General features: G+C 69.5%; 98 protein-coding genes (1 of these 98 running past the window's edge). 45 read left to right on the top strand and 53 right to left on the bottom strand.

From position 1 onward, the window contains the following. Window positions 1-155 precede the first annotated feature (155 nt). From ACKI2N_RS21590 to ACKI2N_RS21550, 9 genes are all read right to left on the bottom strand, one after another. Window positions 156-827 (bottom strand): MlaC/ttg2D family ABC transporter substrate-binding protein, encoded by a 672-nt coding sequence (locus ACKI2N_RS21590; RefSeq protein ID WP_420994698.1) that lies wholly within the window; start codon window positions 825-827, stop codon window positions 156-158. A 183-nt stretch (window positions 828-1,010) separates the two neighbouring features. Further along, window positions 1,011-2,075, bottom strand: coding sequence for a 2-aminoethylphosphonate aminotransferase (locus tag ACKI2N_RS21585; RefSeq protein WP_420994699.1), 1,065 nt, complete (start codon window positions 2,073-2,075; stop codon window positions 1,011-1,013). Beyond that, window positions 2,075-3,289, bottom strand: coding sequence for a phosphonopyruvate decarboxylase (gene aepY / locus ACKI2N_RS21580; protein WP_420994700.1), 1,215 nt, complete (start codon window positions 3,287-3,289; stop codon window positions 2,075-2,077). Before aepY ends, ACKI2N_RS21585 begins: the two co-directional genes overlap by 1 nt. Then, a complete protein-coding gene (gene aepX / locus ACKI2N_RS21575) occupies window positions 3,286-4,992 on the bottom strand; it encodes a phosphoenolpyruvate mutase (RefSeq protein ID WP_420994701.1) in 1,707 nt (568 codons plus the stop codon). The genes aepY and aepX overlap by 4 nt, the downstream gene beginning before the upstream one ends. Beyond that, window positions 4,989-5,753, bottom strand: coding sequence for an NTP transferase domain-containing protein (locus tag ACKI2N_RS21570; RefSeq protein WP_420994702.1), 765 nt, complete (start codon window positions 5,751-5,753; stop codon window positions 4,989-4,991). The genes aepX and ACKI2N_RS21570 overlap by 4 nt, the downstream gene beginning before the upstream one ends. 31 nt (window positions 5,754-5,784) lie before the next feature. Beyond that, the gene (locus ACKI2N_RS21565) at window positions 5,785-6,813 is read right to left on the bottom strand and encodes a flippase-like domain-containing protein (protein WP_420994703.1); all 1,029 of its coding nucleotides are present in this window, start codon (window positions 6,811-6,813) and stop codon (window positions 5,785-5,787) included. Further along, on the bottom strand, window positions 6,810-7,628 hold the full coding sequence (locus tag ACKI2N_RS21560) for a HalD/BesD family halogenase (RefSeq protein ID WP_420994704.1): 819 nt from the start codon (window positions 7,626-7,628) through the stop codon (window positions 6,810-6,812). The genes ACKI2N_RS21565 and ACKI2N_RS21560 overlap by 4 nt, the downstream gene beginning before the upstream one ends. Then, window positions 7,625-8,329 carry a CDP-alcohol phosphatidyltransferase family protein gene (locus ACKI2N_RS21555; protein WP_420994706.1) on the bottom strand — a complete coding sequence of 235 codons (705 nt, stop codon included), beginning with the start codon at window positions 8,327-8,329 and terminating at the stop codon, window positions 7,625-7,627. The genes ACKI2N_RS21560 and ACKI2N_RS21555 overlap by 4 nt, the downstream gene beginning before the upstream one ends. Window positions 8,330-8,603: 274 nt before the next feature. Then, a complete protein-coding gene (locus ACKI2N_RS21550) occupies window positions 8,604-9,548 on the bottom strand; it encodes a LysR family transcriptional regulator (RefSeq protein WP_420994708.1) in 945 nt (314 codons plus the stop codon). 118 nt (window positions 9,549-9,666) lie between these two features. Here ACKI2N_RS21550 and ACKI2N_RS21545 point away from each other — a divergent pair, with 118 nt between their 5' ends. Together ACKI2N_RS21545 and ACKI2N_RS21540 are read left to right on the top strand one after the other, a co-directional pair. Then, complete coding sequence (locus ACKI2N_RS21545) at window positions 9,667-10,557, top strand: alpha/beta fold hydrolase (protein WP_420994710.1); 891 nt, start codon at window positions 9,667-9,669, stop codon at window positions 10,555-10,557. Window positions 10,558-10,664: 107 nt separating this feature from the next. After that, a complete protein-coding gene (locus ACKI2N_RS21540) occupies window positions 10,665-11,588 on the top strand; it encodes a transcriptional regulator GcvA (RefSeq protein ID WP_420994711.1) in 924 nt (307 codons plus the stop codon). Between the two features lie 70 nt (window positions 11,589-11,658). Here the strand turns inward: ACKI2N_RS21540 and ACKI2N_RS21535 are convergent, their stop codons facing one another. The 5 genes from ACKI2N_RS21535 to ACKI2N_RS21515 all read right to left on the bottom strand — a co-directional run bounded on the left by ACKI2N_RS21535 (window position 11,659) and on the right by ACKI2N_RS21515 (window position 16,203). Next, window positions 11,659-12,069: a thioesterase family protein gene (locus ACKI2N_RS21535; protein ID WP_420994713.1), complete on the bottom strand. Its 411-nt coding sequence runs from the start codon at window positions 12,067-12,069 to the stop codon at window positions 11,659-11,661. Between the two features lie 40 nt (window positions 12,070-12,109). Then, a complete protein-coding gene (locus tag ACKI2N_RS21530; RefSeq protein ID WP_420994714.1) occupies window positions 12,110-13,021 on the bottom strand; it encodes an amidohydrolase family protein in 912 nt (303 codons plus the stop codon). A gap of 5 nt (window positions 13,022-13,026) precedes the next feature. Next, window positions 13,027-14,025 carry a tripartite tricarboxylate transporter substrate binding protein gene (locus ACKI2N_RS21525; protein WP_420994716.1) on the bottom strand — a complete coding sequence of 333 codons (999 nt, stop codon included), beginning with the start codon at window positions 14,023-14,025 and terminating at the stop codon, window positions 13,027-13,029. A gap of 75 nt (window positions 14,026-14,100) precedes the next feature. Continuing rightward, window positions 14,101-15,336: a CaiB/BaiF CoA transferase family protein gene (locus ACKI2N_RS21520; RefSeq protein ID WP_420994717.1), complete on the bottom strand. Its 1,236-nt coding sequence runs from the start codon at window positions 15,334-15,336 to the stop codon at window positions 14,101-14,103. 87 nt (window positions 15,337-15,423) lie between these two features. Continuing rightward, window positions 15,424-16,203: an enoyl-CoA hydratase-related protein gene (locus ACKI2N_RS21515; RefSeq protein WP_420994718.1), complete on the bottom strand. Its 780-nt coding sequence runs from the start codon at window positions 16,201-16,203 to the stop codon at window positions 15,424-15,426. Window positions 16,204-16,514: 311 nt separating this feature from the next. Here ACKI2N_RS21515 and ACKI2N_RS21510 point away from each other — a divergent pair, with 311 nt between their 5' ends. The 11 genes from ACKI2N_RS21510 to ACKI2N_RS21460 all read left to right on the top strand — a co-directional run bounded on the left by ACKI2N_RS21510 (window position 16,515) and on the right by ACKI2N_RS21460 (window position 26,706). Further along, the gene (locus ACKI2N_RS21510; protein WP_420994719.1) at window positions 16,515-17,654 is read left to right on the top strand and encodes an iron-containing alcohol dehydrogenase; all 1,140 of its coding nucleotides are present in this window, start codon (window positions 16,515-16,517) and stop codon (window positions 17,652-17,654) included. 78 nt (window positions 17,655-17,732) lie between these two features. Next, window positions 17,733-18,704, top strand: coding sequence for a Bug family tripartite tricarboxylate transporter substrate binding protein (locus ACKI2N_RS21505; RefSeq protein WP_420994721.1), 972 nt, complete (start codon window positions 17,733-17,735; stop codon window positions 18,702-18,704). A 1-nt stretch (window position 18,705) separates the two neighbouring features. Further along, window positions 18,706-19,896 carry a fumarylacetoacetate hydrolase family protein gene (locus tag ACKI2N_RS21500; protein ID WP_420994722.1) on the top strand — a complete coding sequence of 397 codons (1,191 nt, stop codon included), beginning with the start codon at window positions 18,706-18,708 and terminating at the stop codon, window positions 19,894-19,896. Window positions 19,897-19,969: 73 nt separating this feature from the next. Next, complete coding sequence (locus ACKI2N_RS21495; protein WP_420994723.1) at window positions 19,970-20,974, top strand: TRAP transporter substrate-binding protein; 1,005 nt, start codon at window positions 19,970-19,972, stop codon at window positions 20,972-20,974. Between the two features lie 9 nt (window positions 20,975-20,983). Further along, window positions 20,984-21,958, top strand: a complete 975-nt coding sequence (locus tag ACKI2N_RS21490) for an amidohydrolase family protein (RefSeq protein ID WP_420994725.1) — start codon at window positions 20,984-20,986, stop codon at window positions 21,956-21,958. Beyond that, window positions 21,955-22,494, top strand: a complete 540-nt coding sequence (locus ACKI2N_RS21485; protein ID WP_420994727.1) for a TRAP transporter small permease — start codon at window positions 21,955-21,957, stop codon at window positions 22,492-22,494. The genes ACKI2N_RS21490 and ACKI2N_RS21485 overlap by 4 nt, the downstream gene beginning before the upstream one ends. A 15-nt stretch (window positions 22,495-22,509) precedes the next feature. Next, entirely contained in the window at window positions 22,510-23,790 is a 1,281-nt protein-coding gene (locus ACKI2N_RS21480) for a TRAP transporter large permease (RefSeq protein ID WP_420994729.1), read from the top strand. A 24-nt stretch (window positions 23,791-23,814) separates the two neighbouring features. Further along, a complete protein-coding gene (locus ACKI2N_RS21475) occupies window positions 23,815-25,035 on the top strand; it encodes an alpha-hydroxy acid oxidase (protein WP_420994730.1) in 1,221 nt (406 codons plus the stop codon). 58 nt (window positions 25,036-25,093) lie between these two features. After that, a complete protein-coding gene (locus ACKI2N_RS21470; protein ID WP_420994731.1) occupies window positions 25,094-25,720 on the top strand; it encodes a PPC domain-containing DNA-binding protein in 627 nt (208 codons plus the stop codon). 170 nt (window positions 25,721-25,890) lie between these two features. Then, window positions 25,891-26,127, top strand: coding sequence for a hypothetical protein (locus ACKI2N_RS21465; RefSeq protein WP_420994733.1), 237 nt, complete (start codon window positions 25,891-25,893; stop codon window positions 26,125-26,127). A gap of 3 nt (window positions 26,128-26,130) precedes the next feature. Then, complete coding sequence (locus ACKI2N_RS21460) at window positions 26,131-26,706, top strand: AAA family ATPase (protein ID WP_420994734.1); 576 nt, start codon at window positions 26,131-26,133, stop codon at window positions 26,704-26,706. Between the two features lie 22 nt (window positions 26,707-26,728). Here the strand turns inward: ACKI2N_RS21460 and ACKI2N_RS21455 are convergent, their stop codons facing one another. The 3 genes from ACKI2N_RS21455 to ACKI2N_RS21445 all read right to left on the bottom strand — a co-directional run bounded on the left by ACKI2N_RS21455 (window position 26,729) and on the right by ACKI2N_RS21445 (window position 31,422). Further along, a complete protein-coding gene (locus ACKI2N_RS21455) occupies window positions 26,729-29,161 on the bottom strand; it encodes a penicillin-binding protein 1A (protein ID WP_420994735.1) in 2,433 nt (810 codons plus the stop codon). Window positions 29,162-29,302: 141 nt separating this feature from the next. Then, window positions 29,303-30,598, bottom strand: coding sequence for a S1 family peptidase (locus ACKI2N_RS21450; RefSeq protein ID WP_420994736.1), 1,296 nt, complete (start codon window positions 30,596-30,598; stop codon window positions 29,303-29,305). Between the two features lie 191 nt (window positions 30,599-30,789). Next, window positions 30,790-31,422 (bottom strand): DUF2239 family protein, encoded by a 633-nt coding sequence (locus ACKI2N_RS21445; RefSeq protein WP_420994738.1) that lies wholly within the window; start codon window positions 31,420-31,422, stop codon window positions 30,790-30,792. Between the two features lie 257 nt (window positions 31,423-31,679). On the opposite strand from ACKI2N_RS21445, the gene ACKI2N_RS21440 reads away from it, so the two are divergent. Continuing rightward, complete coding sequence (locus ACKI2N_RS21440) at window positions 31,680-31,832, top strand: hypothetical protein (RefSeq protein WP_420994739.1); 153 nt, start codon at window positions 31,680-31,682, stop codon at window positions 31,830-31,832. Between the two features lie 12 nt (window positions 31,833-31,844). Here ACKI2N_RS21440 and ACKI2N_RS21435 read toward each other — a convergent pair whose 3' ends face one another. Continuing rightward, on the bottom strand, window positions 31,845-32,519 hold the full coding sequence (locus ACKI2N_RS21435) for a DUF2459 domain-containing protein (protein WP_420994741.1): 675 nt from the start codon (window positions 32,517-32,519) through the stop codon (window positions 31,845-31,847). A 368-nt stretch (window positions 32,520-32,887) separates the two neighbouring features. Here ACKI2N_RS21435 and ACKI2N_RS21430 point away from each other — a divergent pair, with 368 nt between their 5' ends. Further along, a complete protein-coding gene (locus ACKI2N_RS21430; RefSeq protein WP_420994742.1) occupies window positions 32,888-33,508 on the top strand; it encodes a flavodoxin family protein in 621 nt (206 codons plus the stop codon). Window positions 33,509-33,611: 103 nt separating this feature from the next. On the opposite strand, the gene ACKI2N_RS21425 is transcribed toward ACKI2N_RS21430, so the two are convergent. Together ACKI2N_RS21425 and ACKI2N_RS21420 are read right to left on the bottom strand one after the other, a co-directional pair. After that, a complete protein-coding gene (locus ACKI2N_RS21425) occupies window positions 33,612-35,231 on the bottom strand; it encodes an inorganic phosphate transporter (RefSeq protein WP_420994743.1) in 1,620 nt (539 codons plus the stop codon). Between the two features lie 195 nt (window positions 35,232-35,426). Beyond that, window positions 35,427-35,816, bottom strand: a complete 390-nt coding sequence (locus ACKI2N_RS21420; RefSeq protein ID WP_420994745.1) for a winged helix-turn-helix domain-containing protein — start codon at window positions 35,814-35,816, stop codon at window positions 35,427-35,429. A 215-nt stretch (window positions 35,817-36,031) separates the two neighbouring features. Between ACKI2N_RS21420 and ACKI2N_RS21415 the strand changes: the two genes are divergently transcribed. Then, the gene (locus tag ACKI2N_RS21415; protein ID WP_420994746.1) at window positions 36,032-37,021 is read left to right on the top strand and encodes a molybdopterin-dependent oxidoreductase; all 990 of its coding nucleotides are present in this window, start codon (window positions 36,032-36,034) and stop codon (window positions 37,019-37,021) included. A gap of 18 nt (window positions 37,022-37,039) precedes the next feature. Here the strand turns inward: ACKI2N_RS21415 and ACKI2N_RS21410 are convergent, their stop codons facing one another. Next, the gene (locus ACKI2N_RS21410; protein ID WP_420994747.1) at window positions 37,040-37,468 is read right to left on the bottom strand and encodes a TOBE domain-containing protein; all 429 of its coding nucleotides are present in this window, start codon (window positions 37,466-37,468) and stop codon (window positions 37,040-37,042) included. Window positions 37,469-37,705: 237 nt separating this feature from the next. On the opposite strand from ACKI2N_RS21410, the gene ACKI2N_RS21405 reads away from it, so the two are divergent. After that, complete coding sequence (locus ACKI2N_RS21405; protein WP_420994749.1) at window positions 37,706-39,040, top strand: DUF2325 domain-containing protein; 1,335 nt, start codon at window positions 37,706-37,708, stop codon at window positions 39,038-39,040. A gap of 684 nt (window positions 39,041-39,724) precedes the next feature. Then, the gene (locus ACKI2N_RS21400) at window positions 39,725-42,475 is read left to right on the top strand and encodes an ATP-binding protein (RefSeq protein ID WP_420994750.1); all 2,751 of its coding nucleotides are present in this window, start codon (window positions 39,725-39,727) and stop codon (window positions 42,473-42,475) included. A 41-nt stretch (window positions 42,476-42,516) separates the two neighbouring features. Here the strand turns inward: ACKI2N_RS21400 and ACKI2N_RS21395 are convergent, their stop codons facing one another. Next, on the bottom strand, window positions 42,517-46,572 hold the full coding sequence (locus tag ACKI2N_RS21395) for an ATP-binding protein (RefSeq protein ID WP_420994751.1): 4,056 nt from the start codon (window positions 46,570-46,572) through the stop codon (window positions 42,517-42,519). Between the two features lie 350 nt (window positions 46,573-46,922). On the opposite strand from ACKI2N_RS21395, the gene ACKI2N_RS21390 reads away from it, so the two are divergent. Together ACKI2N_RS21390 and ACKI2N_RS21385 are read left to right on the top strand one after the other, a co-directional pair. Then, the gene (locus ACKI2N_RS21390; protein WP_420994752.1) at window positions 46,923-47,729 is read left to right on the top strand and encodes a response regulator transcription factor; all 807 of its coding nucleotides are present in this window, start codon (window positions 46,923-46,925) and stop codon (window positions 47,727-47,729) included. A gap of 72 nt (window positions 47,730-47,801) precedes the next feature. After that, the gene (locus ACKI2N_RS21385) at window positions 47,802-48,866 is read left to right on the top strand and encodes a porin (RefSeq protein WP_420994753.1); all 1,065 of its coding nucleotides are present in this window, start codon (window positions 47,802-47,804) and stop codon (window positions 48,864-48,866) included. Between the two features lie 107 nt (window positions 48,867-48,973). On the opposite strand, the gene ACKI2N_RS21380 is transcribed toward ACKI2N_RS21385, so the two are convergent. After that, the gene (locus ACKI2N_RS21380; protein WP_420994754.1) at window positions 48,974-49,648 is read right to left on the bottom strand and encodes an Hpt domain-containing protein; all 675 of its coding nucleotides are present in this window, start codon (window positions 49,646-49,648) and stop codon (window positions 48,974-48,976) included. A gap of 43 nt (window positions 49,649-49,691) precedes the next feature. Beyond that, on the bottom strand, window positions 49,692-50,324 hold the full coding sequence (locus ACKI2N_RS21375) for a response regulator (protein WP_420994919.1): 633 nt from the start codon (window positions 50,322-50,324) through the stop codon (window positions 49,692-49,694). A 569-nt stretch (window positions 50,325-50,893) separates the two neighbouring features. Here ACKI2N_RS21375 and ACKI2N_RS21370 point away from each other — a divergent pair. The 7 genes from ACKI2N_RS21370 to ACKI2N_RS21340 all read left to right on the top strand — a co-directional run bounded on the left by ACKI2N_RS21370 (window position 50,894) and on the right by ACKI2N_RS21340 (window position 58,787). Further along, window positions 50,894-51,607 carry a hypothetical protein gene (locus ACKI2N_RS21370; protein ID WP_420994755.1) on the top strand — a complete coding sequence of 238 codons (714 nt, stop codon included), beginning with the start codon at window positions 50,894-50,896 and terminating at the stop codon, window positions 51,605-51,607. Window positions 51,608-52,219: 612 nt separating this feature from the next. Next, entirely contained in the window at window positions 52,220-52,756 is a 537-nt protein-coding gene (locus ACKI2N_RS21365) for a fimbrial protein (RefSeq protein WP_420994756.1), read from the top strand. Window positions 52,757-52,905: 149 nt separating this feature from the next. Beyond that, complete coding sequence (locus ACKI2N_RS21360) at window positions 52,906-53,655, top strand: molecular chaperone (RefSeq protein ID WP_420994758.1); 750 nt, start codon at window positions 52,906-52,908, stop codon at window positions 53,653-53,655. A 162-nt stretch (window positions 53,656-53,817) separates the two neighbouring features. After that, window positions 53,818-56,451, top strand: a complete 2,634-nt coding sequence (locus ACKI2N_RS21355; protein ID WP_420994759.1) for a fimbria/pilus outer membrane usher protein — start codon at window positions 53,818-53,820, stop codon at window positions 56,449-56,451. Window positions 56,452-56,604: 153 nt separating this feature from the next. Next, window positions 56,605-56,835 (top strand): hypothetical protein, encoded by a 231-nt coding sequence (locus ACKI2N_RS21350; RefSeq protein WP_420994760.1) that lies wholly within the window; start codon window positions 56,605-56,607, stop codon window positions 56,833-56,835. 685 nt (window positions 56,836-57,520) lie between these two features. Continuing rightward, window positions 57,521-57,736, top strand: coding sequence for a hypothetical protein (locus tag ACKI2N_RS21345; RefSeq protein WP_420994761.1), 216 nt, complete (start codon window positions 57,521-57,523; stop codon window positions 57,734-57,736). Between the two features lie 388 nt (window positions 57,737-58,124). Further along, on the top strand, window positions 58,125-58,787 hold the full coding sequence (locus ACKI2N_RS21340; protein WP_420994763.1) for a response regulator: 663 nt from the start codon (window positions 58,125-58,127) through the stop codon (window positions 58,785-58,787). Between the two features lie 23 nt (window positions 58,788-58,810). Here the strand turns inward: ACKI2N_RS21340 and ACKI2N_RS21335 are convergent, their stop codons facing one another. The 7 genes from ACKI2N_RS21335 to ACKI2N_RS21305 form a co-directional block, all read right to left on the bottom strand. Beyond that, window positions 58,811-60,001 (bottom strand): fimbrial protein, encoded by a 1,191-nt coding sequence (locus ACKI2N_RS21335; RefSeq protein ID WP_420994764.1) that lies wholly within the window; start codon window positions 59,999-60,001, stop codon window positions 58,811-58,813. A 110-nt stretch (window positions 60,002-60,111) separates the two neighbouring features. Continuing rightward, window positions 60,112-63,117 carry a filamentous hemagglutinin N-terminal domain-containing protein gene (locus tag ACKI2N_RS21330; protein ID WP_420994765.1) on the bottom strand — a complete coding sequence of 1,002 codons (3,006 nt, stop codon included), beginning with the start codon at window positions 63,115-63,117 and terminating at the stop codon, window positions 60,112-60,114. Window positions 63,118-63,196: 79 nt separating this feature from the next. Then, complete coding sequence (locus tag ACKI2N_RS21325) at window positions 63,197-64,927, bottom strand: ShlB/FhaC/HecB family hemolysin secretion/activation protein (RefSeq protein WP_420994766.1); 1,731 nt, start codon at window positions 64,925-64,927, stop codon at window positions 63,197-63,199. Between the two features lie 63 nt (window positions 64,928-64,990). Next, window positions 64,991-65,746, bottom strand: a complete 756-nt coding sequence (locus tag ACKI2N_RS21320) for a molecular chaperone (protein WP_420994767.1) — start codon at window positions 65,744-65,746, stop codon at window positions 64,991-64,993. A 16-nt stretch (window positions 65,747-65,762) separates the two neighbouring features. Next, entirely contained in the window at window positions 65,763-68,543 is a 2,781-nt protein-coding gene (locus ACKI2N_RS21315) for a fimbria/pilus outer membrane usher protein (protein ID WP_420994768.1), read from the bottom strand. Window positions 68,544-68,713: 170 nt separating this feature from the next. Beyond that, the gene (locus tag ACKI2N_RS21310; protein ID WP_420994769.1) at window positions 68,714-69,427 is read right to left on the bottom strand and encodes a molecular chaperone; all 714 of its coding nucleotides are present in this window, start codon (window positions 69,425-69,427) and stop codon (window positions 68,714-68,716) included. Between the two features lie 79 nt (window positions 69,428-69,506). Continuing rightward, the gene (locus ACKI2N_RS21305; protein WP_420994770.1) at window positions 69,507-70,076 is read right to left on the bottom strand and encodes a fimbrial protein; all 570 of its coding nucleotides are present in this window, start codon (window positions 70,074-70,076) and stop codon (window positions 69,507-69,509) included. A gap of 615 nt (window positions 70,077-70,691) precedes the next feature. On the opposite strand from ACKI2N_RS21305, the gene ACKI2N_RS21300 reads away from it, so the two are divergent. Further along, window positions 70,692-71,444 carry a carbonic anhydrase gene (locus ACKI2N_RS21300; protein WP_420994771.1) on the top strand — a complete coding sequence of 251 codons (753 nt, stop codon included), beginning with the start codon at window positions 70,692-70,694 and terminating at the stop codon, window positions 71,442-71,444. Between the two features lie 31 nt (window positions 71,445-71,475). On the opposite strand, the gene ppk2 is transcribed toward ACKI2N_RS21300, so the two are convergent. The 6 genes from ppk2 to ACKI2N_RS21270 form a co-directional block, all read right to left on the bottom strand. Then, complete coding sequence (ppk2, locus tag ACKI2N_RS21295; protein WP_420994772.1) at window positions 71,476-72,624, bottom strand: polyphosphate kinase 2; 1,149 nt, start codon at window positions 72,622-72,624, stop codon at window positions 71,476-71,478. Window positions 72,625-72,762: 138 nt separating this feature from the next. Beyond that, complete coding sequence (locus ACKI2N_RS21290; RefSeq protein WP_420994773.1) at window positions 72,763-73,746, bottom strand: Bug family tripartite tricarboxylate transporter substrate binding protein; 984 nt, start codon at window positions 73,744-73,746, stop codon at window positions 72,763-72,765. Between the two features lie 130 nt (window positions 73,747-73,876). Continuing rightward, window positions 73,877-75,031, bottom strand: a complete 1,155-nt coding sequence (locus ACKI2N_RS21285; RefSeq protein ID WP_420994774.1) for a mandelate racemase/muconate lactonizing enzyme family protein — start codon at window positions 75,029-75,031, stop codon at window positions 73,877-73,879. Next, entirely contained in the window at window positions 75,024-76,022 is a 999-nt protein-coding gene (locus ACKI2N_RS21280; RefSeq protein ID WP_420994775.1) for a hydroxyacid dehydrogenase, read from the bottom strand. The genes ACKI2N_RS21285 and ACKI2N_RS21280 overlap by 8 nt, the downstream gene beginning before the upstream one ends. Window positions 76,023-76,037: 15 nt before the next feature. Then, window positions 76,038-77,177: a mandelate racemase/muconate lactonizing enzyme family protein gene (locus ACKI2N_RS21275; RefSeq protein WP_420994776.1), complete on the bottom strand. Its 1,140-nt coding sequence runs from the start codon at window positions 77,175-77,177 to the stop codon at window positions 76,038-76,040. Between the two features lie 14 nt (window positions 77,178-77,191). Next, on the bottom strand, window positions 77,192-77,527 hold the full coding sequence (locus tag ACKI2N_RS21270; RefSeq protein ID WP_420994777.1) for an NIPSNAP family protein: 336 nt from the start codon (window positions 77,525-77,527) through the stop codon (window positions 77,192-77,194). A 195-nt stretch (window positions 77,528-77,722) separates the two neighbouring features. Here ACKI2N_RS21270 and ACKI2N_RS21265 point away from each other — a divergent pair, with 195 nt between their 5' ends. Continuing rightward, entirely contained in the window at window positions 77,723-78,499 is a 777-nt protein-coding gene (locus ACKI2N_RS21265; RefSeq protein ID WP_420994778.1) for a GntR family transcriptional regulator, read from the top strand. Here ACKI2N_RS21265 and ACKI2N_RS21260 read toward each other — a convergent pair. Both ACKI2N_RS21260 and ACKI2N_RS21255 read right to left on the bottom strand, forming a co-directional pair. After that, entirely contained in the window at window positions 78,488-80,041 is a 1,554-nt protein-coding gene (locus ACKI2N_RS21260) for a HAMP domain-containing sensor histidine kinase (protein WP_420994779.1), read from the bottom strand. The genes ACKI2N_RS21265 and ACKI2N_RS21260 overlap by 12 nt on opposite strands. Next, a complete protein-coding gene (locus tag ACKI2N_RS21255) occupies window positions 80,038-80,769 on the bottom strand; it encodes a response regulator transcription factor (RefSeq protein WP_420994780.1) in 732 nt (243 codons plus the stop codon). Before ACKI2N_RS21255 ends, ACKI2N_RS21260 begins: the two co-directional genes overlap by 4 nt. Before the next feature lie 185 nt (window positions 80,770-80,954). Between ACKI2N_RS21255 and msrB the strand changes: the two genes are divergently transcribed. The 3 genes from msrB (at window position 80,955) to msrA (ending at window position 84,210) form a co-directional block, all read left to right on the top strand. Next, window positions 80,955-81,458, top strand: coding sequence for a peptide-methionine (R)-S-oxide reductase MsrB (gene msrB / locus ACKI2N_RS21250; RefSeq protein ID WP_420994781.1), 504 nt, complete (start codon window positions 80,955-80,957; stop codon window positions 81,456-81,458). Window positions 81,459-81,494: 36 nt separating this feature from the next. After that, on the top strand, window positions 81,495-83,297 hold the full coding sequence (locus tag ACKI2N_RS21245; RefSeq protein WP_420994782.1) for a cytochrome c biogenesis protein DipZ: 1,803 nt from the start codon (window positions 81,495-81,497) through the stop codon (window positions 83,295-83,297). Window positions 83,298-83,460: 163 nt separating this feature from the next. After that, window positions 83,461-84,210 (top strand): peptide-methionine (S)-S-oxide reductase MsrA, encoded by a 750-nt coding sequence (gene msrA / locus ACKI2N_RS21240; RefSeq protein ID WP_420994783.1) that lies wholly within the window; start codon window positions 83,461-83,463, stop codon window positions 84,208-84,210. 12 nt (window positions 84,211-84,222) lie between these two features. Here msrA and eno read toward each other — a convergent pair whose 3' ends face one another. After that, complete coding sequence (gene eno, locus ACKI2N_RS21235; RefSeq protein ID WP_420994784.1) at window positions 84,223-85,506, bottom strand: phosphopyruvate hydratase; 1,284 nt, start codon at window positions 85,504-85,506, stop codon at window positions 84,223-84,225. Window positions 85,507-85,709: 203 nt separating this feature from the next. On the opposite strand from eno, the gene ACKI2N_RS21230 reads away from it, so the two are divergent. The 5 genes from ACKI2N_RS21230 to ACKI2N_RS21210 all read left to right on the top strand — a co-directional run bounded on the left by ACKI2N_RS21230 (window position 85,710) and on the right by ACKI2N_RS21210 (window position 89,007). Beyond that, entirely contained in the window at window positions 85,710-86,585 is an 876-nt protein-coding gene (locus ACKI2N_RS21230; RefSeq protein ID WP_420994785.1) for a LysR family transcriptional regulator, read from the top strand. A gap of 72 nt (window positions 86,586-86,657) precedes the next feature. Further along, on the top strand, window positions 86,658-86,852 hold the full coding sequence (locus ACKI2N_RS21225; RefSeq protein ID WP_420994921.1) for a nucleotidyltransferase family protein: 195 nt from the start codon (window positions 86,658-86,660) through the stop codon (window positions 86,850-86,852). Then, window positions 86,849-87,406 (top strand): HepT-like ribonuclease domain-containing protein, encoded by a 558-nt coding sequence (locus ACKI2N_RS21220; RefSeq protein WP_426990929.1) that lies wholly within the window; start codon window positions 86,849-86,851, stop codon window positions 87,404-87,406. Before ACKI2N_RS21225 ends, ACKI2N_RS21220 begins: the two co-directional genes overlap by 4 nt. Beyond that, window positions 87,310-87,750, top strand: coding sequence for a GAF domain-containing protein (locus ACKI2N_RS21215; protein WP_420994786.1), 441 nt, complete (start codon window positions 87,310-87,312; stop codon window positions 87,748-87,750). Before ACKI2N_RS21220 ends, ACKI2N_RS21215 begins: the two co-directional genes overlap by 97 nt. Before the next feature lie 78 nt (window positions 87,751-87,828). Next, on the top strand, window positions 87,829-89,007 hold the full coding sequence (locus ACKI2N_RS21210; RefSeq protein WP_420994787.1) for an MFS transporter: 1,179 nt from the start codon (window positions 87,829-87,831) through the stop codon (window positions 89,005-89,007). Window positions 89,008-89,846: 839 nt separating this feature from the next. On the opposite strand, the gene ACKI2N_RS21205 is transcribed toward ACKI2N_RS21210, so the two are convergent. Then, window positions 89,847-91,187 carry an Nramp family divalent metal transporter gene (locus tag ACKI2N_RS21205; protein ID WP_420994788.1) on the bottom strand — a complete coding sequence of 447 codons (1,341 nt, stop codon included), beginning with the start codon at window positions 91,185-91,187 and terminating at the stop codon, window positions 89,847-89,849. 327 nt (window positions 91,188-91,514) lie between these two features. After that, on the bottom strand, window positions 91,515-92,336 hold the full coding sequence (locus tag ACKI2N_RS21200; protein WP_420994925.1) for an alpha/beta fold hydrolase: 822 nt from the start codon (window positions 92,334-92,336) through the stop codon (window positions 91,515-91,517). A 710-nt stretch (window positions 92,337-93,046) separates the two neighbouring features. Between ACKI2N_RS21200 and ACKI2N_RS21195 the strand changes: the two genes are divergently transcribed. Then, entirely contained in the window at window positions 93,047-94,288 is a 1,242-nt protein-coding gene (locus ACKI2N_RS21195) for an MFS transporter (RefSeq protein WP_420994927.1), read from the top strand. 74 nt (window positions 94,289-94,362) lie between these two features. Beyond that, window positions 94,363-95,811, top strand: a complete 1,449-nt coding sequence (locus tag ACKI2N_RS21190) for a dipeptidase (RefSeq protein WP_420994789.1) — start codon at window positions 94,363-94,365, stop codon at window positions 95,809-95,811. A 6-nt stretch (window positions 95,812-95,817) separates the two neighbouring features. Here ACKI2N_RS21190 and ACKI2N_RS21185 read toward each other — a convergent pair whose 3' ends face one another. From ACKI2N_RS21185 to cyoA, 5 genes are all read right to left on the bottom strand, one after another. Next, complete coding sequence (locus ACKI2N_RS21185; protein ID WP_420994929.1) at window positions 95,818-96,585, bottom strand: SURF1 family protein; 768 nt, start codon at window positions 96,583-96,585, stop codon at window positions 95,818-95,820. An 89-nt stretch (window positions 96,586-96,674) separates the two neighbouring features. Then, window positions 96,675-97,076, bottom strand: coding sequence for a cytochrome o ubiquinol oxidase subunit IV (gene cyoD, locus ACKI2N_RS21180; RefSeq protein ID WP_420994790.1), 402 nt, complete (start codon window positions 97,074-97,076; stop codon window positions 96,675-96,677). Further along, the gene (cyoC, locus tag ACKI2N_RS21175) at window positions 97,073-97,693 is read right to left on the bottom strand and encodes a cytochrome o ubiquinol oxidase subunit III (protein ID WP_420994931.1); all 621 of its coding nucleotides are present in this window, start codon (window positions 97,691-97,693) and stop codon (window positions 97,073-97,075) included. Before cyoC ends, cyoD begins: the two co-directional genes overlap by 4 nt. Before the next feature lie 28 nt (window positions 97,694-97,721). After that, entirely contained in the window at window positions 97,722-99,722 is a 2,001-nt protein-coding gene (gene cyoB, locus ACKI2N_RS21170) for a cytochrome o ubiquinol oxidase subunit I (protein ID WP_420994792.1), read from the bottom strand. 78 nt (window positions 99,723-99,800) lie between these two features. Next, window positions 99,801-100,829, bottom strand: coding sequence for a ubiquinol oxidase subunit II (cyoA, locus tag ACKI2N_RS21165; protein ID WP_420994793.1), 1,029 nt, complete (start codon window positions 100,827-100,829; stop codon window positions 99,801-99,803). A 194-nt stretch (window positions 100,830-101,023) separates the two neighbouring features. Here cyoA and ACKI2N_RS21160 point away from each other — a divergent pair, with 194 nt between their 5' ends. The 4 genes from ACKI2N_RS21160 (at window position 101,024) to ACKI2N_RS21145 (ending at window position 104,263) form a co-directional block, all read left to right on the top strand. Next, complete coding sequence (locus ACKI2N_RS21160) at window positions 101,024-102,346, top strand: MFS transporter (RefSeq protein ID WP_420994933.1); 1,323 nt, start codon at window positions 101,024-101,026, stop codon at window positions 102,344-102,346. Between the two features lie 169 nt (window positions 102,347-102,515). Beyond that, entirely contained in the window at window positions 102,516-103,220 is a 705-nt protein-coding gene (locus ACKI2N_RS21155) for a YceH family protein (RefSeq protein ID WP_420994794.1), read from the top strand. A gap of 340 nt (window positions 103,221-103,560) precedes the next feature. Further along, window positions 103,561-103,794, top strand: coding sequence for a CDP-diacylglycerol pyrophosphatase (locus ACKI2N_RS21150; RefSeq protein ID WP_420994795.1), 234 nt, complete (start codon window positions 103,561-103,563; stop codon window positions 103,792-103,794). Between the two features lie 106 nt (window positions 103,795-103,900). Then, on the top strand, window positions 103,901-104,263 hold the full coding sequence (locus ACKI2N_RS21145) for a translation initiation factor Sui1 (RefSeq protein ID WP_420994796.1): 363 nt from the start codon (window positions 103,901-103,903) through the stop codon (window positions 104,261-104,263). Between the two features lie 13 nt (window positions 104,264-104,276). Here ACKI2N_RS21145 and ACKI2N_RS21140 read toward each other — a convergent pair whose 3' ends face one another. Continuing rightward, window positions 104,277-104,453 carry a hypothetical protein gene (locus ACKI2N_RS21140; protein ID WP_420994797.1) on the bottom strand — a complete coding sequence of 59 codons (177 nt, stop codon included), beginning with the start codon at window positions 104,451-104,453 and terminating at the stop codon, window positions 104,277-104,279. A 177-nt stretch (window positions 104,454-104,630) separates the two neighbouring features. On the opposite strand from ACKI2N_RS21140, the gene ACKI2N_RS21135 reads away from it, so the two are divergent. Together ACKI2N_RS21135 and ACKI2N_RS21130 are read left to right on the top strand one after the other, a co-directional pair. Further along, window positions 104,631-106,163 carry an amidase gene (locus ACKI2N_RS21135; RefSeq protein WP_426990928.1) on the top strand — a complete coding sequence of 511 codons (1,533 nt, stop codon included), beginning with the start codon at window positions 104,631-104,633 and terminating at the stop codon, window positions 106,161-106,163. Window positions 106,164-106,261: 98 nt separating this feature from the next. Beyond that, window positions 106,262-106,462 (top strand): hypothetical protein, encoded by a 201-nt coding sequence (locus ACKI2N_RS21130; protein ID WP_420994799.1) that lies wholly within the window; start codon window positions 106,262-106,264, stop codon window positions 106,460-106,462. A gap of 22 nt (window positions 106,463-106,484) precedes the next feature. On the opposite strand, the gene ACKI2N_RS21125 is transcribed toward ACKI2N_RS21130, so the two are convergent. From ACKI2N_RS21125 to pelF, 5 genes are all read right to left on the bottom strand, one after another. Next, on the bottom strand, window positions 106,485-108,887 hold the full coding sequence (locus ACKI2N_RS21125) for a CHASE2 domain-containing protein (protein WP_420994801.1): 2,403 nt from the start codon (window positions 108,885-108,887) through the stop codon (window positions 106,485-106,487). Then, window positions 108,877-110,577, bottom strand: a complete 1,701-nt coding sequence (locus ACKI2N_RS21120; protein WP_420994802.1) for a FecR domain-containing protein — start codon at window positions 110,575-110,577, stop codon at window positions 108,877-108,879. The genes ACKI2N_RS21125 and ACKI2N_RS21120 overlap by 11 nt, the downstream gene beginning before the upstream one ends. A 112-nt stretch (window positions 110,578-110,689) precedes the next feature. Further along, complete coding sequence (locus ACKI2N_RS21115; RefSeq protein WP_420994803.1) at window positions 110,690-111,400, bottom strand: response regulator transcription factor; 711 nt, start codon at window positions 111,398-111,400, stop codon at window positions 110,690-110,692. Window positions 111,401-111,601: 201 nt separating this feature from the next. After that, window positions 111,602-112,972: an exopolysaccharide Pel transporter PelG gene (pelG, locus tag ACKI2N_RS21110; RefSeq protein ID WP_420994805.1), complete on the bottom strand. Its 1,371-nt coding sequence runs from the start codon at window positions 112,970-112,972 to the stop codon at window positions 111,602-111,604. Between the two features lies 1 nt (window position 112,973). Then, window positions 112,974-113,116, bottom strand: partial view of a GT4 family glycosyltransferase PelF gene (pelF, locus tag ACKI2N_RS21105; protein ID WP_420994806.1) — the 3' portion only. The gene runs 1,459 nt beyond the window's last position; 143 of the gene's 1,602 nt are visible here — the last part of the coding sequence; the start codon falls outside the window, past its right edge — the gene reads right to left on this strand; the stop codon is at window positions 112,974-112,976.

Raw genomic sequence — 113,116 nt, 5'->3', positions numbered from 1 at the left:
ACTGTAGCAGCACGCTTCCCCCGTCTCCATACCCCTTCGGGGCTATCAAGTTCCGGAAAGTGGCGCACGCACGACGATGCCGCCCGCCGCGGCCGACCGCGGTAGCGCCTGTCACGAAGCCTTGCCGACCCTGTCCCGGCGGCTCCCGCCAGCGGCTAGACCGCGTTATGGCTGGTCAGGTATTTCACCAGCCCGTCGATGCCGCTCTTGGCCACGATGTCGGCGAACTGGCGCCGGTACACCTCGATCAGCCATGCGCCGCTCATGTTGATGTCGTAGATGGCCCAGCCGGCCGGCCCGCGCTGCAGGCGGTAGTCGATCTGCACCTCGTCGCCCTTGTTGAAGACGCTGGTCTCGATCACGGCGTCGTTGCCGTTGGTGCGCGGCGGCTTGTAGCGGAACTTCAGGGCCTGGTCGCGTACCTGCGCCAGCGAGAGCGCGTAGCTGCGCACCAGCAGGGTCTGGAACTGCTCATACAGCTGCTTCTGCTGTTCCGGCGTGGCGGTGCGCCAGGCCGCGCCGACGGCCAGCCGCGTGGTGTGCTCGAAATCGGTATAGGGCAGGAACTGGCGCCGCACCACGGCGGTGATCTTGTCGAGATCGCCGTTGCGGGTATCGGGATTGGCCTGGATGGTGGTCAGCACGCCCTCCACGGCCGCGCGCACCATGCGGTCGGGCGAGGAACGGTCCACGGCGGGCGCGACGATGTCGGCGGCGGTGGCGGCCGGCGGCAGCCCCGCGGCCAGCGCGAGCGCGACGCAGGCCGCGACGGCGGCGGCGGGGAGCCCGGCAGCGGCAAGACAGCGGCAGCGAAAGAGGCGACGCATCGCGAGTACCTCCCGATGTACGACCACGAACGGATGACGTCGCGGCCGGCCCCGCGAGGCATGCCGCAACCAATACCTAATGCTAGTGCCTCGGGCGCAAAAACCAAATGGCGGCAGCACGGGAAACCCGCGGCTGCCGCCATCGGTGCTGCGTGGCGCAACCGGGAAGCGCCGTTGTAACTTTTACCGCGTCAGTTCCCGGAAGCCCTGCAGCAGGCGCTCGATATCGTCCGGCTGGATGTTCCCCATGGTGGAAATGCGGAACAGCTCGGCGGACAGGCCGCCCTGCCCGGCGTAGATGACGAAGCCGCGCGCCTTCAGGCCATCGTGCAGCTGCGCATACGAAAGCCCGGCCGGCAGGTGGTAGGCACGCAGCACCACCGAGGACTGCGCGGCCGGCCACAGCGCCGGTATGCCCAGCGCCTCGAGCCCCGCGCGCGCGCGTTCGGCCAGGCCGGCGTAGCGGGCGTGGCGGGCTTGCCAGCCGCCTTCGTCGGCTAGTTCGCGCAGCGCTTCCACCAGGGCGTAATACGCGTGCACGGCGGGCGTGAACGGCGTGTTGCGCTGGTCCTGCAGGCGCGCCAGGCGGCCCAGGTCGAGGTAATAGGTACGGCTCGCGGCCTGCTCCAGCGCGCTGCGCCGCACAATGACGAACGACACGCCGGGCACGCCGTGCAGGCATTTGTTGGCGGTGGCCGCCACGGCGTCGACGTGGCCGCCGAAGTCGATCGCCTCGGCGCCGAAGCTGCTGACGCCGTCCACCAGCAGCCGCACGCCGCGCGCGCGGCATAGCGCGTCGAGCGCCGGCAGGTCGTTGAGGCGCCCGGTGGTGGTCTCGTGGTGGATCACGGCCACGTGCGTGATGGCGGGATCGGCCTCGAGCGCGGCGGCGATGCGGTCCAGGTCGGGCGCCTGCTTCCAGTCGTGCGCCACCACTTCGTGGGCGATGCGGTACTGGCTGGCGATCTGCGCGATGCGCTCGCCGTAGACGCCGTTCTGCACCACCAGCAGCTTGCCGTCGGCGGGCACCAGCGCGGCGGTCATGCTCTCCATCGCGGCGGTGCCGGAGCCGGTCATCAGCACCGCGGTCCAGGCGGCCGGATCGAGCCGGTAGACGTCGAGCAGCCGTGCGCGCGCTTCGTCCTGCAGGTCGAAGAACTCGCTTTCGCGGTGGCACAGGTCGGGCTGCAGCAGGCTGCGGCGCACGCGCTCGCTCAGCGTGACGGGACCCGGGTTGAGTAGCAGCATCACTTGGCTCCTTGTACGGCGGCGGCAGCGGCGGCCGTGTCGAGATCGGCGCCGATATCCGCGCCGATATGGCGGGCCAGGCGGGTCCTGACCTCGACCGGCGTCACGGTCGGGCGCGGCAGGCCGTCCGGCGTGCCGGCGCTGATCGACAGCGCCACCAGGCGCGGGCCGGCCTCCGCGGCCGGCCGCGCCAGCACTTCGTCCAGCACCGCGAGGCTGTCGCCCTCGACCGCCTCGGCATAGCCGCAGGCGGCGGCCACGCCGGCGAACGAGACATTGTGCGAGACGGTCGCCTGGCCGCCGGTGGAATCGTGCGCGCCGTTGTCCAGCAGCACGTGAGTCAGGTTGGGCGGGCCGTAGGCGCCGAGCGTGGCGAACACGCCCATGCGCATCAGCGCCGCGCCGTCGCCGTCCACGGCGATCACGTCCAGGTCCGGGCGCGCCAGCGCCAGGCCGAGCGCGAACGGCGTCAGGCAGCCCATCGAGCCGACCATGTAGAGCTGGTTGGCGCGGTCATCGAGCGCGTACAGCTCGCGCCCGCAGAAACCGGTGGAGGCCAGCACCACGGTCTTGCCCGGCGGCGAATGCGCGATCACGCGCTGCAGCGCCTCGCGGCGCGTGGGCAGCACCGGCGCGCCCTGCAGCGCGGCGCGCGGCACGGCCTTGGGGCGCGGCGCGGGGCGCGCCTGTTCCTTGAGCGGGTACGGCGCCACGCTGCCCTTCTGCATCACCAGCGCGTAGGGCCGGCCGGTGGCGTCCATGTGGGCCACCGCGCGGTCCAGCGCCGGGCCGACCTCGGCCGGGTCGGTGGGGAAGGTCTCCCATGGAATCTCCATGGTGTCGAGCATGTTCGGCGTGACCGGGCCCATCAGCGCGTGCTGCGGCTCGTCGGCCACGCCGGGCTGGCCGCGCCACGTGACGATCAGCAGCTGCGGCAGGCGGAAGGTCCAGGTCAGCGAGGTCAGCGGGCTGACCGCGTTGCCCAGGCCCGAGTTCTGCATCATGGTGATGCCGCGCCGGCCGCCGCGCGCGCCCAGCGTGACGCCCGCGATCAGCGCCACGGCATCGCCTTCGTTGGCGGCCGAGACGTAATGCAGCGTGGGGTCCTGCAGCACGTAGTTGATGAACGGCGTCAGGTACGAGCACGGCACCCCGGCATACCAGTCGAAACCGCGCGCGCGCGCGGCCTCGACGAACTGTGCCGCTTCGATCATCGGGCTTCCTCGCCGTCCGTGGTGCCGGCCGCGAACTGGGTCTGCGTGTGGGCGAAATCGCCCGCGCGGCGGAAGTCGTCCAGGTCGTTCACGCCGCGCCAGTGGCCGTGCACGTACTTGACCTCGATTTCCTCGCCGGCCTCGACCAGCGCGTTGAGCAGCGCGGGCAGGTCCAGCGTGTCGAAGTCATCGCGCGCGCGCAGCTCGCCGATCAGCTTCTGCAGGCGCGCGCGCCCTTCGCCGCGCACGTTGAGCAGGCCGATCCAGCGGCCGTTGGCCGGCTGCGCGGGCGCGGCGCCCGCCTGCTCGGCCTTGCTCGAGACATGGCGCAGCAGCACCTTCTGGCCGAACAGGTCGCGGTCGTCCGGCGCCGAGCACCAGGCGAAGTCGTGCACGCTCTGGTTGGCCGGCGCGTTCTGCGAGGAATCCACCACCACGCTGAACGGCGCCTCGCTTTCGAGCAGGTCGCGCAGGATGTAGCTGCGGAACAGCAGGTCGCCGTAGGCGATCACGGTGTCGGTCTGCAGGCCATCCACCGCGCAGGCCAGCGAGGCCAGCTCGCCGGTCTGGGCGTGGCGCTCGTTGACCACCAGCTTGATGCCGGCGGTGTCGATGGCGCCGGCCTGGTAGCCGCCCACCACGGTGATGTCGTTGATCGACTGCTTCTTGAACGCGTCCACCAGCCAGCGCAGCAGCGGCTTGCCGGCCACCGGCAGCATGATCTTGGGCTTGTCCTCGGTCAGCGCTTCCAGGCCCTTGCCGCGCCCGGCGGCCAGCACCACCGCGGCGCCCGGCACCTGCGCGCCGGACAGGTAGATCTTCTCGGCGGCCGAGTATTCGTCGGCGTCCTGCAGGCGGAAGATCTCGTTGACGGTGGCGATGCGGTCTTCCACGTTGACCAGCGTCTCGCTGTCGTGGATCTCGCGGGCCACGGCCTGCATCGACGAGGCGGCCACGCGGATCAGGTGGTTGGCCCAGATCACCAGGCTGATGCCGGCCTTGCGGTAGGCCTCGGTCGGCGTGCTGTAGTACTTGGTCGGCACGATCACCAGCGGGCCGCGGCCGGCCCACTCGCGCGCGAACGTGAGGATCTCGTCGGGCTTGGACAGCTTGCTGTGGATCAGGATGGCGTCGGCGCCGGCCTGGCGGTAGGCCTCGGCGCGGCGCAGCGCCTCGTCCATGCCCCAGCCGGCGATCAGCGCTTCGACGCGCGCCACGATGGAGAAATCGTCGTCGGCCTGCGAGTCCTTGCCGGCCTTGATCTTGCCGCAGAACTCATCGATCTCGGCCAGCGGCTGGCGCTCGCCGTCGATGAAGCTGTTGGTCTTGGGGAACTGCTTGTCCTCGATGCACACGCCGGCAATGCCGCGCTGTTCGAGCTTGCGCACCAGGCGGCGCATGTTGTTGAAGTTGCCGTAGCCGGTGTCGCCGTCGAGCAGGATCGGCAGGTCGCTGGCGTCGGCCATGAACTCGAGGTTGTCGACCACCTGGGTCCAGCTCGCCTCGTTGTTGTCGCGCACGCCGAACTGCGCGGAGATCGCCAGGCCCGAGGCCCAGATGCCCTTGAAGCCGGCCTCGCGCACGATGCGCGCGGACAGGCCGTTGTGGGCTTCCATGATGAATTCGAGTTCCTTGCCGACCAGCATCTGGCGCAGGCGGGCGGCGCGCGTGGCGCGCGGGAAAATCGGGTCGATTGCGTTCATTGTGCTGCTCCCACGAGGCGCTGTAGTTCGGGCAGGACTTCGTCGCGCGCGCGCGCGACGTCGCCGGGAAAATCGATTTCGATCCAGGGCGCGCCGCTCACGTCGGCGGTGTCGAAGACGTGGCCGCCTTCGAGCAGCAGGTCGCGCACCGCTTCTTCGTGCGGCATGTTGGCGCGGCCGCTGTCGACGTAGCCCTTGACGATCTCGGCCAGGCGGCGCGCGGTCTGTTCCTGAAAGCGGAAGAAACCGACGGATTCGCCGATGGTGTCGTACTCCAGGCCCACCGCCAGCTGCTTGCGCAGTTCGACCGGCACGCCGTCCTTCAGGCACAGCTTGACGGGCTCGTCGCCGGCTTCGAAATCGCGGTCGATCAGCAGGCGGTTGGTGGTCTCGCCGGCCACCAGCGCGCGCAGGATGCGTTCGTCGTAGAGCACGTCGGCGTCCATCAGCAGCACGTCGCCGCCGCGGGTGAGCGCGTCGGCCACGGTATGCACGGTCAGCACGCTGCCCAGGTCATAGCGCGGGTTCAGCACGATCTCCGGATACGGCTGGCGGCCCAGGCGCCGCAGCTCGGTTTCCACCTGTTCGGGCTGGAAGCCGAGCGCCAGCACGATCTCGTCGACACCCGCCGCATCCAGCATGCGCAGGTGGCGCTCCAGCAGGGTCATCCCCTCAAAACGCAACAGGCACTTCGGGTATTGCTCCCCGGGCTGTTGCTGCAGTCGCAGGCCTAGGCCTGCGGCAAGAATGATTGCTCGCATTCTTTCTCCGCACCCATGCAAATAGCTTCGATCAATCGGTAGTGGCCTGCACACTGGCCGCCGCACTTGTGGTGCTGGCCGTGGCACGCCGACGCTGGAAACTTCTTTCACTCAAATGCAAATACAGCAGCCCCGGCGCGCCGAGGCCGATCTCGCGGGCGCGCTTGGCCAGCGAGAGCGCCAGCGCCGCGTCGGGCGGCAGCCCCACGATGGGCGCCAGCAGCAGGTAGCCGCCTTCCTGCGCGCCCAGCGAGCCGGGAATCGCGAAGGCGGCGCCGCGGATGGCCTGCCCCACGCTTTCCAGCAGCAGGGCATCGAGCCAGCTCACCGGATGGCCGAGGAAATGCAGGGCCAGCCAGACTTCGCCGGTGCCGACCACCCAGCCGGCCAGGCTCAGCGCGAAGGTCCTGGCGACCTTGGCGCGTTCGCGGTACATGTCGTGCACGGCCGCGTCCACCGCGTCGGCGCGCGTGGTCAGCCCGCTCCAGTCGCGCTTGCCGAACAGCTTCGACAGCACGCGCAGCACGCGGCCGAACAGGCCGCGCTTCTGCACGAAATAGAAGCCCACGATGCACAGTCCCAGCACCGCGGTGACGATCAGGGTGGGCGTGCGCAGGTCGGACAGCGCCTCATGCCCGCCGTACAGGCCGAACAGCGCCAGCCCGGTAAAGGCGAACACCATCTGCGCCAGCGCCTGCATGGTGGTGCTGACCGTGATGGCGGCGGCGGCGTCGCGCATGCGCACGCCGCGCTGGGCCAGGTAGCGCACCATCAGCACCGGGCCGCCGATCTGCCCGGCCGGCAGCAGGCTGTTGACCGACTCGCCGGCCCAGCGCGCCAGCAGCGCGTCGCGCATGCTGCAATGGCCGGCCCGCTCGAACAGCACGCGGATGGCGGCGGCGTCGAGCGCCAGCGGCAGCAGGTGGAAGGCGGCGACCAGCACCAGGCCCCAGCCCGCCGACATGAGCGTCGACGCGACCGAGCCGAAGCCCTGCCAGGCCAGCAGCGCGACAAACAGCGCCGCGCCGACCGACAGCAGGATCATGGCAGCACGGGTCATGCGCGCGGCTTCTTCTTGCCGGACACCAGGTTCTTGAACACCTGGCGGAAGCCGAAATAGGCCACCGCGTCCTTCATGTTGGAGATGAAGCGCAGCCACGGGCGCATGCCCGGATCGGTGACGTACTCGAAGGTGAGCGAGACGCGGACCTCGCCCTCGCCGGCCGGCGTGACGCGGTGGCGCAGCTTGTCGCCGTCGAAGAACACCAGCCCGCCCGGGGCGATCTGCACCGTGCCCGGCTCATCGGGCACGTCGGGGTTGCGCGTATGCAGTTCGTAGTCGAGCCGGCAGGTCGACTCGTCGATCACGCCCAGCAGCAGCGTGTAGCGGCGGCCGTCGTAGTAGGAGGTGTCGTAGTGCCAGCCGATGTGGTCGCCGGCGCGCGTGTAGTAATAGAGCGCGTAGGCGTGCGGGTCGCTCTGCGGCGACGGCAGCAGCTTGTCGCCGCACATCTGTTCCAGCCACGAGATCAGCGCCCTGGAACGGTAGAGCTCGGCGATGAACGGCGCCTTCTCGTCGATGGTGTGGCGGCTCACGCTGCCGCCCTGCTTGTGGCCGGGCAGGTAGTTGCGGTTGATGTCCGGCATCAGCGCGCGGGCCGCGGCGATCAGTTGCGCGGTGACTTCCGGCGCCAGGAACTCCTGCAGGTTGAGGAAGGCGCCCTGGCGCGCGAAGTCGGCGCGCAGCTTCGCGCTGTCCAGGCGACGGGTGCGCTCGGCGACACTCGCGTCCGGGTCGGGCAGGGCGGGCGCGCGCTTGCGGGCGGCCGGCGCCGGTGCGTCCAGGGTGATCTCGTCGGTGGCTTGCTCGCTCATCGCGTTCCTCGGGTATTCGTCGTGGCGGCGCGCGCCTGCTGCCGCGTGACGCGCCAGAAGTCGATGGCGACGAGCACCGCGAACAGCGGCGCGCCGATCGAGGCGGCGGTCAGGAACGGCGCGATGCCGCCGGTCAGGGTCACGATGGGCAGCAGGTAAAGCACGTCCTCGGTCTCGAAGCCGCCCGCGGACGCCTGTTTGGTGCCGCTCTTGCCGACCATCGATTCGATACGCATGCGCAGGAAGAAGATCAGCGCCACCGCCAGGCCCGCCAGCGTGCCGCGCAGCACCGGGGTGAAGACGGCGGAGGCGCCCGCGGCGCCGGCGGCATCGGCCGGCGCCTGCGCGGAAACCGCCGCGCCCATGCCGACGAACAGCAGCACGGTGATCAGCGCATCGCTGGCGAGGTCGTAAAAATGGCCGATCTTGCTCGATTTCCCGCTAATTCTCGCCAACTCGCCGTCAGTGTGATCGACAAAGTTGGACAGCACGATCAGCAGCGCGCCGTAGTTGGTCCAGGCGTAGCCGCCCTGCATCAGGCACGCCACCCCCGCCAGGCCGATCAGCAGCCGCACGGTGGTGAGGTGGTTGGGAGTGACCCACGAGTCCTTCAGCGGACGCACGAGCGCGCGCGCCAGCCGGGCATCCCAGGTGCGTGGCGCGGGAGGCTCGCTGTGAGAATTCGTCGGATTTTCGTTCATCAGGAATAGGTACGAAGGACAGCCATGGCCGCCATGAAGCTGGCGCCCCGGGCCGCCCTCAGGCTGCGCAAGGCCCGCATGCTAACGCCAGTCGGCAAGCCTTGCATTGCGGAAGCGCAACCCGGCGGGGCGGCGGGGCCACTTCAGACCGATGCGGATACCGCTGGCGAAACCGATATGGTAAGCGATGTGACACGCATCGGCACAACCGCGCTGCGCTCGCGGGCGCGGGCGCGGCCGCGCGCCGGTCCCGCCAGCCCTTTTGCGGGGGCGGCTACCAGCCCCTGGTCTCGCCGAAGCGGTGCTGGCGCCCGGCTTCGCGCACCGCGTCGGTCAGCGCCTGCGCCGCCGGGGCGCCTTCGCGCACGAAGGCGCAGAAACGCGCCTTGGGCAGCGCCGGCATGCGGTCGCGCGCGTCCAGCACGCGCAGGCCCTCGCGCACCTGGCTGCGCGCCACCGCCGTGACCGCGAAGCCGGCGCGCGCGGCCGACAGGCAACCGGCCATGCTGCTGCTCTCAAAGGCCAGCCGCCAGGGGCGCCCGACCCGCGCCAGGGCCGCCACGGCCGCCTCGCGGTAGACGCACGGCTCGGGAAACGCCGCCAGCTGGATCTCGGCGGCCGGGTCGAACGGGGCATCGGCGGCATGCACCCAGGCCAGGTCCTCTTCCCACAGCAGCTCGCCGCCGCCCGTGGTGCGCGAGCACTGCTTGCCGAACACGATGTCCAGCCGCCCGCGCTCCTGCTGGCGCAGCAGGTCAGCCGTGACGCCCACCTTGAGCTCGACCGACACGTCGGGATGCCAGCGCCGGAACGCCTGCAGCATGCGCGGCAGCCAAGTGCCGGCGAAGTCCTCCGAGCTGCCGATGCGCAGGCGCCCGCGCGCGGGCGCGCCGTGCAGCCGCACGCGCAGCTCGCGCTCGAGCGCAACGATATTGCGCGCATAGGCATAGAGCAGCTCGCCGGCCTGCGTCAGCGTGAAGCTGCGCGTGGTCCGCTCCAGCAGCACCGCGCCGGCGCCCTGCTCCAGCCGCTTGACGTGGCCGCTGATGGCCGAGGGCGTCAGGCTGAGCGACTCGGCGGCCAGCGCGAAGCCGCCGCAATCCACCACGGCGAGGAAAGTCCGCAGCAGGCCGATGTCGAGGCTGGCGGCCGGAGCCGGGGCCCCGTCCAGGGCCGGGCCCGGCGTGGAGTCCCGTGTCGGGTCCCGGGTGGAGTTCATTTCGCGCGCTCCCGATTGATTTTGAAACTTGCATAATAACAAGCCATTCATCATGAATGGGAAAGCAGGCCGATGCTATCGTAATCAGCGCTCCACCACTCACGAGGAAGGTCCCGCGATGACTGCGTATCACTTTGCCCGCACCAGCATGCTGGAGATCGGCTACCTGGAATGGAACCCGCGCGGCGCGCGCACGGCGGTGCTGGTGCATGGCTGGCCGGACAGCCCGGAAGGCTGGCGCGCGGTCGCCGCGCAACTGGCCGGGGCCGGCTTCCGGGTGCTGTGCCCGGCGCTGCGCGGCTTCGGCCCGACGCGCTTTCGCGACGGCGCCGCCATGCGCAGCGGCCAGCTCGCGGCGCTGGGCCGCGACCTGCTCGAGTTCATCGACGCGCTGGGGCTGGAGCAACCGGTGGTGGCGGGCCACGACTGGGGCGCGCGCGCGGCCGCCAACGCCTTCGGCCTGCGGCCGCTGGCCGGCTCGCACCTGGCGATGCTGTCGGTCGGCTACGGCACCAACGACCCGCAGCAGGCCATCTCGCTGCAGCAGGCGCGCAACTACTGGTACCACTGGTACATGGCCACGCCGCGCGGACAGCGCAGCGTGGAAGACGACCGGCGCGCCTTCACCCGCCTGATGTGGGACACGTGGTCGCCGCTGGGCTGGTACGAGGAGAAGGATTTCGACGAGGCCGCCGCGGCCTTCGACAATCCCGACTGGGCCGCGGTGGTGCTGCATTCCTACCGGCACCGCTGGGGTTTCGCCGCGGGCGACCCGGCCTACGCCGAAGACGAACGCGCCCTGCAGCCCGCGCCGGTGCTGGCCGCGCCCGCGCTGGTCCTGCACGGCGGGCGCGATACCTGCAACCAGCCGGCCAGCTCGGAAGGCCGGGAGCGCTTTTTCTCGGGGCGCTACGTGCGCCAGGTGCTGGACGGCGTGGGCCATTTCCCGCAGCGCGAGGCGCCCGAGGCCGTCGCCGCGGCCATCCTGCGCTTCTGCGGCGCGGGCTGACGCCCGCCCGGCCCTCGCGCCGGACGCGCGTCCGGACTCATCCCTATTCCATCGGCGGGCGCTAACTGCTAGGCTCCGTTGCCTCCGTATCCGCTGGAAATCCCCGCATGTCGCGACAAATGCCTCCTCTGAATCCTCTGCGAGCTTTCGAGGTTGCGGCCAGGCATCTGAGCTTCACCCGCGCTGCCGACGAGCTCTTCGTCACGCCGTCGGCAGTCAGCCACCAGATCAAGACCCTGGAAGAGAGCCTCGGCGTGCAGTTGTTCCTGCGCGAGGCCAAGTCGCTGGTGCTCACGCCCGCGGGCATGGCCTACCTGCCGAGCGTGCAGCAGGCCTTCAAGCAGCTGGCCGACGCCACGCTGCGCCTGCACGCCAAGGACCTGCCGGCGCTCAAGGTCAACATGCCGCCGACCTTCGCCGTCAAATGGCTGATCCCGCGCATGGACCGCTTCATGAAGGAGCATCCCGAGATCGACCTCAAGGTGTCGACCTCCAACCACGCCATCAATTTCGACCGCGACGATTTCGACCTCGCCATCCGCTACGGGCGCGGCGTCTACCCGGGGCTGCATTCGGAGCTGTGCCTGTCGGTCGAGGTGATCCCGGTGTGCAGCCCCGAGCTGCTGGCCGGCAGCCGGCCGCTGCGGGAGCCGGCCGACCTGCGCCACCACACCCTGCTGCACGACGACAGCACCTACACCGATGTCAGCAACCCCGACTGGGCCATGTGGCTCAGCCACGCGGGCGTGACCGACGTCGACGCCACCCGCGGCCCGTCGTTCTGGCCCAGCCATCTCGTCATCAACGCGGCGACCAGCGGCCTGGGCGTGGCGCTGGTCAAGAAGAACTGGGTCGAGGAAGACCTGCGCCAGGGCCGCCTGGTGCGCCTGTTCGAGCAGATCCGGCTGCCGGTGGAGTTTTCCTACTTCGTGGTGTTCCCCGAAGCGCGCCTGAGCGACCCGCGCATCGTCACCTTCGTCGACTGGCTGCGCGCCGAGGTCGCGGCCGGCGCCGCGGCGCCGCACGCCTGACTTGCGCCTGAGCGCCCGCTCGCCGCCCACTCGCGCTACCCGCCGCGTTACCTGCCCCGCCCCTCCCGCGCTACCTGCCGGCCGCCGCCTGCGCGGCCTTGGCCTGCACCCGCGCGCGCAGCTTGTCCACGTTGACCATGAAGCGGCTGTGGCTGCCGCTGCAGATCTCCTCGATGCCGTCGCTGGCCGAGACGCGGAACGTGACGGCGCGCCCGTCCACCGCGCTTACCTCGGCGCGGATCGTCACCTCGCCGCCCAGCAGGGTCGCCCCGCTGTGCCGCACCGAGACCTCGGTGCCGACCGAGCTTTCGCCGGGGTCCGCGTAGTCCTGCAGGAAGTCCAGGCAGGTCTGCTCGATGTCGCGTATCAGCTCGGGCGTGGCGTAGATGCGCAGCGTCTCGCCGAGGAAGTCGATGGTGCGCGGGCGGTCCACCGCCAGGGTGCGCGAGGTGGCCGCGCCGGTTTGCAGGCTGCTTTTCATTGGATGTCGTTTCCCGTGTCGGTGGTGGGCGGTGGCCGGCTCAGAGCCGGTAGATGCGCACCGCGTTGTCGTGGAGCAGCTGGCGCTGCTCGTGGTGCGGATAGATGGCGATGGCCGCCTGGAAGCCGGCGAGGATGGTGCCGTAGTCCGCCACCAGGCTGTCCACCGGATAGTTGCTGGCGAACATGCAGCGGTCCGCGCCGAAGATGGCGATGGCGTCGCGGATCACCGGCACGTTGTCGGCCTGCGTCCACGGCCGGCCCGGCAGGCCCAGCCCCGAGATCTTCACCGCCGCGTTGGGCTGCGCGGCGAGCACCGCCATCGCCGCGCGCCAGCCCGCGAGCCCGGCCTCGCTGCGGTCCGCCGGCAGGCCGGTATGGTTGAGGATGATCCGCGTGGCGGGGAAATCGCGCGCGAGTGCCGCGGCCTGGTCGAGGTTCCACCACGGCGCCTGCAGGTCGTACGACAGGCCGTGGCGCGCCAGCAGCGCGTAGCCCTGGCGCCAGCGGTCGTCGTCCATCGAGCCCGGCAGCCCGCGCGCCGCGCCTTCGCGCGTGGCGCTGGTGACCGGCTTCTGGCGGATGCCGCGCACCATCGGGAAGGCGGCCTGCGCGGCCAGGATGTCCGCCGCGTCGGCGCGGTCGAGCTGCGCGTGCGCGACCAGCGCCGTGGGCCGGCCGGCGCGCTGCGCCAGCGCGGTCAGCCACGCGGTCTCGTCGACGGGACTGGCGCGCGCCCATTCGGCTTCCACGTGCACCGACAGGGCCGGCGCGCAGCCCTGCGTGTCGCGGGCGAAGTCCGCGGGCAGGTAGTTCCGCTTGAGGGCGGAATAATCGCCGTAGCGGAATCCCTTCACCTCCTCGCCCTGGAGCCACGGGTAGGGATTGGCGTCCAGGTCCCAGAAGTGGTGATGGGCGTCGACGAACGGCTGGTCGGAGCGCGGGTCCGGCATCGCGCTTACTCCCTGGCCGCCGAGATGCGGGCGGCCAGTTGCTTGTACTGCGCCGATTCCTTCGCCATCACGGCTTGCAGCGTGACATCGTCGGCATAGGTGTCGGTGCTGAAGTGCAGCTTCTCCAGCGTCTGCCGCATGATCGGCTCCTGCACCGATTTCGCCACGGCGGCCTTGAGCACCTCGATGACCTCGGGCGGCGTGCCCTTGGGCGCCGAGATACCGCGCCAGATGCCGATCGACAGGTCGATGTTGCGCTCCTTGAGCGTGGGCACGTTCTCGTAGCCGGCCACGCGCTTGTCGGCCATCACCGCCAGCACCTTGAGCTTGCCCGCCTCCACGTAGCTGGCGACCTCGGCCGTGCTCACCGTCACCGCGTCGATATGGCCGCCGAGCAGCGCCATGGTGGCCGGGGCGCCGCCCGGATATGGGATGTGGTTGAACTTCGCGCCGGTCTTCTCGGCCAGCGCGGCGGCGGCCATGTGCCAGGTCGAGCCCTGCCCGGCGTTGCCCACGCGCACGTTCGCCCCGGGCTTGCGGGCCTCTGCCAGGAATTGCTCGAGCGTGGCGTAGGGCGCGTCGGCGCGCACCACCACGGCGGCCGGATCGGCGTTCAGCCGCGCGATCGGCACCAGGTCCTGGTAGGTGAACTTGGCCAGCCCGAGGTAGTTGAGAAAGGTCAGCTCGCTCGACGACAGCACCAGCTTGTAGCCGTCGGGCTTGGCGTGCACCACCTCGCCCAGGCCGACCGCGCCGGTGGCGCCGGGCTTGTTGATGACCACCAGCGGCTGCGGCAGGTGCCGGGCGGCCGCGGCCGACAGCGCGCGCGCCACCACGTCGGCGCCGCCGCCGGCCTGCCAGGGCACGATCAGTTCGATGCGGTGGGTGGGATAGGCCTCGGCCTGGGCGGCGCCGGCGCCGCCGGACCACGCCGCGGCCATGGCGGCGGTGGCGACGACGGCGGCCCGCGCCGCGGCCCGCCACGACGTTGAATGGAATTTCATGATGCTTGTCTCCGTCATGTCTTGTCTGTCTTGTCTTGTGCTGCCGGCGCGGTGCGATGCCGCGCGGGCCGCCTGTCAGCCGGTGCGGCGCTCGCGCGCCGGCGCCTGCGGCGCGGGCTGACCGAACGCGCCGCGCTCGCGCAGTGCCTGGATCGCCATCTCGCCGAGGCCGGCCTCGGCCATCACCTGCTCGGTGTGCTGCCCGAGCAACGGCGCCGGATAGCGCACCTGCTGCGGCGTGCCGCCCAGCTTAACGGGAAAACCGAGCGCCTTCACGCGGCCTTCGACCGGGTGGTCGATCTCCAGCACCATCTCGCGCGCCACCGCCTGCTCGCTCACCAGCGCTTCGCCGTAGTCGAGGATCGGCGCCGCCGGCACGCCGGCGGCCAGCAGCGCGTCCACCCAGTGCGCGGCGTTCGCGCGCGCGAACTCGGCCTCGATCTCGGCGATCAGCGCGTCGCGGTTGCGGATGCGCGCGGCGTTGTCGGTGAAGCGCGGGTCCTGCGGCAGGTCGGGGCGGCCGATCACCTCGCACAGCGCGGTCCACAGCTTGGGGTTCGCCGCGCCGATCACGAAATGGCGGTCCGCCGCGCGCACCGCCTGGTAAGGCGCGCTCATGCGGTTGGCGCTGCCGATCGGCACCGGCACCGTGCCGGTGCCCCAGTACTCCGCCGACTCCCACACCGACAGGCCCAGCGCGGTCTCGAACAGCGAGGCGTCCACGTACTGGCCCTGCCCGGTCTGCTCGCGCCCGATCACCGCGCTGAGGATGCCGTAGGCGCAGAACAGGCCCGCGCCGAGGTCGGCGATGGGCACGCTCGACTTGACCGGCGGCGCGTCCGGATGCCCCATCACGCTCATCACGCCGGACATGGCCTGCGCGATCAGGTCCAGCCCCGGGCGGCGCGACCACGGCCCGGTCTGCCCGAAGCCGGAGATGCTGGCGTACACCAGGCGCGGGTTGATCTCGCGCAGCACCGGGTAGTCGATCTTCAGGCGCGCGGCCACGCCGGGGCGGTTGTTCTCCACCAGCACGTCGGCGCCGCGCACCAGTTCGTAGAACGCCTCCAGCCCGGCCGGGTTCTTCAGGTCGATCTCCACGCTGCGCTTGTTGCGGTTGAGCGCGAGGAAGCCGCCGCTGTCGTCCCCCTTGAGGCGAAAGCCCATCGACTTGCGGGTCTGGTCGCCCACGCCCGGCGTTTCCACCTTGATGACGTCGGCGCCCATGTCGCCCAGCAGCATGCAGCAGAAAGGACCAGCCATGATCTGGCTGACATCCAGCACCTTGATTTTCGACAACGGCAAATTCATTGGAGACCTTGTGGCTTGGCGGCGGCTGCGCATGGCAAGCGCCGCCGGAGGTGAAAGAAGTACGCGGGCGGGCGGCGCGGCGGCCGCTCAGCGTCCCACGAAGACAGGCTTGCTCTTGGCGATGAAAGCCTGGTAGCCGATGCGGAAATCCTCGGTATCGAAGCAGGCGTAGGCTTCGGCCTGTTCGTCGGCGCCCAGCGGCGCGGGCTCCTGCAGCCGCCGCACGAACTTCTTGTGCCAGCGCGCCACCAGCGGCGCGCCCTGGCTGATGCGGCGGGCCGTGGCGTAGGTCTCGGCCACCACCTCGGCGTCCGCCACGACGCGGTTCACCAGGCGCTTCTGGAACGCCTCGGCGGCGCCGAACACGCGCCCCTCCAGCACGATCTCGAGCGCCACGGCCGGGCCGGCCAGCGCCATCAGCCCGCCCAGTTCGCCGTACGACATCACCAGCCCGAGCCGGTTGACCGGCACGCCGAAGCGGCTCGACTCGCCGCAGATGCGCATGTCGCACACCGAGGCGATTTCCAGCCCGCCGCCGACGCAGGCGCCCTGGATCAGCGCGACGGTGGGATGCCGGCTGGCGGCGATGGCCTCCATCGCGGCGTGGGTGACCTGCGCGTATTCCGCGGCCTGCGCGGCGCTGGAGCGCATGCGGGTGAATTCCTCGATGTCGGCGCCGGCGGCGAACGCCTTGTCGCCCGCGCCGCGCAGGACGACGCAGCGCAGGTCGTCGTTGGCCGAGAGTGTCCGCATGGCCTGCGCCAGGCCCTGCCACATGCCCAGGTCGAGCGCGTTGAGTTTCTCGGGGTTGTTCAGCGTGACGGTGGCGATGCGCTCGTCGTACTCGATCAGGATGGCTTGTCTCATGGTGCGCTTGTGTCTCCGGGTCTGCCTGTGGTGGCTTTATGGTGGCTTCGCAGCGGCTTGCGGTGCGTGCGAGGAAGGTCTCGACCTGCGCAAGTCTAGGGTCTGGCCACGCGCGCGCCAAACGAGAAAAACTCAGCGCCATTTCAAGAAAAACTAGGGCGGCGCGGCAGGCGGCTATGAGAAAAACTTGGGGCGCCTTCAAGTAAATCCACGTTGCCGCCCCGGCGCCTTGTTTCTAGACTTCGTCAGCAATGCGGCTCCCGGCATGCCGGCGGCACGCAAGACACAAGCGCATGGAGACAAGAAACCAGATGGCCCTCATCAACTACATCACCCAGATCCAGATCGATTTCGGCGCGATCGCGCTGCTGCCGCAGGAATGCGAGCGCATCGGCATCGCCCGCCCGCTGGTGGTCACCGATGCCGGCGTGCGCGCCGCCGGCATCCTGGAGCGCGTGCTGGCGCAACTGCCCGCCGGCGCCCGCGCCGTGGTCTTCGACGGCACGCCGTCCAACCCGACCGAGCGCGCCATGCGCGAAGCCGTGGCGCTGTACACCGAGCACCGCTGCGACGGCATCATCGCGGTCGGCGGCGGCTCTCCCATCGACCTGGCCAAGGGCGTGGCGGTGTGCGCCACGCATGACGGCCCGCTCAAGGCCTTCGCCGCCATCGAGGGCGGCGCCGCGCGCATCACCGCGGCCACCGCGCCGCTGATCGCCGTGCCCACCACCGCCGGCACCGGCAGCGAGGTGGGCCGCGGCGCGGTGCTGATCCTCGACGACGGGCGCAAGGTGGGCGTGCTGTCGCCGTACCTGGTGCCGCGCGTGGCGATCTGCGACCCCGAGCTGACCTTCGGCCTGCCGCCGCGCCTGACCGCGGCCACCGGCATGGACGCCATCGCCCACTGCATCGAGACCTTCCTGGCGCCGGCGTTCAACCCGCCCGCCGACGGCATCGCGCTGGACGGGCTGCGCCGCGCCTGGCTGCATATCGAGACCGCCACCGCCTCGCCGCAGGACCGCACCGCGCGGCTCAACATGATGAGCGCCTCGATGCAGGGCGCGCTGGCCTTCCAGAAAGGGCTGGGCTGCGTGCACAGCCTGAGCCACGCGCTGGGCGGGCTCGATCCGTCGCTGCACCACGGCACGCTCAACGCCATCCTGCTGCCGGCGGTGATCCGCTTCAACGCCGCCGCGCCGTCGGTGCGCGGCGAGCAGCGGCTCGAACGGATGGCGCAGGCCATGCAGCTCGACGGGCCCGCCGCGCTCGGCCCGGCGATCGCCGCCATGAACCTGCGCCTGGGCCTGCCCCGCGGCCTGGCGGAGCTGGGCGTGAACGAAAGCCTGTTCCCGCGCATCATCGCCGGCGCGCTGGCCGACCACTGCCACAAGACCAACCCGCGCGAGGCCAGCGCGGACGACTACGCGGCCATGCTGCGCGAGGCGATGTAGGCGCGGCGGGCGGCACCGGCAACACAAGCAGCACAGGCAGCACGGCAGCACCCATAAAAAGACAGACTGGAGACAAGCATGCTACGCAGGACGTTCCTCACCGCAACCGCCGCGGGCGCCGCCACGCTCGCGGTGCCCCGGGCCTTCGCGCAGGGGCTGCCCGCCGGCCCGATCCGCATCGTGGTCGGCTTCCCGCCCGGGGGCGGCACCGACGTCATGGCGCGCGTGATCGCCAACAAGCTGGGCGAGATGTGGCACACCTCGGTGATCGTGGAGAACCGCGCCGGCGCCGCCGGCGTGATCGCCGCCGAGTACACCGCCAAGCAGCCGGCCGACGGCACCACGCTGCTGATGACCAACATCAGCAACCACGCCATCGCGCCGAGCCTGTATCCCAGGCTGGGCTACGTGGTCGAGCGCGACTTCACGCCCATCATGCTGGTGGGCGTCACGCCCAACCTGCTGATCTGCGGCACCCGCGAAGGCGCCCGCACGCTCAAGGACGTGGTCGACCAGTGCCGCCAGCGCCCGGGCAAGATCACCTTCGGCTCGTCGGGCGCGGGCGCGGCCCAGCACCTGGCGCTGGAGCTGTTCAAGCTGCGCGCGGGGGTGGATGCCCTGCACGTGCCCTACCGCGGCTCGGCGCCGATGCTGACCGACCTGATCGGCGGGCAGATCGATTTCAGCTTCGAGACCATGACCTCGGCCACGCCGCAGATCCAGGGCGGCAAGCTGATGGCCATCGCGCAGACGCGGCCGGCGCGCGCCAGGACCTTCCCCAACGTGCCGACCGTGGCCGAATCGGGCTTCCCCGGCTTCGACGCCAGCACCTGGTACGGCCTGGTGGGCCCGGCGCGCATGCCGGCGGCGATGGTGCAGAAGATGAACGCGGACATGAACCGCGTGCTGGCGATGCCGGAAGTGGCGGACAAGCTGGCCAGCTACGGCGCGGAAGACGGTGGCGGCAGCGCCGACCGCTTCGCCTCGTTCATCTCCGCCGAGACCGCCAAATGGGCCAAGGTCGTCAAAGAAGCCCACGTGAAGGTCTGACATGAGCCGCCGCATCACACTGGAAGAAACGCTGCCGGCGGACGCCGCGCACGCGGTGCTGGTGGGCCGCGCATGGCTGCCCGGGCCGCACGGCGGGCCCACGCCCGTGGCCGTGCGCGCCGGCCGGCTGTTCGACCTGAGCGCGCTGGCGCCGACCATCTCCGCGCTGCTCGAGCTGCCGGACCCGGCCGGCGCGGTGCGCGCGGCCGCCGGCGCGCCGCTCGGCACGGTGGAGGAATGGCTGGACGCGACCTGCGCGCACGGCCCCGACCCGCGGCAACGCCACCTGCTCGCGCCCAACGACCTGCAGGTGGTGAAGGCCGCCGGCGTGACCTTTGCCGCCAGCATGATCGAGCGCGTCATCGAAGAGCAGGCGCGCGGCGACGCCGCCCGCGCCGACGCCGTGCGCCGCAGCGTGGCGCACCTCGCCGAAGCCGGACTCGGCTCGGTGCGGCCCGGCTCGCCCGAGGCGCTGCGCATCAAGGAGGTGCTGGTGGCGCAGGGGCTGTGGTCGCAGTACCTGGAAGTCGGCATCGGCACGGACGCCGAGATCTTCACCAAGGCCGCGCCGCTGTCGTCGGTGGGCACCGGGGTGGAGGTCGGCATCCATCCGGGCTCGTCGTGGAACAACCCCGAGCCGGAAGTGGTGCTGGCGGTGTCGTCGCGCGGCGAGATCGTCGGCGCGGCGCTCGGCAACGACGTCAACCTGCGCGACTTCGAAGGCCGCAGCGCGCTGCTGCTGGGCAAGGCCAAGGACAACAACGGCTCCTGCGCCATCGGCCCGTGGATACGGCTGTGCGATGCGCGCTTCGGCCTCGGCGACATCTGCCGCACCGACATCGAACTGACCATCGAGGGCGAAGACGGCTTCGTGCTGCAGGGCGCCAGCTCGATGACGCAGATCAGCCGCGCGCCACAGGAGCTGGTGGGCCACGCCATGGGCGCGCACCACCAGTACCCGGACGGCATGATGCTGTTCTGCGGCACGATGTTCGCGCCGGTGCAGGACCGCGACGCGCCCGGCGCCGGCTTCACGCATCACCTCGGCGACCGCGTCGGCATCCGCGCGGCGCGCCTCGGCGGGCTGGTCAACTGGGTCGGCCACAGCACCGGCCTGCCGCCGTGGCAGTTCGGCATCGGCGCGCTGATGGCCAGTCTCGCGCGCCGCGGACTGCTCGGGCCGCCCGCCTGAGCGCATCGCGCCCCCCGGCGGGACCCGGGACAGCACCCGGGCCCGCCACCCGCACCATTCCAAGGAGACACCAATGAGATACGCCATCTCGCGCACCCTCTTGCGCGCCATTTCCGCCATCGCGCTGGCCGCGCCGCTCGCCGCCGCCGGCCCCGCCGCCGCGCAGGCGCCCATCAAGCTGCGCTTCAGCCATACCGTGCCGGAGACCGACTCGCAGCACCTCGCCGCGCTGTCGTTCAGCAAGAAGGTCAAGGAGCGCACCCAGGGCGCCATCGAGATCCAGGTCTTCGCCAACAGCCAGCTCGGCAACGACACCACGCTGGTCACCGGCATCCGCAGCGGCACCATCGACATCGGCGCCACCGGCAACCCCTTCGTGACCGGGCTCGTGCCGCGCCTCAACGCGCTCGACCTGCCCTACCAGTTCGACGACGGCCCGCAGGCGTACCGCACGCTCGACGGCCCGGTCGGCCGCGGCCTGCTCGACGAGCTCGGCGCGCACCAGATCAAGGGCCTGGCGTTCTGGGAGATCGGCTTTCGCAGCCTGGGCAACAACAAGCGCCAGATCAACAAGGCCGAGGACATCCGCGGCCTGAAGATCCGCACCACGCCCAACCCGTCCCATATCAAGGCCTTCCAGCTGCTCGGCGCGAGCCCGCAGCCGATGCCGTTCGCCGAGGTCTTCGGCGCGCTGGAGTCCGGCGCGGTGGACGGGCAGGAGAACCCGCCCACGCTGATGCTGTCGTCCAAGATGTTCGAGGTGCAGAAGTACCTGTCGCTGACGCGCCATGCCTACACCGCGCTGGTGGTGCTGATGAACAAGGCGAAGTTCGACTCGCTCAAGCCCGAGTACCAGAAGATCCTGCTCGAAGAGGCTGCGGCCGCCGCCACCTACCAGCGCAAGCTCAACGCCGACAACGAGGCCGCCGCCATCGCGCAGCTGCGCGCCAAGGGCATGCAGATCAACGAGCACCCGGACGTGGCCAGCATCAAGAAAGTGGTGCGCGAAGAGACGCGCCAGCTCTACGTGCAGAAGAACGGCGACACCGTGCTGCGCGCCATCGACGCCCAGCGCTGAGGCCCCAGGATGAAAAACCCGATCCCCCACCCCGCGGCCATCGTCGACGCCCACCATCACCTGTGGCGGCTCGGCGACGAGGCGCGCTTTCCCTGGCTGCAGGAGAACTACGACCCGCAAGCCTTCTTCCTCGGCGACTACGCCGCGCTGCGCGCCGACTTCGGCCCCGATGCCTATCTCGCGCGCTGGGCGGGGCTGCCGCTGGCGGCCACCGTCCACGTGGAGGCGGAGCGCCATCCCGCCGAGTCGCTCGCCGAAACCGGCTGGCTGCACCGCATCCATGCCGTGCACGGCTTTCCCAACGCCATCGTGGCGCACGCGGATTTCAACGGCGCCGAGCTGGAGCAGCGCCTGCTGGCGCAGGCCGCCTTCCCGCTGGTGCGCGGCGTGCGGTGCAAGCCGCGCACCGGCGCGAGCGCCGCGCAGAGCGTGCGCGGCCAGCCCGGCACGCTGCAGGACCCGCGCTGGCTCGAAGGCCTGGGCCTGCTGGCCGCGCACGGCCTGTCGTGGGACCTGCGCGTGCCGTTCTGGCACCTGCGCGAGGCGGCCGAGGCCATCGCCATGTTCCCCGGCCTGCGCGTGGTGCTGGAGCACACCGGGCTGCCGTGGGACCGCTCCGAGGCGGGACTGGCCGCCTGGTGCGGCGGCATGGAAGCGCTGGCGCGGCTGCCGGAGGTGCACGTGAAGCTCTCCGAGTTCGGCCTGCCGGCCGCGCCGTGGGACCGCGCCGGCAACGTGGCGGTGATCCGGCAGGCGCTGGACATCTTCGGCTGGCAGCGCTGCATGTTCGCCAGCAACCTGCCGGTGTCGGGGCTGCGCGCGGGCCTCGGCGAGGTGGTGGCGACCGTGGCCGAAGGACTGGACCGGCTCGACGGCGACGCGGCGCGGGCGGTGTGGTGCGGCAATGCGCTGCGCTTCTATCGCATCGAAGCGCCGGCCGGCCTGCTGGCCGGCCGCACGACAACACAGAGAGACAAGCCATGACCGAACCGACAACCCACGACATCGCCGAACCGGCGGCCGCCCGCGTGTTCGTGCGCGCGGCCGAAGGCGCGATGGTGGCCATGATGGCCGTGATGATCGTGCTGGTATTTGCCAACGTGGTGCTGCGCTACGCCTTCAATTCCGGCATCGCGTTCTCCGAGGAAGCCTCGCGCTTCGTCTTCATGTGGCTGACCCTGACCGGCGCGCTGCTGGTCATGCGCGACAAGGCGCACCTGGGCATGTCCACCATCGTGTCGCGGCTCGGCGAGCCGGCGCAGCGGCTGTGCCGCTTTGTCTCCGACCTGGGCGCGCTGGCCTGCTGCCTGCTGCTGGCCAACGGCGCGTGGAAGCTGGTGGTGATCGGCATGGACGACATGGCCCCGGTGACCGGCGTGCCGATCGGCCTGGTCTATGCCTGCCTGCTGTTCAGCAGCCTCGGCATGGCCGCGCTGCTGGCGCACTCGCTGTGGCGCCTGGTGAGCGGGCGCATGCCGAGCGCGGAGCTGGTGCCGGAGTCCGGCGCCAGCGGCGAATGATTCCTGGAGACTGACATGACTATCGCTGTATTCGTCGGTTCGCTGCTGGGCGCCATGGCGCTGGGCATGCCGATCGCATTCGCGCTGCTGGTCTCCGGCGTCGCGCTGATGCTGCACCTGGGCAACTTCGACACGCAGATCATCGCGCAGAACATGCTCGAAGGCGTCAACAACTACCCGCTGATGGCGGTGCCGTTCTTCATGCTGGCCGGCGAGCTGATGAACGCCGGCGGCCTGTCGCGCCGCATCGTCAAGGTGGCCGAGGCCGCCGTGGGCCACGTGCGCGGCGGCCTCGGCTACGTCGCCATCATCGCCGCCACGGTGGTGGCCAGCATCTCCGGCTCGGCGGTGGCCGACACCGCCGCGGTGGCGGCGCTGCTGATCCCGATGATGCGCAACGCGGGCTACAACGTGCCGCGCTCGGCCGGGCTGATCGCCGCGGGCGGCATCATCGCGCCGGTGATCCCGCCGTCGATCGCCATCGTGGTGTTCGGCGTGGTGGCGCAGGTCTCCATCACCAAGCTGTTCCTGGCCGGCATCGCGCCCGGCGCCATGATGGCGCTGACGCTGACCGCCACCTGGTACGTCTGCGCCCGCAAGGACCGCGCCGCGGCGGCCACGCAGCGCTTCGACGCGCGCCGCCTGCTGCGCGCGCTGACGGACGGCCTGTGGGCGCTGGTGCTGCCGGTGGTCATCATCGGCGGCATGAAGATCGGCGCCTTCACGCCCACCGAGGCGGCGGTGGTGGCCGTGGTCTACGCGATGGCGGTGGGACGCTTCGTGTACGGCGAGCTGAACCTGCGCGAGTTGCCGCGCCTGATCGTCACCGCCACCAAGACTTCCAGCACGGTGCTGTTCCTGGTGGCCTGCGCGCTGGTTTCGGCGTGGCTGATCACCATCGCCAACATCCCGGCGCAGGTGACCGCGCTGCTCGATCCGTTCGTCGACAACAAGATCCTGCTGATGTTCGTCATCATGGTGCTGGTGATCATCGTCGGCACCGCGCTGGACCTCATGCCCACGGTGCTGATCATGACGCCGATCCTGATGCCGGTGATCACCAAGGCCGGCATCGACCCGGTGTATTTCGGCGTGATGTTCATCCTCAACAACGCCATCGGGCTGCTGACGCCGCCGGTGGGCACCGTGCTCAACGTGGTGGCCGGCACCTCGCGCGCCAGCCTGGACAGCGTGATCTCCGGCGTGTGGCCGTTCCTGCTGTCGCTGACCACGCTGATGTTCCTGTTCGTGCTGTTCCCGCAACTGATCCTCGTCCCGGCGAGCTGGCTGCGCTAGGCGCGCATCGAGGACCCGCATCCCATGTCGACCATCAACGAAATCGAAGACCTGCGCCGGCTGGCCAGGAAGCGCGTGCCGCGCATGTTCTACGAGTACGCGGACTCCGGCTCCTGGACCGAATCCACCTACCGCGCCAACGAGCGCGAGTTCGGCCGCATCCTGCTGCGCCAGCGCGTGGCGGTGGACATCGGCCAGCGCAGCCTGCGCACGCGCATGCTGGGCCAGGACGTGGCCATGCCGGTGGCGATGGCGCCCACCGGACTCGCCGGCATGCAGCACGCCGACGGCGAGATCCTGGCGGCGCGCGCGGCCAAGGCGTTCGGCGTGCCCTTCACGCTGTCCACGGTCAGCATCTGCTCGATCGAGGACGTGGCCGAGGCCACCGGCGGCCACCCGTTCTGGTTCCAGCTCTACGTCATGCGCGACCGCGCCTTCGTCGAGCGCCTGATGGACCGCGCCAGGGCGGCCGGCTGCCCGGCGCTGGTGCTGACGCTGGACCTGCAGATCAGCGGCCAGCGCCACAAGGACCTGCGCAACGGCCTGTCGGCCCCGCCGCGGCTGACGCTGCGCAACCTGCTCGACATGGCCGGCAAGCCGCGCTGGTGCATGGGCATGCTCGGCACCCGGCGCCGCACCTTCGGCAACATCGTCGGCCACGTGCAGGGCGTGGAGAACATGACCTCGCTGGCCGAGTGGTCCAGCCAGCAATACGACCCCACGCTGTCGTGGGAGGACGTGGCATGGATCCGCCGGCGCTGGCCCGGCAAGCTCGTGCTCAAGGGCATCCAGGACGTGGAAGACGCGCGGCTCGCGCTCGGCTGCGGCGCCGACGCGCTGATCGTCTCCAACCACGGCGGCCGCCAGCTCGACGGCGCGCCCGCCTCGATCCGCGCGCTGCCGCGCATCGCCGATGCCGTGGGCAAGCACATCGAAGTGCATATGGACGGCGGCGTGCGCTCCGGGCAGGACGTGCTCAAGGCCGTCGCGCTGGGCGCGCGCGGCGTCTACATCGGCAGGTCGATGCTGTACGGGCTGGGCGCCATGGGCGAGGCCGGCGTGCTCAAGGCGCTGCAGATCATCCACAAGGAACTCGACCTGACCATGGCGTTCTGCGGCCGCACCGACATCAACCGGGTGGACCGCGGGATCCTGCTGGCCGGGGAAAGCCGGGACAGCACGGCAAACGCGGAACATGCAGGACATGCGGAACATGCGGAACACCACGCGGCACAGGCCGGCTGACCGGCCGCGCAGGCAAGGCATCCACACAACGCAGCACACAATGGAAACGGAGACACAGATGAACGCAACCGCGATCGACGCAGCAGGCAACCACCAAGACATCGAAAAGGCGCCCGCCGCAGGCCGGCTCGCGCGGCTCGGCACGGCCCTCGCCGCCGCCGGCATCGTGGCGCTGGGCATGGCCGCCGCCCCCGCCCGCGCCCAGTCGGCCGAATGCGCGGCCGCGCAGGCCGCCGCGCAGAATCCCGCCTACCCGAGCGCCAGCGTCAAGCGCTACATCAAGACCCCGACGGGCTACCTGCTGGTGCTGCGCATGGGCGACAACGTATTCCAGCAGATCGAAGCGTTCGCCATCTGCGAGCGCGTGCCCAGCGCCAGCCTGAGCGCCATCGGCTTCACCAACGTGACCTTCGGCTTCTGGGACGCGGACAAGCAGGCCTTCAACCCGAAGACGTTCCGCAACGTCGAGATGGCCAGCATCGTCGGCAGCCTGGCATGGAAGGACGGCAAACCCTCCATCCACGCGCACGGCGTGGCCGGCGACAGCAAGTTCGACACCTACGGCGGGCACATCCTGGCGATGGAGGTCGGCACGGGCTCGCTGGAGGTCACCGTCACGGTCTATCCCCAGCCGCTCGAGCGCGCGGTCGATCCGCGCATCGGGGCGAATGTGCTGGGGCTGTAGGCAGGCAGGCGCCGCATGGGAAGGTCCGGCGAGGTCCCGGATGCCGTGAACGCCATATGCGGCGAACACGGCGGCGGACACATCTTTTGTCGCCGGACCCGCGCGCCGGGGCGCCGCGCCCTGTGAGAAAATGGCGCCACTGGAGCGCACGCGTGCGCGAAGGAGCCAGCATGCAGCCAACCGCGATCAAGCAAGGCAACGAAGTATTCGGCACCTCGGCCGAGTTTGAACGGGCCATCGATACGCAGGGCGAGACCGCTGCCCAGGGACACCTGGACAAGGGGCGTCCCGTCTACTACGCGGACCCGAAATATCCCGGATTCATCGTCAAGAAGAATCCCGATGGCAGCGAAGAGCTTGCGACCGTCGACGCCGACGGCCACATCTCGGTGGTACGAACCATCTAGCCATTGGCTCAGCTCTGGGTCATTGCAGGCCCGAACGGTTCCGGAAAGACCACCGTCGCGGATCGCTGGTTCGCTGGCCGTATTCCGGTGATTTCGCCCGACTCGATTGCCGCGCAACAGCACGTTTCGCCGGTGGAAGCGGGCAGGCGCGCGGTTCACCGGCAGGAAGCGCTTCTGGCGGACGGCATCTCGTTCGCTGTCGACACCACGCTCTCGGGCAAGCGCGAACTGGCGCTGATGCGCCGGGCCAGGGAAGCCGGCTACAAGGTCAATCTCGTTTTCGTCGGCGGTCCCGGCCCCGACCTGTGTATTGCCCGGATCGTCCAGCGGGTGGCGGAAGGGGGCCATTGGGTGCCACCCGACGATGTACGCCGCCGCCACGCCCGCAGTCTCGCCAATTTTGCGCCAGCCTTTGCCCTTGCCGATCGCAGCTTCGCTCTCGACAACGCAGCGCTGCGTGCCCGCCTGATCCTGTCCTGGGACGAAGGCCGGCTGCGGCGGCGCTCCTCTCGCTTGCCGGCATGGGCTCGCGCTGCGTTCCCGCCGCACGTTCTGCTCCAGGCCCGGCTCTCCGAATGACGCTGGTTTGCAACGCGGGACGCTATTGCGCCTGCGGTGTACTGCCTTCGCCAACACTGCCCTCATTCTGTACCGGCGCCGGCACGGCAAACGGCAAGCCGGAAGCGGGGGCACTCGCTGGCACCGGCGCGCCGGCGGACGCGGGCGCCGCCCCCGCCGCAGAGGCGCCGGCCATGTCCGGTACCGCACTCTCGCTGGCGGGCGGCACCGGTGCGGCTTCGCTCGCCGCCGGCGCGGGATCCGCGGCCGCCACAGGCCGCGGCGCGCGGCGCGGCGGCGGCGGGGCTTCGGGCTTCGGCGCCGCCGCGAACAGCCGCTGGTACCAGCCGCGCACGGTACCTGAGAGGGTGTCCCAGAAGCCGGCTTCCTTCTGCTCGGCGAAGCGCTCGTTCGCGTCGATCAGGCGCGCGCGCAGCGAGCGCTGGAAGAAGTCGCCGACCATCGGCAGCGCGCTGTGCGCGCCCTGGCCCCAGTAGTCGCTGCGCAGCGTGACCCGGCTGTCGTTGAAGCCGACCCACGCGCCGGCCACCAGTTGCGGGTGCATCAGGATGAACCAGCCGTCGGCGTTGTCCTGCGTGGTGCCGGTCTTGCCGGCCACGTCGGCGCGGATGCCGAAGCGCGTGCGGATGCTGCTGCCGGTGCCGCGGTCGACCACGCCGCGCATGACGTCGAGCAGGGTCTGCACGGTGGCCACGGGCAGCGCCTGCTCGGGCGAGGCGTGGCGGAAGGTCTCGAGCACTTCGCCCTTGCGGTTCTCGATGCGGGTGACCATCACGGGCTCCAGGTAGGCGCCCTGGTTGGCGATGGTGCCGTAGGCCGTGACCATTTCCTTGAGCGTGACCGGGCTGGTGCCGAGCGCCAGCGAGGGAACGGTCTCGAGCTTGCTTTGCCGCACGCCCATGGCGCGCGCGAGCCGGGCCACCTTGTCGGGGCCGACGGTCTGCATCAGTTGCGCGGTGATGGTGTTCTTGGAATACACCAGGCCATCGCGCAGGCTCATGGCGCGGCCGCTCGGCGGGCCGTCGTCTGAGGGCCGCCAGACTTCGCCGCCGGCCAGCGGGATTTCCACCGCCTGGTCGATGAAGGTGTCGTCCGGGCTGGCGCCCTGCTGAAACGCCGCGCCGTAGACGAAGGGCTTGAAGGTGGAGCCGGGCTGGCGCTGGGCCTGCTGCACGTGGTCGAAGGCGTCCTGGCTGAAGTCGCGGCTGCCGACCCACGCGCGGATCTCGCCGTTGCGCGGATCCAGCGCGAGGAAACCGGCCTGGATGCGCGTCTTGGACTGGCGCAGCGCCTGCATGAAGGGGCGGTCCGCCAGCAGCGTCCTGAGGGCATCCTCGGGCGCCTGCCCGGCCTCGCGCGCGGCGCGGAATTCTGGCGTCTCGCGCACGAAGGCCCGCACCAGCTCGCTGCCGGCGGACCAGCCCGAGCGCTGCGACCACGCCGAGTCGGCAATGCCCTGGAGCTGGTTGCCCTGGCGCGCCACGGCCTGGGTCGCCAGCGCCTGCAGGCGCGAGTCGATGGTGGTGCGCACCACCAGCCCGTCGGTGTAGATGTTGTAGTCGTTGCGGTCGGCCCAGTTGATCAGCCATTTGCGCAACTGCTGCGCGAAGTGCGGGGCCGGCCCGGGTGGCTCGGTCTGGCGCTCGAAGTCGATGCGCAGCGGCCGCTTCCTGAGCTGGTCGAAGCGGGCCGGCTCGAGCTTTTCGTACTTGACCATCTGCGCCAGCACGATATTGCGCCGCTGCAGCGCGCGCTCCGGGTTGATGACCGGGTTGTAGTAGCTGTTGCCCTTGAGCATGCCGATCAGCGTGGCGCTTTCCAGCACGTCGAGCTGGCCGGCGGACTTGTCGAAATAGGTGCGCGCCGCCATCTCGATGCCGTAGGCGTTGTAGAGGAACGGCACCGTGTTGAGGTAGGTCTCGAGGATCTCGTCCTTGGTATAGAGCACCTCGATCTTCAGCGCGGTAATGGCTTCCTTGAGCTTGCGCGTGAGCGTGGGCGCGCGGCCGATCTCGTCGGGATAGAGATTGCGCGCGAGCTGCTGCGTGATGGTGGAGCCGCCCTGGCGGTCGCCGGAAAAGGTGTGCAGCGCGGCCGAGCCGAGCCGGCGCCAGTCCAGTCCGAAGTGCTGGTAGAAGCGATGGTCCTCGGTGGCGATCAGCGCGGCGGTGACGTTGGGCGAGATGTCGGCCAGGCGGACCCATTCGCGGTTGGCCCATTTGTAGACGGCGAGTTCCTTGCCGTCGGCGGAGAGCACCTGCGCGGGCTGGTCGGACTTGGCCTTGCGGATGTCGCTGATGCCCGGGGTGAACGGCACCAGCACCAGCACGTACAGCAGGAACAGCAGCGGCACCGCGGCGGCGGCCTTGAGCACGCCGCGGCGCGTGGGGCGCGGCACGCGCGACAGGAAGGAAAGGCAGCCGGCGGCGAAGGTCTTGATCTGGTCCGGATTCATTGGGCAAGCAGCATTGGACGGCGGCGCGGCCCGGCGCGCAACCGGCCTGCCGTCAATGGAAAGGCCTGCATCCTACCAAAAACGCACCGCGCCGCCGCGGGGTGGCGCCGGCGCCGCGCGCCGTGCTGGCGCGCTGGCGGCTTAATCGAAGCGGTGCTCCACGAGCATCAGGCTTTCGTCCATCCGTTCCCAGCGCGTGGCATAGGTGGCATCGAAGCGCACCACGCGCCGCAGCTCGGGCGCGTACCATGCCACGGCCGTGTAGAGCACGGAGCTTTGCGCGCCGGCGGTGGAAAAGCCGTAGAAGGGCCGCATCACATAACCCTTGTAGTTGATGCGCAGCACGCGGAAGCTGCCGGCCGGCACGGTGATGGTGGACTCGCCGGTGGCTTCGCCGCTGAGTTCGGTGCTCAGGTCGGAGCCGGGCTGCTTGTAGCTGTACTTCCAGCGCTGGCCCGGCTTGAGGTTGTCCGGCACCCAGCCGCGCGGCGGCGAAGCGGCATCGAACTCGCCGCCGCTGGGCGTGACGAGCCGCTCCAGGCGGCCGTCGCGGGTCTCGATGCGCGCGCCCTGGTTGAAGGTCACGCGCTCGGCCTCGACCTTGTCGACGCGATAGACCACCTCGCGCCGCTTGCGGGTCAGCTTGTCGAGCAGTTCGTAGCGCCAGACCTCGCCCACCGCCGGCGACTGTTTCCCGGCTGCGACGCCGCCTGCCTCGTCGGTGGCGGCGGTGGCGGCGGTGGCAGCGGCCGCCGGCGCGGCTGCAGTTGCCGGCGCCAGCGGCGACGGCTTGTAGCTGGCCATCGCCGCCGCGCCGCGCTCCCTGGCCGCCGCGATCCAGCCCGCGGGCACGGCCTTGAGCAGCTTGTCGCCCGCGTCGGCGCGTCCCGCGAGCACGCCCACCAGCCGGCCGCTGTCGTCGAAGACGCCGCCGCCGCTGGCCGCGGGCGGCATCTGCACCGTGATCTCGATGCGGTCCAGCTTGCCGTCCGCGCCGGCACGCAGGCCCGCCACGCTGCCTTCCTGCAGCGCCACGCCCGCGGCCTCCGGGCTGGCCGCGGCCACGATCTTCTGGCCGAAGGAGGGCGCCGCCGCGGTGGAAACCGCCACCGCCGGCGCGCTGAAATTGGCCACGCGCAGCAGGCACAGGTCGCGCTCGACGTCGGGCGCTTCCAGCGTGGCGTCATAGCTCACGTTGTCGCGCCGCACGGCGATGCCGCGCGCGCCGGCCAGCACGTGGCAGGCGGTGACGAGCTGCCCGGCCCCGACCACCACGGCCGAGCCCGACGACAGCGGCGCGTTGTTCTGGCCCATCGTGCGCACGCCGTAGACGCTGGGCGTGATCCTGGCGAGCAGCTGCGCGCTGTCGAGCGCGTGGGCGCTGGCGGCGGCGAGCGCCAGGACGGCGGGAAACGCGGACAGGACGGTACGGCGCATGCGATGCGATGGCGTGGTCATAGGGCGGGACTGGAAGTGGAAAGCGGGGACACCCGGACACGGGAAAGCCGGGATGCACGATTGCACGATTGCCATCCCTGTAACCCGCCCGTTCTTGTTGTCTGTTTTCGTTGTGGCCGTATTCTGCAGTGGCCATGCGGATTGGACAAGGGCGCCGCCGCCGGCGCCGTTCAGGCGCTCTCTTCCTTGCGCGCCTCCGCGAACGCTGCGCCGGCACGCTGCCGGAGGTAGTCGCGCAGGTCGGCCGGCCACAAGGCGACCCGTTCGTCGAAGCGCGCGCGGTCTCCGGCGAACAGGGCGCGCGCCACTTCTTCGAAGCCGGCGCAGTCGCCGGCCGCCGCCGCCATGAAGCGGTAGCTTGCCTCCTGTGCCTGGCGGACGCGGTCCTTGCCCGCGCCGGCCTTGCGCGCGTCTTCCACCAGCTTGCGCAGCGCCACCGAGGCCCCGCCGGGCTGCGCGCCAAGCCAGTCCCAGTGGCGCGGCAGCAGCGTGACCTCGCGCGCCACCACGCCCAGCCGCGGGCGGCCGGGACCGCGCGGCGTTTCGGCTTCCGCCGCCTGCTGCGCGTCGGGCATGGGGGCCGCCTGCTCCATCGCGGCGATGCGCGCTGCCACTTGATCGGCCGTGCCGCGGAAATCGACCTCCGCCTGATGGCAGTCTTCGTCGCGGAAGATCAGCACGCCGGTCACGGGCTCGTCGGCAAAGCGCTCCCTGACCTGCCGCGCCACCTGCGCGAGCGTGCCCGCGGCGATGCGTTTGCTGCCTGCGAAGGCGGTGTATTGCGCTGGCTGGATATCACTCATGACGGTCTGGCGTTGCCGCGGAAGATGGACAGTGGCGCAAATATTATCCGGGTAAAATATGACAGTCAATATTACCCGGATAAAAATGACGATGGCCGTCCGGGACCGGCGGACGAAACATCACAGCCGGCGGAGCGCCAGCTGTGGCCTTACCTATACTGGAAACGTCGGTCCTGGTGCCGGCTTGCATCCCGGAGCCCGCCGCGAGACCGCGTAACCGAAGATCCGAGGATCTGAAGATCTATTGGGGAACTGCCATGCAACGTTCCATCGTCGTCGCGCTCTTGCTGCCGCTTGTACTGGCCGGTTGCGTATCGTTCAGCAGCAGCGACCCCAATCCGCCCAACAAGACGACCGTGGTAGTGCCGCCGGCCGGCTCCACCACCTATTGCAGCCCCGCGCCCTGCTAGCCGCCCGGCCGGCTACGGCGCGCCGCCGGCCTGCGCGGCGGCGGCGGCGCGCGCCTGCCGCATGATTGCGCCCGCGAACAAGGCGCTGCCCACGGGCAGCGCCGCGGACCGCAGCGCGTCGGCCGTCCACGTATTGCAGGTATAGAGGCCGTCGTAGGAACCGGTCGCCCCGAAGAACAGGCTGCCCGGATAGGGTCCGTCGCCGAGCCGCACGGGCAAGCCCGCGGCGTCCTTCTCCACCGCATCGCGCAGATAGCCGCGCAGGCTCCGCAGGCCGGCTTCGTCCACCCCGAGGCTGACCACATTGCCGGCGCCGAACGCGGCCGCCGGCGTATCGCGCAGCACCGTCATCAACAGCGCGCCCGGGCCCGGGAACATGGCCGAGAACATCGCGGCCCAGCCATGGTCGCGCGTGACGACGTAGCGCCGGTCGCCAAAGCCGAAGCAGAGGAAGCGCGCGCCATCGAAACCCCGCGCCAGCGCGCCCACCCACTCGCCGGCATCCTCCCCGCGCAGGCAGATATCGGTATGCCAGCCGCGCGCCACCACGGCGATGGCGGTAACGGCCGGACCGGTCGGCTTGCCCGCGGGCGCGGGCGTGGTGGCGCAGCCGGCCAGCAGGAGCGGCAGGAGCAGCAGGAGCAGCGCCGCGGCGCGGACCGGGGTACGGGATCGTGGACGGGACAAGGGAGGAACAAGGGTGGAACAAGGGGGTACGAGACTCGCTGGATCCGCGCCGCGGCGTGCGGCGGGGAAATCGCTCTCTCTCGATGGTAGGCGACGGCCGGCCCGGGAGGCCGGGCGGACAGACGTGCCAGCGCGCAAAACGGCACGGGACGTGGCACGCACTGCCTTCGGCCGCGCCGCCAGTGTTCTCGCCGCCAGTTTGCGGCAGCGATATTCAAAATAACTCAATGACTTATTGATTTTGCTGCTGCTCACGCCCCGCCCGCACTCCCTAAACTTGCTTTCACCGGCCGGCAATGACGCCAACCGAAGCCAACCGAAGCAAGATCCGCAAGGTTCAAAATTCCGCAATCATCGAGGAAAACATCATGCACGCCACCGCCACCAGAATCGCCATCGTCTACCACAGCGGCTACGGCCACACCGCCAGGCAAGCCCAGGCCGTCGCCCGCGGCGCGGCCAGCGTGGACGGCGTGGAAAGCCTGCTGATCAGCGTCGACGACATCGAACAGCACTGGGACACGCTGGAAAACGTGGACGGCATCATCTTCGGCGCCCCGACCTACATGGGCAGCGCATCGGCGCAGTTCAAGGGCTTCATGGATGCCACCTCGCGCACCGTCTTCGCCAAGGGCGGCAAGTGGGCCAACAAGGTGTCCGCCGGCTTTACCAATTCCGCCTCGCGCTCGGGCGACAAGCTGGCCACGTTGCAGCAACTGTCGATCTTCGCCGCGCAGCACGGCATGCACTGGGTGAACCTGGGCCTGCCCCCGGGGCACAACAACTCCAAGTCGACCGAAGACACGCTCAACCGCCACGGCTTCTTCCTGGGCGCGGCCGCGCAGTCGAACGCGGATGAAAGCGCCGACGTGGTGCCGCCGCTGGCCGACCTGCGCACCGCCGAGCACCTGGGCACGCGCGTGGCGCAAGTCGCGCAGCAACTGGCGGCGGGACGCCGCGCGCTGGCTACGGTGAAGCAGGCCGCCTGAGCCCGGATCCACGCCTTCGTCGCGTTCGCCGCCGCCGCGCGTCGCAGCGGACCATGAAGGCAGGGGCGGGCAGCAGGCAACGCCTGCGCCCGCCGGCGCCGCGTCAGAACAGCTTCGAGAACACCCAGAACAGGCATCCCGAGAGCAGGATTGCCGCCGGCAGCGTCAGCACCCAGGCCATCATCAGGTTGCGGATGGTGGACATCTGCAAGCCCGAGCGATTGGCCGCCATGGTGCCCGCCACGCCCGACGAAAGCACATGGGTGGTGGATACCGGCAGGCCGAAGGCGTCGGCCGCGCCGATGGTGGCCATGGCCACGAGTTCGGCCGAGGCGCCCTGCGCGTAGGTCAGGTGGGTCTTGCCGATCTTCTCGCCCACGGTGACGACGATGCGTTTCCAGCCGACCATGGTGCCCAGGCCGAGCGCGATGGCGACCGCCACTTTCACCCACAGCGGAATGAACTTGGTGGCGGCGTCGATCTCGCGCTTGAAGGCGGCCAGGTCTTCCCGCGTGGCGGTATCGAACTTGAGCGTGCTTTCCTTCTCCACCAGGCGGATGGCTTCGGAGGCGAGGTACATCTCGTTGCGGACGTTGGCCACCGCGGCGGCCGGCACGCCCGCCAGGCTGTCGTGCGCGCGCACCTGGTCGCCGATCCGGCCGGCGATGATGGCAAGGGCCGGCACCACGTCGCCGTTCAGCTCGCGGGTGCGCAAGTAGGTCGACAGCACGCCGCGGGGATCGGCCGGCGCCACCGCCGGCGCCGGCGCGCTGTGCCGCAGGGCCTCGCTGGTGACCTGGGCCACGGCGGCGAAGCGGGTCGTCTCGTCCACCGGCATGGCGCGGTTGAGCGCGTACGACAGCGGCACCGTGCCGACCAGGATCAGCATGATCAGGCCCATGCCCTTCTGCCCGTCGTTGGAGCCGTGCGCGAACGACACGCCGGTGCAGGTCAGCACGAGCACGCCGCGGATCCACCACGGCGGGGCCTTGTTGGCGACGGGCTCGGCATACAGCTCGGGGCGCCTGACCAGCACGCGCAGCAGCAACAGCAGCAGCGCCGCGCAGCCGAAGCCGACCAGCGGCGAGAGCAGCAGCGAGTAGCCGACCTTGATTGCCTGCGGCCAGTCCACCCCGCTGGTGCCGTCGCGCCCGTGCATCAGCGCATTGGCCACGCCCACGCCGATGATCGATCCGATCAGCGTGTGCGACGACGACGCCGGCAGCCCGAGCCACCACGTGCCGAGGTTCCAGATGATGGCGGCGATCAGCAGCGCGAACACCATCGCAAAGCCTGCCGACGAACCCACCTGCAGTATCAGCTCCACCGGCAGCAGCGAGATCACGCCGAACGCCACCGCGCCGCTCGAGACCAGCACGCCGAGGAAGTTGAACATGCCGGACCACATCACCGCGAACTGCGGCGGCAGCGAGTTGGTGTAGATCACCGTGGCGACCGCGTTGGCGGTGTCGTGGAAACCATTGACGAATTCGAAGCCCAGCGCGATCAGCAAGGCAATGCCGAGCAGCAGGAAAGGCAGCCACGTGGTCGGCATCGACGCGGCGGAGGACAGATCCCGGACCAGGCTCACGCCGGTATAGGCAACGCCCGCCGCGACCAGCAACAGGAAGACCAGGCCCGTGAGCTTGCCGGGCCGGTGGTCCAGGTTGGGGCGCATGCGCCCCGCGTCGGCAGTGGGCGCCGTGTCGATCGTGTTGCTCATGTTCCGCTCCCCTTGGACGAAGACGAAGCGCCATCCTCCTGCCGGAACATGACATTTCGGTGACACGCGTCTCGCCGGCATCACAATGCCCGCGGACTATTTCGAGGCACGGCGATGCGGCGGAGGAACGCGAGGCGGGGTGGGTAGGCGGCGGCTACTGCATCGGAGGAACGGGCCGCGAGAGAATGCGGAGGCTCAGGGCTTGGCCAGCAAGCGGATCAGCCCGTCGATCTCGGCCGCGCAAGCCTTGGCGGCGCGCGCCTCGGCGGCCCGGTAAAGACGGATCACCTCCTCGCCCACCGGCGTCAGCACCGTGCCGCCGCCCTGGGAGCCGCCATGCTCGGAATCCACCGCCGGCTGCGCCAGCGAGCGGTTGATCTCGTTGAGCAGGTCCCATGCCCGCTTGTAGGACATATCGAGGCGCTTGGCCGCGGCCGAGATGGATCCGCAGGCGCGGATCGCCTCGAGCAGGGCGATCTTGCCGGGGCCGATGGCGACGGTGTCGCCCAGCATGATGCGCATGCGCAGGAGCGCCTGCGGCTCGTCCGGGCTGACAGTGGTGCGGGAGCGGGCTAGTTTGACCATGGCGGGATGGTAACTCGCCCGGCGCTCGCGGCGAAATAGATGCACGCCCTCGTCACGCCCTCATCGCGCCGGCGTCGCCGCCGGCATATGTGCGCCAATCGCTATGTTAGAGTGGATACAACGTCGACCGAAGTTCCGGCGGCCGCAGCCTCGGCCATCGGGCACGCCGCAACCCGGCGCGCCCGCAGCAGCCAGCACCACGGGGAGAGATCCAGATGCGCAAGCCACCAGGACCGCTGCATGCGTTGCTGTGCGCCGCTTTCGTGCCGCTGTTGCTGTCGGCATGCGGCGCCGCGGGCGGCGCCGGCCCGGCAACGCCGGCCGGGCACGCCTTGCAGGTGGCCGGCACGCTCGACCGCCCGGCAAACCTGACGCTGTCCCAGCTCCAGGCGCTGCCCGCGGCGACCCAGACGGTCACTTTTGCCAGCGGCAGCGGCACGCAAACCCACGCTTACGTGGGCACGCCGCTGTGGGGCCTGCTCGACGGCATGGGCATCCAGGCAGACCCGGCCGCCCACAACGATGTGCTTGCGCGCTATGTGCTGGCCACCGGCGCGGACGGCTACCGGGTGGTCTTTTCCCTCGGGGAGCTGAGGCCCGACTTCGGCAACCGCGCAAGCCTGGTGGCGTATGGCGAGATGGTGAACGGCGCGGCCGCGCCCCTGGCTGCCAGCGGCCCGCTGCGCGCGACGGCGCCCGGCGACGGCAAAGGCGGGCGCTACGTATCCGGCCTGCTGCGGCTTGACGTGCGTGCGTCCGGCTCCACGGCGGCCGCGTCGGGCGGCGGCCCCTCGGCCCGGATCGCGGTGAGCGGCGCGGTCAGGCAACCCCGCAGCTTCGACCTGGCTGCGCTGAAAGCCTTGCCCGCGGTGACGCGCACGGTGGGCGCCAATACCTACACCGGCGTAAGCCTGTGGGATTTACTGAATGCCACGGGCGGCCTGGCGACCGGCACCGCGAAAAACGACGTGCTGGCGATGTACGTGGTGGCCACCGGCAGCGATGGCTACAAGGCGCTGGTGGCGCTGGGCGAGATCGCGCCCGGCTTCGGCAACCAGCCGGACCTGATCGCCTACGAGATGAACGGTGCGCCGCTGGGCCCCAATGGCTTCGCCCGGCTGGTGATTCCGGGGGACGGCAAGCCCGGCCGCCACGTGTCCAGGCTGGTCAGCCTGGAGGTGTTCGCGGCGCCGGCCGCCCCCTGATCCCGCCCGCGATCCGGCTCAGGCGCGCGCAGCCAGCAGCACGCTGGACGCCTTGAAGATGGCGACCGCCGCGCCGCCTTGCTTCAGCCCGAGGCTGGCGACGCTCTCGTTGGTGATGATGGCCACGATCTCGCCGCCCTGCGGCAGGCCGATGGCGACCTCGGAGTTAACCGCGCCGGTCTTGATGCCCGACACCGTGCCCGCAAGCTGGTTGCGCGCGGACAGCAGCATGTCCGGGTCGGGCACGCCGACGATCACGGACGAGGCCTTGATCAGGGCGGTGGCATCCTTCCCCACGGCCAGCCCCAGCCGCCTGGTGCTCTCGCCGGTGATGGTGGCGACGATGCGCACGCCGCCGCCGACCTCCAGTTCGATCTCGTCGTTGACCGCGCCCTGGCGGATCGCGCTGACCTTGCCGCTCAGCTTGTTTCTTGCGCTGGTGTTCATCTTCCCCTCGTCTGGTCGTGTTGGTGGCCATCGCCCTGGCCGCAAGGACGCCGGCGCGGGCACGCCGGCGGGGAGCGGCGCTCCCGGCCCGCAGATATTACCGCCTTTGCGCACGGCCCTTGCCAGCCGTCACATCCGTTATATTCAATGGTATATTTCGCTGACATGACGGGAACCCGCTCCTGACGGCCTGCGCGGCGTGGTGCCCGGCCCGGCTTTTTCCACGCGAGGTACCGCATGCACGCTCCACCGTTTCGCCTGGCCCGCGCCAGCGGCATCGAAACGGCGCTCGGCAACCGGCCGGCGCCCGCGGCCTGCTGCGCACCGGCGGCGCCGCAGCCGCGCGCCGCGCGCCGCCGCACGCGCCTGGCCGAGCTGGACTCGCACCTGCACTGCTCGATCATCGGCACCTGCATGACCACCGGCGAGCTGCGCAAGCTGGTGCCGCGCTTCGTGGCGCTGGACCGCCAGCGCGCCACCGACCTCGAAATCCATCACGAAGCGGTCAAGCTTGCCGGCGCGGGCGGCGATGGCTGCAAGGCATTGCAGAAGGCGCTGGACGAGCGCTATGCGCTGGCGCTGCGCCACTTCAACGCCGCGCGCGACGCCGATGCCGTGCTCAAGCTCTGGCAGGAAGCGGTGGCCAGCGGCGACATCCCGCCGGCCTACTGGGCCGTGATGAGCCATCCGGATACCAGCACCGCGGTGCGCCAGGCGGCGTTCGGCGAAGTGCACATGCTGTCGCACCTGGTGGGGGCCGCCAACCGCGCCGACATCCGGCGGCTGATGGCGCTGGAAGAAGACAACGCCGCGCTGCGCGGCAAGCTGGAGCGGCAGCAGGAACGCCTGCAGGAGATGAGCACGCGGCACGATGCGGCAACGCGCGAGATCGCCGAACTGAGCGCCCGGCTGGCCGCGCGCGCCGGCGCCGAAGCCACGCCGGCGCAGGCGGAGCTGAGCGCGCTGCGCGAAGCGCTGGCGCAGCACGAGCGCGAGGCCGCGCTGCACGCCAGCCGCCGCGCGGCCGCGGAGCAGCAAGCCCTGCGCGAGCAGGAAGCGGCGCAGATGCTGCGCGCGCAACTCGACGACGCGCTGGCGCAGCTCAAGGCCAGCCATGCCGAAACGCTCGCCCTCGAACAAGCCGTGCTCGCGGCCGGCAGCCGGGACGGCGAAGCCCAGGAGCCGCCGCAGGCGCGCCATGCGGGACTGCGCCACCTGGAAGGCAAGCGCATCGTGTACGTGGGCGGCCGCCCCGGCTCCAACAACACGCTGAAGGCGCTGGTCGAATCGACCGGCGGCCAGCTGGTGCTGCACGATGGCGGCATCGAAGACCGCAAGGGCCTGCTGGCCGCGACAGTGGCGCGCGCCGACATGGTGGTCTTCCCGGTGGATTGCATCGACCACGATTCGATGAACATGATCAAGCGCGTCTGCGACCGCCACCAGGTTGCCTACTATCCGCTGCGCACCGCCAGCGTGGCCAGCTTCGTGGAACTGGCGAGCCGCATGGCGCCGCCGCTGTCCGGCCACGCGGATGGTGCCGCGGCACTCGCCGGAGAGCGGGCGCCGTAGCACGGTGGTAAAGCCGCGATAGAGCCGCGATAGCGCCGCGGCAAACCGCAATAGCGCGCCAGGCAGGCACCGCGATCCTGCCTCTGCCCCCGGCAACGCCACGTCTGGCGCGTGCGGCCCTTCGCGGCCGCTCCCATGGCGAACCCGGCCCCGGCCCGCGCGCAATCCGCGCAAGCGCCCGCCCGCGGTTCTCACGCACTCCCTTGTCCACGCCCGCCGCGCGCCGCTGCGGCTCGAGGCCGGCGCCCAGCAGCGGGTGACCCGCGCGTCTCCCTGTTATCCGCAATCCGATTGGGAAATTTCCCCTCCTACATTGGGAAATTTCCCAAAATCATGTCGGAAATGGCGGGATAAAGTCCAGCGTGCTATCGGCATGTTCCGCACAGCCCGCCCGCGCTCCGTACCGGCCACCCCACATGACAAGCCGCCCGCCCCTGGCCACGCCGCGCAGCCGCCAGGCATCGCGCGGGCTTTCCGCGTGCCGGGCCGTGTGCTTGCCCGCGTGCTTGCCCATCTCTCGTCTTCAGCGGGCGGGCTGGCTCCTCGTTCTGCGTCGCAGGTGCGCCGCGGACCGTCCCGCGCAGGCGGACGGCACACCGCGCTGCCCCCGCCACGCCATCGACAGCGATGTCTGCTCACGGAGGCGCCGCCGGGACGAGCACATAACCGCACTTGAAAGAGCACATGCGCATTGACCGACGCTTCCGACTGGTTGCCGCCTTTATCCTCGTCACCACGCTGGGGCTCGCGGGCTACCTGCTGCTGCTGGAATGGCGCACCTACAACGATGCGCAGGAAACCGAGCCGGTACTGGGCCTGTTCAGCGCGGTGCTGGTCGCGGCAGAGAAGGCATCGGCGGAGCGCGGCCCGTCCAACGCGGCGATGGGCAGCGACACGCCCGTGCCGGAAAACAAGCTGCAAGCCCTCGAACGCGCGCGCGCCGACACCGACCGCGCGATGACGGCGGCCATCGCGCGCCTCGAGGCTTCGCAGTGCGCCCACTGCCCGACCAGTGCCAAGCAGATGCGGGAAACACACGCGCAACTGCGCGACGCGCGCGCGGCCATCGACCGCCTGGTGCAGGTGCCGCGCCCGGTCCGCTCCACCGACGGATTGTGCACGGTGCTCGGCACCATGTTCACGGCCACGGCCGACATCATGCGGATCTCCGACGAAGTCATGTTCGACCTGATCCGCGCGGAGCCGCTGACGGCCGAGCACGTCGGCATCGCGCGCCTGACCGCCGAGCTGCGCGAGCAGGCCGGCCGGGCCGGCTCCGTGTTCACCCCGGCGCTCACCGCGCGCCGGTCGCTGTCTGCCGACGAGCAGCGCGAGCTGTGGACCGAGATCGGCAGGATCCGCGCGCTGGGCGAACTGGTCATGATGCGCACCCGCGACGACAAGGCCTCGCGCCGCGAGTCGGTGCTGGCCATGCACGAGATGGCGTCGAGCTATTTCGCCGATGGCATCGCCTATCTCAACGAGATCGCCGCGCTGCCGCCGCATGACCTGCGCTACCCGTCCACCGCGGATTTCGCCGAGCGCTATGTCCCCACCATGAGCGCCATCATCCGCGTGCGCGACGCCGAGATATCGTCGGCCATGCATATCGTGCACATGCAGGAAACCGTCGCCGACAGCCGGCTGCGGGTGCTGTGCGGCGTCATCGGCATCGCGCTGCTGGCGCTCGTCGTCATCATCATCCTGTTCGCGTACCGCGTCATCCGCCCGCTGTCCGGCGCGACCGACGCCATCCGGCGCATCGCCGGCGGCGACTACCACGTATCGCTGCCGTCGGCGCGGCGCAGCACCCAGATCGGCGCGCTGCTGCATTCCGTGCAGGTGCTGCGGCGCGCGGCCATCGCCAAGGACGAGCTGGAGGCCGACCGCGACCTGCTGATCCGGCAATTGCAGGAGGCCGCCGCGCAGGAGCGCGCGCAGGCCGAGGCGCTGATACAGGCCAGGGACGCGGCCGAGGCCGCGCTGCACGCCAAGGACAGCTTCCTGGCCATGATGAGCCACGAGATCCGCACGCCGATGCACGGCATGCTGGGACTGCTGGAAATGCTGATCGATACCGGGCTGGACAACCACCAGCGCCACCTGGCGCAGGTGGCCAACAGCTCCGGCGAGGCGCTGCTGCAGATCCTCAATGACATCCTGGACTACGCCAAGATCGGCGCCGGCAAGATGAAGATCATCGAGGCCGAGACCGATGTCCGCGAGCTGATCGAGGGGGCGGTGTTCCTGCTGTCCGGCAACGCCTACGAGAAGGGCCTGCGGATGAACATCTGCATCGATTCCGGCATCGCCGCGCGCTACCTCGCGGATACCGCGCGCATCCGCCAGATCCTGCTCAACCTGATCTCCAACGCCATCAAGTTCACCATGCAGGGCGGCATCGGCGTGGCCGCCACGCTGGTGGAAGGCGCGCATGGGCACGAGATGATCGAGATCACCGTGAGCGATACCGGCATCGGCATTCCGGCCGAGTCGCTGCGCACGCTGTTCGAGCCGTTCGAGCAGGTCGACGGCCACTCCACCCGGCGTTTCAGCGGCACGGGGCTGGGGCTGACGATCTGCAAGCAGCTGGCGGAGCTGATGGGCGGCCGGCTCGAGATCAGCAGCACCGAAGGCACCGGCACCGCGGTGACGCTGCGGCTCACGCTGAAGGTGGATTGCGAACACTATGAGTTCCCGCAGCTGGCTGGCCGCAAGATCGCCATCGACGTAAGCGACGCGGCCTCGACGATGGCGCTCAAGCACTACGCCCGCGCGGCCGGGATGCGCCCCCTGCTGGTGGGCGGGGACGACGGACACGATGCGCCGCTGCGTATCGTGGCGGCGTCCGGCGGCGGTGCCCGCCCCGGCGATATCCTGCTGACGCACCAGGACAGCCACCCGGCCGAGGCCGATGCCGGCAGCCCGGTCTTGCTGCACGACAACCCGATCGCGTGGAGCGCCTTCGTCGCCGCGTGCCAGGAGGCGCTGCTGCGCGCCCAGGGCGGCAACGCCGTCGCCGCGGCGCCGCCCGACAACGGCCCGGCGCAGTCGGACAAGAAATACGCGCGCATCGTGGTGGCCGAGGACCATCGCGTCAACCAGCTGCTGCTCAAGATCCAGCTGCGGCAGCTTGGCTACGACAACGTGGTGATCTGCGACGACGGCCAGGATGCCTGGAAGGCCCTGCACGCGGAACCGACGGACCTGCTCATCACCGACCTGTACATGCCCGGCATGGACGGCTTCGACCTCGCCAGGCAACTGCGCGCCTCGGAAACCGGCAGGCATACGCCGATCATCGCCGTGTCGGCGTCCACGCTGGCCGAAGAGGAGCACCGCAGCCGCGCCGCGGGCATCGATATCTTCCTGGGCAAGCCTGCCTCGATGCAGGAACTGAAGCAGGCGATCCGGCGCGCGCTGGCGCAACGCTGAGGCGACGCGCGCCGGGCCGCGCCGCTGCCGCGGCCAGCCCGCTATTGAACTGCCGCGCCCGGCACGCGCGCCGGCATGATCCAGCGCTCCAGGCAGGCGCGCAAGGTATGCAGTTGCGCCGGCTTGAACAGGCATTCGTCCATGCCGGCATCGAGGCAGCGCTGCATTTCCTCGGCCTCGGTACTGGCCGTGATGGCGACGATCGGCAGATGGCGCCGCCCTTCGGCATCGTCGCCCGCCTCCGCGGCCTCCTGCGCCCGCACCCGGCCCGCCAGTTCGTAGCCGTTCATGACCGGCATGTGGCAGTCGGTGATCAGCAAGGCGTAGCCGGTCCTGCCGAGCGCGGCCAGCGCCTGCCCGCCGTCGCCGACCGCGTCGCTGGCATAGCCGAGCACCCTGAGCTGGCGCTGCAGCAAGATGCGGTTGGTGGGATGGTCCTCGGCGATCAGGACCAGCCGCCCCTGCGCCAGCGCCAGGTCGCGCGACAGCGCCGGGATCTCGGCCGGCACCGGCGCGGGCTCGGTTCCCCGCGCCGCCTGGCCGCCGGCCGCCGCGAGCGAAGCCGCCCGCAGGCCGCGCCAGGTGAGCGGATTGACGCTCAGGCGCACATCCGCCTGCGTCAGGCGGTAGCCGGCCAGCTTCGGCTTGTCGGTGATATGGATGGCGGCGGGCATGGCGCCGGCGGCCGGCTCCGCGACCGCCACGCCGTCGTCGAGGAACAGCAGGTCGAAGCCCTCCGCGCGGGGATTTTCCCCCGGGGCCGGCTGCGGCTGCTCCACCGCTTCCGCGCCAGCCGCGCGCAGCAGGTGCGAGATGCCGCGCGACACTTCGGCATCGCCCACCCGGATCGCGGCGCGGCGCCCGGCCAGCGGGCGCACCGTATAGGCCTTGTCCCTGACCGGCAGCCGCAGCCGCACCTCGGCCAGCGTGCCCGCGCCCAGTTCGCTGACCAGCTTGATCTCGCCGTGCATCAGGGCCAGCAGCCGGCGGCAGATCGACAGGCCCAGGCCGGTGCCGCCGAAGCGCCGCGTGGTGGAGGAGTCGGCCTGCATGAAGGGCTCGAACAGCCGCGCCTGCTGGTCCTGCGCGATGCCGACGCCGGTGTCGCTGATGCGGAAGACCACGGTCTGCGCACCGCCCTCCCTGCCGTCCTCGCCGGCCACGTCGCGGGCCACGTCGACGGCGAGCTTGACGGTGCCGCGCCCGGTGAACTTGATCGCGTTGCTGAGCAGGTTGAACAGGATCTGGCGCAGGCGCACACTGTCGCCCAGCACCACGGCGGCCACGTCCTCGCTGACGTCCAGCCGCATCAGCAGGCCCTTGTCGTGGGCGCGCGTGGCGAGCAGGCCGAGGGCGTTGTCGCACAGCTCGCGCAGGTCCAGCGGCAGCCATTCGATGTCGATGCGGCCGGCCTCGATCTTGGAGTAGTCGAGGATATCGTCCAGGATCTGCAGCAGCGCGCCGGCGGAGTCTTCGATCATGCCGACCGTGGAAGCCTGCTCGCGGCTCAGTTCCGTGTGGCCCAGCAGTTCGACCAGCCCGAGCACCCCGCTCATGGGCGTGCGGATCTCGTGGCTCATCATCGCCAGGAAGTTGTCCTTGGCACGCGAGGCGGCCTCGGCGATGTCGCGCGCGCTCGCCAGCGCGGCGGCGCGATCGTGTTCCGCCGTGGTGTCGGTCCAGTAGCCGTTCCACAGCGTGGTGCCGTCGTCCTCGTGGCGCGGCACCGCGTGCAGCCTGGCCCACTGGAAGCCGCCCAGGCCACGCAGGCGGACCTCGTGATTCACCGGCTGCAGCGCCTCTCCCGCGCGGATGACCGCCGCGCGCAGCGGCCCGGCGTCGTCCGGATGGATGCAGGCCCGCACGCGCGCGCTGTCGGTCATCATGTCCTCGGCATCGAGCCCGAACAGTTCCTGCGTATTGCCGCTGACCCAGACGAAGGCGAAGTGCCCGTCGCGTGTCTGGCGCATCTGGAAGACCGTGGCCGGCAGGTGGCGCGTGACGTCGACGAGCCGCGCCTCGGCCTTGCGCGCCTTGAGTTCGGCGCGGCGGATTTCGGAGACCTCCACCGCCGAGCAGATGACGCCGCCCGCTTCGGCCTCGTTCGGAGCGAACGGCTGCAGCCAGCACAGGAAGTGCCGCGCATGTCCGGACACGCCCTGGAAATCGAGCGCGATATGGCGCATCTCGCCGGCCTGCATGGCTTCGCGGATCGCATTGTCCAGCATCGCGCTGATGTCGGGGCCCCATACCGCGGCCTCGTGCTGCAGGCGGCCGACGAGGTTTTCCCGGCTTGCGTCGAGCAGGGACAGGAACGCCGCATTGACCGCCAGGTAGCGCCCGTCCTTGTCCATCACCGCGATCGGCAGCGGCACGGCATCGATCAGCGTCGACTGGAAGCGCTGCTGCACGGACACCTTGCGCTCCACCTCGCGCCGGCCTGCCGCCTCCTTGCGCAGCAGGTACTGCGAGCGCAGCAGGACGGCGACGATGCACAGCAGCGCCGCGATCGGCAGCCCCGCGCGCTCCAGTATCTGCCGCCACGACGGCTCCAGCACGTAGCTGGCCGCCATGTAGCGCCTCTGGATGTCGAGCCGGCGCTGGTCCTGCAATGCCGACAGCGCGCGGTTGATCAGCGGCAGCAGCCGCTCCGACAGCGCCGGCGACACCGCGAAGCCGACATTCAGCAGGCGCTCGCCCGAGCCGATCACGCGCAGCTTGCCGGCAAAGTTGCGCTGCAGCTCGACGTCCGCCGAGGCGAGGTCGTCGACATAGACGTCGGCATCGCCGCTGGCCACGCTCTGCAGCGCGGCGTGGACGCTGGGCGCCGTGGACAGCCGCGCGCCCGGGGCCTCGGTCCTGACGATCTCCCCCGCCCCGCCCGCGGCGGTGACGACCACGCGCAGGCCGGAAACCTCCCGCAGATGGCCGATCGCCGGCGCCGACTGCCGGCCCACGATCACCACCGGAAAGGCGGCATACGGCCGCGACACCGGAAGCTGCCGCAGGCCGGGATCGTTCGGGGTGGCGACCGCCATCAGGTCGAGCTCGCCGCGGTGCATGGCCTCCACGGTCTTGCCGAAGCCCTCCGACGGCACGCGCTGGAAGCGCAGGCCGAGCGCCTCGCCCAGGTAGCTCAGGTAGTCGAGCGCGATGCCGCTGGGGCGGCCGCTTTCGTCGAGATAGCTGTATGGCGCCAGTCCGACGTCGAAGCCCACCCGCAGCGGCGGCAGCGAGTTCAGGAAGGCGCTTTCCCCGGGCGCCAGGAAGAACTGGTCCGCATCTTCCTGCTGGACCAGCCGCGCATTGATCCATTTGGCGAGCAGCATCAGCCGGCGCTCGCGCGGAATGCGCGCAAGCCCCTGGTCCACCCGGTCGCGGAACGCGGCCGAAGCGGGCGGGAACGCGAAATGCACGGCGCTGCCCGGCTCGCGGTAGGCATTCACCACCGACAGCGCGTCGAACTCGCGCCGGGCCAGCGCGTATTCCGCCACCGGCTGCACCGCGGAATAGAAGTCGGCCTTGCCCGCCGCCACGGCGCGCAGGCCGTCGGTGACGTCGCCCACCGGGACCAGCCTGGCATTGGGGTACCGCGCGCGCACCACGCTTTCCATGTAGAAGCCCGGCTCGACGGCGAAGCGCGCGCCCTTCGAGCCCGGCGACAGCGCCCCGGCGAGATGGTCCGCGGCGCGCCCCACCACCACCGTGTCGCCTTCGAAGTAAGGGGTCGAATAGAGCAGGCAGCGCGTGCGCGCGTCTGTCTTCGCCATGCTGACGAGGATGTCGACCTCGCCGGCGCAGGTGGCGGCGATCAGCGCCGGGACATCGGGATAGGCGCGCTCGACCAGGTTGAGCGCGGGCGCGCCGAGCGCCTCGCGCAGCAGGTCGATGCCGTAGCCGCTCGGCTGCGCGCCGCGCGCGAACAGGAAGGGCGGCAAACCTTGCTTGACGACGCCGATGCGGACCACGGTCGGCGCGGCGGCGGCCGCTTCCGGCGCGCCGGTGGCCGCGCAGGCCGGGCCGGCGCGGCAGACCAGCAGTACCAGACAAAGCAGCCACCGTTGCCAGGCCTCGCGCGAGGTCCAGGTTTTTCTCATGAGTCGGTTGTCCTATGTCGCCGCGATACGTCGCGCTTGTGCATGGCGGCCCGCGCCGGGAGCCGCATGTCCGATGGCTTCGCATGATAGCGCCTGCGCCGCGCGCTGGCTGCCCTTTGCGGCACGGTGCGAAGCCGCGAAAACTATGACCGCGGCTGCGCTTGCGGCGCAGCCGTCTCTTGCCATCTGATCTTGCGCAAAACGGCGGGAGAAAACCGAAGTATTCCGACTTGCTTGCAGAAATTTCCGGGCTTCGTCCGAACGCATTGACGCTACCTTGTACTTCCGTTGCCAGGCGCCGTCGCGCATGGATGCCGCCCGCACAGCGGACAGACTCAGAGGTTGTGTTTATGAAAGTCGCACTACTGGATGCCAACCCGGCAACCTCCGACCCGGTCGCGCAGCTCGTGACCGGCGCCGGGTTCGCCTGCCATCGCTACGAAGAGCGGGCCGGGCTCATGCGCGACCTGCGCGACCATGTCTTCGACATGATCCTGGTGGCCGGCGACCTGCCGGACGGCAGCGGCGCCGAGGTGGTCAGGATGATCCGCTGCACCTTCGCCTTCCAGACACCCGTGATCGTGGTGTCGTCCAGGGCCAGCCACCAGGAGATCATGGAAGCCTTCGCGGCGGGCGCCGACGACTACTGCTCCGCCTTGCGCCCGGCCGAGCTGCTGGCCCGGATGGTGTCGCACTGCCGCCGCCACGACAGCACGCGGACCACGCGCCAGCGCCTGATCCACCTCGGCGACTACGTGCTGAACATCGACCGGTACACCGCCAGCCTGCGCGGCAAGGACATCCGCCTGACGCCGAAGGAATTCGGCCTGGCGTGGCTGCTGTTCTCGTCGCCGTCGCAGGTGCTGCCGCGCAACCACATCGAGACCATGGTGTGGGGCCATGTGCTGCCCGCCATGTCGCGCGCGCTGGCGGCGCTGATCGCGCGCCTGCGGCGGGTGCTGGAGCTGCGCCCCGTCAACGGCGTCACCATCGCGTCGATCCATGCGCTGGGCTACCGCCTCGATGTCCAGGAAGCGCCCCGCGCCGGCTGGCATCCGCCCGAGCCCGCCGCGCGCATCGCCGGCACCGGCATGCGGCTGCCCGCGCTGCTGCCCGAGGAATACGTATTTCCCGCCGATCTGCGCGCATCGCGCTAGCCGGGCGGCATCTTTGCAAGCCGGCGGACGTTGGCCGCCGGCCAGAATTTCTTAACCGAGGAAACCAGAGAAATGAAGAAGACAATGGTTGCAGCGGCGGCCACGATCCTGGCCGGCAGCGCATGGGCGCAGAGCGCCGTCACGCTGTATGGCGTCGCGGATGCGGGCCTCGAATTCGTCAACCGGCAAGCCGGCAACGGCGACAAGGTCTATCGCGTGCAATCCGGCGGCGCGCTGACCGGATCGCGCTGGGGCCTGCGCGGCGCGGAGGATCTCGGCAACGGGCTCAAGGGCATCTTCGTGCTCGAAAGCGGCTTCGGCATCGACGACGGCAGGGCGGGCGACCGCCTGTTCGGCCGGCAGGCATACGTGGGGCTGGAGACCCCGCAGGGCACCGTGACGCTGGGCCGGCAGCAGACGCCGATGTACGACTTCGCGCTGCAGTACGACCCGATGGCCGCCGCCAGCAGCTATTCCATCTACGGCATGGACAGCGATTTCGGCTCGCGCGCCGACAACGCCATCAAGTACCGCGGCCAGTCGGGCGGCCTGACCGTGTCCGGGCTCTACAGCTTCGGCTACGACGGCCGCAGCGGCGTGAACGGCGAGGTTCCCGGCCAGTGGAAGGTGGGCCGCGAATATGCCCTCGGCCTGAACTACGCGATGGGCGCGTTCGCCGTGGGCGCGGTCTTCGACCAGAAGAACGGCGACACCGTCGCCTCACGCAACAGCCACGACCAGCGCGCCAGCATCGCCGGCAGCTACGCGTTCGGTCCCGCCAGGGTCTTCGGCGGCTACCGCTGGCAGCATCTGGGCTTCACCACGGCCGTGGGCAACGGCACGGCCCACCTGGGCTGGATCGGCGCGAGCTATCAGCTGACGCCGGCGGCCTCGCTCAGCGGCGCCGTGTACTACCAGGACAACCGCGGCACCAGCGCGGACCCGTGGATGCTTTCCGCCGGCGGCAACTACGCCTTGTCCAAGCGTACCTCCCTGTACCTGAACATGGCGTATGCGCTGAACAAGACCGACCGCTCGCGCGGCTACATGTCGCAAGTCAGCGTGAATGGCGACGGCCAGGTATTGGCTGGCGACAACCAGTTCGGTGCCAGTATCGGCATGCGGCACCGTTTCTGACCCCCCCGGCCCGTTCGACACTTTCCTGGCCGACGGGGTGGTTGCGGACGGCCCGATGCGAAATACCGCCCGCATCGGGTTGTCCGGTTTTTACGGACCGGCGCGCGCTAGCGCGCTTCCAGGCAACGATTCATGTGTTCGATGGTGGGCTCGAACAGCGCAAGCAGGGCCTGCACGCCGTCGGCGTCGCGCCGGCGCGCGGCCGCTTCGAGGCGCGCGCAGAGCGAGACCACCGAGCCGCACTCCAGGATGCGCGCCGCGCCCTTGAAGCGGTGCGCCAGCGAGGCGGCCTCGTCCCAGCCGGACGCGGCGCAGGCGTCGCGCAGAAGCACCAGGTCGTCGCGGTTGGTGTTGACCAGGCTGCTCACCAGTTCCGCGACCATGTCGGGATCGCCATCGGACAACGCGTCGATGGTCGGCCAGAATACCGCCTCCTCTTCCGCGCTGATCGGCATGACGCCGTGCCGCGCCAGCTGCCGCACCAGTTCATGCTCGCGCACGGGCTCCGCCAGCGCGCCGGCGAAGCGCGGGTCGGCCCCCCCCGACGGCGACACCGCAAGCCACAGCGTCGGCCCCGCGCCATCCGCGTCCGGCATCACGCTGGCCGGCAGCGCGCCGTCCGCGGGCACGCGCACCGCCACCAGCCGCCAACCCTCGCCCAGCGGGCCGGGCGAGGACAGCGCATGTGCCGTGGCCTGGAAACCCAGGCCTTCCATCAGGGCCGCAAGACCGCTGTCTTCCGCCCAGTCCGTCGTGTCGCCGATTAGCAGTGCGCGATGCATGGTTCGTCGTCCTTGAAGCTGCGTCAAAAATGGCCCGGCGCCGTCAGGGCACCACATGGCAACGCCGGGCGAAGTCTACCAACTCCACCAGCGTGGCGACACGCAACTTGGCCATGATGTGCATTTTATGGCTGCTCACGGTCTTGTTGCTGATGAACTGCAGCTTGCCGATGGCGGCGTTCGACATGCCCTTGGCCAGCATCTGGAGAATGACAAGCTCCTTGACCGTCAGCTGCTTGAGCTTGTCGTTGTCGTCGCGCAGATCGGGCGGCACCGCCTCCGCATCGCCCACCTCGGGCGGGAATAGCGTGTAGCCGGCCATCACGGCATCGACGCAGCGCATGATCTCGCTCACGTCCTGCAGCTTGCTCACGAACCCTTTCGCGCCAAGCTGCATGGCGCGCGGCGCGAACGTCAGCGAATCCTGGCCGGACAGCACCAGGATCCGCACCTGCGGATGCATCGCCCGCAGGCGCGGAATCACCTCCAGGCCGTTGACCTTGGGAATATCGAGATCGAGGATCACCAGGTCGGCCGGGCACTCCTTCGCGATGTCCAGTGCCGACTGGCCATTGTTTGCTTCCAGCACGCGGCTCACGCCCAGCACCTGCGAAAGCCGCGTGCGTATCACCATGCGCATCGCTGGATGATCGTCAACTATCAAGACCGTTGTCATTGCGCAGTCTCCGTTCTCAAGAAATTCGTGCATCTGCTGCAGGCCGGCGCGAAATGCGCGAGCCTCGTCCGGGGGATTCTGCGATAAATCTCCTGCCGCAAGCATGGGAAAGCCCTGCATTGGCTGCGGAAAGGTCGCCATGTCGGGAGCGGCGTGTCGCAGCGCAAGAACGATACCGGCAAGGGACGGCACCTTCGCGGCCGCCCTGCGGAATCCCCCGCCATCCGTTCGGGAAAAATCCGAGCCCACCTGTGCGCACGCCGCGAGATACTTCCTGCCTCGACGTTTCACCGCTACGGCGCCGCCATGTTCCGGCACCGCCAGGTGCCCGCCAGTTGGTCCGCAGGCAACCCGCCAGGCAACGACGGCAGCGGTTGTTGCCTGGCGAAGCATCATCGCCGGCGCGCCGCCGCAAGGCTTGCGGGCATCGCGGCAGGACCCCGCAACGACGCCGGGATCCGTTCGAAACGACCCCAAGGAGCGACATGAGGAAAAGCAAATCCACAGTGCCGGGAAGCCGCGGCGTCGGTCCGCTTCATGCAGCCGGCGACAGCTTCTCCGACCTGCGCATGGTAGTGACCCTGCGCCCCGACCAGGAAATGACCATCGACAGCCTGGCCGATGCCCTGCGGCACAACGGCGAGTGGCTGGCACGCGCCAGCATCTGCCTGGCCGCGCTGCGCGACGAAGGCGCCGCGCCGGTCCGGGCCGTGGTCTCGGACGTGAGGAAAGGCGCCGTCGCACTCGACTTCTACATCAACGACGACATCGCGGGCTGCGCGCGCCTGACGCGCTCGGTCCATGCCGTGCTCGCCAGGGAATTCAACCGGGTGCTGCCGCCATCGCTGCTGATCGCGGTGCGGCCCGTGCTCGATGCCGCGCCGGAGCGGCGGCGCGCGCGCAGCCGCCCCGACGAGCTCGCCGCCTCCGCGGTCATGCTGGCCGAGTCCGCCTCCGAGGCGAACCGGCGCATGTCGGCCATCTGCGCTTACCTGGCCGCCTTCCACGAGGCCAGGCAGGTCGGCGAGATCTCCTGCCCGCCCCACCAGAACCTGCTGGCCGATCATCACGAAGCCGTGGACTGGCGGCTGCGCCTGCACCAGTCAGAACAGGCCCGCTCGCTGGCCGAGTCGCTAGCCTTCCTGCAGCGCACCTACAACGAAGCCGCGTTCGACCTCGACACGCCGTTTCGCGAATACCAGGCGCTGCTGCAAAGGGAAGTCATGCTGGCCTTCCGCGCGGATCTCGCGTCGTTCTCCGCCGAGACGGAGGCATTGCAGTAGCCAAGCCGGGCCGCGCGGGCTTCGGCCAGCCGAAGCGAGGCCGCCTCCGCCATGGCGCCAGCGCATCGCTGGCTTGAACTGCGTGAATGGCATGGATGGCGTGGATGGCGCAGGCACGCCGCGGCCGACCCGATAATATTCCCGGGAATTAAGATAAATCCGATACGGCGACCGCCGCGCATGGCATCGCGCGGCATTCGAATTCATTATCCGTGCGATTCAACGGATTCAGGATTCGAGCCGCGGCCACTTTTTCTCCCATGGCATCCGCCCTCTCCGGGCGGATTTTTTTGTCGATTTTTCTCCTCTTCCCCCAACTTCTTCGTGGCTTTCTCTCCCCTTGGCGGCCGGCAAGCCATCGCGTGACGAATAGCGTTTTGTGCACGCCAGGCCGCGCGGCCCGCACCAGCGCGCTCGTCCGGTGGCGAGCGAGGCTCGCGACCCACGATTTAGTACTAGTCAGATATAAACGGACGAAATCTCGTTCTGGTCAGATGGTGGCAAAGGTGGCTTTGCCAGAGAATCCTATCCGAGCACTGCAGTAGTACTACAGCAGTACGAAGCGGCGCCTCAATAAGGCAACTCCGACCCTTAACTTTGATTATCCTTGCCATGAAAAAGACTATTTTCGCTACCGCCATCGCCGCCGCAGCCGCCGCGGCAGCATTCGCCCCCGCCGCCCAGGCCGCCGGTGACGGCACCATCAGCTTCCAGGGCAATGTCGTCGCCACCACCTGCGTGATCAACGGCGGCAACAAGGACCTGAACGTGACGCTGCCCGCGGTGTCGGCCTCCGTGCTGAAGGACGCCGGCTCGACCGCCGGCCGCACGCCGTTCACCATCAAGCTGAGCGGCTGCACGGGCTCGAGCACCACGGTGTCCACCGCCTTCGAAGCAGGCTCGACCGTCAACCAGAACACCGGCCGCCTGGTCGTCGACAACGCCGCGACCAAGGTGGAAATCGGCCTGCTGAACGACAAGTACCAGCCGATCAAGGCCGGCGCGGCCCAGGCCGACCAGAACTCGCAGGTCGTGGCGCTCGACGCCGCCGGCACCGAGCTGAACTACTTCGCCGAGTACGTGTCGCTGGGCGACGCGGCCGCCGGTGCCGCCAACTCGCGCATCCAGTACTCGCTGGTCTACCAGTAAAGCTCTGGCGGCGAACCGCCCTTCCCGGGCGGTTCACCGGGCCGTGCCGAGCCCGTCAAGCCGTTTCGCGGCACATCGCGAGACGGTTTCGCAGGAAATGCATCGCCGCCGGCGCATCGCCACAGAATCCCCAAGCTCAGGAGTCGAACATGAAGAACCTCATTCTCAAGCCGCTCATGGCTGCCGCGCTCGCCGGCCTGTTCGCCGCGCAAGCCCAGGCCAGCGTCGTCATCGCCGGCACGCGCGTCATCTTCCCGGCGCAGGAGCGCGAGGTCACGGTCAAGCTGACCAACGACGGCAAGACGCCGGCCCTGGTGCAGTCCTGGCTGGACCGCGGCAACGCGGACGAGGCACCCGAGAACATCGACGTGCCCTTCACCCTCACGCCGTCGATGTTCCGGCTCGAGGCGGGCAAGGGCCAGACGCTGCGGCTGATCTACTCGAAGGAGCCGCTGCCGCAGGACAAGGAATCGCTGTTCTGGCTCAACGTGCTGGAAGTGCCGCCCAAGGCCACGCAGGCCGATGCGAACCATCTGCAGCTCGCCTTCCGCACCCGCATCAAGGTGATGTTCCGCCCGCAAGGGCTGCAGGGCAGCGTGGAAGAAGCGCCCAGGCAGCTCGCGTGGAAGATCGTGCCCGGCGCCGGCGGCAAGGGCTATGCGCTGCAGGCCCACAACCCGAGCGCATACGTGGTCAACCTGGGCGGCATCAAGCTCAAGTCCGGCGGCCGCACTCTCGATGCGGGCGCGGGCTACGTGCTGCCCGGCGCTTCGCAGTCTTTCCCCGTCGCCGGGCTCGATAGCGCGCCCGCCGCCGCCGAGGTCGACTACAGCAGCATCGACGACTGGGGCGGCACCGCGCCAGGGCACGCTCCCGCGTCCTTCGCCCCGGCAAGCTGATTCCGCCCTCTGCGCGACAGGCGCGGCGGCTCCGCGCGAGCCACGCCTGCGCGCAGCAGAGTTCCTTCCCGAACAGATCATGGCCAGAGCCGGAAACGGCCCTCTGGAGGAGACGCGCGCGCCCGGCACTCTCGCCCCAGCCATGCCCAGGAGTACTTTTGAATGACCCCGGCCCAACGTTTGAACCCGGATGACCGCAACCTGCCCCGCCTCAAGCCGCTCTGCGCGCTGGTTCTTTCCAGCATCGCCGCATGGCAGGCCGAGGCGTATGCCGGCAGCGACGCGCCGGACACAACGCAGGTCGCCCAGGTCGAGTTCGAAAGCGGCTTCGTGCGGGCGGGCAACCGCCGCACCGTGGACCTGTCCCGCTTCGAGACCGGCAACGTCGTGCTGCCGGGCACCTACAACGTCGACATCTATGTGAACCAGAGCTGGGTGGGGCGCGCCGACGTGCCGTTCCACGCGACCACGCCGGGCGCGGACGCGCGGGCCTGCTTCGACAGCAAGCTGCTGCAGCGCATGGGCGTGAACCTCAAGAAGCTGCCGCCGGAAACCATGCAGCAGCTCGCCGCCGCGGACGCCTGCCTGCGCATCGACGACATCCTCGCCGACGCGGGCGCCAGCTTCGACTTCGGCAACCAGCGCCTCGAGCTGAGCATCGCCCAGGTGGCGCTCAACCGCAGCGCCCGCGGCTACGTCAGCCCCGAGCTGTGGGATTCGGGCGTGGCCGCCGGCATGCTGGGCTACAACCTCAACGTCTACAGCTACAACCCCAGCGGCGCACGCACGCAGACCCAGGGCTACCTGGGCCTGAACACGGGCGTCAATATCGGCAACTGGCATTTCCGCCACAACGGCTCGTACAACTGGGACGCCAACGGGCGCAGCACGTATCAGGACATCGCCACCTACGTGCAGCGCGACCTGCCCAGGCTCAGTTCGCAGCTGACCATCGGGGAAGCCTATACCACCGGCGAATTGTTCGATTCGACCGCGTTCCGCGGCGTGCGCCTGTCCACCGACGACCGCATGCTGCCGGACTCGATGCGCGGCTACGCGCCCGTGGTGCGCGGCGTGGCCAACAGCAACGCCAAGGTCGCCATCCGGCAGAACGGCGTCACCATCTACGAGACCACGGTGGCGCCCGGCGCCTTCGAGATCGACGACCTGTACGCCACCGGCTACGGCGGCGACCTGAACGTGACAGTGACCGAGGCCGACGGCCGCACGCATTCGTTCTCGGTGCCCTACGCCGCCGTGCCGCTGTCGCTGCGGCCCGGCGTCAACCGCTACAGCGTGGTGGCGGGCACGGTACGCAACCCGGCCAGCTCGAAGAATCCCCTGTTTACCCAGGCCACCTGGCAACGCGGCATCAACAACCTGCTCACCGGCTACGGCGGCGTGACGCTGGCCGAGGGCTATGGCTCGGTCATGCTCGGCGGCGCTTTCAACACCGCCGTCGGCGCGTTCGGCGCCGACGTGACCCAGGCCCTCACCTCGATACCGGGCGTGGGCCGCTTCAACGGCACCAGCGCGCGGATCAGCTATTCCAAGTCCGTGCTCGAGACCGGCACCAACCTGTCGATCGCGGCGTACCGCTACTCCACCGACGGCTACTTCGGGCTCAACGACGCCATGCTGGCGCGCGAACGGGCCCAGAGCGGCCAGACGATCGACTCCGTCTGGCGCCAGCGCAACCGCGCCTCGGTCACGCTCGGCCAGCGCCTGGGCGAGCGCGGCGGCCAGCTGAACCTGACGGCCTCGACCGCCAGCTACTGGAACCGCGACGGCACCGACCTGAACTACTCCGTCGGCTACAGCAACACGTTCCGCAATATCTCCTACAACCTGTCCGCCACGCGGCAGCGCGGCAGCGACGGGCGCATGGGCACCATGGTCTACGCCGGCATCACGATCCCGCTCGGCAAGACGCGCCCGCTCACCGTCACCGGCAGCGTGTCGCACGACAGCTACGGACGCACGCAGGCGCAGACCTCGCTGTCCGGCTCGGCCGGCGTCGACAACGACTTCTCGTACAACCTGAGCGCAAACCATGCCTCGGGCCAGGGCCGGACCAGCACGGACGGCAGCGCCAACGTGCTGTACCGCAGCCCCTACGCGGAATTCAGCGGCAGCGTGGGCGCCGGCAACGGCTACCAGCAGGGCTCGCTCGGCGTGCGCGGCGCGGCGGTCATGCACCGCGGCGGCGTCACCCTCTCGCAGCCCCTGTCGGACACCTTCGGCATCGTCGAGGCGCCTGGCGCCGCGGGCGCTCGCATCGCCAACGCGCCCGGCGTGCGCGTCGACAGCCGCGGCTATGCGGTGGTGCCCTACCTGACGCCGTACAGCATGAACACGGTCGACCTCGACCCCAAGGGCCTGTCGACCGACGTCGAGCTGCAGACCACCAGCCAGCAGATCGCGCCGCGCGCGGGTTCGGTGCCGATGCTCAAGTTCGAGACGCTGTCGGGGCGCTCGGCGCTGATCCGCGCGCAGCAGGCCGGCGGCGCGCCGCTGCCCTTCGGCGCCGCGGTGCAGGACGAGAGCGGCAAGGAAGTCGGCGTGGTCGGCCAGGCCAGCAAGATCTTCGCGCGCGGGCTGCAGGCCAAGGGCCAGCTCACGGTGAAGTGGGGCAACGACGATGCCTCGGCGTGCCGCATCGACTACGAACTGCCGGAACGCGAGAAAGGCAAAAAGGCGCAAGGCTACCAGCAGTTCAACGGCACGTGCGCGGCCGCGGCGCAAGCCGCCGCGGCCTCCGCCGGCAAAAAGGCGGCAGGCCGGGCAGCCGGCTGAACATCGGGAACCCGGGATGCCGGGACAAGGCAAAGGAAAACGGACCAGCGTATCCGCGTCATAAGATGGCCGTCGCGCCGGCCGTCGCGCCATCAATGCGCCGCGTGCCATGGATGCAGGCCACGGCACGCCACGAAACCGCCTCAGCTAAAGATGCCACGCTCGCTTCCCCCTTACCGCGTATTGCTGGAACTCGCCGGACTCAGCCACGCGGAACGGCAACTCTTCATTGCGCTGATGAACGAATTCCTGCTGGCTTCCCGGCAGGGACAGCGCAGGCTCGCCGCGCAATGGCAAGACTTGCTGGAGAATGCCGGGGCACCCTGGCAAGAGCGGGAGCGCGGTAGCGGCCTCGCCGCCAAGCCGCGCTTGCCGCCGTCCTAGCCGGCCCGGCCTTCCCGCCTTTTTCTGCCCTCCGGCATCGAGGCTTCCCCGTCGGCCCGCCACGCGGCCGATGGCATGGTACAGGTCGCTCCGCGCCATTGGCCGGAGGGACCCATCGTCGCGCCCGCATCGCGAACGACCGGGCATTTCATACACGTCCCATGCAAGAGTCCTCAATCTCGTTCGAGTCATATGGAAACGATGGGGGGATTGCCCGAAACTTTGTCATGGGCGCACCACTTCGAGGCCGGCTTCAGGCATCGGCCTGCCGCAGCCGCGCAATCCCGGGCCCGGCGTCGGGGTGTCCGTCAGCATAGTCCGATACGACTGGGCCCCACGTCTCGTCCAGAGGACGTTTCGGCATGCAGCGTAGCAGTCCTGGCCGGATGCGCTTCGACAGACAGTACGACAGACAGTACAAGTGGAACCTGCCGTCGCCGCGTAACGACGCCGGGATCTTTTTCGCCACACCACCTTCACCATGAGCTATCCATGAAAAAGAGAACGCCATCGCTGGTCAGATTCCAACCTGCATTTCCGCCGGAAAAGCGTCCGGTCGCGACCGGCCGGCATTGTGCGGCAGCCGCCGCGCGGACAAGCACCGCGCCAGCCAGAGCACGGATACACCTCCACTGAAACTTCGGCCTTGTGAGCGAACTCTCGTCTCCAGCCGGAAGGGCCTGCCGTGAAAACGCCACCGCCATTGACCGTGTATCGCGTCCTGCTTGAATTCGCCGAGTTGAACAAGTTGAATCAGCAGATATTTATCGAACTGATGAACGACTTCCTGATGATCTCCCCGCAGAAACGGCGCGAGTTCGTCGAACAGTGGCATGCCATGCTGGGCGACGGCACCGCTGTGGAAGTCGAAACCGAAGGTGGACACAGTACTGAAGGATGATGTTGCGCCGCTTCGGGAAGACGGGCAGCACCATCCGGGACCCGGCGCAGGCGGGCCGGCATGCCGCCGTCTGCGGCAGATTGGCCAGGAGATTCATAAAACAAATACTTCCTGCCGCCATCCGCGTGGGGTCCCGCCACAAAAGAAACAATATCTGGATATCATCCTTGATTGTTTCTCATTTCAATCTTCGCCCGGGGATGACCAGTTGCCCATAACGGGAGATTTCCTATAGATTTGCGGGAAATCTCCCATTAACTTGTGCAGTCATTTAGGATTTGTCAGGTGGCTGCTCGCTGGGTCATCATGCGTCCGCCCTCGCGCCCGAAGTCATACCCGCCGACATTGCTACGTTCCGCGCCGTGGCTGGCGGGCAAGGAGTGAAAACATGAAAGAATTCTCCATCAAGGTGATCGTCGCGGACGATCATCCTGCGGTGGCCCTTGGTATCAGCTACGAACTACAGAAGATCGATGCCGCCACGCTGATCGCAACGGTCGGGAACTCGACCGAACTGGTCAACATGCTGGACACGCACCCCTGCGACGTGCTGGTCACCGACTATGTCATGCCCGGCGGCAAGTACGGCGACGGCCTGGCACTGGTCTCGTTCCTGCGGCGGCGCTATCCGGCCCTGCGGCTGGTCATCTTCACCATGGTGGACAACCCCGGCGTCATCCGGGCCATCATGCAGCAAGGCGTGAACTGCATCCTCAGCAAGTCCGACGCCATGTCGCACCTGCTCGCGGCCGTCCACGCGGCCCACGTGGAAGGCAAGTATTTCTCGCCCTCCATCAAGGAAATGCTGGAGGACGAACAGCCGGCGTCGCAGCCCCGCCCGCTGACCCCGCGCGAGGCGGAGGTCGTCCGCCGCTTCGGCTCCGGGCAGACCATCAACGAGATCGCCGCCCAGCTGCACCGCAGCAAGCAGACGGTCAGCTCGCAGAAGTCCAGCGCGATGCGCAAGCTCGGCATCAAGCGCGACGCCGACCTGATCCGCTACGCCACCGATGGCAGCCTGGCCATTCCGGCCAGTTCGCTGGCGGGATAACCGGCGGCACCGCCCGCGTCCGCTCAGGGGAAGGTAAACGTGAATTCCGCCGAGCCGCCGGCATAGCCGGCCTTCAGTTCGGCGGCGGTGCCGGTGCGGATGTACTGTGCCTGCAGCCTGATCGTGGCTAAGTCGCCCGAGCGGCTCAGATCGTACTTCTTCGCGACGTTCGGATTATCGAATTCGATGCGCTCGCCTGTCCTCTCGTCCGTCATGATGATGCCAAAGCCCGCCGCCAGGCTCTGCCCGCCCGGCGCATAGAGTTGCAGCACGGACTTGTCCGTGGTCGGTTTACCCGATTTGTCGCGGAAACTGACCTGGGGCTTGGCTTTCGCCGTGCAATTGCTCAGGGAGATCCCGACGGGTACCGGGTCCGAGACGCTGTCGACCGACGGAAACCGCGTGAGCGAGAAATGGCCCAGTTCGATCGGAATGATCTGATTCGCCACCACATCGCATTTGTTCGGGATCGGCGGCGGCGGACTGCCGCCGATGCTGACGATGCCGGTGCTGTCGTAGATCTGCTCCATATTGCAGACAGTTCCGTTAGGCCCCGGCCGGGCAAAGGCGCTCCCAAGGCCAGGCGCCGTCGCGGTCGGAAAGTCCACCGCATAGAGCGCCGCCTGAATGCCACCCTGGATGCGAGTCACCTTGAGCTCGCCCGAAGGAAGCTGGCTCGGGCTCTTGGTCAGCACCAGGTACTGCTTGTAATTCGTGTAGAACCCATCCTGGGCCCCTCCCCCGAGCCTGAACTTCACGTCCGTGTTGCCGACGGCAATCGGGTCCATGCTCGTGTAGAAGGCCCGGCTGACGCCATCGGTCGACTGGGCCTCCCATTTGAAGCCAATGCCGTCGACGTCGGTCGGCGCGATGCCGTCCGCGCCGACGTGCGGGCCCATGCCCCATATCCAGCGGCCAGCAAAAACGAGCTGATGGGGTGGCGTGTTCGAATGGCCGTCGAAAAAGAAGGTCGTCAGCAACGAGAAACTCCGCTCCATCAGGATGGTGTTGACGGGCGTGCTGCTGGTCAGGGGATTCCTGACTATCCAGGGCTGCGTCTCCTGCGGGAAAGGTGCCGCGCATCTGACCGCAATGCGGTTCTCCCACACATCGGCGGCCCGCGCGTCCGCGCTGGCGAGCCCCAGCGACAGCGCGGCAAGGAACATGCCCGCGAACCAAGTGCGTCCGGTGGCCATTGGTGCCTTCTTGTTCATGCCATTCTCCACGGCCTCTTCGATGCGAGGCGGTTGCAGGGTGTCCGGCGCTCCCCGCCCGATGCGGATGCCCGCATCGGGCGGACGCATCGCCGGACGGCTTCGGCGCCTTACTGGATGGTGCCGTAGTTGACACCGGCCAGCGGGACCAGCGCGGCACTGCCGGCGGCGGTGTTGTACTTCATCACGCCGAGGTTCACGCCGACCAGGCCGCCATAGATCTGGCCGTAGTTGGACAGCACGTTGACCTTGCCGCTTGCCAGCGACTGTTCGACCAGGCCACTGTTCATCCCGACCAGGCCACCCATCATCGCGTAGCTGCCTCCGCTGACCATGCCCGCGGCCGAAGAGTTGACGACCTTGCCGTTGTTCTGGCCGATCAGGCCGCCCACCGCGCTGCGGCTTTCGCCCTTGACGTTGCCGCTGGCCACGCCCGACGAGATCCCGGCGCCGCTGGCGACGTTGGTGCCAACCAGGCCGCCGACGAAGCTGTTGCCGCCGGCATAGACTTCGCCGCTCGCCTCTACCGCCACCAGGTCGCCGCCGCTGTAGCCGACCAGGCCGCCGGCGTGGCTGTTGCTGCCGGCCGAGACCTTGCCGCGCGCCACCGAAACCAGCGCGGAACCGCCATTCATGCTGCCGACCAGGCCGCCCACGCGGCTGTTGGAACCGCCGCTCACGGCGCCGGTGGCCTCGGCGCTGACGATGGTCCCGCTGGCGTGGGTGCCGATCAGGCCGCCGACGCTGGCGCCATAGCTGTCGGAAACCATGCCGGTGGCGCGGACATTGGCCAGGCTGCCGCCCTGGCTCCAGCCCACCAGGCCGCCGGTGGCCGCGCCGCCATAGCCGTTCACGCGGCCGCTGGCGTAGGAATCGGAGATCGAGCCGCCGTCGAGGAAGCCGACCAGGCCGCCGGTATTGCTGGCACCGTTGCCGCCGGTGGTGCCGGCCGAGAACGCGCGCGCGATGGTGCCGCCGCGGTTGTAGCCGACCAGGCCGCCCACATTGAGGCCGCCATAGCTGGTGCTGGTGTTGCCAAGGCTGGACGAGTCGACCACTGTGCCGGCGTTCATGCCAACCAGGCCACCCACGCCGCCGAACGGATTGCGCTGCATCGAGCCGGACAGGCTGGCATTGGTCTGGCTGTTGGTCACAGTGCCGAAGTTCTCGCCGACCAGGCCGCCGACGGACTGGCTGTAGGCATTGCCATAGACGTAGCCGGCCAGCGCCGCGCCGTCGATGGTGCCGGTGTTCAGGCCGACCAGGCCGCCGGTCGAATTGCTGGCGTAGTAGCCGCTGTTCACGCTCATGCCGGTGGCGTTGACGTTGGCGATCTGGCCGCTGTTCATGCCAACCAGTCCACCCACCAGCACAAGCCCGGCACTGGAAGAACTCGGAGCGTTGATCGTCAGCGAGGCCAGGTTCAGGTTGCTGATGCGCCCGGAAGACACGCCAAACAGGCCGACAAAGGGTCCGTTGCCGGTCACCGACAGGTTGCTCAGCGTATTGCCCAGGCCCTCGAAGATGCCGGAGAACAGGCCATAGTCGGTGCCGATTCCCTTCATGCTGCCGCCGCGGATATTGGTGCCCAGCACGTAGTAGCCGCTCAGGTTGTTGTTGATGGCCTGCAACTGCGCGAGGTTCTGGATCACGTTGTAGAAATAGCCGTTCGACTTGAACGATGCACCCGTGCCCGACAGCGTCACTGCCGAGCCATTGCTCAGTCTGAGCGCGCGGCCGGGGCCGTAGTCGACTTCCAGCCCGCCGCCGGCACCGCCCAGCGTGACCTTGCTGCCGCTCAGGTTGACGTCGCCGGCGGCGTTCATGATCACGCCGGCCCCGGCGCCCGCGGCCGTCAGCGTGGCGCCGTTCAGGTTGACGTCGGCGGCCGACGCCAGGGTCAGCTTGTTGCCGGAGCTCCAGCCGACGGGCGCGTTGACCGAGAGGTTGCCGGTGGTGCTGGCCAGCTCGACATTGGTGGTGCCGAGGCTGCGCGACAGCGTGTCGCCCAGCACGGTGCTGCCGCCCACGTTGGGCGTCTGGTTGACGTTGACGTCGGCCGAGCTGATGCGCCAGACGCCGGTCTGGCCATTGTTGGCCTGGGTGCTGACCTGGGTGGCCAGCTGCACCTGCACGTCGGCGCCGCGGGTTTCGATGGTGCCCCCGGTGCCCGGGCCCGCCAGCGCGCTGGCGTTCAGGCTGCCCGCCACGCGCACCACGCCGTCGGTGCCGCCGTCCAGCGTGATGGTCCCGGCGTTGCCTTGCAGGGTCTTGGCCTCGATGATGCCGGTATTGTTGACCACGGCCTGCTGCAGGCTGCCGGCGGCGCGGCTGGTCATCAGCACCTGGCCCCCGTCGGCCCTGAGCAGGCCGCCGTTCTGCGCCAGCGAGCCGACCAGCCCGCCGTTGACCTGCAGGTTGAGCAGGCCGGCGGGATCGAAGCTGACCGTGAAGTCATTGCCGGCGCCGAGCGCCACGCGGCCCATCTGCGCCTGGATCACGCCGTTGTTGGTGACCGTCGAGCCCAGCAGCGCCACGTTGCCGCCGGGGGCATTGATGGTGCCGAGGTTGGACACCGGCCCGCCCGTGCCGCCTGCGAAGTGGTAGTTGCCGTTGACGAAGTCCGCGTCGCTGATGTTCTGGGTCGAGGCCACCAGCCCGCCGACGTTGACCTGGGCACTCGATCCGAACACCACACCGGTGGGATTGACCACGAACACCCGGCCGTTGGCGTTCAGGTTGCCCAGAATATTGCTGCCTGCCGAGGTGACGACGCGGTTGAGCGCCACCGAGGTATTGTTGAGCTGGTTGAACGTCACACTTTCGCCGCCGCCAATATCGAAAGTGTCCCAGTTGATGATCATCTTGTCGGTCGACTGGTTGACCGACATGTTCTTGCCGCCGTTGTAGACCAGCACGTTGCCGGAGCCATAGGCAATCGACTGGCCGGCCGGCAGCGCATGCGCCGTGGCCAGCGCGCCCAGCCCCAGCACGGCGGCGGCGGCCGCGATGAGCCGCTTCGCGCTGCCCGGCTTGCGGTGGCGGCGCGTTCCTTCGCTGGCGACGTTCCAGCAACCCTGAGATTGGTTCCAGACCAATGCGTAGTTCTTGTTCATGACTTCTTCCTTGTTTGTCGGACGCTGCATTCATCCCGGCAGCACGGGTACGACATCGACGCGGCAGTGGTCCCGCCGCTCAAAAATACTGCGCCCCCTGCACCCAGATCCTGGGGCTGCGCGCCGGCCCGCCGCTCTCGTCGCGCTGGCCCACCGGCCATGCCAGCGCCACGCTGACCTGGTGCCCGTCCCCCGCCCAGCCCGCGCCCACGCCCGCCGCGGTCAGCCGGCGCGCGTTGTTCTCGGTAGTCCAGGGACGGCGGTTGATGTCGACCTCGCTGCGGTCGACGAAGGCACTGAGCTGCCAGCCGGGGCCAAGCAAGTAGCGCAGTTCCAGGCTGGCCTGCCAGCCCTGGTCGCCGCTGCCCGCGCCCAGCGCGTAGCCGCGCACGCCATAGGGTCCGCCCATGCCGAACTTCTCGGAGCCGTCGAGGTTGCCCGAGGCCCATTGCGCGTTGAACTGGCCATAGAGCTGGAAGCGATGGCCCAGCCGCTGCAGCCGGGCCGCGTTCAGGTTCAGCTTGCTGAAGCCGCCGGCGGCGTGGGCGGTGAACCCGTCCACGTAGCTGGTGTAGGGATCGTCCAGGCGCAGGCGCCCGCGGCTGACGGTCACCGACACCGCGCTCTGGCCGCCGCCGAGCAGCGTGTCCTGGTTGCTGGCGTTCAGGCCCAGCGTCCATAGCTCGGCGCGCTTGAGGTTGGTCACCTCGAACAGGTCCATGTCGTCGCGCAGCCGCTTGTCGTCGTACTGCAGTTGCGCGTTCAGGCTGAAGGCGCGGCCGCGCAGCAGCGGCTGCGTCACGAAGGCGCTGCGGATGCTGGCCTTGCCGTGTGCTTCCAGCTCGGCGAAATCCCGGCCCAGGTGGTAGCGCATCTCCGAGTACGCCACGCCCGCGCGCGTGAGCCAGGGACCGAACGGCACCTGATAGCCGGCGCGGTAGTAGCGCTGCCGCTTGTCGCTGCCCAGCAGGCGCAGGCTCAACTGGTCGCCGAGCCGCAGCGGGCTGTTGAGGTAGACGCTGCCGCCCAGCCGGTATTCGCCGGTGTAGTAACCGCCGTAGTTGTCGGCCTCCACGCTGCCGCTGACCAGCGGCGCCGAGGCCGCGTCGACCACCAGGTCGGTGGTGCCGCGCGCGGCGCCGGGCCGCAGCGTGCCGCGCACCTGCACGCCGGGCAGGTCGTTGAGCAGGAGCAGGCGGCTCTCCAGCGTGGCGCCCTGCACCGCGTCGCCGCTGCGGAGCGCCGCGAGCGGCTGGCGCAGCACGCCGTCGAGCGTGCGCGACTGGTTCTGCAGCTCGACCTGCCCGTACCTGCCCTCCATCACTTCGATCAGGACCACGCCGTCCTCGATGTCCTGCTGCGGCAGGAACGCGCGCGCCAGCACGTAGCCGCGCTGGTGGTAGTACGCGGTGATGCGGTCCGCCGCGGCGCGCAGGCCGGCGAGGTCCTGCTCCGTGCCGTTCAGGTCGTCCAGCAGCGACAGCAGCTGCGCCGCCCCGAACACGTGGTTGCCGGCGATGCGCAAGCCCTGCACCTTCAGGCGCAGGCCGGGGTCGGCGGAATCGGCCGCCGCGGCCGGCGCGGCCGGGCGCTCCGGCGCCTTGGGCAGGACCGAGTCCAGGTCCGACGGCGCCGGCAGCTCCGGCCGCACGGTTTCGAGATCGCGCATGGTCTGCCCGGCGCCGGGTATGCCGGGCACCTGCGCATGCCCCGCCGCGGGCAGCAGCAAGGCCAGTCCCGCGCCGAATGCGCACAGGCCCGCGCGGCGCGCGCGCGGCGCGGCGCCGGTCCTGCCGTTGCCGTCGATCACTTGCTTTGCTTTTACATTGGCCATCATCGATTCACTTGCGTCGCGCGGACGATCCGCGCGGACCTAAGGCCGGACGCTCACGCTTGCGCCCACCAATTCGCCGCTATCCTTGGCCACCTCGTAGCGGACTACCGCCTCGCCGGCCCCCTTCAGGCCGGGCAGCGCGATGCGCGTGACGCCCAGCGGCGCCAGCGTGCGGCCGCCGAGCTCCACCGAGGCGCCGCCGCGCTCCACGGTCATCTGCGCGAACGAGACGTGGTACGGCGTGGGGTTGTCCGCCTCCAGCACCGCCTCGCCGGACACGGACGCAGCGCCGAAACGCCACGCCACGCTGGTCACCGCTTCGTCGGCGCTGCCGGGCAAGCCGGCGGGCCGGTACAGCAGCTTCATGCGCGAGCGGTAGGACAGCCGCAGCAGATTGCGGCTGTCCTCGGGCAACGCCGGCACTTCGAGGAAGTTGAGCCAGAACACCGATTCGCGGTCGCCCGGCAACGGCTCGCCGGTATGCCTGAGGCGCAGCACGGACTTGCGCTCGGCATCCAGCCGGAACATCGGCGGCGCCAGCACGAACGGCACGCTGAGCCTGGCCGGGTCGGCATCGGGGTCGCCGCGGTCCAGCCACGCCTGCACCAGGATCGGGCCGTTGCCCGCGTTGCCCACCTGCACCGTCAGCTCCTTCGCGCCGGCGGGATAGATGAAGCGCGTGCCCACCACCGACAGCGCCGCCGCGGCCCAGCCCGGCGCCAGCAACAGCAACACCGCCAGCGCGCGCAGGCGGCGCGCGCGTCCCTGCGCGAGTGGCCTCGTTCCTGTGTTCATCGTGCCTCCTGTTTCCTTACTGCCGTGCCGCGACCGGGCCGCCCTCGGCACCGCCGGCCGGGATCGGCCGGCACTCGAGATCCAGCGTGTCGTAGCCCTTGCCGCCGGCTTCGCGCGCCGGCAGCGCGTAATCGATCGCGCAGCGCTGCTCCGGCTTGCTGCCCCATTCGACGCGGATCGTGCCGTGGTCCTTTTCGCTGCGGATCACCAGGCGGCTGCCCTGGCCGACCGCGCCCACGGCGGCATTGGTCGCGGCGTCGACCACGCTGGCGGCGAACGGCAGCGGCTCGCCGCCGGGCAACCGGCTGTTGATCAGCACGGCGCGCGCGCGGCGCGTCTCGTAGGAGAGCATCACCACCGCCCCGGCGCGCGGCGCCACGCTGCGCGAGGTGGTCTTCAGCTCGACGTCGTCGGGCATGCCCTTCGGATCCAGGTCGATGTTGTTGAGCTGGTACGGCGTCAGGCTGGGCACGATCGCGTAGCCGCGCCCGTCGACGGTGGCGCCGCCGTAGTTCACCGTCGCGCCGGCGGCGTCGGGCGCGCGCACCACGCCGATGGTCTCGCCCAGCGTCTGGGCCGCCGAAATGCCGCCCGCATGCACGACCAGCGCACCCATGGCGTTGGCCGATGCCTGGCGGTAGCCCTGCCCCTGCGCGATGCTCGCGCCCACCGTGGCCCGGGACGCGCGATAGTTGATGCTGGCATTGCCCGAGGCCGCGCTGCGCTGGTTGTCGTAGGTGCCGGACAGCGAGTACGACGCCTTGCCGCGCTCGTCCAGCGCGCCCGACACGCCGGCGGACATCTGCGCGCCGCGGTCGCTGTCGTGCGTGAAGAACGTGCTTGCCAGCGGCGCGGTGCGCGAGCCGCGGCCCAGCGGGATCGACAGGTTCACGCTGACCAGCGTGCTCTTGGGGCTGACGCTGGTGCTGGTGAAGCTGCCGCCGCCGGTATAGGGCGCGCCGGCCCCGGGCGCCACGTTCTGCACGCGCTGCACCGACACCGAATACGTGATGTCGCGCCACTGGTTGCTGTAGCCGAGCGTGAAGCTCAGCGCCTGCCCGCGCTGGTTCCAGTACTGCAGCGAGGAGCCGTTGAGATAGAGGTTGCCGCCCCTTGTGCCGAGCTGCTGGCTGATGTTGGCATCCACCCGCGCGCGCATGCGCGCGAACGAATCGGTCGGCACGCCGCGTTCGGTCAGGTCATGCAGGCTCAGCGCGTCGCGCAGGCCGAGATAGCCGCCGGTGGAATAGCGGTAGGCCGCCAGCGAGAAATTGGTGCCGCTGTTGGCCAGGTTCTTGCTGTACGACAGCCGGAAGCTGGCGCCGCGCTTGCGGTCGCCGTTGGCCAGCGCGAGCCTGGCATAGGTCACGTCGGCGCCGAAGCCGCCGAACGGCGTGTTGAGCGCCACGCCCGCCAGCCCGGACATGTAGTTGGTGGCGAACGCCAGGCCGCCATAGCCGGTCACCATGTTGTTGATGCCGTGCTGCAGCGTGCCCTGCACGATGTACTGGCCGCTGCCTTGCAGCGACAGATCGCTGGCGCGCCCGGCGGTCACGCTGTAGCGCGTGGAGCCCGGGCGCAGCAGCTGCACGGTGGTGGCGAACGGCACCACGAACGTGCGCTCCTGCCCGTTGGCCTCGGTCACGGTGACGTTGAGGTCGCCGCCGTAGCTGGCCACCTGCAGGTCGTCGATCTCGAACGGGCCCGGCGCCACGGTGGTCTCGTAGACCAGGTAGCCGCGCTGGTACACCGAAACCTTGGCGTTGGAGCCCGCGGTGCCGCGCACCACCGGCGCGTAATAGCGTTGCGCCTGCGGCAGCATGCGGTCGTCGCTGAACAGCGACGCGCCGCGGAACGACACCGAATCGAACAGCTCGCCGCTGGTCGCGCTCTCGCCCACCAGCAGTTGCGAGCGCCACGCGGTCAGGTCGGTCTGGCCGTAGATGTAGCCGCGCTGGTAGTGCGTGCCGGTCTGCGGCGACCAGGTCACGCTGCCGTTGTGGCGCACCCGCAGCGGGCCCAGGTTCATGCCCAGGTTCACGCCCGCATAGCCGTTGGTGGTATTGCGCCCGTTGCTCTCGGTGGTGAAGATGTTGGTGTTGTAGTTCAGCAGCAGCGCGGGCACGCCGCTGTCCCATTGCTGCGGATCGACATAGTTGGTGAGCCCGGTCAGGCGCAGGAAATATTGCGGCACGGTCAGGTAGACGCGCTGCTCGGCCTGGTCGTAGCTCAGTTCGGCGCCGGGGATGTAGCGCGAGATCTCGTCGCAGACCGCCCCTTCGGGCAGCGGGTTCGGCGCGCGCTGCAAATCCTGGCCGCGCGCCGCCTTGCCCAGGTCCACGCCGGCGCGCGTGAGCAGCTCGCGGCTGTAGCATGGCTGCGCGCTTTCCTTGCCCGGCACCTGCCGGAACTCGATGTCCTCGGTGCCGCGCCACTGGCCGTTGACGAGCAGCTCCGCGCGGTACCGGCCCGGCGCCACGATGTCGGGCCGCTCGAAGCGGCTGGTGTCGATGGCAATGCCATCGACGCCCTGCACCAGCATGTGGGAGTCGAACAGCACCGGCCTGGCGGCCAGCCGGAGCGCGGCGGCAGCGGTGGCGGCGGCGCCGGCGGCGACTGGTGTGTCGTCGCGGTCCTGCCCGCGTTGCGCGCGCTCCTCGCGCGCCAGCCTCTCGCCCACCTGGGCGGCGGCGTCAACGGGCTGGCGCGTGCCGGCGCCCTGTCCCACCATGGCTGCCGCGGCCCACGCGGTCGGAGACATCGCGATCGCCGCCGCGGCGCCGACCAGACGCGGCACGAAGCGCTCCAGCCTCGACGCGGGCGGAGCGGGCACCGCGCGCGGCCGGCGAGGACGGGCGGTATGGACATGACGGGCGGGAGAATACATAGACCGACGCGGCTTCCCTGGATTCGAATTGAGAGTCCGCCACCTTGCGCAAGCGGCGGGAGGAAGGGGGCGCGTTGATTTCAGTCTGTCAGCGGCTTTTCTTCTGTCGACCGGCCGCCGTAGTCGTTGATGACCTCGAAGCGGACCGAGGCCTTGGCATGGCTGCCGGGCCGGACATCGGGCAGGACAAAGGCCTGCGTGGCGTGCGGCGCCACCATGCCGCCGGGCATGAGCACGGACTTGCCGTCCAGCCGGGCTTCCACGAACCCGAACGACACGTAGTAGGGCGTGGGATTGCTGGCTTCCACCGCCAGTTGCTTGCCGGCCTTGCCGTCCGGCCGGTCCACGCTGGCCAGCCTCCAGGTGAGCCTGGCGGGGGCGGCGTCCACGTCCGTGAGCCCGACAGGCCGGAAGAACACCTTGATGCGGCTGCGGAAGGCGAACTGCAGCACGTTCTCCGTGCTGTCCTGTTTCGGCGGTACCTCCAGCACATTGAGCCAGAACAGCGACTCGCGGTCGGCGGGCAGCGCCTCGCCCGTGTAGGAAATGCGCAATACCGTGCCCTTGCCCGGTTCCACGCGGGCGACCGACGGCGCGAGCACGAACGGCACCTGCACCTTCTCGGGCGGGATGTCCGCGTGGCCGTCGTCGAGCCAGCTTTGCACCAGCACGGGCCCGGTGCCGGGATTGTTGATCCGCAGCGTGACCTCGCGGGAATCCGCGGGAAAGACCACGCGGGTGCCCTGGATGACAATGGCCGCCCGCGCCGGACCGGCGAGGGCGGAAAGCGCCATGACGCCGGCTGCGGCGAGGCGGAGAGAAATGCGTGCGACCGACGTCATGGCATTCACTGGATCAGGATCCCGGTCCGACTCAGTTGTAGACCATCGTGTAGCGGATGAACGAGTTCGCGGCACCCGGGGTGACGCTCGCTGCCGTCTGCACGTACGCGGCGTTGTAGGTCAGCGTGGCGGTGTTGCCCGAGATCGTCGCCGACTGCGGCGTGGTCTGCGCCACGTTCAGCGCGATCTTGCCGGACGCGCCGTTGCCGTTGTCGCTGACCTCGATCTGCACGCCCTTGGCCGCGCCCGTGCCCACCAGCATCAGGTTGCCGGTGTTGGGATCGATGTTGGCCGAGCCGGTATCGAAGGAGATGAGCGCCTTGCGCCCGTCGATGCAGCTCGCGCCGCCGCCCAGCACCAGGCTGAACGGCACGGCCGTGGTGCGCGTGTTCAGCCCGATGAACAGGCCCGGATCGATCGTGCCCAGCGGGACGAGCGTGCGGTTGGCGTTGCCCGGCTGCTGGCCGTTGATGGTGCAGCTCACGTCCGTGATGCTGCCGGTGAAGTCGATCTGGCCGTCGAACGCGTGCGACAGCGAGGGGGCCATGGCGGCCAGGGCCACGCAGGTGGTGGCAAGGGATGCAACGATAGTGCGCTTCATTTGACTGCCTTTTCAGGTTGATGTGAGTGGAGCAATGAGCCGTCTTCGCCGTGGTGCCCGCACGACCGTGCGGTGGCAGCCAGGTCTCTTCACCGGCCGCCCGGACTGCCATGCCGCGGTCTGGCATCGCGGCGTTCGACGCTTCATTCCCGGCGAGATCCGCAGTGGCAATCGCATCACTCGGCGGTGTCGAAAATGTACCGTCTGGCGCCAATGGAAATTCCGCGAATCGTCTTCTTGATATGGGGAAACGTCTTTTTTGATTGGTACTAATTCCATTGGACACATAGGACGAGTACTGGTCATCGATACTGATTTTTCTGACATGCATGCCGAAAACATCTGACCTTGCGGCATCCGGCGCGGCATTTCTTTTACTCGTCTTACCGCTGCCATTCGTCCTCGCGCCCAAAAAATGGCAACAGGCAGATATCAGGAAAATGGCAATCGAGATCGGAACATTCATAGAGAAAATTCGACATTTCCGAGTTGGCCTTCGCATGGCCAAATCCATCATGTCCGGCAGACGCCGCGCCGGCTGCGCCGCGCGCTTTCCTTCCCGCGGCTCGCGGCGCGGCGCTCCGCCCGACAGGGAAACCAGCCAAGGAAATCAGGATGAAGACAAAGATGCTTGCCGCCGCGCTGTGCGCGCTGCTCGCCGCGCCCGCGGCATTCGCCGGACGCGAGGCGCACTGGAGCTACTCGGGCCGCACCGACGCCGGGCGCTGGGCGGATCTGGACAAACGCTTCCGGGATTGCCGCAACGGCGAAGCGCAATCGCCGGTGGACCTGGGCGGCACGCAGGAGAAAACAGCCGGCCTCGACGCGATGGGCTTCGCGTATGGCAGCGGCCCCGCGGAACTGGTCAACAACGGCCACACCGTCCAGGTGAACCTGCCGGACGCGGGCACGGTCCGCATCGACGGCACGCCGTACCGGCTGCTGCAGTTCCATTTCCACACGCCCAGCGAGACCACGTTCGACGGCAAGGCCTATCCGCTGGCCGCGCACCTGGTCCACAGGAATGCCGAGGGCCGGCTTGCCGTGGTGGCGGTGCTGTTCCGGCTGGGCATGGAGAATGCGGCGCTGAGGCCGGTGTTGTCCGGCCTGCCTGCCCGCAAGGGGGAAAGGAGGAAGCTCGCCGCGCTCGACCCGTCGGCGCTGCTGCCGGCCGCGCGCGGCTACTATGCCTACATGGGTTCGCTGACCACGCCGCCGTGCAGCGAAGGCGTGCGCTGGCGGGTGTTCAGCACGCCGCTGGAGATCTCCGCGGCGCAGCTGGCGGCGTTCCGCGCGCTATACCCGATGAACGCGCGCCCGGCCCAGCCGCTGAACGGGCGCGCGATACGGACCGGCGACGCGGACTGAGCGAAAGGCCGCGCCGCCGGCGGGGCGCAGGCTAGCCGGCGAGCGCGCGCCCGACGATCAGCGGGTCGGCCGGTCCGACCGCTTCGACGTCGCGGTTGGCATACGGAAAGCGCAGCAGCACGTGGCGCATGGCATTGAGGCGCGCGCGCTTCTTGCAATCGGAGCGGATCACGGTCCAGGGCGAATCGGCGGTGTCGGTGCGCGCGAACATCGCTTCCTTGGCGCGCGTGTAGGCGTCCCATTTGTCGAGCGAGGCGACGTCGACCGGGCTCAGCTTCCATTGCTTGAGCGGATGGATCTCGCGCTCGCGGAAGCGCCGGCGCTGCTCCTTCTGGCTGACCGAAAACCAGAACTTGAACAGGTGGATGCCGCTGCGCACCAGGTGCCGCTCGAACTCGGGCACCTGCATCAGGAAGTCCTGGTATTCCTGCGGCGAGCAGAATCCCATCACGTGCTCCACGCCGGCGCGGTTGTACCACGAGCGGTCGAACAGCACGATCTCGCCAGCCGAGGGCAGGTGCTGCACATAGCGCTGGAAGTACCACTGGCCGCGCTCGGACTCGGTCGGCTTTTCCAGCGCCACCACGCGCGCGCCGCGCGGGTTCAGGTGTTCCATGAAGCGTTTGATGGCGCCGCCCTTGCCCGCCGCGTCGCGCCCCTCGAACAGGATCACCACGCGCTGGCCGGTTTCCTTGACCCAGGCCTGCAGCTTCAGGAATTCCACCTGCAGCCGGTATTTCTGCTTCTCGTAATTGCGCCGCGACATCAGGTTCTGGTACGGATACTGGCCTTCGCGCCAGCCCGGCGACAGCTCATGGTCCGGATGCCGGCGCCGGTTCACCTGCCAGGCGCCGGGATCGCCTTCGAGGATGAGGCTGCGCAGTTGCGCGGCCTCGTCGGGAGACATGCCGTCCATCAGGGTCCGGACCACGCCGAGCATGCTCTCGCCGCCCTCGCCGCCGTCGGCCGCGGCAGCGTCCGAGAGGATGTCCTGCATGCTGCTGGCCGCCAGTTGCGCGGCGGCGTCGACGGCGCCCTTGACGGTGTTGCGCTCGGCCGAGCGCGGCGTGCGCGTCGGGATCACGTCGCCCTTGGCGACCGGGCGCGCATCGGCTGGCGGGGTGGAGGAATCGGGCTGGGCGGAGGGGGACGAATCGATGTTGTGCACGTGTGCTGCCATAACGGGTATCCGAAGGGTTGCGCAGAAGCGCGATGCCCGGGAACCCGGCGGCAACTCCGGCGGGAATCGCGAATTTCATTATCCGCAGATGCCCGCCGCGCGCCCTTGATGCAGATCATCAGCCACCCACGGCTCCCCTCAGTCCGGCTGGATATGCGCCTCGGCGATGATCTTGGCGGCCTTGTCCATCTCCGACTTGATATGCGCGGCGAACTGCTCGGGGGTGCCGGCCACCACCTGCAGGCCGGCTTTCTCCAGCGTCTCGACCGACGACGGCTGGCGCAGCGCGGCCACGATCTCGGTGTTGAGCTTGGCGAGTATGTCCTTCGGCATGCCCGCCGGCCCGACGAAGCCGTACCACGACGAGGCCGTGAAGCCCGGCACGCCGGACGACGCCACCGTGGGCACGTCGGGCATCTGCGGCAGCGGCTTGTCGGCCGCCGTCGCCAGCGCCAGCAGCTTGCCGCTGCGGGTGTGCGGCGTGGCCGTGGGCAGCACGTCGAATTCCACCGAGACGCGCCCGCCGAGCAGGTCGGTATAGGAATTGGACGAGCCTTTGTAAGGCACGTGGACCATCTTGATGCCGGCCATGTACATGAACTGCTCCATCGCCAGGTGCTGGGACGAGCCGCTGCCGCCCGAGGCGTAGCTGATGCTGTCCGGGTGCGCTTTGGCCAGCGCGATCAGCTCGCGCACGCTCTTGACCTTGAGCTGCGGGTTCGCCACCAGCAGCATCGGCGCGTTGACGGCCAGCGTGATCGGCGTGAAGTCGCGCACCGTGTCGTAGGGCACGTTCTTGTAGAGGCTGGCGTTGGCCGCGTGCGTGCCGGGCGAGGCGATGCCGAGCGTGTAGCCGTCCGGCGGCGCCTTGGCCACGAACTCCATGCCGACCATGCCGTTGGCGCCCGGGCGGTTCTCCACCACCACCGGCTGGCCCCATTTCTCGGTCAGCTTCTGCCCGACCAGGCGCGCCAGCAGGTCGGTGCTGCCGCCGGCCACGTAGGGCACGATGATGCGGATCGGCTTGCGCGGGAAATCCTGCGCCTGCGGCTGTGCCGAAGCCGTGAGCGGCGCGGCCAGCGCGATGGCGGCCGCGGCTGCCAGTAGCGTCCTGATGTACATGTCTGTCTCCTGTCTGTAGTTATGTTGTCCTGCATTGCCGCACCGGATTGAGGCACGGGCGCGACGCACGGGCGCGGCGCATGAGAGCGACGCGCGGGAGCGGCGACCGCGCGGCGGCTAGCCCGCTCCCCTACACATAGGCCGGCCCTTCGATCACCGGATGCGCGCGCAGGAAATCCTCGTCCACCTCGATGCCCAGCCCCGGCGCCTCGCCCGGCATGACGTTGCCGTGCTCGTCGAGCAGGTCCGGCCGCGTGGTGAGCTGGTCGCGGAACAGGTTCTCGCGGGCCACGTCGGCCTCGAAGTAGCCGGCATTCTCGATCGCGGACAGCAAGTGGATGCTGGCCGCCATGTTCAGCCCGCTGGCGGAAGTGTGCGGATGGATGGCGAGCTTCTCGCCCGACGCCATCGCGGCGATGCGCAGGCCTTCGGTGATGCCGCCGGTCTTGGACAGGTCGGGCTGCAATATCTGCACCGATTCCTCGCGGATCAGCCGGTTGAACTCGAAGCGCGTGTAGTGGTTCTCGCCGGCGGCCAGCGGCACGCCGCCCAGCGCGGCGGCGTGGCGGTAGTCGCGGTAGTCCTGCGGCGGGAACGGTTCTTCCAGCCACGCCACGTCCATCGCCACCAGCGCCGGCATCACGCGGCGCACGTCGTCGAGCCGGTAGCCGGTGTTGGCGTCCACCATGATCTTCAGCTCGGCGCCGAAGGCCTGGCGGATCGCTTCCAGGCGCTCCACGTCGCGCGCCACGCTGTCGCCGAAGCGCAGCTTCACCGCGCGGTAGCCCTGCGCGCGCAGCGCCGCCACCTCGTCCACCAGCGCGGCCGGCGGCTGGAAGCCGAGCGAGATGCCGCCGGCATAGGCCGGCACCGGCTTGCGGCTGCCGCCCAGCAGCTTGTACAGCGGCCAGCCCACCGCCTTGCCGCGGATGTCCCACAGCGCCTGGTCGATGCCGCTCATGGCCAGCGCGCACGCCGTGCCCATGCCGTGGCTGGCAAGCTGGCGCGCGTAGATGCGCGCCCACACGCCCACCACGTCGTGCGCCTCCATGCCCGTCACCAGTTGGCGCAGCGTGGTGTTGATCAGCTGGGCGATCGCGCCCGGGCAGCGGCCGTGGTGCGATTCGCCCCAGCCCACCAGCCCGCCCTCGGTGGTCACCTTGACGATCAGCGCATCGCGCTTGACCGCGCGCCCGATGCCGAGGGTCACGCCCTGCTTGACCGGGAACGAGGTGGCAAACCCCTCCACGCTGGCGATCTTCAGGCTCGATTGCGTATTAAGCACGTTGCACCTCCATGGCGTGGCGGCGGCTGGCATGGCCGTCCCAGGCCTGCGGGTTGACCAGGAACTCCGGACGCTCGCCGGCCATGAGCTGCAGCAGCTGGCGGGCCGCGCCCGTGCTCATCTTCTCCGAACTCTCCTGCGTCAGCGACGCCGCGTGCGGGGTGAGGATCACGTTGTCGAGCGCCAGCAGCGGATGCGCGCGCGCCAGCGGCTGCCGCGCGAACACGTCGAGCGCGGCGCCGGCGATCCACCGTTCGCCCAGCGCCCGCGCCAGCGCGGCCTCGTCGACCACCTCGCCGCGCGCGGCATTGACCAGGAAGGCGGTCGGCTTCATCGCGCGCAGCCGCGCCTCGTCGAGCAGGTGATGGGTCTGCGGCGTCAGCGGGCAGTTCAGAGAGACAAAATCGCTTTGCCGCAGCAGGTCGTCCAGCGTGGCCCGCGTGGCGAACGCCGGCAGGCTGGCCTCGCCGGGCTGGCTTGCCAGCACGGTCATGCCGAACGCCTCGGCGCAGATGCGCGCCAGCCGGCCGCCGATATTGCCCAGGCCGACGATGCCCGCCGTCTTGCCCGCCAGCTCGACGGTCGGCGCGCTGAGCGCGCGCGCCTCGGCCCAGCCCGCGCCGCGCAGGGCTGCGTCCATCGCGCCGAAGCGCCGCGCCAGCGCGAGGAAGGCGCCGATGCAGTATTCGGCCACCGCCTGCGCGTTGGCGCCGGGCACGTTGGCCACGGGGATGCCCAGCGCGGTGGCTGCCTCGACCGGAATCATGTCGAGCCCGGTGCCGTTGCGCACCACGCCCTTGAGCCGGGGCGCGCCGTCGAACAGGTCGGCGGGCAGGTGGCTGCGCACCAGCAGGTAGTCCGCGTCGCGCACCATGCGGCGCAGCGTGTCGGCGCCGGTGTCGGGCGCCACCACCAGCTCCGCCACCGGCGCCAGCAGGGCGGCGCCGGATGCGTGCATCGGCAGCGTGCAAAGGATGACAGGTCGCGTCATGTGCGTTCTCCCGCCTCAGGCGACACGATACTTGCGCAGGACTTCGCGGTCGATCTCGATGCCCAGCCCCGGCCCGGTCGGCACCGTGACGATGCCGCGCGTATGCGTGAGCCGCGTAGTGCTGAGCTCGTCGCGGAACGGGTTGAAGGTCTGCTCGTACTCCAGCATCGGGTGCACCGGCACCAGGCAGGGCGGGCAGTTCGGCAGCGAGGCCAGGAAGTGCATGGTGGCCGCCAGCCCGATGGCCGTGCCCCACGCGTGCGGCACGCACTGCACCGAATGCGCCTGCGCCAGCGTGGCGATCTTCTTGCACTCGGTGATGCCGCCGGCCGCGCACACGTCCGGCTGCACGATGTCCATCGCGCGCTTTTCCAGGATATGGCGGAAGCTGAACTTGGTGAACTCGTTCTCGCCGCCGGCGATCGCCATGTCCAGCCGGCGCGACACCTCCACGTAGCCGTCCACGTCTTCCGGCGAGATCGGCTCCTCGAACCAGTGCACGTCGAGCTTCTCCAGCTCGCGGCCGATGTTGATGGCCTGCGGCACGGTGAAGCAGTGGTTGGCGTCCACCATCAGCTGCACCCTGGGGCCGATGGCGTCGCGCACGGCCGCCACGCGCTCCAGGTCCTTGTGGATGGAGCCCAGGCCGATCTTCATCTTGATCGCGCCGAAGCCCTGCTCCACGTAGCCCTGCGCTTCTTCCACGGCGTCTTCCACCAGGCGGTTCATGTCGCGGAAGTACAGGCCGGTGGCATAGGCCTGCAGCTCGGTGCGGAAGGCGCCGCCGATCAGCTTGTGGACGGGCTTGCCGCAGGCCTTGCCGATGATGTCCCACAGCGCGATGTCGATGCCGCTGATGGCCGAGATGTTCATCCCGGTCATGCCGTAGTCCTTGACCTTGTTGTACAGCTCTTCCCAGATCACCTCGACATCGAACGGGTCGCGCCCGATCACGGCGGCGCGCAGCACGGTCTCGACGATGGCGCGGTTCACCGCCGCCGGTCCGTAGCAGTCGCCCCAGCCGACGATGCCCTCGTCGGTCACGATCTCCACCACCAGCGCGCCCTTGGTCTTGTAGTACCAGCCGCGCGAGGAGGTGAAGGGCTCGTCCACGTTCACCAGCAGCTGGTGCGTGATGACATCGGTAATTTTCATGATCGGTCTTTGGCTCAGGACAGGTGGGCGGGCTCTTTGGCCCAGGGGGAAAACGCGGCCGGCACCAGGATCTTGTTCTCCTGGGTCAGCACCAGCGGCTGCACCTTGGCGGCGTAGGCCTGCCAGGCGGGATCGGCGAGCAGGCGCGCGCGCCGGGCGGCGCGGTCTTCCAGGTCCTGGTAGGCCCACAGGTGCACCACCTGGTTGAGCGTGCCCAGTTCGCTGGTGAAGTAGCCCAGCAGGTGGCCAAGGATGGGGCGCTGGATGGCGAGGCCTTCGGCCTCGTACATCTTCACGTAGGTCTGCGCCTTGCCGCAGTAGCAGGTATAGACCCGCTCTTCCACAATCATCGTCGTCTCCTTTGCCTTCGCGTCGGTTCTAGGCGGTGCTGCGCGCGAAGTCTGTTTAAACTATAAACCTATATAGGACTACAGTGCTGCTAGTATAGACACTGAGACGCGACTGTCAAAGGACCGTTTGGACGGGACGCGCCGGGCGCTGCGGGGCAAGCCCGGCGGGACGGCCGTGAAGAAGAGGAAAAAGAGATGATGGAAGCACCTGGCGTGGACGCCATCGCGCAATGGCTGCCCGAGACGCTGCGGACGCGGGAGCGCTCCGGCCTGCCGAAATACCTGCAACTGCGCGACGCGGTGTCCGACGCGATCGACGACACGCGCCTGCGCGGCGGCGACAAGCTGCCCGCCGAGGAAACCCTGGCGCAGATCAGCGGCTTCAGCCTGGGCACCGTGCAGCGCGCGCTGGCCAACCTCGCGGAAGACGGGCTGGTGGTGCGGCGGCAGGGCTCCGGCACCTTCGTGGCCGCCGGCGAGCGGCCGATGACGGCGCCGTTCTATCACTGCCGCTTCCTCGACGAAGGCAGCGGCGAGATCCTGCCGATCTTCTCCCACGCCATCGGCAAGCAGACCGTCACCGAGAGCGGCCCGTGGTCGGCGCACCTGCCCGGCGCCGCCTGGCACCGGGTGGACCGCATCTTCTCGGTCAACAACGAGTTCGACCTGTTCACCAGCTTCTACGTGGTGCAGGGCCGCTTTCCGGAACTGGAGGAGGAGCCGGTCGAAGCGCTCAACGGCATCAACCTGAAGGAATTCCTCGCCCGTAAGGCCCGCCAGGCGGTCACGCGCTTTTCCGAGACGCTGACGGTCGGCGTCTTCCCGGCCGCCGCGTGCCGCGCCATCGGCGTCAAGCCGGGCACCGCGGGCGCGACGCTGGAGATCCGCGCGTTCGACAAGCGCGGCGACGCGGTCTATTTCCAGACCATCGCGATCCCGCCAAACCCGCGCCGGCTGCTGCTATCCAGCTGAGCGCCCCGCCACCGGCAGCTCGAAGCGGAACGCCGCGCCCGCGCCTTCGCGCTCGAGCAGGCGGATCTGGCTGCGGTGCAGCTGCAGCATGCGCTGCACGATCAGCAGGCCCAGCCCGCCGCCGCGGTGCGCGCCCGCGCTGAAGGCACGCTGGAACAGGCGCTCGCGCAAGGCCGGCGCGATGCCGGGCCCGGTATCGCTCACCGTGACCGACACCTTGCCGTCGCCCACCGCAAGGTCGACGTCGACGGCGCCCTGCGCGGGCGTATGGCGGATGGCGTTGTCCAGCAGGTTGGTCAGCACGCGCTCGATCATGCCGAGATCGGCCATCACGGCGGGCAGCCGCTGCGGAATGCCGGCGCGCAACTGCACCTGGCGCGCCTCGGCCGGCAGCTCGAATTTCTGGAACACGTCCTGCAGCAGGTCCGCCAGCGAGAACGCCTCCGGCACGGGCTGCACGATGCCGTGCTCCAGCCGCGCCAGCTCGAACAGCGACTGCGCCAGCCGTCCCACCTTCACGCTCTGCGCCAGCGCGATGGCGAGGTAGCGGCGGCGCTCGGCCTCGCCCAGCGTGTCGGCCTTGAGCGACAGCGTTTCCAGGTAGCCCTGCAGCGAGGTCAGCGGCGTGCGCAGGTCATGCGAGATATTGGCCACCAGCTCGCGCCGCTCCTGGTCCTGCTTGGTCAAGGCGCGCCATTGCTCGGCGATGCGGCCGGCCATCTGCGCGAACGCGGCTTCGAGCGCGGCGATCTCGTCGCGGCTGCCCGCGGCGGACGCGCGCAGCAGGCCCGGCTGCGCCGCGGGCGCGGTTTGCGGGTCGGCGTCGGCATTGAAGCGCCGCATGGCTTCGGTCAGCCGGCGCAGCGGCCGCGTGATCAGGCCGAAGGCCACCAGCCCCGCCAGCAGGCCCAGCGCCGCCACCAGCGCCATCGACCACAGCGTGGTGCGCAGCACCGAGCTGGCCGCCACGCGCGCGGCCAGCTCGTCGTGCGTCTCGCCCAGCAGCACCACGTAGATATAGCCGCCCGAGCGCAGCGGCGCGGCGCTGAACACCTTGCGGCCGGTGGCGCTGCGCGGGTCGTCGCCGAGGATGGGCAGCGCGCCGCCGGCCAGCAGGCGGCGCACCGGCCGCAGGTCCACCTGCTCGCGCTGCAGGCGCCCGGCCGGCGCGTCGTGGCCCACGATATGCCCCTGCCCGTCGAGCAGGTAGACCTCCACGCTCGGGTTCACCACCATCAACTGGCCGAACAACTGGCGCAGCGCCTCGGGCTTGAGGCCGCTGGCATCCATCAGCACCGCGTTGCGCGCGATATGCGCGGCCAGCCCGCGCGAGAGGTCCTGGATCACCTCTTTCTCGTGCATGTCGTTGGAGCGGATCTGCAGCCACGCCGAGGCGCCGCAGCAGGCCAGCAGCAGCACCGAGAACACCAGCGACAGGCGCTGCGTGAGCGTGAGGCCGAAGCGCGGGCCGCGGCGCGCGGGCCGCTCCTGGGCGGCGCCGGTGGCGGCGGTTTCCGCCCCGGCCTCGGTGAGGGTGTTCATGTCGGGTCTCCCGGCGCGCCGGCAGGCCCGGCCGCCAGCTTGTAGCCGTGCCCCCACACCGTGAGGATGCGGCCGGGCTGCGCCGGATCGGCCTCGATCTTGGTGCGCAGCCGGTTGATGTGGGTGTTGACGGTGTGCTCGTAGCCTTCGTGCTGGTAGCCCCACACGGCGTTGAGCAGGTCCATGCGCGAGAACACCTTGCCCGGGTGGCGGGCGAAGAAGTACAGCAGGTCGAACTCGCGCGGCGTCAGCTCGATGCGCCGCCCGTCCACGGTGGCCTCGCGCGCGATCGGGTCGATCGACAGCCCGCCCAGCACCAGGCTGCCCGCGTCCACGCGCAGGTCGCGGGCCAGCGCGTCCACCCGGCGCAGCAGCGCCTTGACGCGCGCCACCAGTTCCAGCACCGAGAACGGCTTGGCGAGGTAGTCGTCGGCGCCCAGCTCCAGCCCTAGGATGCGGTGCACTTCGCTGGAGCGCGCGCTGGTGATGATGATGGGCGTGTAGCGCGCCATCGCGCGGGCGCGCCGGCAGATCTCCAGCCCGTCCACGCCGGGCAGCATCAGGTCGAGGACGAGCGCGTCCCAGTTGCCCTGCTCCAGCAGGCGCAGGCCCTCGTTGCCGTCGGCGCTGTGCACGACTTCGTAGCGCTCGTCGCGCAAGTGCAGGCTGAGCACGTTGGCGATGTCGACATCGTCTTCGACGATCAGGATGCGCTTGGGATGGTCCATGGGCAGCGAAGGAAGCGGTGGCAGGGTGGCAGGGTGGCAAAGACGGATCGGGCCCGCGCAGCCATTGTGCAGAATTCCGCGCCGCCGAGTTATCACATTTAATTTAACCTTTCGTGAGGACTCCGGGATCGCGCCGGCCATACGATGCGTCCATCGATTCGTGGAACCCACGCAAGGAGTGCATCATGGGCAGCAGAAGGCGCTTTCTACTTTCGGGCGGCGCGGCCGTGGCGGCGCTTGCCGTGACAGGCGGGTGGCGCGCCCTGGCGGCCGGCGCGGGCAAGCCGGCCGAAGTCTTCGAGGTCGTGAAGACCGACGCGCAGTGGCGCCAGTTGCTGACCCCGGCCCAGTACGACGTGCTGCGCCACGAAGGCACCGAACGCCCTTACAGCAGCCCGCTGAACGACGAGCACCGCGCCGGCGTGTTCGCCTGCGCCGGCTGCCAGCTCGACCTGTTCTCCTCGCGCACCAAGTTCGACAGCCACACCGGCTGGCCCAGCTTCTGGGCGCCGCTGGAGCACGCCGTGGGCACCACGGAGGACCGCAGCTTCGGCGTGACGCGCACGGAAGTGCACTGCCGCCGCTGCGGCGGCCACCTCGGCCACGTGTTCGACGACGGCCCCAGGCCCACCGGCCTGCGCTACTGCATGAACGGCCTGGCGATGACCTTCCGCCCGCAGGCGGCCTGACGCGCCGGCCCGCTGCCACCACACCAAGACCACGCCATGCTCCTCATCGTACTCGCCTACCTCGGCGGCGCGCTCACCATCCTGAGCCCGTGCATCCTGCCCGTGCTGCCGTTCGTGTTCGCGCGCGCGGACCAGCCCTTCGTGCGCAGCGGCCTGCCGCTGCTGGCCGGCATGGGCCTGACCTTCGCCGCCGTGGCCACGCTGGCCGCCGTGGGCGGCGGCTGGGTCGCGCAAGCCAACCAGTATGGCCGCTGGCTCGCCATCGCCCTGCTCGCCGTATTCGGCCTGACGCTGCTGCTGCCGCGGCTGGCGGAGCGGCTCATGCACCCGCTGGTCAGCGCCGGCAGCCGCCTGTCGGCTTTCGCGCAGGCCGGCGGGCAGGCGCGCCCCGGCTCGTCCTTCCTGCTCGGCATCGCCACCGGCCTGCTGTGGGCGCCATGCGCCGGCCCCATCCTCGGCCTCGTGCTGACCGGCGCCGCGCTGCGCGGCGCCAGCGTGGGCACCACCCTGCTGCTGGTGGCGTACGCCGCCGGCGCGGCCACCTCGCTGGCGGTGGCCCTGCTGATCGGCGGGCGCGTGTTCAGCGCGATGAAGCGCTCGCTGGGCGCCGGCGAGTGGGTGCGGCGCGGCATCGGCGCGGCCATGCTGCTGGGCGTGGTGGCCATCGCGCTGGGGCTGGACACCGGCGTGCTGGCGCGCGTGTCGACCGTGGCCACCGGCGGCATCGAGCAGCACCTGGTGGACCGGCTGGCGGGCAACCCCGCGCCGGTCATCCCGGCGGGCGGCGCGGCCGGCGGCCCGGCCATGATGGCGGCCTCCAACACCATGATGCGCGCTGTCAGCACGGACGCCGCGCCGGCGCTGCCGGTCGAAGGCCAGTTGCCCGCGCTGGCCGGCGCGGTGCAGTGGCTGAACTCCCCGCCGCTCACCGCCGAAGCGCTGCGCGGCAAGGTGGTGCTGGTGGACTTCTGGACCTACTCCTGCATCAACTGCCTGCGCAGCCTGCCCTACGTCAAGGCGTGGGCGCAGAAGTACCGCGACCAGGGGCTGGTGGTGATCGGCGTGCACGCGCCCGAGTTCGCCTTCGAGCGCAACGTCGGCAATGTGCAGAAGGCCGTGCACGACCTCGGCATCGACTACCCGGTGGCCATCGACAACAACTACGCCATCTGGCGCGCCTTCGACAACCAGTACTGGCCGGCGCACTATTTCATCGACGCGAAGGGCCAGATCCGCTTCCACCATTTCGGCGAAGGCGACTATGCCCACTCCGAGCAGGTGATCCGGCAACTGCTGGCCGAGGCCGGCCACGCCGGCGCGGCCAAGGTCGCCGCCGGCATCGGCGCCGCGCCCGAGCAAGGCGTGCAGATGGCCTCCGACAAGGCCGACGTGCAGTCGGGCGAGACCTATATCGGCTACGAGCGCGCCGGGAACTTCGCCTCGCCGGGCGGCCAGTCGCGGGACCAGCCGCGCACCTACGCCGCGCCGGCCCGGCCCGCGCTCAATGACTGGGGCCTGGCCGGCGACTGGCAGGTCGGCGCGGAGCACGCCACGCTGGCCGGCAAGGACGGCCGCATCGTGTACCGCTTCCATGCGCGCGACCTGCACCTGGTGCTGGGGCCGGGCAAGGACGGCAAGCCGGTGCGCTTCCGCGTCAGCATCGACGGCGCCGCGCCGGGCGACGCGCGCGGCACCGACGTGGCGGCGGACGGCAGCGGCACGGTCACCGAACAGCGGCTGTATCAGCTCGTGCGGCAGCCCGGCAAGGTCGCCGACCATACGTTCTCCATCGAATTCCTGGACCCGGGCGTGGAGGCGTATGCCTTTACGTTCGGCTGATTCCACCATGCAAACGCAGAGGACACAGGCACGAATCACCGCACCACCGATGCGGCTCTGACTGCCACCGGTTTGCTCCCCTCTCCCATGCAATGGGAGAGGGGAGACAACAAGCAGCCAGCCAATTTGACGAGCAACCCGATCTCACCAAGGACAGTCCATCATGCCCACGCAATCGACCACCTTCTTCTCCCGCCTGACGCGCTCGGCCGGGGCCAGGCTTGCCGGCGCGCTCCTGCTGGCCGCGGGCCTGGTGGCCTGGCAGAGCGCCAACTCCGCCGAGGACGCCGTCAAGATCCCGCCGCCCGCCCAGGACGAGAAACCCGCCGCGCAGACCGAGACCGCGGTCTTCGCCGGCGGCTGCTTCTGGGGCGTGCAAGGCGTGTTCCAGCATGTGCGCGGCGTCAAGCAGGTCACCTCCGGCTATGCCGGCGGCGCGGCCAGCACCGCGCAGTACGAGACCGTGAGCGGCGGCAACACCGGCCATGCCGAATCGGTGCAGGTCACCTTCGACCCAACCCAGGTCAGCTACGGCCGCCTGCTGCAGGTCTTCTTCTCGGTGGCGCACAACCCGACCCAGCTCAACTACCAGGGCCCGGACCACGGCACGCAATACCGCTCGGCCGTGTTCCCGCTCACGGCCGAGCAGCGCAGCGTGGCGCAGGCCTACATCGCGCAGCTCGGCAAGGCGCATGTGTTCTCCGGCCCCATCGTCACGCGCGTGGAAGACTACAAGGCCTTCTACCCGGCCGAGGCCTACCACCAGAACTTCCTCACGCTGCATCCGGCCCATCCGTACATCGTGGTCAACGACATGCCCAAGATCGGCTATCTCAAGCAGATGTTCCCCGACCTGTACCGCAACGACCCGGTGCTGCTGAAGGTGGCGGCCAGCCAAGGGGCGGCCGACTGAAGCGCTGCCGCCTCAGCCCCTGGGCCTGAACGCGGCGGCGCCGGCATAGCGCGCCCGCGCGCCGAGCGCGCGCTCGATGCGGATGAGCTGGTTGTACTTGGCGGTGCGGTCCGAGCGCGACACCGAGCCGGTCTTGATCTGCCCGCAGCCGGTCGCTACCGCCAGGTCGGCGATGCTGGTGTCCTCGGTCTCGCCGGAGCGGTGCGAGATCACCGCCGCGTAGCCGGCCGCCCGCGCCACGCCCACCGTATCCAGCGTCTCGGTCAGCGTGCCGATCTGGTTGGCCTTGACCAGGATCGCATTGGCGACGCCGGCCTCGATGCCCTGCCGCAGCAGCGCGGCATTGGTGCAGAACACGTCGTCGCCCACCAGCTGGCAGCGGCTGCCCAGCCGCGCGGTCAGCAGCTTCCAGCCGTCCAGGTCGTCCTCGGCCATGCCGTCCTCGATCGAGATGATCGGGTAGCGCGCCACCAGCCCCGCCAGGTAATCCACCTGCGCCTCGGCGCTGCGCGTCACGCCCTCGCCGCGATAGACGTAGCTGCCGTTCTGGTGGAACTCGCTGGCGGCGGGATCGATGGCCAGCGCCACGTCCGTGCCGGCGCGGTAGCCCGCGCGCTCCACCGCGCGCAGGATGAAGTCCAGCGCTTCGTCCGCCGCGCGCAGGTCCGGCGCGAAGCCGCCCTCGTCGCCCACGTTGGTGTTGAAGCCCGCCGCCTTCAGGTCCAGCCGCAGCGTGTGGAAGATCTCCGACGCCATGCGCACGCCTTCGGCAAAGCCCGGCGCGCCCACCGGCACGATCATGAATTCCTGGAAGTCGATGGCATTGTCCGCGTGCGCGCCGCCGTTGATGATGTTGATCATCGGCACCGGCAGCACGTTGGCTTGCGGCCCGCCGAGATGCGCGAACAGCGGCTGCCGGCCCGACGCCGCCGCCGCGTGCGCCGTCGCCAGCGACACGCCCAGCAGCGCGTTGGCGCCGAGCCTGCCCTTGTCCGGCGTGCCGTCCAGCGCGGCCATGATGCCGTCGACGCGGCGCTGGTCGCGCGCATCCACGCCGGCCAGCGCCGCGCGCAGCTCGGTATTCACGGCCGCCACCGCGCGGCTCACGCCCTTGCCCAGGTAGCGCGCCGGATCGCCGTCGCGCAGCTCCACCGCCTCGCGCGCGCCGGTGGACGCGCCCGAAGGCACCGTCGCCCGGCCCGCCGCGCCGTCCGCCAGCGTGACCTCCACCTCCACCGTGGGATTGCCACGGCTGTCCAGCACCTCGTATCCCTGCACCTGCCTGATCTCGCTCATCCTGCCGCTCCGTTGCCTGAAAGAAACCGTTTGCGACGCCGCGGCTCCGTGAGCAATCCTCACGCTGGCGGATGTCCCGCCGCGTGGGAGAAGCGCACCCGTGGGCCGCAATGCGATCGATGGATGGCATGTTAGGGCGGAAGAGACGCCGGCAAAACCGAGTTATTCTTCCGGATTCGTCAGTTTTTTGCATATTCACGCCCATGCGGACCCTGCCCCCGATGTCCACGCTGCGCGCCTTCGAAGCCACCGCGCGCACCGGCTCCATCACCCGCGCGGCCGATGAGCTGTGCCGCACGCACGGCGCCGTCAGCCGCCAGCTGCGCCAGTTGCAGGAACACGCCGGCACCACGCTGTTCGACAAGGACGGCACCGGCGTGCGCCTGAACGCGCGCGGCCAGGCCATGTACGACGTGGTGCGCGCCGTGTTCGACCAGCTCGAGCAAGGCTACGGCCGCCTGCTCGACCAGGCGCGCGGCCCCAGCCTGCACGTGGCCTGCAGCGCCACCTTCGCCATGCGCTGGCTGGTGCCCCACCTGGTGGACTTCTACCGCCTGCGGCCCGACATCCGCATCCGCCTGTCCATGACCTCCGCGCGCGAGATGCGCACCGAGGGCGCCGACGTGGTGATCGCCTGGGACCTCAGCGCCTACGCCGAGGCCGACCGCAAGCGCGCGCTCTACCTCGCGCCGGCCACCTTCGGCCCGGTGCGCGCGCCGGCCTACAAGACCCCGCTGCGCGCGGCCGTGCGCATCGCCCACGACTTCACCTCCAGCGCCTGGGACCAGTGGCAGCAACTGTCGGGCAAATCCATCGCGCACGGCGGCGAGCTGACCTTCCCGCACACCCACCTGTGCATCGAAGCCGCGCTCGCCGGCGCCGGCGTGGCGCTGGTCGAGCAACGCCTGATCCACAAGGAACTGCGCGACGGCCAGCTCGTCGCGCCGCACGGCTTCGCGCGCTTCGCCGGCGGCCTGATGGCGGTGCCGGCCGCGCGCGAACTGCCGCGGGACATGGATGTGTTCATCGGATGGCTGCGGGAGACGTTGGGGGCGCAGGGGGAGGAAGGCGGATCATGAGGCTTCGAGTCGCGCGCCGGTTCGCTATAGGAATCCCACCGGGCCCGCAATGCACGCGTCTTTGGTTCGGTCATCCGCGGCGAAGATGCGGAAGGCGGCGACCTCGATATCCTGGTCGACCCGACACCGGAGACGACACTGTTCGATATCGGCGCCATCAGGCACGAATTGCTTCAACTGCTGGGCGTGCCCGTCGACGTGCTGACGCCGAAGGCGCTGCCGGAGAAATTCCGGGACATCGTGCTTGCCGAGGCGGTGCCGGTATGAGCCGGGACAAGCAACGGCTGGCCGATTATCTGGAGCACGTTCCGCAAGCCATCGACCGGATTGCCCGCTACACGAAGGGGATGAACGAGATGGCGTTCCTTGCGAACGAAATGGCGCAGGACGCGGTAGTCCGCAACATCGAGATCATCGGAGACGCGAGCCACAACATCAAGGACCACGATCCGGAATTCGCGGCGGCGCATCCTGAGTTGCCGCTGGCCTTCGCCTATCAGATGCGCAATGCGGTGGCACACGGCTATTTCGCGGTCGATCTGGAAATTGTGTGGAAAACCCTCCAGAACGACCTTCCCGGGCTGCGCCGGCAAGTGGAAAACACCGCCCGGAACGCGGGAATGAGACAATGGCGCAGCCTCTTTCCGCTCTCATTCCAACCGCCATGTTCCACCTCCCCACCAACCCCACCCCGCAATCCAAGTCCGCGCAATACCAGGAACTGGTGGCGCAGGCCCGCGCGCTGCTGGCCGACGAGACCGACCGCATCGCCAATGCCGCCAATTTCTCGGCGCTGGTCTATCACTCGCTGCAAGACCTGAACTGGGCCGGCTTCTATTTCCATGACGGCCAGGAACTGGTGGTGGGGCCGTTCCAGGGCAAGCCGGCCTGCGTGCGCATCGCGCTGGGCCGGGGCGTGTGCGGCACCGCCGCGCAGACCCGCGCCACCCAGGTCGTGCCCGACGTGCACGCGTTTGCCGGGCATATCGCCTGCGACGCCGCCTCGCAATCGGAAATCGTGGTGCCGCTGGTTGCCGCCGACGGCACGCTGATCGGCGTGTGGGACGTGGACAGCCCGGTCGCGGGCCGCTTCGACGACGAGGACGCCGCCGGCATGGAAGCGCTGTGCCGGGTCTTCGTGGAACTGGGCTGGTCGCGCGCCTGACCCGCTGCCGGTAGCGGCGCGACCGGCCATGCTGGCCGCGCCGTCGAACAACAACAAGCACCGATCCGCCATCCATCCGTGACCACCCAAACCGCCGGCACCCGCCACCCCGTCGCCGCGTTCTATCTCTACTACATCGCGCTGTACGCGCCGGTCGCCATCACCATCAGCTTCTTCCCGCTGTGGATTCGCGCGCAGGGCCTGGACGACCGGCAGACCGGGCTGGTGATGGCGCTCGGCGCCGCGCTGGCGGTGCTGGTCAATCCGGCGGTGGGCGCCATCGCCGACCAGTACCGCAGCCGCAAGGCCATCCTGCTGGCGCTGGTGGGCGGCTCCGTGCTCAGCACCGGGCTGCTGTTCAGCGCCGAGGGCTTCGTCGGCGTGCTGCTGGTGTTCCTCGCCACCAAGGCCTTCTCGGCCAGCCTGATCCCGCTGAGCGAATCGATGGCGCTGGCCGGCGTGCCGCGCTACGGCCTCGATTTCGGCCGGCTGCGCAGCGCGGGCTCGATGTCGGTGGTGGCGGTGTCGGTGGTGCTGGGCTGGCTGGTGGACCGCGCCGGCACCGAAGTGATCGCTATCGCCTTCCTGGTGACCTACCTCGGGCAAGGCATCCTGGCGCTGATGCTGCCCAATGACAACATCGCCGTGCGCCACGCGGTCAAAGGGCCGCTGCTGCAGGTGCTGCAAGTGCCGGGCTTCTCCCTGTTCCTGGCCAGCGCGGCCGTCTCCCAGGCGTGCCACGGCTTCTTCTACAGCTACAGCGCGCTGTACTGGAAAAGCGTGGGATTTTCCGCCTCGACCATCGGCTACCTGTGGGCCCTGGGCGTGCTGGCCGAGATCACGGCGTTCACCTTCGGCTCGCTGCTGGCCGCGCGCATCTCGCCACCGGCACTGATCGCGCTGGCCTGCGCCGCGGGCGTGCTGCGCTGGTCGCTGACCGGCCTGGCGCAGACCCCTGGCGTGGCCATGCTCGCCCAACTGCTGCAAGGCGCCACGCTAGGCTTCACGCAATTGGGCGCGGCACAGTACGTGCGCACGCGCGTGCCGGCGCACGTGCTCTCCAGCGGCACAGGGCTCTACGCGGCCTGCACCGGCCTGCTGACGGCGGCCTGCGTGTTCGCGGGGAGCTTCCTGTTCGCCAGCGTGGGCGGGCGAGCATTCCTGCTCACGGCGGCGATGTGCGCGGTGGGGTTGGGAGCGGCGCTGGTGTTGCGGGGGCGGGAAGCGCGTTTGATGGATGTGGCGGGTGGGGGATGACTGCCCGCGCCTGGGAGTCAACGCAAAAATCTTGACTTCAAAGTCTTAACGTCAAAATCTTAACGTCAAAGTCAAAGTCAAAGGCTTTCGCTCCCCCGGAGCGACCTACTTTCTTTTTTCCGAAAAGAAAGTAGGCAAAGAAAGCGGACTGCCTGGCCGGCAGGGGCAGAAACATTGGGGTTACTAATGTTAATGGTTTCGTCGTGGGGTTTGTAGTTCTGCTGGTATCCTGCCGTTACCGGTTTTGGCGGCCACTATTCTGCGAGCGGCGCTGGATTCGTGGTGGCGCTGCATGATGGCGTAGGCCCAGGTAGTTCAGGCTGCTGCCGCGACCGGGGCGGATGGGCCCGTCATAGGCACGGCACTGGTTTCGTGGTGGGCGTAGTGGCTCCAGTTTGAAACGTAGCCTCATACACCCGCGTTCCGGTCCACCATGCCCACCACGAAACCACGAGGGTGCTACGTCGTGGTTGTTCGAGTCGGTAACGGCAGATGGCAGAACAAGCAGTGCGCCAGCCATCATAGGTCTGACCCCGAAACCAACACCACTCGCAGATTAGCGGCCGCCCGCACCGGTAACGGCAGGATGCCAGCAGAACCACAGACCCCACCACGAAACCACCAACAATCAGAAACCCAACGTTTCTGCCCCTGCCGGCCAGGCAGTCCGCTTTCTTTGCCTACTTTCTTTTCGGAAAAAAGAAAGTAGGTCGCTCCGGGGGAGCGAAAGCCTTTGACTTTAAGACTTTGACTTTGAAGTTAAGATTTTGACTTTGAATTCAATCTTTAATATAACTCTACAATTACAAATAATCCGACTTTAATAAAGTCAAAATAATTCAACCCACTACCCCCTGCCAAAGCAACGCCCCATTAAGAAAAAGAATAACCCCCCCACTAACCCAGGCCAGCGCCAGCGGCACCCCTTTCACTCGCCACACCCCCATCAACTCCCGGCTGGACGCAAACAGGATCAACGGCACCACCGCCAATGGCAAGCTAAGGCTAAGCACCACCTGGCTGGCCACCAGCAATTCGGCCGAGCCATGCTGCCCGAACACCCCCACCGCGGCCAGCGCCGGCACGATGGCCAGCCCGCGAGTGAGCAGCGCGCGCCGCGTCTGCGAGATGCGCAGGTTGAGGAAACCTTCCATCACCGCCTGCCCGGCCAGCGTGCCGGTGAGCGTGGAGTTCAGCCCGCAAGCCAACAAGGCACCGGCGAACAGCAAGCTGGCCCATTGCGAGTGCAGCAGCGGGTCCAGCAGGCGGTGCGCGTCGGCGAGGTCGCTGACTTCGGTCATGCCGCTGGCGTGGAACGCGGCGGCGGCCAGGATCAGCAGCGCGGCGTTGATCAGGAACGCGAAGGTCAGCGAGCCGATGGTATCGAGGTTGACGCCGCGCAGCGCGGCCGCCACGGCGGGTGCGTCCGCGGCCCGGGGGGCGCGCGCGGCCGCCGTCTGCCCGGCCTGCGCCTGCGGCGCGAACTTGCTGACCAGCGCCGAGTGCAGATAGAGGTTGTGCGGCATCACGGTAGCGCCGACGATGCCGGCGGCCAGCCACAGCATGCCGGCGTCGCGCACCAGTTGGGCCGAGGGCGCGAAGCCGCCGGCCACCGCGGCCCAGTCGGGCTGCGCCATCGCCAACTGGGCGACGAAGCACAGCGCCACCAGCAGGATCAGTCCGGCCACCAGCGCTTCGAGCGTGCGCCGGCCCTGGCGCTGCACGGCCAGCATGGCGACGGTGCCGACGGCCGAGAGCAGCACGCCGACCCACAGGTTCACATGCAGCAGCAGTTGCAGCGCCACGGCGGTGCCGACCACTTCGGCCACGTCGCAGGCGACGATGGCGATCTCGCTGGCAATCCACAGGCCGATCACGGTGCGCCGGCCGAAGCGCTCGCGGCTGAGCTGGGCGAGGTCGCGCCCGGTGACCACGCCGATGCGCGCGGCGATCCATTGCAGCAGCATGGCCACCACGCTGGCCGCGGCCACCACCGCGAGCAGCCCGTAGCCGTACTTGGCGCCGGCGGAAATGGCGGTGGCCCAGTTGCCCGGGTCCATGTAGCCGACCGCTACCAGCGCGCCGGCGCCGAGGAAGGCCGCGCGGCGCGGCAGCTTCGGAGCAAGCCGCGCATCCGCGGGCGCGGCGGGAAGGGCAAGCTGGTCTGGGCTGGGAGGCATGATTGGCTCTGGCATGGTGGTTGGCGCGCCGGCGGAGCCGGCTCGCGCGCCTGATGACTCATTCTGGGCAATGCCGCACCCTGCCGCCAATTGTAAATGCTAATCACTCTCATTTGATACACCAAAGAGAGCGAGCGCGCACCGTCGCACGCGCACCTTGGTTCACTTATTCCGTGAAATGGCCTTGAAAGGCATGCGCACGCGGCGCCGCCCGTGCGGCAGGCGCCACTTGGCAGCGGGCCCATTCTGCCGGCGCCGCCCGCCCGCGGCCGAACCGCGGGCGGGCGGCAAGCGCAAAGCCGCGACCGGCTATCGCCCGGCCACTGGCTATTGCTTGATGAAGGCCAGCAGGTCTTCGTTGATCACCTCGGGATGGGTGGTGCACATGCCGTGCGGATATCCCTTGTAGACCTTGAGCGTGCCGTTGCGGACCAGCTTGATGGACAGCAGGGCCGAATCGGCGATCGGCACGATCTGGTCGTCGTCGCCGTGCATGATCAGGACCGGCACGTCGATCTTCTTCAGGTCGTCGGTGAAGTCGGTCTCGGAGAAGGCCTTGATGCAGTCGTAGTGGGCCTTGGCGCCGCCCATCATGCCCTGGCGCCACCAGTTTTCCTTGATGCCTTCGGAGACCTTGGCGCCTTCGCGGTTGTAGCCGTAGAACGGCGTCGGCACGTCCTTGTAGAACTGGGCGCGGTTGGCGGCAAGCTGGGCGCGGAAGCCGTCGAACACTTCGAGCGGCAGGCCGCCCGGGTTGGCCGCGCTCTTGACCATGATCGGCGGCACCGCGCCGATCAGCACCGCCTTGGCCACGCGGCCAGCGCCATGCCGGGCCACATAGCGGGCCACCTCGCCGCCGCCGGTGGAGTGGCCCACGTGCACCGCGTTGCGCAGGTCCAGGTGCGCGGCCAGCGCGGCCACGTCGGCCGCGTAGGTGTCCATCTCGTTGCCGGTCGCGGTCTGGGTGGAGCGGCCGTGCCCGCGGCGGTCGTGCGCGATCACGCGATAGCCCCTGGAAACGAAGAACAGCATCTGCGCGTCCCAGTCGTCCGCGCTGAGCGGCCAGCCGTGATGGAACACGATGGGCTGGCCGGTGCCCCAGTCCTTGTAGTAGATGCGGGTACCGTCCCTGGTAACGATGGTATCCATGGACTGGCTTCCTTTCGGGGCCGCGCGCTGGCCGCCAGCCTGCGCCGTCCTGGTGGCGGCCTCGGCGTCCGCCGTGGCGGCCAGGGTGGAGAGGGTGCCGGCGGCGACGGCGGATGCGCCCGCCACCAGCACGTTGCGGCGCGCTGGCGACGGCACGGGGTCTTTTTCTGGTTGAGTAGTCACTGCATGCTCCTTGGCGAAACGATGCGGAAAGGAAAGGCGCGGAACGCAATCCCCTGCCGGAGCGGCAAGACCAGGGCACCAGGCATCTTCGGCCGTGGCCTGCCCCCCGGCATGGGACGGACAGACTCCCGCGTTCATGGCGATCGGCAAGCTGCAGCCGGCCAGCGATACAACGTGCACAGCCTTAGGAGCATAGGCGGCGAATCGCGCATGTACGAGAACGCCCGCGGGACACCACGAAAAATCCGCTGGCTGGCAGCCGGCGCGAACGCGGGCGGCGCCGTCCGGGCGATGCCGCGCGGACACGAGGCCGGTGCCGGCGCGCATCGATAATCGAACAGATTGAAGCGGGGAACCCGCGCAAGCCAACCGCGGCGCACCTCGGCCGGCGGGGCGGCGGCGTAGAATGACCCGCTGCTGCGGCCTCGCCGCCATGGCCGCGGTCCCGTGCTCCGGGAAGCTGCGCACAAGAAGAACACAGACCTGGTTTCATCGTGAAGACATCCCCAGCCGCGCAAGGCGGCCAGTTGCCCGCCCGGCAGCGCATTGCCCCCGACACCCCCGGCAACACCAATCGCGCGCTGCACGGCATCCTGCTGCTGACCTTCGCCTTTGCGCTCAGCCAGTTCTACCGCAGCTGCCTGGCGGTAATGGCGCCCGAACTCCAGCATGACTTCGGGCTGTCGGCGGCCGGCTTCGGCGCCTTGTCCTCCAGCTTCTTCATGGCCTTCGCGGCGGCGCAGATCCCGGTCGGCATCGCCTTCGACCGCTACGGCGTGGGCCGGCCCACCGCGCTGCTGCTGGCCATCGGCGCGGTGTCTGCGCTGCTGTTCATCCTGGCGCCCAGCGGCAGCGTGGCCATGCTGGCGCAGGCCGGGCTCGGCCTGGCCTGCGCGCCGGTCTTCATGGGGCTGCTGCATTTCGCTTCCGAGCAGTTGTCCGAGCGCGACTACACGCGCGTGGTCAGCAAATCCAACGCCACCGGCATGATCGGCGCGCTGTGCGCCACGGCGCCGCTGGGCTGGGCCTCGCAACTGCTGGGCTGGCGCGTGGCGATGTCGTTCGCGGCGCTGTGCATGGCGGGCGCCTGCTATGGCGTCTGGCGCTACGTACGCGACGAAGGCCACGCCGAGGCGCGCCACGCGCCGTGGAGCGCCATGCTGCTGCAAAGCGCCCGGCTGCTGGGCCTGGCGCCGTTGTGGACGCTGATCCCGATGTGCGTGGCCATGGCCGCCGGCACCGCCTTCCGCAATGCCTGGAGCGGACCCTACCTGGCCAGCGTCTACGGCTTGCAGGCCGGCCCGCGCGGCGTGGCGCTGACGCTGCTGAGCCTGGCCGGCTTCGCCACGGCGTTCGTGCTGCCGGTGCTGGTGCGGCGCGGCTCGCTCAAGGCCACCATCGGCGGCTGGTCCTGCTTCTCGCTGCTGGGCGCCGTCCTGCTGACCGTGTGGCCCGACCACGGCGTGGTGTCCGGCGTGGGCCTGATGGCGCTGCTGTCCACCATCGGCATGCTCCACCCGCTGGTCATGGCGCAGGGCCGCGGCCTGATCCCGCCGGCGGCGCGCGGGCGCGGCCTGGGCCTGCTCAATACCTTCGTCTTCCTGGGCTCGGCGCTGGCGTCGTGGGCCTTCGGCATGATCGCCAGCTTCGGCGACGCCGCGCGCTGGCCGGTCTCGCGCACCTACGCCGCCATCTTCCTGTCGGCGGGGGTGCTGGTGGCGGCCGCGGTGGTGCCCTATCTGTTCAGCCCCCCGGCGCAGAAAAGCTGACGCACAAGCGGGGCCCGAACGGCTATCCTCCATAGCGCGGCCGGCGCGGCGCCGGCCAGACCAGAGGACCCCGCATGCAGACTGACTGGACGACGATCCGGAACGGCAATGCCGACGCGCTCGACGGCGCGACGGTCGAGCTAAGCGGCTGGATGATCCCCCTCGATCTCGAAGCGCGGGTCGCCGACTATTTCCTGCTGGCGGCCGAGTCGCCCTGTTGCGGCGGCTGCGTGCCGCGCGATCCGCTGGCCTGCGTCGAAGTCTATGCGGCCGGGCCGCTGGCCCTGCAGGCGCGGGCAATCGGCCTGCGCGGCCGCCTGGCGAGGCTGCGGGACGATCCGGCGGGATGGCGCTACCAGTTGCTGGACGCGCAGCCGCTCGCCGCGCCCGCCGCCGGAGCCATGAGCCGGCGCGTGTTCCTGGCGTCCGGCACCGCGCTCGGCGTGGCCGCATGCGCGCCGGGGCGGTTCGCCGGTTATACCGAAGCGCAGCCCGAAGCAGCCGCGAGCGCGCAGCCGGCGCAGACCCCGGCCCGATGGCAACCGGCCGCCGATGCCCTGACCATCGACATGCACAGCCATGCCGGGCGCGTGATCGTCTCGCGCGATCCGGCCATCGGCGCGCGGCGGCCGTTCCTGCCGCTGGCCGCGCCGATGCGCGCGGGCGGCATGAACGTGATCTGCCTGGCCATCGTCACCGACACCACGGTCACGCGCGTGTCCGCCAACCGCACGCGCTTCGAGGCCTGGCGCACGCCGCAGGAAGGCGAGCTCTACGCGCTGGGCCGCACCGAGTTCGCGCGCGCCCATGAACTGGTGGCGCGCGAGCGGATGCAGGTGGTCACCGGCGCGGCCACGCTGGCGGCGCAGGGACACGCCGGGCCGTGCGCGATCATCGCGGCCGAGGGCGCGGATTTCCTGGAAGGCCGGCTGGAGCGCGTGGACGAGGCGTACGCCATGTACCAGCTGCGCCATCTGCAGCTGACGCACTACCGCGTCAACGAGCTGGGCGACATCCAGACCGAGGCACCAGTGCACGGCGGCCTGACGGATTTCGGCGCCGCCGTGGTGCGGCGCTGCAATGCGCTGGGCATCGTGGTGGACGTGGCGCACGGCACCTACGACCTGGTCAAGCGCGCGGCGGCGGCGTCGAGCAAGCCGCTGGTGATCTCGCACACGGCGCTGGCCACGCACCCCGGCACGCGCAGCCGGCTGATCTCGCCGGACCACGCGCGCGCCATCGCCGGCACCGGCGGGGTGATCGGCGTGTGGCCGAGCGCCGGCAGCTTCCGCAGCCTGCAGGCGATGGCCGAAGGCGTCAAGCGCATGGCGGACGTGGTGGGCGTGGAGCATGTCGGCCTGGGCACCGACATGCTCGGCTTCATCTCGCCGCCGGTCTTCACCGGTTACGAGCAATTGCCCGCGCTGGGCAACGCGCTGGTCGCCGCGGGCTTCACCCAGGACGAGACAGGCATGATCCTGGGCGGCAACTACCGCCGCGTGTTCGAGGCCAGCGTCGGCTAGCCGCGCTCACGTCCCCTTGCGCCGGCGGTATTCCTGCCGGCCGACGAGAAAGGCGCCCAGCGCCACCATCAGCGCCAGCCCGTACCAGGTGATGGCATAGCCGAGGTGGCTGTTGTGGAAGGAAATCACGGTCAGCCCGCCGACCGGCCACGCGCGCTCGCCGCCCTGCTGCCGCGGCACGCTGCCCTCGGGGTCGGCCGCCGCGGCATTGACCGCGGGTGCGCCGCCGCCGGCGGCGTCGGCATCGATGAAATACGGCGCCACGTTCTGCAGGCCGCGCGCGGCGGCGATGGCCGGCACGTCGCGGTTGTACCAGCGGCTGGCGGCCGGGTCGTTGTGGCGCAGGAAGGCGTCGCCGGGCTCGCTCATGCGCAGCAGGCCGGTGACGGTGGTCTCGCCGGGCGGGTCGTACTGGCTGCGGGTGGCGCGCTCGGCGCGCTCGGGCGGCACGAAGCCGCGGTTGACCAGCACCACGCTGCCGTCGGCCATGCGCAGCGGCGTGACCACCCAGAAGCCGCCGCCGAGGTCGGTCACGGCCTGGACCAGCGTTTCGCGGTCGTTGAGGAAGGTGCCGGATACGCGCACGTGCTTGTATTCGTCGCTGGCCACGCTGACCTGCGGCCACTGCGCGGGGCCGGGCGCCGCCACCGGCGGCGCGTGCACGCGCGAGTTGACGCGCTCGATCAGGTCGAGCTTCCAGGCGCGGCGCTGGACCTGCCAGGTGCCGAGCCCGACCAGCACGGAAAAGGCGAATGCCGCCAGGACGGCGAACATCACGAGGGCCCCGGCGCGGCGCCGGGGAGCGGGTTGCGGGGCGCGCGCGGCGCCGGTGGCTTGCTGAGTCTGGGGGTGTCGAGGTGCGTTCAAGGTAGGTTCTTCGTGTCGTGCATAGCCGGCATCATATTCTGATCCAGGTGGAACATCACCCAGAGCGAGCCGCTCAGCGCGATCACGACAAGCACGATGGTGAAGATCAGGGCCAGCATGGTCCAGCCACCCTCGGACTTGAAGTTCATGTGCAGGAAGTAAATCATGTGCACCACGATCTGCACGGCGGCGCACACCAGCAGCACCAGGGCCGTGGTCCTGGACTTGTCGAAGACATTGGCCATGACCAGCCAGAATGGCACCGCGGTCAGCAGCACCGCGAGCACGAAGCCGGTCATGTAGCCGCCGAACGTGGCATGGAAGCCTTCGTCTTCATGGTGCCCGTGGTCGTCGTGGCCGTGCGCGCCACCGCCCAGCGTATTGTCATGCGCGTTCATGGCAGGACTCCCATCAGGTAGACAAAGGTGAACACGCCGATCCAGACCACGTCGAGAAAGTGCCAGAACATGGACAGGCACATCAGGCGGCGCTTGTTCTCGGGGATCAGCCCGTACTTGCCGACCTGCACCATCAGCGTGATCAGCCAGACGATCCCCACCGTCACGTGCAGCCCGTGCGTGCCCACCAGCGTGAAGAACGACGACAGGAAGGCGCTGCGCTGCGGCCCGGCCCCCTCGTGCACGAGGTGCGCGAATTCGTACATCTCGATGCAGAGGAAGGCCGCGCCCAGCAGGCCGGTGATGGCCAGCCACAATTGCGTCTGGCTGGTGCGCGCCTTCTGCATCTCCAGCATGGCGAAGCCATACGTGATCGACGACAGCAGCAGGAAGGTGGTGTTGAGCGCCACCAGCGGCAGCTCGAACAGCTCCGCCCCGGTGGGGCCGCCGGCATAGCGCCGTCCCACCACGCCGTACACGGCGAACAGGCTGGCGAAGATGAGGCAGTCGCTCATCAGGTAGAGCCAGAAGCCGAGCAGCGTGCCGTTCTGCGGATGCACCTCGGCGGTCTCGTAGAAGCGCAGCTGCGCCGCGCGCGGGGCCTCCGGGGCGCTCATGCGGTCCGGGCCGTAGGGGGTGGCGATATCAACCATGGCTGGCAAGCAGGCGCGAGCGCTCTGCCTCGGTGCGGACGACGGTGTCGGCCGGGATGTAGTAGTCGCGCTTGTAGTTGAAGGTGTGCCCGATCGCCACCACCAGCAGGGCGATGAACGACAGCACCACGATCAGCCACATGTGCCAGATCAGCGCGAAGCCCATCAGCGTGCTCAGCCCGGCGAGGATGATGCCGGCGCTGGTGTTCTTCGGCATGTGGATGGGGATGAAGCCCTGCTGCGGGCGCTCGTAGCCGAGCTGCTTCATCTGCCACCAGGCGTCGTTGTCGTGGATCACCGGCGTGAAGGCGAAGTTGTACTGCGGCGGCGGCGACGAGGTGGACCACTCCAGCGTGCGGCCGTTCCACGGGTCGCCGGTGGTGTCGCGCAGTTCCTCGCGGCGGCGGAAGCTCACGAACAGCTGGATCAGGAAGCAGCCGATGCCGCAGGCGATCAGCAGCGCGCCGAAGGCGGCGATCTGGAACCAGATCTGCAGCGAGGCATCCTGGAAATGGTTCATGCGCCGGGTCACGCCCATCAGGCCGAGCACGTAGAGCGGCATGAAGGCGACGTAGAAGCCGACCAGCCAGAACCAGAACGAGCACCGGCCCCAGAACGGGTCGAGCTTGAAGCCGAAGGCCTTGGGGAACCAGTAGCTGATGCCCGCCATCAGCCCGAACAGCACGCCGCCGATGATCACGTTGTGGAAGTGGGCGATCAGGAACAGGCTGTTGTGCAGCGAGAAGTCCGCCGGCGGCACCGCCAGCAGCACGCCGGTCATGCCGCCGATGACGAAGGTCACCATGAAGCCGACCGTCCACAGCATCGGCACCTCGAAGCGGATGCGCCCGTGGTACATGGTGAACAGCCAGTTGAAGATCTTCGCCCCGGTCGGGATCGAGATGATCATGGTGGTGATGCCGAAGAACGAGTTGACGCTCGCTCCCGATCCCATGGTGAAGAAGTGGTGCAGCCACACCAGGTAGGACAGCACCGTGATCACCACCGTGGCGTACACCATCGACGCGTAGCCGAACAGCCGCTTGCCGCAGAAGGTGGACACCACTTCCGAGAAGATGCCGAACGCGGGCAGCACCAGGATGTAGACCTCGGGGTGCCCCCAGATCCAGACCAGGTTGATGTACATCATGGCGTTGCCGCCGAGGTCCGCCGTGAAGAAGTTGGTGCCGACGTAGCGGTCCAGCGCCAGCAGCGCCAGCACCGCGGTGAGCACCGGGAACGCGGCGATGATCAGCACGTTGGTGCACAGCGAGGTCCAGGTGAAGATCGGCATCTTCATCAGCGTCATGCCGGGCGCGCGCATCTTGACGATGGTCACCAGCAGGTTGATGCCCGACAGCAGCGTCCCCAGCCCCGCCACCTGCAGCGACCATATGTAGTAGTCCACGCCCACGTCCGGGCTCTGCAGGATGCCGGACAGCGGCGGATAGGCCAGCCAGCCGGTGCGCGCGAACTCGCCGACGAACAGCGACATCATCACCAGCACCACGCCGCCCACCGTCATCCAGAAGCTGAAGTTGTTGAGGAAGGGGAAGGCCACGTCGCGCGCGCCGATCTGCAGCGGCACCACGAAGTTCATGAAGCCGGTGACCAGCGGCATGGCCACGAAGAAGATCATGATCACGCCGTGCGCGGTGAAGATCTGGTCGTAGTGGTGCGGCGGCAGGTAGCCGAGCGAATCGCCGAACGCAACCGACTGCTGCAGCCGCATCATGATGGCGTCGGCAAAGCCGCGCAGCAGCATGACGATGCCGAGCACGATATACATGATGCCGATCTTCTTGTGGTCGATGCTGGTGAACCACTCGCGCCACAAGTAGCCCCAGACGCGGAAGTAGGTCAGCGCCCCGACCAGCGCCAGCCCGCCGATCGCCACCACGGCGAAGGTGGCCAGCAGGATGGGCTCGTGGTAGGGAATCGCCTCCCAGGTCAGGCGGCCGAATACCAGCTGGGTAAGGTCGTGCTCGGGCATTGTCATCACCAGCGCCGCAGGGGCATTGTTGCAGGATTCTTTTTCGGCAGGCGCGTCATGGCGTCGACCCGGGTCGCGTCAGCGCGGCAGGGCTTTCGCGGAACCCGCGCCCGTCGGGTCGCTCGCGGTGCATATCTCGCCGAAAGACGTGCCGTCCCGCTGCAGCGAGGCCAGCGCATACGAGCCCGGCGCCTGCCGAGCTTGCGATGCCTGGCGCGTGGCCTGTCCGGTCATGGGCATCATGTCCTTGATGCAAGGCTTGCCCGCCTCCACGCAGCGGTTGAGGATGGCGCCGTACAGCGCCGGGTCCACGCTGGCATAGCGGCGCACCGGTTCGCGCTCGCTGGGCTGCTCGAGCTTGAGATAGGCCTCGCGCGTGAGCGCGCCGCCGCCGGCCTTGGCCTGCCGGACCCAGCGCTCGAATTCCTCGTTGCTCACGCCGTGGAACTTGAAGTACATGCCCGAGAAACCCGCGCCGCTGTAGTTGGCGGAGAAGCCTTCGTACACGCCCGGCGCGTTGATGACGGCATGGAGCTTGGTCTCCATGCCCGGCATGGCGTAGACCTGCCCGGCCAGCGCGGGGATGAAGAAGGAGTTCATCACGCTGGAGGCGGTGAGCTTGAAGCGGATCGGCTGGTCCACCGGCGCCACCAGTTCGTTGACGGTGGCGATGCCCTGGTCGGGATAGACGAACAGCCATTTCCAGTCCAGCGCCACCACCTCCACGGTGAGCGGCTCGGTACCGGTGGGCACGCCGCGCTCGGCGTCGATGCGCGACAGCGGCTGGTACGGGTCGAGCTTGTGCGTGCTGACCCAGGTGATCGCGCCCAGCGCGATGATGATGAGCAGCGGCGCGGACCAGATCACCAGTTCCAGCAACGTGGAATGGTCCCAGTCCGGCTCGTAGGTGGCCTGGTGGTTCGAGGCGCGGTAGCGCCAGGCGAACAGCAAGGTGAGGATGATCACCGGCACGATGATCAACAGCATCAGGCCGGTTGAAATGATGATTAGATCACGCTGTCTGACCGCGAGGTCGCCCGAGGGCGCCATCAACACGGCACTGCAGCCGGTCAACAGCAAGGCAGCCGAAAGTAGGAATCCGCGCATGACGTAGCGGGATGGCACTATCCGAGTACGCAAATGCATAGCCGTCCAAGTGATCGTTGGAACGCCGGTGGGCTGGCATGGGCAACATCATACTTCGAGAACTAAACTTTCGAACACTGCATATTTTCCTATGGCACTGTAGTCAAAGAAGTGCCATTCTTAAAGGAGTGTGGCACTACGACAAGGCCTGAATGATGTCCAGCATCGCTCACCAGCACGACCCGTCGTCAGCACCTTCGGCCCAGGAGGCCGCGCACCGCGCCAAGGTCGCGCCGGGCGAGATCGCCACCGGCGTGGTCATCGGCCGGGCCTCCGAGTACTTCGATTTCTTCGTCTACGGCATCGCCTCGGTGCTGGTCTTCCCGGCGGTGTTCTTCCCCTTCGCCGGGCGCCTGGAAGGCTTGCTGCTTTCCTTCACGGTCTTCTCCTTCGCCTTCATCGCGCGTCCGTTCGGCACCACGCTGTTCATGGTGATCCAGCGGCGCTGGGGGCGCGGCATCAAGCTCACCGCGGCCCTGTTCGCGCTGGGCACGGCCACCGCGGGCATCGCCTTCCTGCCGGGCTACGACACGCTCGGGCGCGAGTCCATCATCCTGCTGGCGTTCTTCCGCGTCCTTCAGGGCATCGGCTTCGGCGGCTCGTGGGACGGCCTGCCCTCGCTGCTGGCGCTCAACGCGCCGCCGCAGCGGCGCGGCTGGTATTCGATGATGGGGCAGCTCGGCGCGCCGATCGGCTTCTTCATCGCGGGGTCGCTGTTCCTGTTCCTGCGTTCGAGCCTGGACATCGAGGAATTCCTCGAATGGGGCTGGCGCTATCCGTTCTACGTGGCCTTCGCCATCAACGTGGTGGCGCTGTTCGCGCGGCTGCGGCTGGTGGTGACGCAGGAATACACGCAGCTGCTGGAAGAAGGGGAGCTGGAGCCGATCAGCCCCATCGTGATCGCGCGCGACCAGGGCTACAACCTGTTCCTGGGCGCGTTCGCGGCGCTGGCCAGCTATGCGCTGTTCCACCTCGTCACGGTGTTCCCGCTGTCGTGGGTGGCCCTGAACGGCGCGCAGGACGTCGACGACGTGCTGGTCGTGCAGATCATCGGCGCCGGCATCGCCATGCTGGGCACCATCGCCTCCGGCGTGATCGCCGACCGCATCGGCCGGCGCACCACGCTCGGCCTGATGGCCACGCTGATCGCCATCTTCAGCCTGTTCTCGCCGTTCCTGATGGGCGGCAGCCCCGGGCAGCAGGATCTCTTCATCCTGATCGGCTTCGGGCTGCTCGGCCTGTCGTACGGGCAGGCCGCGGGCGCGGTCACGTCGAACTTCGAAAGCCGCTACCGCTATACCGGCGCGGCGCTGACCTCCGACTTCGCGTGGCTGTTCGGCGCCGGCTTCGCGCCGCTGGTGGCGCTGGGGCTGTCGGCCGAGTTCGGGCTGGTGGCGGTGAGCGTCTATCTTCTGTCCGGCGCTGCCTGCACGCTGCTGGCGCTCGGCATCAACCGCACGCTGGCCTCGCGCGACTGACGCCGCGCCGCGGGGCGGGCGGCGTCCTTCCTCCTTCGTTTCGCCGCATGGCCAGGTTTGGCGGAAAGACGTGTCCGGGCGGCTATCATATGGCTCGCAAAAACATCGCCTCCGGCCGCGCACGCTTGCGCCACGCGGCCCGGAGCCGCCTCACCGAGCGACGCCACCCATGGACATCACCCCCGCCACCGACCTGCCCGCGCGCCCCGCCATCCGCGCCCTCACCCAGCTCGAGGGACGCGTGCTGGCCGTGCTGCTGGAAAAGCAGCACACCGTGCCCGACACCTATCCGCTCTCTCTCAACGCCCTCACCGCCGGCTGCAACCAGAAGACCGCGCGCGCACCGGTGATGAACGCCAGCGAAGACGAAGTGCTCACCGCCATCGATGGCCTCAAGCGCCTGAGCCTGGTGATGGAAGGCAGCAGCAGCCGCGTGCCGCGCTTCGAGCAGAACATGAAGCGCGTGCTGGGCATCCCCAGCCAGTCCGCAGCGCTGCTCGCCACGCTGCTGCTGCGCGGCCCGCAGACCGCGGCCGAGCTGCGCCTGAACAGCGCGCGCCTGCACGCCTTCGCCGACATCTCCTCGGTCGAGGTCTTCCTCGACGAACTCGCCGCCGCCGAGCCGCCGCGCGTGGTCAGGCTGCCGCGCGCGCCCGGCGGGCGCGAGCACCGCTGGATGCACCTGCTGTGCGGCGAGGTCAGCGTGGACGACGCGCCCGCGCAAGGCGGCAGCGAGGAAGCCATCCCGCCCTCCGAGTTCGAAGCGATGAAAGCCGCGCAGCGGGAACTGGAAGAAAAGGTCGTGCGCCTGCAGGCCATGCTCGAGCAGATGGCCGGCGAACTCGGCATCAAGCTCGACACCAGCGGACTTTGAAACCGGACCGTTCGGGGCCCGCCAGCAATGTATCGGTCATGTCCTCGGCCACCTCGGCCACCTGTTTCCCCTGTCCGCGCCGCGCGACCATGTCGATACATTTGGCCGTTATCGCTGAGGATTGCCCGCCGAAGGCCGCGACAGAGCCCGATGAGGTGCACAAAACGCCTGTCGCAGGGTGCTGCATGCAGCGCGCGTGCAACACACGCGCAATCCGGCCGGCAGACGAAGTAGACTAGAAGCCGCTGCATGCCGCGAGCGTTTCACTGTCACGATACTGTCTCGCGGGGCCGGACATAATCTAGCAAGCAGAAACCCAGAAACGTGGAGGATCCCGACGATGCGCGTGACGATTCGCACCATTACGATTCCGGGAGGCAAGGGCCGCGCGGCCCTGCACAAGGCAGTCGTATACATGACCACGGAGCAGGAAGCGGCACCGCTGATGACCAGCGAATGGACCCAGCGCGAGCCGGAAGCATTCATGGCCGCCCAGACCTGGGCCAGGCGCAACACCTATATCGTGTCGAACCCCCGCACCGGCACGTTCTACGGCAGCCCCGCCGGCCGCTAGCCGGCCCGCCCGCAGCGCCCGGTGCCCGGCACGCTTGCCGGCGGCGCCCGCCTGACGTACGCTGCCCTCCCCCGGGGCATGCCGCCCCGCCACCAGGAACGCCGTCATGCCAGGGCCCAAATCCGCCAGCTCGCTGGTCTATTCCACTGAACACGGCCGTATGTGCCCCGGTTGCGGCAACCCGGCCGCGGCATGCGCCTGCGGCAAGGCGCAACCCGCCGCCCAGGGCGACGGCATCGTGCGGGTATCGCGTGAAACCAAGGGCCGCAAGGGCAAGGGCGTGACGCTGGTGCGCGGCGTGGCGCTGGCGCCGCTGGCGCTGGCCCAGCTCGGCAAGGAGCTCAAGGCGGCCTGCGGATCGGGCGGCACCGTCAAGGACGGCGTGATCGAGATCCAGGGCGATCACTGCGACACCGTGGCCGAGAAGCTCCGCCAGCGCGGCATGACCGTCAAGCGCGCGGGCGGCTGAGCCCGCCGCGGAACTACCTGGTGCGCTGCTGGTAGCGGATGGTGCCGTCCGGGCGGCGCTGCGGCACCACCGGATTGCGCGAATTGCACACGGGACAACGGAACAGCAGGCCCTGGCCTTCATCCTTGATCGTCACATCCGCCTCTTCCCAGCGCGTGCGGCACGATTGGTTCTGGCAAGTAAAAGACATCTTCATTCTCCGAGATAGGCGCGGATCGTAGCATGGCCGCGCGCCTCGCCGCGGCGGCATACTATCGGCTGCGCCGGTGCGGCAGTCCGGCGCCCATACGACAAGCGAATCCCACCAGCGGACCCGCCACCAGGCCGGGACGGGCCAGCCACACACCGAGGCATGAGGAAAGAGACAATGCAATCCCCCGCAGCTCCTGCAACTCCCGCAACTCCTGCAACTCCTGCAACTCCCGCAGGCAACGCCGGCGGCATCGACCCCATCGTGGCCCTGCCGGCCCGGGCGCTCTCGCAAGAAATCCACGCGCGCCGGCTCTCCAGCCGCGAAGTCATGACCGCCTACCTGGACCATATCGCACGGGTGAACCCTGCGGTCAACGCCATCGTGGCGCTGCGCGAGCGCGACGAACTGCTCAAGGAAGCCGATGCCTGCGACGCCGCGCTCGCGCAGGGCCGCCCGGCCGGCTGGCTGCACGGCATGCCGCAGGCGCCCAAGGACCTCGCTGCCACGCGCGGCATCCGCACCACGCTGGGCTCGCCCATCTTCCGCGACAACGTGCCCGCGGCGGACGCCATCGTGGTGGGCCGCGCGCGCGCGGCCGGCGCGGTGCTGATCGGCAAGACCAACACGCCCGAGTTCGGCCTCGGCTCGCACACCTTCAACCCGGTCTACGGCGCCACCCGCAACCCCTACGACACCAGCCGCAGCGCCGGCGGCAGCAGTGGCGGCGCCGCGGCCGCGCTGGCCACGCGCATGCTGCCGGTGGCCGACGGCAGCGACTTCGGCGGCTCGCTGCGCAACCCCGCCGGCTTCTGCAACGTCTACGGCATGCGCCCCTCGGCCGGGCGCGTGCCCTATGGCCCCGGCCCCGAACTGTTCCTGCCGCAGCTCGGCTGCGAAGGGCCGATGGCGCGCACCGTGGCCGACCTGGCCCTGCTGCTCGCCACCCAGTCCGGCGCCGATCCGCGCGCGCCGCAAGCCCTGCCCGGCGACCCGGAACTGGCGGCGCTCACGCCTGCCAGCGTGGAAGCCGCGCTGGCCGCCGACCTGAAAGGCAAGCGTGTCGCCTGGCTCGGCGACTGGAACGGCTACCTGCCGATGGAAGCCGGCATCCTGGCGCTGTGCGAAGACGCGCTCAAGGCCTTCCCCGCGTTCGGCGTGGACGTGGAGGCCATCACCCCGCCGTTCTCGCCCGAGCGCCTGTGGCAGATCTGGCTGACGCACCGCCACTTCCTGGTGGGCCACAACCTGCTGCCCCACTACCGGAACCCCACCCGGCGCGCGCTGCTCAAGCCCGAGGCGATCTGGGAAATTGAAGGCGCGCTCAAGCTCAGCGCCACCGACCTCCACGCCGCCAGCGTGGAGCGCAGCGCCTGGTACCAGGCGCTGCTGGGCGTGTTCGCCCGCTTCGACTACATCGCCGTGCCGACGGCACAAGTGTTCCCGTTCGACGTCAATGAGACCTGGCCGAAGCAGATTGCCGGGCGCGCCATGGACACCTACCACCGCTGGATGGAAGTGGTCTGCCCCTGGACGCTGTCGGGCTGCCCGGTGATCAGCCTGCCGGTGGGATTCGGCGCACAGGGGCTGCCGATGGGCATGCAGCTGATCGGCAGGCCGCGCGGCGACCTTGCCGTGCTGCGGCTGGCGCGAGCCTACGAGCAGGAGCGGGACTGGGTGGGCCAGCATCCGCCGCGCGCGCTGCTGTGACGACGTAGCGCAGGGGCGATTGGCCGGTCCTTGCATTTGTTGACATTGCCCGCGCGCGGCGCGCCTAGAATCCTGCGCTATTCACCACAGGCACGCCGATGCAATCCGACCGAACCAAACTGCTTGGCTATATCGCGCTATGCATGGTGGCGTTCGCGCTGCTCACCGTGCTGTGCGTCACCTTGCAGGACGACAACGAACAGCGCGCCGCGCGCAAGATCAAGCAGATGGACAGCCGCGCCGCCGCGCAGGCGGCGCCGGGCCAGGAGCCGCGCGACGGCGCGCGCGCTTCGCGCTGAACGCAGCCGCGCGTGCTCCCGCTCAGCACGGCAGCACGATCGTAAACGTCGCGCCGGCACCCGCCGCGCTGGCCAGGCGGACTTCCCCGCCATGCCGCTCCACCACCGTCTTCACGAACACCAGCCCCAGGCCGCTGCCGGCGGGTGCGTTGCGCTCGTTGTCGCGCAGGCGCGCGAACGGCTGGAACAGGCGGCCCTGATCCTCCGCCGCGATGCCCGGGCCCTGGTCGGCCACGTCGATGGCCACGCCGTGCGGCACGCGGTACAAGCGTACCGTGACGGTGCTCTGCGGCGGGCTGAACTTGATGGCGTTGCTCACCAGGTTGGCGATCGCGCGCACCAGCAGCACCGGTTCGGCGGTGATCATCGGCTGCTCTTCCCCCATCTCCAGGCGCAGGTCGATGCGTGCGGCGCTGGCCAGCGCCCATAGCTCGTCGGTGGCGTCGAGCACCACGCCGGCGAGGTCGACCTCGATGAAGTGCAGGTGTGGCGCTTCGGCGCGGGCCAGGCGGATGAAGTCGTCGGCCAGCTCCAGCGTGCGGCTGGCGTAGTCGCCGATGCGGGCCAGCAGCGCGGCCTGCGGCAGCGCGCGGCCTTCTTCGCGCTGCAGTTCGATCAGGGCGAGGATGGAGGCTTGCGGGGAGCGCATGTCGTGCGAGATGAAGCGCAGCGATTCCTCGCGGCGCCGCTCGGCCATGCGTACCTGGGTGATGTCGATCACGCTGATGATGAGGCCGGCCACGCCGCCGGTGTCGCTGCGCAGCGGCGCGCCGCGCAGCAGCATGGGGCGCTGGTCGCGCCCTTCCAGCTCGACGCCGGGCGGCGCCTGCGCGCTGTCGCCGCCGGCATGGGCGCTGCGCAGTTGTTCCCAGTATTCGTGGCCCGCCTTCGGCTGGACGAACACCTCGTCGACCAGCGCGCCGATGCGCGGGCGCGGCGCCGTGGCGTCGGCCAGCGTCGCCAGCGTGCGCGGCGCCAGCAGCAGGCTGCGGCGATTGGCCAGCAGCACGCGGCCGGCCGGGTCGCAGATCACGGTGGCTTCGGGCAGGCCTTCCAGCCCGTCGGCAAGGAACTGGCGCAGATCGCGCAGGCGCGTGGTCATGCGGTACACCGCCCGCATGCGGGTGTCGAGGTTGCGCCCGCGCCCGGGCTCGCCTTCGTCGGCGGGCATCGCCAGCAGGCCGGGTTCGGCTTCGAGCTGCGCCAGTTCGTCGGTAAGGAATTGCAGCGCCGCTTCCTGCCGGCGCCAGCTCCACAGCGGGTACAGCAGGCCGCACCCCAGCACGGCGCTGACCGGCGCGAACCACAGGTGGCCCAGCACCACCAGCAGCAGGCTTGCGCCCAGCGTGCCGGCCAGCAGCGCCACCGTCACCACCAGCGCGTTGCGCGGCGTGAGCGCCAGCGCGGCCAGCGCCGCCAGCAGCACCGGCAGCAGCGTGCCGAGCCAGAACCACGGCGCCGGCAGCGCCACGATGGCGCTGTCGCGCTCGAGCGCCTGCATGGCGTTGGCGATGATCTCCACGCCGCTCATGCCATGGCCGTCGCGCGAGACGGGCGTGGGATAGACGTCGCCCAGCCCGCTGGCGGTGGCGCCGATCAGCACCGCCTTGCCGCGGAAGACGTCAGGCGGCAATTTGCCGCCGAGCACGTCGAGCACCGGTATCTGGCGGAAGGTGCCGGGCGGGCCGGCGAACGGAATACGCAGGCGGTAGCGGTGCATCCAGCCGTCGGCGTCGGGCGCGCTGTCCCGGTGGTCGTGCCGGTAGCCGGACACCGGCCGCGGCGGGCGGCCGAAGGCGACCATCGCGGCCGAGAAATGGTCGAGCAACTGCCCCGGCAGCCCCTCCTGCAGGAATACCTGGCGCGCGATGCCGTCGAGGTCCACCGCGATATTGATGTGGCCCACCGCGCTGCCGAGGCCGGTCAGCGGATAGCGCACCAGCAGGCCGTCGCGCCCGGGCTCGGCCAGCGCGGGCAGCACCACGTTGCCGGCGCGCGCCATCGCCTGCGCCAGCGCGCGGTCGTCCTCGGGATGCTGCAGGTCCGGCTCGGAGAGGATCACGTCGACGCCGATCACGCGCGGCCCGCCCGCGGCGATGTGGTCGATCAGGCTGGCCAGCACGCGGCGGCGCCACGGCCAGCGGCCGATGGCGGTGATGCCGGGATCGTCGATGGCGACGATGACGATGCCGTCGGCGGGCGCGTGGCGCTGGGCCGCCACGGCGAGGTCGTAGACCGCCTTGTCGGCGCGCTCGCTCCAGCCCAGCAGCGCGCAGGCCGCCACCAGCGACAGCACCGCCGCGCTCAGCAGCGCCCACTCGACCAGCGTGCGGCGCTGGTAGCCCGCCAGCAGGCGCACCGGCAGGCGGGCCAGCGCGCGGGCGCGCGCCGCCGTCCGGGCAATCCGGGCCGGCTCAGTTGGCACGGTTGAGCAGGCGCCCGCCGGCGGTCACCGGCTGGCCTTGCGCGTCGCGCACGTACTGCATCACTTCGATGCGCTGGGGCACGGAGTAATGCGGCGCGGCGCTGACGGCATTCTCGCGGCCCACCCGCACGAAATAGGTGCCGCTGGCCGGGCGCGGCAGGCGCGCTTCGTTGGTGCCGCTGCGCACGTCGGCCACGATCCGCGTGAAGGCGGAGTCCGATGCCATCTGCAGGCGGTAGGCCTGCGCCCCGCCGGCCTCGCCGGCCGCGGTGATGGGCCAGGCGATGTGCAGCGTGTCGCCGCCGTCATCGTCCAGGCTCGGCTGCGGCGGCGACGGCTCCTGCGTGAATGCCACCGCTTCGCTCCACGGGCCCGGCTGGCCGGCGGCGTCGACGGAGCGCACGCGCCACCACCAGCGGCCCGGCGCCAGCGGCACGCTGGCCGAAGGCGTATCCACGCGCGCGCTGACGGCGGCCTGCCGGAAGTCCGCGTCGGCGGCCACCTCGTATTCATATTGCGCGGCGCCGGTGACTTCGGCCCAGCTGAGCGCGGCTTCGTCGCCGTAAGCGGTGCCGTCGCGCTCGGGCGCGAGCGTAAACGGCGCGGCCGGGTTGAGCCGCACCACCAGCGGCACGACCGTGCCGGCCCCGCCGAGCTGGCGCGCGTCCAGCGCGCTCACGCCGAGGTACAGCGTGCCTTCCGGCAGGTCCTGCAGCGCGGCCTCGGCGCCGCTCACGGTCTGCGACGACAGCAGCTCGGTCTGCGCGGCATCGCGCGAGACCACCACGCGATACGCGGCGGCCTTGTCCACCGGCGTCCAGCCGACGGTGGCGCGGCTGGCCAGCAGCGGCGACGGCAGCGGCGCCAGCGCCGGCGCGGGCAGCAGCGCGACCGGCCGCGCCAGCACGCCGGCGGCCGAGACGCTGACGCCGTAGCCGGCCGCCACCGCGGCCTGCTGGCCGCGCCGCGAGCGGGCCTGCACGCGGCCTTCGAGCACCGCGCCCTGGCTGGCGCCGGCGTCGGTGCCCACGCGGAAGTGCGTGCCGCGCACGCCGGTCACCAGCGACGGCGTGCGGATCTCGTAGCGCCCCACGCCGGTGCCGCGCGGCGCCACACGGGAATCCACCTCGCCGCGGCCGATGCCGATCACGGTGTCGGTCAGGCCGGTGCGCGCGAAGGCGCGCAGGCGCCGGACTTCCACCGTGCTCGCGGGCGGCACCGTCACGCGCGAGCCGTCGCCCAGCTCGATGGTGACGGTGGCACCGGCATCCGTTTCCAGGCGCGCGCCTTCGGCCAGCGTCATGCCGGCCTGCAGCGCGCGGCCGTCGGCGCGGGCCGCGCCGGTGACGAACGTCACGCGCGCGCTGCCCGGCACGAGCGGGATGCGCGCGAGCGGAATGCGCAGGCGCATGCCGGGCGGCAGGTGGTAGGGGTCCGCCACCTTGTTCAGCGCCTGCAGCTCGCGCCAGCCGCCGGGGCTGTCCATGAACTGCCCAGCCAGGCCGATGAGCGTGTCGCCGGGGCGCACCAGGTAGATGAAGTCCGCGCCGTCGGCGCCCGCGGCCTGCGCCGCCGCGCCGGCCGGCCAGCCGGCGCCGAGCATGCCGATCAGCCCGGCCGCGCCGATGGTGCCGAGCGCCATGCGCAAGCGCGCGGGCCGCCCGGCGTTGCCCTGTATTTGGTCCTGCATACCCTTCTTTCCCGTACCGCCCGTGTTGCCCGCCCTGCCCGTGCCGCGCGTTCTGCTTGCCCTGACTGGTATGCCTGTTATGCCTGTTGCCATGTCGAACCGCTTCATAAACTCAGTCTTCCTGCTTGTCGCCGTCTGCCGTGGCCTCGAAGCGATAGCCGTGCGAATACACGGAGGTCAGGCGCACGCCGTTCTCGGGCCGCAGCGCCAGCTTGATGCGCAGGCGCGAGATGTGCGTGTCGAGCGTGCGCGAGCCCGCGCCGATGGCGCGGCCCCATACGGCCTGCTCCACCACCTCGCGCGAGAGCAGCCGGCCGAGGTTGCGGAACAGAAACAGCGCGAGGTCGAACTCGCGCGGCGAAACGTCGGCGCGCACGCCGCCCACCTCCACCGTGCGTGCGCCCGGGTCGACCCGGTAATTGCCCGTGAGGATCACCTCGCTGCCCTGCTGCGCCTGCGGATACGTGCGGCGCAGCAGCGCCCCCACGCGCGCCACCAGCTCGGCGCGGCGCACCGGCTTGACCATGTAGTCGTCGGCCCCCGCACCGAGCCCGGCGACGATGTCTTCTTCCTGCGAGCGGCTGGTCAGGAACAGGATGGGCGGGTTGCGCCCGGAATTCTGGCGCACCCAGGTGACCACCTCGAAGCCGCTGGTGTCGGGCAGTTGCCAGTCCACCACCAGCAGGTCGAACGCCTTGTCGCGCAGCGCGCGCAGGAAGCTGCCGCCGCTGTGGAAGCATTCGCACTCGTGGCCCGCCGAAACCAGGATCTGCTGGATCAGCTCGGACTGGCTCTTGTCGTCTTCGACCGAAGCTATTCTCATACTTACCTCTTCATCGCGCCGCGCGCGGCCGGCGCCGCGGCCACGCATGGCCACGCACGGGCGCCGGCAAACGCAAAACGGGCGCCTGGCGCGGCGCCCGAAAGCACGGCGGGCCGGGGCGGGCCGTGCACGTGCGGGAATGGTACCGAATCGGGCGGCGCCGCGCCAAGGCCGGCGCGGGCGGCAACCCCTGCCCCCGTCCTATTGCAGCATGTAGGTTTCGTACTCGAGCCGGTCCAGCTTGCGGTCGAGCAGGTAGATCGCCAGCGCCACCACCACCAGCAGCGACACCGCGAAGCCATAGCCATACCAGGCCGGGCCGAGCTGCAGCGTGAACGAGGTCAGCGCCACGTTGAGAATCACGAACAAACCCGACAGCAGCAGCACCTCGCGGCGGCGGTCCAGGTAGAAATAGATGTTCAGCACGCCGAGCAGCACCACCTGAAGGCTCGCGCCGATCACGTCCACGTACAGCAGCGGCAGGTACAGCTCCGAGATGCCCAGCAGCGCCAGGATGTAGCGCCCCACCACGAACAGCAGCAGCGAGGCGATGGCCTGCACCTTGACGATCTCGTACAGCCCCAGGCGGATGGTCTGCACCATCGTGTTGCGCATGTCCTCGATATGCTCGAGCGAGCTGCCGCCGCGCACGGCGTTGTAGAACGCGTCGTAGTACTCGACGAAATCCGTCTCGATGCGCACCAGGAACACGGCCATGCCGGGAATGATCGCCAGGTAGGCCAGGAACACCGGGATGTCGTAGATGATCGACGCGTGCAGCGGCCCGATCACCTGCTGCCCCGTGGACGGCGCGTACCAGAACATGAACTTGTCGAGCCAGATGCCGAGGTTGTACAGCAGGCCGATGAGCATCAGGCTCGGGTAGATGTTGCGGCGCTGGAACACCTCGAACGACATGAAGCGCTGGCTGGTGTAGTTGCGGTAGATCAGCACCACCATCGCCGTGAGCAGGCTCAGCTGGCCCGCCACGAAGCCGGACAGCAGGCCCTCCAGGCCAAAGCCGCGCAACGCCAGCGCCGCGGCCACCGTGAGCGTGTAGCCGAGCAGGAAGGTCCATACGATGGCCTTGTACTGCTTCATGCCCGACAGGAAGATCACCGCGATCCAGATATTGCTCATGACCACGAAGCCCGCGACCATCAGCAGCCGGTACAGCACCGACTGCGCCTGGAAGGCGAACAGCGCGAAGCCGATGCCGATGGCGCCGGACAGCACCGTCACCAGCAGCGCCACCGCGTGGAAGTTCGACAGCACCAGGTGGTCCTGCTTCTCGAACAGGCGGTCCGAGGTGAAGCGCGTGAAGGCCAGCTGCATCGGCCCGGTGAGTATCAGGCTGACCGCGATCAGGTAGGTCACCGAGACCTGGAACTGCGTCACCAGGCTGCCCGGCACCACGAACGGCAGGCTCAGCACGCCGATCAGCAGGATGCCGACGATCGACAGCACCCACGGGCCGGAACTGATGATGCCGGCATAGGCGTAGGCGCCGAGCATGCCCGACAGGCTGTCCCGGCGCAGCATCTTGCGCAGTTCGAAACCGATCCCCGCCATCTCAGCGACCTCCCTTCATGGGGCAGCCCGCGGCCTGGGCGGACTTCGCCGGCGAGGCGCCCGCCTGCGGCTGCGCGCCGGGCCGCGCCATCAGGCGCGTGTACAGCTCGCGGTAGCTGTCCACCATCATCTCCTGCGTGTAGT

Origin of the sequence: Cupriavidus sp. 30B13, assembly GCF_049059565.2 — a bacterium.
In the GTDB taxonomy this organism is placed as follows: Bacteria; Pseudomonadota; Gammaproteobacteria; order Burkholderiales; family Burkholderiaceae; genus Cupriavidus.
Note: the sequence above shows the minus strand (reverse complement) of the source record. Positions and strands in the feature narration are given on the sequence as shown.

Bases quoted from the DNA above. Each gene is read 5' to 3' on its own strand.
- ACKI2N_RS21320 (WP_420994767.1), bottom strand. From the start codon at position 65,746: ATGAACACAGGAACGAGGCCACTCGCGCAGGGACGCGCGCGCCGCCTG.
- ACKI2N_RS21350 (WP_420994760.1), top strand. From the start codon at position 56,605: ATGCCACGCTCGCTTCCCCCTTACCGCGTATTGCTGGAACTCGCCGGA.
- ACKI2N_RS21560 (WP_420994704.1), bottom strand. From the start codon at position 7,628: ATGAGCGAGCAAGCCACCGACGAGATCACCCTGGACGCACCGGCGCCG.
- ACKI2N_RS21260 (WP_420994779.1), bottom strand. From the start codon at position 80,041: ATGAACACCCTCACCGAGGCCGGGGCGGAAACCGCCGCCACCGGCGCC.
- ACKI2N_RS21510 (WP_420994719.1), top strand. From the start codon at position 16,515: ATGGCCCTCATCAACTACATCACCCAGATCCAGATCGATTTCGGCGCG.
- ACKI2N_RS21360 (WP_420994758.1), top strand. From the start codon at position 52,906: ATGAAGAACCTCATTCTCAAGCCGCTCATGGCTGCCGCGCTCGCCGGC.
- ACKI2N_RS21590 (WP_420994698.1), bottom strand. From the start codon at position 827: ATGCGTCGCCTCTTTCGCTGCCGCTGTCTTGCCGCTGCCGGGCTCCCC.
- ACKI2N_RS21400 (WP_420994750.1), top strand. From the start codon at position 39,725: ATGCGCATTGACCGACGCTTCCGACTGGTTGCCGCCTTTATCCTCGTC.
- ACKI2N_RS21375 (WP_420994919.1), bottom strand. From the start codon at position 50,324: ATGACAACGGTCTTGATAGTTGACGATCATCCAGCGATGCGCATGGTG.
- ACKI2N_RS21230 (WP_420994785.1), top strand. From the start codon at position 85,710: ATGCGGACCCTGCCCCCGATGTCCACGCTGCGCGCCTTCGAAGCCACC.
- ACKI2N_RS21275 (WP_420994776.1), bottom strand. From the start codon at position 77,177: ATGAAAATTACCGATGTCATCACGCACCAGCTGCTGGTGAACGTGGAC.
- ACKI2N_RS21585 (WP_420994699.1), bottom strand. From the start codon at position 2,075: ATGCTGCTACTCAACCCGGGTCCCGTCACGCTGAGCGAGCGCGTGCGC.
- ACKI2N_RS21480 (WP_420994729.1), top strand. From the start codon at position 22,510: ATGACTATCGCTGTATTCGTCGGTTCGCTGCTGGGCGCCATGGCGCTG.
- ACKI2N_RS21135 (WP_426990928.1), top strand. From the start codon at position 104,631: ATGCAATCCCCCGCAGCTCCTGCAACTCCCGCAACTCCTGCAACTCCT.
- ACKI2N_RS21150 (WP_420994795.1), top strand. From the start codon at position 103,561: ATGCGCGTGACGATTCGCACCATTACGATTCCGGGAGGCAAGGGCCGC.
- ppk2 (WP_420994772.1), bottom strand. From the start codon at position 72,624: ATGGCAGCACACGTGCACAACATCGATTCGTCCCCCTCCGCCCAGCCC.
- ACKI2N_RS21245 (WP_420994782.1), top strand. From the start codon at position 81,495: ATGCTCCTCATCGTACTCGCCTACCTCGGCGGCGCGCTCACCATCCTG.
- ACKI2N_RS21465 (WP_420994733.1), top strand. From the start codon at position 25,891: ATGCAGCCAACCGCGATCAAGCAAGGCAACGAAGTATTCGGCACCTCG.
- ACKI2N_RS21145 (WP_420994796.1), top strand. From the start codon at position 103,901: ATGCCAGGGCCCAAATCCGCCAGCTCGCTGGTCTATTCCACTGAACAC.
- ACKI2N_RS21555 (WP_420994706.1), bottom strand. From the start codon at position 8,329: ATGAACGAAAATCCGACGAATTCTCACAGCGAGCCTCCCGCGCCACGC.
- ACKI2N_RS21495 (WP_420994723.1), top strand. From the start codon at position 19,970: ATGAGATACGCCATCTCGCGCACCCTCTTGCGCGCCATTTCCGCCATC.
- ACKI2N_RS21305 (WP_420994770.1), bottom strand. From the start codon at position 70,076: ATGAAGCGCACTATCGTTGCATCCCTTGCCACCACCTGCGTGGCCCTG.
- ACKI2N_RS21220 (WP_426990929.1), top strand. From the start codon at position 86,849: ATGAGCCGGGACAAGCAACGGCTGGCCGATTATCTGGAGCACGTTCCG.
- ACKI2N_RS21530 (WP_420994714.1), bottom strand. From the start codon at position 13,021: ATGCCGGACCCGCGCTCCGACCAGCCGTTCGTCGACGCCCATCACCAC.
- ACKI2N_RS21160 (WP_420994933.1), top strand. From the start codon at position 101,024: ATGTCCAGCATCGCTCACCAGCACGACCCGTCGTCAGCACCTTCGGCC.
- cyoB (WP_420994792.1), bottom strand. From the start codon at position 99,722: ATGCCCGAGCACGACCTTACCCAGCTGGTATTCGGCCGCCTGACCTGG.
- ACKI2N_RS21390 (WP_420994752.1), top strand. From the start codon at position 46,923: ATGAAAGTCGCACTACTGGATGCCAACCCGGCAACCTCCGACCCGGTC.
- ACKI2N_RS21475 (WP_420994730.1), top strand. From the start codon at position 23,815: ATGTCGACCATCAACGAAATCGAAGACCTGCGCCGGCTGGCCAGGAAG.
- ACKI2N_RS21270 (WP_420994777.1), bottom strand. From the start codon at position 77,527: ATGATTGTGGAAGAGCGGGTCTATACCTGCTACTGCGGCAAGGCGCAG.
- ACKI2N_RS21470 (WP_420994731.1), top strand. From the start codon at position 25,094: ATGAACGCAACCGCGATCGACGCAGCAGGCAACCACCAAGACATCGAA.
- ACKI2N_RS21365 (WP_420994756.1), top strand. From the start codon at position 52,220: ATGAAAAAGACTATTTTCGCTACCGCCATCGCCGCCGCAGCCGCCGCG.
- ACKI2N_RS21200 (WP_420994925.1), bottom strand. From the start codon at position 92,336: ATGGATACCATCGTTACCAGGGACGGTACCCGCATCTACTACAAGGAC.
- ACKI2N_RS21485 (WP_420994727.1), top strand. From the start codon at position 21,955: ATGACCGAACCGACAACCCACGACATCGCCGAACCGGCGGCCGCCCGC.
- ACKI2N_RS21565 (WP_420994703.1), bottom strand. From the start codon at position 6,813: ATGACCCGTGCTGCCATGATCCTGCTGTCGGTCGGCGCGGCGCTGTTT.
- ACKI2N_RS21330 (WP_420994765.1), bottom strand. From the start codon at position 63,117: ATGAACAAGAACTACGCATTGGTCTGGAACCAATCTCAGGGTTGCTGG.
- ACKI2N_RS21185 (WP_420994929.1), bottom strand. From the start codon at position 96,585: ATGTTCGCCGTCCTGGCGGCATTCGCCTTTTCCGTGCTGGTCGGGCTC.
- ACKI2N_RS21440 (WP_420994739.1), top strand. From the start codon at position 31,680: ATGCAACGTTCCATCGTCGTCGCGCTCTTGCTGCCGCTTGTACTGGCC.
- ACKI2N_RS21380 (WP_420994754.1), bottom strand. From the start codon at position 49,648: ATGCATCGCGCACTGCTAATCGGCGACACGACGGACTGGGCGGAAGAC.
- ACKI2N_RS21445 (WP_420994738.1), bottom strand. From the start codon at position 31,422: ATGAGTGATATCCAGCCAGCGCAATACACCGCCTTCGCAGGCAGCAAA.
- ACKI2N_RS21385 (WP_420994753.1), top strand. From the start codon at position 47,802: ATGAAGAAGACAATGGTTGCAGCGGCGGCCACGATCCTGGCCGGCAGC.
- ACKI2N_RS21415 (WP_420994746.1), top strand. From the start codon at position 36,032: ATGCGCAAGCCACCAGGACCGCTGCATGCGTTGCTGTGCGCCGCTTTC.
- ACKI2N_RS21355 (WP_420994759.1), top strand. From the start codon at position 53,818: ATGACCCCGGCCCAACGTTTGAACCCGGATGACCGCAACCTGCCCCGC.
- ACKI2N_RS21455 (WP_420994735.1), bottom strand. From the start codon at position 29,161: ATGAATCCGGACCAGATCAAGACCTTCGCCGCCGGCTGCCTTTCCTTC.
- ACKI2N_RS21115 (WP_420994803.1), bottom strand. From the start codon at position 111,400: ATGAGAATAGCTTCGGTCGAAGACGACAAGAGCCAGTCCGAGCTGATC.
- ACKI2N_RS21420 (WP_420994745.1), bottom strand. From the start codon at position 35,816: ATGGTCAAACTAGCCCGCTCCCGCACCACTGTCAGCCCGGACGAGCCG.
- ACKI2N_RS21570 (WP_420994702.1), bottom strand. From the start codon at position 5,753: ATGCGAGCAATCATTCTTGCCGCAGGCCTAGGCCTGCGACTGCAGCAA.
- eno (WP_420994784.1), bottom strand. From the start codon at position 85,506: ATGAGCGAGATCAGGCAGGTGCAGGGATACGAGGTGCTGGACAGCCGT.
- cyoA (WP_420994793.1), bottom strand. From the start codon at position 100,829: ATGCGCGGATTCCTACTTTCGGCTGCCTTGCTGTTGACCGGCTGCAGT.
- cyoD (WP_420994790.1), bottom strand. From the start codon at position 97,076: ATGAACGCGCATGACAATACGCTGGGCGGTGGCGCGCACGGCCACGAC.
- cyoC (WP_420994931.1), bottom strand. From the start codon at position 97,693: ATGAGCGCCCCGGAGGCCCCGCGCGCGGCGCAGCTGCGCTTCTACGAG.
- ACKI2N_RS21450 (WP_420994736.1), bottom strand. From the start codon at position 30,598: ATGCGCCGTACCGTCCTGTCCGCGTTTCCCGCCGTCCTGGCGCTCGCC.
- ACKI2N_RS21540 (WP_420994711.1), top strand. From the start codon at position 10,665: ATGTCGCGACAAATGCCTCCTCTGAATCCTCTGCGAGCTTTCGAGGTT.
- ACKI2N_RS21130 (WP_420994799.1), top strand. From the start codon at position 106,262: ATGCAATCCGACCGAACCAAACTGCTTGGCTATATCGCGCTATGCATG.
- ACKI2N_RS21310 (WP_420994769.1), bottom strand. From the start codon at position 69,427: ATGGCGCTTTCCGCCCTCGCCGGTCCGGCGCGGGCGGCCATTGTCATC.
- ACKI2N_RS21155 (WP_420994794.1), top strand. From the start codon at position 102,516: ATGGACATCACCCCCGCCACCGACCTGCCCGCGCGCCCCGCCATCCGC.
- ACKI2N_RS21535 (WP_420994713.1), bottom strand. From the start codon at position 12,069: ATGAAAAGCAGCCTGCAAACCGGCGCGGCCACCTCGCGCACCCTGGCG.
- ACKI2N_RS21515 (WP_420994718.1), bottom strand. From the start codon at position 16,203: ATGAGACAAGCCATCCTGATCGAGTACGACGAGCGCATCGCCACCGTC.
- ACKI2N_RS21190 (WP_420994789.1), top strand. From the start codon at position 94,363: ATGCAGACTGACTGGACGACGATCCGGAACGGCAATGCCGACGCGCTC.
- ACKI2N_RS21490 (WP_420994725.1), top strand. From the start codon at position 20,984: ATGAAAAACCCGATCCCCCACCCCGCGGCCATCGTCGACGCCCACCAT.
- ACKI2N_RS21340 (WP_420994763.1), top strand. From the start codon at position 58,125: ATGAAAGAATTCTCCATCAAGGTGATCGTCGCGGACGATCATCCTGCG.
- ACKI2N_RS21520 (WP_420994717.1), bottom strand. From the start codon at position 15,336: ATGAATTTGCCGTTGTCGAAAATCAAGGTGCTGGATGTCAGCCAGATC.
- ACKI2N_RS21280 (WP_420994775.1), bottom strand. From the start codon at position 76,022: ATGACGCGACCTGTCATCCTTTGCACGCTGCCGATGCACGCATCCGGC.
- ACKI2N_RS21335 (WP_420994764.1), bottom strand. From the start codon at position 60,001: ATGAACAAGAAGGCACCAATGGCCACCGGACGCACTTGGTTCGCGGGC.
- ACKI2N_RS21550 (WP_420994708.1), bottom strand. From the start codon at position 9,548: ATGAACTCCACCCGGGACCCGACACGGGACTCCACGCCGGGCCCGGCC.
- ACKI2N_RS21500 (WP_420994722.1), top strand. From the start codon at position 18,706: ATGAGCCGCCGCATCACACTGGAAGAAACGCTGCCGGCGGACGCCGCG.
- ACKI2N_RS21120 (WP_420994802.1), bottom strand. From the start codon at position 110,577: ATGCAGGACCAAATACAGGGCAACGCCGGGCGGCCCGCGCGCTTGCGC.
- ACKI2N_RS21395 (WP_420994751.1), bottom strand. From the start codon at position 46,572: ATGAGAAAAACCTGGACCTCGCGCGAGGCCTGGCAACGGTGGCTGCTT.
- pelG (WP_420994805.1), bottom strand. From the start codon at position 112,972: ATGGCGGGGATCGGTTTCGAACTGCGCAAGATGCTGCGCCGGGACAGC.
- aepX (WP_420994701.1), bottom strand. From the start codon at position 4,992: ATGAACGCAATCGACCCGATTTTCCCGCGCGCCACGCGCGCCGCCCGC.
- msrA (WP_420994783.1), top strand. From the start codon at position 83,461: ATGCCCACGCAATCGACCACCTTCTTCTCCCGCCTGACGCGCTCGGCC.
- aepY (WP_420994700.1), bottom strand. From the start codon at position 3,289: ATGATCGAAGCGGCACAGTTCGTCGAGGCCGCGCGCGCGCGCGGTTTC.
- ACKI2N_RS21300 (WP_420994771.1), top strand. From the start codon at position 70,692: ATGAAGACAAAGATGCTTGCCGCCGCGCTGTGCGCGCTGCTCGCCGCG.
- ACKI2N_RS21525 (WP_420994716.1), bottom strand. From the start codon at position 14,025: ATGAAATTCCATTCAACGTCGTGGCGGGCCGCGGCGCGGGCCGCCGTC.
- ACKI2N_RS21505 (WP_420994721.1), top strand. From the start codon at position 17,733: ATGCTACGCAGGACGTTCCTCACCGCAACCGCCGCGGGCGCCGCCACG.
- ACKI2N_RS21205 (WP_420994788.1), bottom strand. From the start codon at position 91,187: ATGCCTCCCAGCCCAGACCAGCTTGCCCTTCCCGCCGCGCCCGCGGAT.
- ACKI2N_RS21265 (WP_420994778.1), top strand. From the start codon at position 77,723: ATGATGGAAGCACCTGGCGTGGACGCCATCGCGCAATGGCTGCCCGAG.
- ACKI2N_RS21405 (WP_420994749.1), top strand. From the start codon at position 37,706: ATGCACGCTCCACCGTTTCGCCTGGCCCGCGCCAGCGGCATCGAAACG.
- ACKI2N_RS21545 (WP_420994710.1), top strand. From the start codon at position 9,667: ATGACTGCGTATCACTTTGCCCGCACCAGCATGCTGGAGATCGGCTAC.
- ACKI2N_RS21430 (WP_420994742.1), top strand. From the start codon at position 32,888: ATGCACGCCACCGCCACCAGAATCGCCATCGTCTACCACAGCGGCTAC.
- ACKI2N_RS21370 (WP_420994755.1), top strand. From the start codon at position 50,894: ATGGTAGTGACCCTGCGCCCCGACCAGGAAATGACCATCGACAGCCTG.
- ACKI2N_RS21140 (WP_420994797.1), bottom strand. From the start codon at position 104,453: ATGTCTTTTACTTGCCAGAACCAATCGTGCCGCACGCGCTGGGAAGAG.
- ACKI2N_RS21290 (WP_420994773.1), bottom strand. From the start codon at position 73,746: ATGTACATCAGGACGCTACTGGCAGCCGCGGCCGCCATCGCGCTGGCC.
- ACKI2N_RS21425 (WP_420994743.1), bottom strand. From the start codon at position 35,231: ATGAGCAACACGATCGACACGGCGCCCACTGCCGACGCGGGGCGCATG.
- msrB (WP_420994781.1), top strand. From the start codon at position 80,955: ATGGGCAGCAGAAGGCGCTTTCTACTTTCGGGCGGCGCGGCCGTGGCG.
- ACKI2N_RS21255 (WP_420994780.1), bottom strand. From the start codon at position 80,769: ATGGACCATCCCAAGCGCATCCTGATCGTCGAAGACGATGTCGACATC.
- ACKI2N_RS21410 (WP_420994747.1), bottom strand. From the start codon at position 37,468: ATGAACACCAGCGCAAGAAACAAGCTGAGCGGCAAGGTCAGCGCGATC.